Annotated in this window: 103 protein-coding genes, 1 tRNA gene and 4 pseudogenes (1 of these 108 running past the window's edge); 43 read left to right on the forward strand and 65 right to left on the reverse strand. The window is 60.1% G+C overall.

Annotated elements, in window-relative coordinates:
- Positions 1-492 precede the first annotated feature (492 nt).
- Complete coding sequence (locus A3AI_RS0103515; protein WP_024514246.1) at positions 493-867, reverse strand: hypothetical protein; 375 nt, start codon at positions 865-867, stop codon at positions 493-495.
- A gap of 384 nt (positions 868-1,251) precedes the next feature.
- On the opposite strand from A3AI_RS0103515, the gene A3AI_RS42085 reads away from it, so the two are divergent.
- Entirely contained in the window at positions 1,252-1,791 is a 540-nt protein-coding gene (locus A3AI_RS42085) for an IS110 family transposase (protein WP_502685727.1), read from the forward strand.
- Here the strand turns inward: A3AI_RS42085 and A3AI_RS50170 are convergent.
- Positions 1,770-2,165, reverse strand: a pseudogene (locus A3AI_RS50170) (FUSC family protein); the annotation flags it as partial. The gene A3AI_RS42085 and the pseudogene A3AI_RS50170 sit on opposite strands and share 22 nt — an antisense overlap.
- 565 nt (positions 2,166-2,730) lie before the next feature.
- On the opposite strand from A3AI_RS50170, the gene A3AI_RS0103525 reads away from it, so the two are divergent.
- From A3AI_RS0103525 to A3AI_RS0103595, 14 genes are all read left to right on the forward strand, one after another.
- Complete coding sequence (locus A3AI_RS0103525) at positions 2,731-3,660, forward strand: hypothetical protein (protein WP_024514247.1); 930 nt, start codon at positions 2,731-2,733, stop codon at positions 3,658-3,660.
- Positions 3,661-3,678: 18 nt separating this feature from the next.
- Positions 3,679-4,182 (forward strand): hypothetical protein, encoded by a 504-nt coding sequence (locus A3AI_RS0103530; RefSeq protein ID WP_024514248.1) that lies wholly within the window; start codon positions 3,679-3,681, stop codon positions 4,180-4,182.
- Between the two features lie 7 nt (positions 4,183-4,189).
- The gene (locus tag A3AI_RS0103535; protein WP_024514249.1) at positions 4,190-4,375 is read left to right on the forward strand and encodes a hypothetical protein; all 186 of its coding nucleotides are present in this window, start codon (positions 4,190-4,192) and stop codon (positions 4,373-4,375) included.
- A gap of 360 nt (positions 4,376-4,735) precedes the next feature.
- Entirely contained in the window at positions 4,736-5,449 is a 714-nt protein-coding gene (locus A3AI_RS0103540; protein ID WP_024514250.1) for a maleate cis-trans isomerase family protein, read from the forward strand.
- Between the two features lie 247 nt (positions 5,450-5,696).
- Positions 5,697-6,473 carry a maleate cis-trans isomerase family protein gene (locus A3AI_RS0103545; protein WP_024514251.1) on the forward strand — a complete coding sequence of 259 codons (777 nt, stop codon included), beginning with the start codon at positions 5,697-5,699 and terminating at the stop codon, positions 6,471-6,473.
- A 1,187-nt stretch (positions 6,474-7,660) separates the two neighbouring features.
- Positions 7,661-9,220 (forward strand): 2-isopropylmalate synthase, encoded by a 1,560-nt coding sequence (locus tag A3AI_RS0103555; protein WP_024514252.1) that lies wholly within the window; start codon positions 7,661-7,663, stop codon positions 9,218-9,220.
- 190 nt (positions 9,221-9,410) lie between these two features.
- A complete protein-coding gene (locus A3AI_RS0103560; protein ID WP_024514253.1) occupies positions 9,411-10,370 on the forward strand; it encodes a LysR family transcriptional regulator in 960 nt (319 codons plus the stop codon).
- A gap of 270 nt (positions 10,371-10,640) precedes the next feature.
- A complete protein-coding gene (locus A3AI_RS0103565; RefSeq protein ID WP_024514254.1) occupies positions 10,641-11,648 on the forward strand; it encodes a TRAP transporter substrate-binding protein in 1,008 nt (335 codons plus the stop codon).
- Positions 11,649-11,958: 310 nt separating this feature from the next.
- Entirely contained in the window at positions 11,959-12,531 is a 573-nt protein-coding gene (locus tag A3AI_RS0103570) for a TRAP transporter small permease (protein WP_024514255.1), read from the forward strand.
- Positions 12,531-13,814, forward strand: coding sequence for a TRAP transporter large permease (locus A3AI_RS0103575; RefSeq protein WP_024514256.1), 1,284 nt, complete (start codon positions 12,531-12,533; stop codon positions 13,812-13,814). Before A3AI_RS0103570 ends, A3AI_RS0103575 begins: the two co-directional genes overlap by 1 nt.
- A 128-nt stretch (positions 13,815-13,942) precedes the next feature.
- Positions 13,943-14,494 (forward strand): Spy/CpxP family protein refolding chaperone, encoded by a 552-nt coding sequence (locus A3AI_RS0103580; protein ID WP_024514257.1) that lies wholly within the window; start codon positions 13,943-13,945, stop codon positions 14,492-14,494.
- Between the two features lie 175 nt (positions 14,495-14,669).
- Positions 14,670-14,745: transfer RNA gene (locus A3AI_RS0103585), tRNA-Lys, on the forward strand.
- Between the two features lie 686 nt (positions 14,746-15,431).
- Positions 15,432-16,577: a fructose-1,6-bisphosphatase gene (locus tag A3AI_RS0103590; protein ID WP_024514258.1), complete on the forward strand. Its 1,146-nt coding sequence runs from the start codon at positions 15,432-15,434 to the stop codon at positions 16,575-16,577.
- Between the two features lie 24 nt (positions 16,578-16,601).
- Complete coding sequence (locus A3AI_RS0103595; RefSeq protein ID WP_024514259.1) at positions 16,602-17,789, forward strand: 6-phosphofructokinase; 1,188 nt, start codon at positions 16,602-16,604, stop codon at positions 17,787-17,789.
- Between the two features lie 42 nt (positions 17,790-17,831).
- Here the strand turns inward: A3AI_RS0103595 and A3AI_RS0103600 are convergent, their stop codons facing one another.
- From A3AI_RS0103600 to A3AI_RS49880, 6 genes are all read right to left on the reverse strand, one after another.
- A complete protein-coding gene (locus A3AI_RS0103600) occupies positions 17,832-18,188 on the reverse strand; it encodes an Mth938-like domain-containing protein (RefSeq protein ID WP_024514260.1) in 357 nt (118 codons plus the stop codon).
- A gap of 212 nt (positions 18,189-18,400) precedes the next feature.
- A complete protein-coding gene (locus A3AI_RS0103605) occupies positions 18,401-18,685 on the reverse strand; it encodes a GYD domain-containing protein (protein WP_024514261.1) in 285 nt (94 codons plus the stop codon).
- A gap of 88 nt (positions 18,686-18,773) precedes the next feature.
- Positions 18,774-19,019 (reverse strand): hypothetical protein, encoded by a 246-nt coding sequence (locus tag A3AI_RS49190; RefSeq protein ID WP_024514262.1) that lies wholly within the window; start codon positions 19,017-19,019, stop codon positions 18,774-18,776.
- 292 nt (positions 19,020-19,311) lie between these two features.
- The gene (gene glnA / locus A3AI_RS0103615) at positions 19,312-20,742 is read right to left on the reverse strand and encodes a type I glutamate--ammonia ligase (RefSeq protein WP_024514263.1); all 1,431 of its coding nucleotides are present in this window, start codon (positions 20,740-20,742) and stop codon (positions 19,312-19,314) included.
- 173 nt (positions 20,743-20,915) lie between these two features.
- Positions 20,916-21,098, reverse strand: a complete 183-nt coding sequence (locus A3AI_RS0103620) for a hypothetical protein (protein WP_024514264.1) — start codon at positions 21,096-21,098, stop codon at positions 20,916-20,918.
- A 235-nt stretch (positions 21,099-21,333) separates the two neighbouring features.
- The gene (locus A3AI_RS49880) at positions 21,334-21,462 is read right to left on the reverse strand and encodes a hypothetical protein (RefSeq protein ID WP_283807195.1); all 129 of its coding nucleotides are present in this window, start codon (positions 21,460-21,462) and stop codon (positions 21,334-21,336) included.
- A gap of 26 nt (positions 21,463-21,488) precedes the next feature.
- Here A3AI_RS49880 and A3AI_RS0103630 point away from each other — a divergent pair, with 26 nt between their 5' ends.
- Complete coding sequence (locus A3AI_RS0103630; RefSeq protein ID WP_024514266.1) at positions 21,489-21,974, forward strand: adenosine-specific kinase; 486 nt, start codon at positions 21,489-21,491, stop codon at positions 21,972-21,974.
- Positions 21,975-21,980: 6 nt separating this feature from the next.
- Here the strand turns inward: A3AI_RS0103630 and A3AI_RS0103635 are convergent, their stop codons facing one another.
- The 4 genes from A3AI_RS0103635 to A3AI_RS0103650 form a co-directional block, all read right to left on the reverse strand.
- Entirely contained in the window at positions 21,981-23,075 is a 1,095-nt protein-coding gene (locus A3AI_RS0103635) for an ABC transporter ATP-binding protein (protein ID WP_024514267.1), read from the reverse strand.
- Between the two features lie 3 nt (positions 23,076-23,078).
- On the reverse strand, positions 23,079-23,930 hold the full coding sequence (locus A3AI_RS0103640; RefSeq protein WP_024514268.1) for a carbohydrate ABC transporter permease: 852 nt from the start codon (positions 23,928-23,930) through the stop codon (positions 23,079-23,081).
- 3 nt (positions 23,931-23,933) lie between these two features.
- Positions 23,934-24,878, reverse strand: a complete 945-nt coding sequence (locus A3AI_RS0103645; protein WP_024514269.1) for a carbohydrate ABC transporter permease — start codon at positions 24,876-24,878, stop codon at positions 23,934-23,936.
- Between the two features lie 231 nt (positions 24,879-25,109).
- The gene (locus A3AI_RS0103650; RefSeq protein ID WP_024514270.1) at positions 25,110-26,441 is read right to left on the reverse strand and encodes an ABC transporter substrate-binding protein; all 1,332 of its coding nucleotides are present in this window, start codon (positions 26,439-26,441) and stop codon (positions 25,110-25,112) included.
- 389 nt (positions 26,442-26,830) lie between these two features.
- Here A3AI_RS0103650 and A3AI_RS0103655 point away from each other — a divergent pair, with 389 nt between their 5' ends.
- A complete protein-coding gene (locus tag A3AI_RS0103655) occupies positions 26,831-27,028 on the forward strand; it encodes a hypothetical protein (RefSeq protein WP_024514271.1) in 198 nt (65 codons plus the stop codon).
- On the opposite strand, the pseudogene A3AI_RS50175 reads toward A3AI_RS0103655, so the two are convergent.
- From A3AI_RS50175 to A3AI_RS0103680, 6 genes and pseudogenes are all read right to left on the reverse strand, one after another.
- A pseudogene (locus A3AI_RS50175) lies at positions 26,949-27,164 on the reverse strand (YbhB/YbcL family Raf kinase inhibitor-like protein); the annotation flags it as partial. The gene A3AI_RS0103655 and the pseudogene A3AI_RS50175 sit on opposite strands and share 80 nt — an antisense overlap.
- Before the next feature lie 168 nt (positions 27,165-27,332).
- On the reverse strand, positions 27,333-27,731 hold the full coding sequence (locus A3AI_RS0103660) for a cytochrome C oxidase subunit IV family protein (protein ID WP_024514272.1): 399 nt from the start codon (positions 27,729-27,731) through the stop codon (positions 27,333-27,335).
- 9 nt (positions 27,732-27,740) lie between these two features.
- The gene (locus tag A3AI_RS0103665) at positions 27,741-28,463 is read right to left on the reverse strand and encodes a heme-copper oxidase subunit III family protein (protein ID WP_024514273.1); all 723 of its coding nucleotides are present in this window, start codon (positions 28,461-28,463) and stop codon (positions 27,741-27,743) included.
- Positions 28,464-28,479: 16 nt separating this feature from the next.
- Entirely contained in the window at positions 28,480-29,184 is a 705-nt protein-coding gene (locus tag A3AI_RS0103670; RefSeq protein ID WP_024514274.1) for a cytochrome c oxidase subunit 3, read from the reverse strand.
- Positions 29,181-30,956, reverse strand: coding sequence for a cbb3-type cytochrome c oxidase subunit I (locus A3AI_RS0103675; RefSeq protein WP_024514275.1), 1,776 nt, complete (start codon positions 30,954-30,956; stop codon positions 29,181-29,183). The genes A3AI_RS0103670 and A3AI_RS0103675 overlap by 4 nt, the downstream gene beginning before the upstream one ends.
- A 79-nt stretch (positions 30,957-31,035) precedes the next feature.
- Positions 31,036-31,869, reverse strand: coding sequence for a cytochrome c oxidase subunit II (locus A3AI_RS0103680; protein WP_024514276.1), 834 nt, complete (start codon positions 31,867-31,869; stop codon positions 31,036-31,038).
- Positions 31,870-32,435: 566 nt separating this feature from the next.
- Between A3AI_RS0103680 and A3AI_RS0103685 the strand changes: the two genes are divergently transcribed.
- The 5 genes from A3AI_RS0103685 (at position 32,436) to A3AI_RS0103705 (ending at position 36,538) form a co-directional block, all read left to right on the forward strand.
- On the forward strand, positions 32,436-33,347 hold the full coding sequence (locus A3AI_RS0103685) for a DUF2189 domain-containing protein (protein ID WP_024514277.1): 912 nt from the start codon (positions 32,436-32,438) through the stop codon (positions 33,345-33,347).
- Positions 33,348-33,494: 147 nt separating this feature from the next.
- Positions 33,495-33,923 (forward strand): CBS domain-containing protein, encoded by a 429-nt coding sequence (locus A3AI_RS0103690; RefSeq protein ID WP_024514278.1) that lies wholly within the window; start codon positions 33,495-33,497, stop codon positions 33,921-33,923.
- Between the two features lie 262 nt (positions 33,924-34,185).
- Positions 34,186-34,431 carry a hypothetical protein gene (locus A3AI_RS47200; RefSeq protein ID WP_024514279.1) on the forward strand — a complete coding sequence of 82 codons (246 nt, stop codon included), beginning with the start codon at positions 34,186-34,188 and terminating at the stop codon, positions 34,429-34,431.
- Between the two features lie 322 nt (positions 34,432-34,753).
- Positions 34,754-35,755 (forward strand): ornithine cyclodeaminase family protein, encoded by a 1,002-nt coding sequence (locus A3AI_RS0103700; RefSeq protein ID WP_024514280.1) that lies wholly within the window; start codon positions 34,754-34,756, stop codon positions 35,753-35,755.
- Between the two features lie 24 nt (positions 35,756-35,779).
- Positions 35,780-36,538: a phosphate/phosphite/phosphonate ABC transporter substrate-binding protein gene (locus A3AI_RS0103705; RefSeq protein WP_084800814.1), complete on the forward strand. Its 759-nt coding sequence runs from the start codon at positions 35,780-35,782 to the stop codon at positions 36,536-36,538.
- A 40-nt stretch (positions 36,539-36,578) separates the two neighbouring features.
- Here A3AI_RS0103705 and A3AI_RS45070 read toward each other — a convergent pair whose 3' ends face one another.
- The 3 genes from A3AI_RS45070 to hutI are packed head-to-tail and all read right to left on the reverse strand — an operon-like array spanning position 36,579 to position 40,094.
- Complete coding sequence (locus A3AI_RS45070; protein ID WP_024514282.1) at positions 36,579-37,169, reverse strand: HutD/Ves family protein; 591 nt, start codon at positions 37,167-37,169, stop codon at positions 36,579-36,581.
- The gene (gene hutU / locus A3AI_RS0103715) at positions 37,166-38,845 is read right to left on the reverse strand and encodes a urocanate hydratase (protein ID WP_024514283.1); all 1,680 of its coding nucleotides are present in this window, start codon (positions 38,843-38,845) and stop codon (positions 37,166-37,168) included. Before hutU ends, A3AI_RS45070 begins: the two co-directional genes overlap by 4 nt.
- Positions 38,846-38,879: 34 nt before the next feature.
- Positions 38,880-40,094: an imidazolonepropionase gene (hutI, locus tag A3AI_RS0103720; protein ID WP_024514284.1), complete on the reverse strand. Its 1,215-nt coding sequence runs from the start codon at positions 40,092-40,094 to the stop codon at positions 38,880-38,882.
- Positions 40,095-40,206: 112 nt separating this feature from the next.
- On the opposite strand from hutI, the gene A3AI_RS0103725 reads away from it, so the two are divergent.
- Together A3AI_RS0103725 and hutC are read left to right on the forward strand one after the other, a co-directional pair.
- Entirely contained in the window at positions 40,207-41,565 is a 1,359-nt protein-coding gene (locus A3AI_RS0103725; RefSeq protein ID WP_024514285.1) for a formimidoylglutamate deiminase, read from the forward strand.
- Positions 41,562-42,299, forward strand: coding sequence for a histidine utilization transcriptional repressor HutC (gene hutC / locus A3AI_RS0103730; protein ID WP_024514286.1), 738 nt, complete (start codon positions 41,562-41,564; stop codon positions 42,297-42,299). Before A3AI_RS0103725 ends, hutC begins: the two co-directional genes overlap by 4 nt.
- 5 nt (positions 42,300-42,304) lie before the next feature.
- Here hutC and A3AI_RS0103735 read toward each other — a convergent pair whose 3' ends face one another.
- The 4 genes from A3AI_RS0103735 to hutH all read right to left on the reverse strand — a co-directional run bounded on the left by A3AI_RS0103735 (position 42,305) and on the right by hutH (position 46,771).
- Positions 42,305-43,324 (reverse strand): ABC transporter substrate-binding protein, encoded by a 1,020-nt coding sequence (locus A3AI_RS0103735; RefSeq protein WP_198030053.1) that lies wholly within the window; start codon positions 43,322-43,324, stop codon positions 42,305-42,307.
- Positions 43,325-43,360: 36 nt separating this feature from the next.
- Positions 43,361-44,203 (reverse strand): ABC transporter permease, encoded by an 843-nt coding sequence (locus tag A3AI_RS0103740; RefSeq protein WP_156927618.1) that lies wholly within the window; start codon positions 44,201-44,203, stop codon positions 43,361-43,363.
- Positions 44,204-44,217: 14 nt separating this feature from the next.
- Positions 44,218-45,009 (reverse strand): ABC transporter ATP-binding protein, encoded by a 792-nt coding sequence (locus A3AI_RS0103745; RefSeq protein WP_051382279.1) that lies wholly within the window; start codon positions 45,007-45,009, stop codon positions 44,218-44,220.
- A gap of 229 nt (positions 45,010-45,238) precedes the next feature.
- Positions 45,239-46,771 carry a histidine ammonia-lyase gene (hutH, locus tag A3AI_RS0103750; protein ID WP_024514290.1) on the reverse strand — a complete coding sequence of 511 codons (1,533 nt, stop codon included), beginning with the start codon at positions 46,769-46,771 and terminating at the stop codon, positions 45,239-45,241.
- A gap of 435 nt (positions 46,772-47,206) precedes the next feature.
- On the opposite strand from hutH, the gene A3AI_RS0103755 reads away from it, so the two are divergent.
- Both A3AI_RS0103755 and A3AI_RS0103765 read left to right on the forward strand, forming a co-directional pair.
- Entirely contained in the window at positions 47,207-47,731 is a 525-nt protein-coding gene (locus tag A3AI_RS0103755) for a pyridoxamine 5'-phosphate oxidase family protein (RefSeq protein WP_036047418.1), read from the forward strand.
- 391 nt (positions 47,732-48,122) lie between these two features.
- Entirely contained in the window at positions 48,123-48,545 is a 423-nt protein-coding gene (locus A3AI_RS0103765; RefSeq protein WP_024514292.1) for a hypothetical protein, read from the forward strand.
- Positions 48,546-48,652: 107 nt separating this feature from the next.
- On the opposite strand, the gene A3AI_RS0103770 is transcribed toward A3AI_RS0103765, so the two are convergent.
- Both A3AI_RS0103770 and A3AI_RS47205 read right to left on the reverse strand, forming a co-directional pair.
- Positions 48,653-49,408 (reverse strand): ThuA domain-containing protein, encoded by a 756-nt coding sequence (locus A3AI_RS0103770; RefSeq protein ID WP_024514293.1) that lies wholly within the window; start codon positions 49,406-49,408, stop codon positions 48,653-48,655.
- A 370-nt stretch (positions 49,409-49,778) separates the two neighbouring features.
- Positions 49,779-49,967, reverse strand: a complete 189-nt coding sequence (locus A3AI_RS47205) for a hypothetical protein (RefSeq protein ID WP_036047419.1) — start codon at positions 49,965-49,967, stop codon at positions 49,779-49,781.
- Between the two features lie 822 nt (positions 49,968-50,789).
- On the opposite strand from A3AI_RS47205, the gene A3AI_RS0103780 reads away from it, so the two are divergent.
- Positions 50,790-50,978: a hypothetical protein gene (locus A3AI_RS0103780; protein WP_024514295.1), complete on the forward strand. Its 189-nt coding sequence runs from the start codon at positions 50,790-50,792 to the stop codon at positions 50,976-50,978.
- Between the two features lie 35 nt (positions 50,979-51,013).
- On the opposite strand, the gene A3AI_RS42105 is transcribed toward A3AI_RS0103780, so the two are convergent.
- Positions 51,014-51,211: a hypothetical protein gene (locus A3AI_RS42105; protein WP_036047421.1), complete on the reverse strand. Its 198-nt coding sequence runs from the start codon at positions 51,209-51,211 to the stop codon at positions 51,014-51,016.
- Between the two features lie 574 nt (positions 51,212-51,785).
- Between A3AI_RS42105 and A3AI_RS0103790 the strand changes: the two genes are divergently transcribed.
- Positions 51,786-52,463 (forward strand): kinetochore Spc7 family protein, encoded by a 678-nt coding sequence (locus A3AI_RS0103790; RefSeq protein WP_084800816.1) that lies wholly within the window; start codon positions 51,786-51,788, stop codon positions 52,461-52,463.
- A gap of 1,134 nt (positions 52,464-53,597) precedes the next feature.
- Here A3AI_RS0103790 and A3AI_RS50180 read toward each other — a convergent pair.
- The 8 genes from A3AI_RS50180 to A3AI_RS0103835 all read right to left on the reverse strand — a co-directional run bounded on the left by A3AI_RS50180 (position 53,598) and on the right by A3AI_RS0103835 (position 58,144).
- A complete protein-coding gene (locus tag A3AI_RS50180) occupies positions 53,598-53,711 on the reverse strand; it encodes a VapE domain-containing protein (protein WP_502685728.1) in 114 nt (37 codons plus the stop codon).
- Entirely contained in the window at positions 53,665-54,180 is a 516-nt protein-coding gene (locus tag A3AI_RS0103805; RefSeq protein ID WP_024514297.1) for a VapE domain-containing protein, read from the reverse strand. Before A3AI_RS0103805 ends, A3AI_RS50180 begins: the two co-directional genes overlap by 47 nt.
- Positions 54,177-54,332: a hypothetical protein gene (locus A3AI_RS48665; RefSeq protein WP_198030054.1), complete on the reverse strand. Its 156-nt coding sequence runs from the start codon at positions 54,330-54,332 to the stop codon at positions 54,177-54,179. The genes A3AI_RS0103805 and A3AI_RS48665 overlap by 4 nt, the downstream gene beginning before the upstream one ends.
- A 657-nt stretch (positions 54,333-54,989) precedes the next feature.
- A complete protein-coding gene (locus tag A3AI_RS0103815; protein WP_024514298.1) occupies positions 54,990-55,394 on the reverse strand; it encodes a muconolactone Delta-isomerase family protein in 405 nt (134 codons plus the stop codon).
- A gap of 10 nt (positions 55,395-55,404) precedes the next feature.
- Positions 55,405-56,037 carry a flavin reductase family protein gene (locus A3AI_RS0103820; RefSeq protein ID WP_024514299.1) on the reverse strand — a complete coding sequence of 211 codons (633 nt, stop codon included), beginning with the start codon at positions 56,035-56,037 and terminating at the stop codon, positions 55,405-55,407.
- Positions 56,038-56,053: 16 nt separating this feature from the next.
- Positions 56,054-56,932, reverse strand: coding sequence for a haloalkane dehalogenase (locus tag A3AI_RS0103825; RefSeq protein ID WP_024514300.1), 879 nt, complete (start codon positions 56,930-56,932; stop codon positions 56,054-56,056).
- Between the two features lie 65 nt (positions 56,933-56,997).
- Positions 56,998-57,738, reverse strand: a complete 741-nt coding sequence (locus tag A3AI_RS0103830) for a hypothetical protein (RefSeq protein ID WP_024514301.1) — start codon at positions 57,736-57,738, stop codon at positions 56,998-57,000.
- A 112-nt stretch (positions 57,739-57,850) separates the two neighbouring features.
- Positions 57,851-58,144, reverse strand: a complete 294-nt coding sequence (locus A3AI_RS0103835) for a hypothetical protein (protein ID WP_024514302.1) — start codon at positions 58,142-58,144, stop codon at positions 57,851-57,853.
- Here A3AI_RS0103835 and A3AI_RS0103840 point away from each other — a divergent pair.
- From A3AI_RS0103840 to A3AI_RS50185, 5 genes are all read left to right on the forward strand, one after another.
- Entirely contained in the window at positions 58,143-59,213 is a 1,071-nt protein-coding gene (locus tag A3AI_RS0103840; protein ID WP_349509681.1) for a GlxA family transcriptional regulator, read from the forward strand. The two genes, A3AI_RS0103835 and A3AI_RS0103840, sit on opposite strands and share 2 nt — an antisense overlap.
- A 381-nt stretch (positions 59,214-59,594) precedes the next feature.
- The gene (locus tag A3AI_RS0103850) at positions 59,595-59,942 is read left to right on the forward strand and encodes a carboxymuconolactone decarboxylase family protein (protein ID WP_024514304.1); all 348 of its coding nucleotides are present in this window, start codon (positions 59,595-59,597) and stop codon (positions 59,940-59,942) included.
- An 89-nt stretch (positions 59,943-60,031) separates the two neighbouring features.
- The gene (locus A3AI_RS0103855; RefSeq protein ID WP_024514305.1) at positions 60,032-60,835 is read left to right on the forward strand and encodes an SDR family NAD(P)-dependent oxidoreductase; all 804 of its coding nucleotides are present in this window, start codon (positions 60,032-60,034) and stop codon (positions 60,833-60,835) included.
- Positions 60,836-60,901: 66 nt separating this feature from the next.
- Entirely contained in the window at positions 60,902-61,870 is a 969-nt protein-coding gene (locus tag A3AI_RS0103860) for an MBL fold metallo-hydrolase (RefSeq protein ID WP_036047422.1), read from the forward strand.
- A gap of 510 nt (positions 61,871-62,380) precedes the next feature.
- Positions 62,381-62,740 carry a GNAT family N-acetyltransferase gene (locus A3AI_RS50185; protein WP_502685731.1) on the forward strand — a complete coding sequence of 120 codons (360 nt, stop codon included), beginning with the start codon at positions 62,381-62,383 and terminating at the stop codon, positions 62,738-62,740.
- A gap of 42 nt (positions 62,741-62,782) precedes the next feature.
- Here the strand turns inward: A3AI_RS50185 and A3AI_RS49195 are convergent.
- From A3AI_RS49195 to A3AI_RS0103880, 5 genes and pseudogenes are all read right to left on the reverse strand, one after another.
- Positions 62,783-62,972: pseudogene (locus tag A3AI_RS49195) on the reverse strand (transposase); the annotation flags it as partial.
- A 40-nt stretch (positions 62,973-63,012) separates the two neighbouring features.
- Positions 63,013-66,222, reverse strand: a complete 3,210-nt coding sequence (locus A3AI_RS0103865; RefSeq protein WP_024514307.1) for an efflux RND transporter permease subunit — start codon at positions 66,220-66,222, stop codon at positions 63,013-63,015.
- A 15-nt stretch (positions 66,223-66,237) separates the two neighbouring features.
- On the reverse strand, positions 66,238-67,476 hold the full coding sequence (locus tag A3AI_RS0103870) for an efflux RND transporter periplasmic adaptor subunit (protein ID WP_024514308.1): 1,239 nt from the start codon (positions 67,474-67,476) through the stop codon (positions 66,238-66,240).
- 151 nt (positions 67,477-67,627) lie between these two features.
- Complete coding sequence (locus tag A3AI_RS0103875; protein WP_024514309.1) at positions 67,628-68,821, reverse strand: MFS transporter; 1,194 nt, start codon at positions 68,819-68,821, stop codon at positions 67,628-67,630.
- A 135-nt stretch (positions 68,822-68,956) separates the two neighbouring features.
- Positions 68,957-69,247, reverse strand: coding sequence for a hypothetical protein (locus A3AI_RS0103880; RefSeq protein ID WP_024514310.1), 291 nt, complete (start codon positions 69,245-69,247; stop codon positions 68,957-68,959).
- Positions 69,248-69,606: 359 nt separating this feature from the next.
- On the opposite strand from A3AI_RS0103880, the gene A3AI_RS0103890 reads away from it, so the two are divergent.
- The gene (locus A3AI_RS0103890) at positions 69,607-70,572 is read left to right on the forward strand and encodes a GlxA family transcriptional regulator (RefSeq protein WP_024514311.1); all 966 of its coding nucleotides are present in this window, start codon (positions 69,607-69,609) and stop codon (positions 70,570-70,572) included.
- Positions 70,573-71,011: 439 nt separating this feature from the next.
- Here the strand turns inward: A3AI_RS0103890 and A3AI_RS0103900 are convergent, their stop codons facing one another.
- The 5 genes and pseudogenes from A3AI_RS0103900 to A3AI_RS42115 form a co-directional block, all read right to left on the reverse strand.
- Complete coding sequence (locus A3AI_RS0103900; RefSeq protein WP_051382280.1) at positions 71,012-71,539, reverse strand: MEKHLA domain-containing protein; 528 nt, start codon at positions 71,537-71,539, stop codon at positions 71,012-71,014.
- Positions 71,540-71,674: 135 nt separating this feature from the next.
- The gene (locus tag A3AI_RS0103905; RefSeq protein WP_024514314.1) at positions 71,675-71,968 is read right to left on the reverse strand and encodes a hypothetical protein; all 294 of its coding nucleotides are present in this window, start codon (positions 71,966-71,968) and stop codon (positions 71,675-71,677) included.
- Between the two features lie 197 nt (positions 71,969-72,165).
- Positions 72,166-72,299, reverse strand: a pseudogene (locus tag A3AI_RS49200) (TrbI/VirB10 family protein); the annotation flags it as partial.
- A 103-nt stretch (positions 72,300-72,402) separates the two neighbouring features.
- Positions 72,403-72,780 carry a hypothetical protein gene (locus A3AI_RS45075; RefSeq protein WP_024514315.1) on the reverse strand — a complete coding sequence of 126 codons (378 nt, stop codon included), beginning with the start codon at positions 72,778-72,780 and terminating at the stop codon, positions 72,403-72,405.
- 363 nt (positions 72,781-73,143) lie between these two features.
- The gene (locus A3AI_RS42115; RefSeq protein WP_036047424.1) at positions 73,144-73,806 is read right to left on the reverse strand and encodes a winged helix-turn-helix transcriptional regulator; all 663 of its coding nucleotides are present in this window, start codon (positions 73,804-73,806) and stop codon (positions 73,144-73,146) included.
- A gap of 170 nt (positions 73,807-73,976) precedes the next feature.
- Between A3AI_RS42115 and A3AI_RS45080 the strand changes: the two genes are divergently transcribed.
- Both A3AI_RS45080 and A3AI_RS0103925 read left to right on the forward strand, forming a co-directional pair.
- On the forward strand, positions 73,977-74,171 hold the full coding sequence (locus A3AI_RS45080) for a hypothetical protein (RefSeq protein WP_024514316.1): 195 nt from the start codon (positions 73,977-73,979) through the stop codon (positions 74,169-74,171).
- Positions 74,172-74,318: 147 nt separating this feature from the next.
- A complete protein-coding gene (locus A3AI_RS0103925; protein ID WP_036047425.1) occupies positions 74,319-76,895 on the forward strand; it encodes an ATP-binding protein in 2,577 nt (858 codons plus the stop codon).
- A gap of 177 nt (positions 76,896-77,072) precedes the next feature.
- Here the strand turns inward: A3AI_RS0103925 and A3AI_RS0103930 are convergent, their stop codons facing one another.
- The 6 genes from A3AI_RS0103930 to A3AI_RS0103955 all read right to left on the reverse strand — a co-directional run bounded on the left by A3AI_RS0103930 (position 77,073) and on the right by A3AI_RS0103955 (position 85,880).
- The gene (locus A3AI_RS0103930) at positions 77,073-77,507 is read right to left on the reverse strand and encodes a cupin domain-containing protein (RefSeq protein WP_024514318.1); all 435 of its coding nucleotides are present in this window, start codon (positions 77,505-77,507) and stop codon (positions 77,073-77,075) included.
- 84 nt (positions 77,508-77,591) lie between these two features.
- Complete coding sequence (locus A3AI_RS0103935) at positions 77,592-78,608, reverse strand: LLM class flavin-dependent oxidoreductase (protein WP_024514319.1); 1,017 nt, start codon at positions 78,606-78,608, stop codon at positions 77,592-77,594.
- A gap of 850 nt (positions 78,609-79,458) precedes the next feature.
- Complete coding sequence (locus tag A3AI_RS0103940; protein WP_024514320.1) at positions 79,459-81,243, reverse strand: pyrroloquinoline quinone-dependent dehydrogenase; 1,785 nt, start codon at positions 81,241-81,243, stop codon at positions 79,459-79,461.
- A gap of 129 nt (positions 81,244-81,372) precedes the next feature.
- Positions 81,373-82,587, reverse strand: a complete 1,215-nt coding sequence (locus A3AI_RS0103945; protein WP_024514321.1) for a DUF3734 domain-containing protein — start codon at positions 82,585-82,587, stop codon at positions 81,373-81,375.
- A 406-nt stretch (positions 82,588-82,993) separates the two neighbouring features.
- On the reverse strand, positions 82,994-83,962 hold the full coding sequence (locus A3AI_RS0103950; protein WP_036047427.1) for an ABC transporter substrate-binding protein: 969 nt from the start codon (positions 83,960-83,962) through the stop codon (positions 82,994-82,996).
- Positions 83,963-84,230: 268 nt separating this feature from the next.
- A complete protein-coding gene (locus tag A3AI_RS0103955) occupies positions 84,231-85,880 on the reverse strand; it encodes a metallophosphoesterase family protein (RefSeq protein WP_024514323.1) in 1,650 nt (549 codons plus the stop codon).
- An 806-nt stretch (positions 85,881-86,686) separates the two neighbouring features.
- On the opposite strand from A3AI_RS0103955, the gene A3AI_RS0103965 reads away from it, so the two are divergent.
- Both A3AI_RS0103965 and A3AI_RS0103970 read left to right on the forward strand, forming a co-directional pair.
- A complete protein-coding gene (locus A3AI_RS0103965; RefSeq protein WP_084800841.1) occupies positions 86,687-87,472 on the forward strand; it encodes a DUF427 domain-containing protein in 786 nt (261 codons plus the stop codon).
- 75 nt (positions 87,473-87,547) lie between these two features.
- Positions 87,548-89,080, forward strand: coding sequence for an MFS transporter (locus tag A3AI_RS0103970; RefSeq protein ID WP_024514326.1), 1,533 nt, complete (start codon positions 87,548-87,550; stop codon positions 89,078-89,080).
- A 123-nt stretch (positions 89,081-89,203) separates the two neighbouring features.
- Here A3AI_RS0103970 and A3AI_RS0103975 read toward each other — a convergent pair whose 3' ends face one another.
- From A3AI_RS0103975 to A3AI_RS0104000, 6 genes are all read right to left on the reverse strand, one after another.
- On the reverse strand, positions 89,204-90,043 hold the full coding sequence (locus A3AI_RS0103975; protein ID WP_051382282.1) for an ABC transporter ATP-binding protein: 840 nt from the start codon (positions 90,041-90,043) through the stop codon (positions 89,204-89,206).
- Between the two features lie 71 nt (positions 90,044-90,114).
- Complete coding sequence (locus A3AI_RS0103980) at positions 90,115-91,443, reverse strand: ABC transporter substrate-binding protein (protein WP_024514328.1); 1,329 nt, start codon at positions 91,441-91,443, stop codon at positions 90,115-90,117.
- A 108-nt stretch (positions 91,444-91,551) separates the two neighbouring features.
- Positions 91,552-92,679 (reverse strand): branched-chain amino acid ABC transporter permease, encoded by a 1,128-nt coding sequence (locus A3AI_RS0103985; protein WP_024514329.1) that lies wholly within the window; start codon positions 92,677-92,679, stop codon positions 91,552-91,554.
- A 15-nt stretch (positions 92,680-92,694) separates the two neighbouring features.
- On the reverse strand, positions 92,695-93,624 hold the full coding sequence (locus tag A3AI_RS0103990; RefSeq protein WP_283807198.1) for a branched-chain amino acid ABC transporter permease: 930 nt from the start codon (positions 93,622-93,624) through the stop codon (positions 92,695-92,697).
- Between the two features lie 9 nt (positions 93,625-93,633).
- Positions 93,634-94,419 (reverse strand): ABC transporter ATP-binding protein, encoded by a 786-nt coding sequence (locus A3AI_RS0103995; protein WP_024514331.1) that lies wholly within the window; start codon positions 94,417-94,419, stop codon positions 93,634-93,636.
- Positions 94,416-96,386 carry an AMP-binding protein gene (locus tag A3AI_RS0104000; RefSeq protein ID WP_024514332.1) on the reverse strand — a complete coding sequence of 657 codons (1,971 nt, stop codon included), beginning with the start codon at positions 96,384-96,386 and terminating at the stop codon, positions 94,416-94,418. Before A3AI_RS0104000 ends, A3AI_RS0103995 begins: the two co-directional genes overlap by 4 nt.
- Positions 96,387-97,508: 1,122 nt before the next feature.
- Between A3AI_RS0104000 and A3AI_RS0104010 the strand changes: the two genes are divergently transcribed.
- A complete protein-coding gene (locus A3AI_RS0104010) occupies positions 97,509-98,663 on the forward strand; it encodes an iron-containing alcohol dehydrogenase (protein WP_024514334.1) in 1,155 nt (384 codons plus the stop codon).
- Positions 98,664-98,751: 88 nt separating this feature from the next.
- Here A3AI_RS0104010 and A3AI_RS0104015 read toward each other — a convergent pair whose 3' ends face one another.
- A complete protein-coding gene (locus A3AI_RS0104015) occupies positions 98,752-100,449 on the reverse strand; it encodes an acyl-CoA dehydrogenase family protein (protein ID WP_024514335.1) in 1,698 nt (565 codons plus the stop codon).
- 195 nt (positions 100,450-100,644) lie between these two features.
- Between A3AI_RS0104015 and A3AI_RS42125 the strand changes: the two genes are divergently transcribed.
- Positions 100,645-101,307 (forward strand): TetR/AcrR family transcriptional regulator, encoded by a 663-nt coding sequence (locus A3AI_RS42125; RefSeq protein ID WP_024514336.1) that lies wholly within the window; start codon positions 100,645-100,647, stop codon positions 101,305-101,307.
- A 55-nt stretch (positions 101,308-101,362) separates the two neighbouring features.
- Here the strand turns inward: A3AI_RS42125 and A3AI_RS42130 are convergent, their stop codons facing one another.
- Together A3AI_RS42130 and A3AI_RS0104030 are read right to left on the reverse strand one after the other, a co-directional pair.
- Complete coding sequence (locus A3AI_RS42130; protein ID WP_036047500.1) at positions 101,363-101,587, reverse strand: isochorismatase family protein; 225 nt, start codon at positions 101,585-101,587, stop codon at positions 101,363-101,365.
- A gap of 7 nt (positions 101,588-101,594) precedes the next feature.
- Positions 101,595-102,218 (reverse strand): TetR/AcrR family transcriptional regulator, encoded by a 624-nt coding sequence (locus A3AI_RS0104030; protein WP_024514337.1) that lies wholly within the window; start codon positions 102,216-102,218, stop codon positions 101,595-101,597.
- A gap of 97 nt (positions 102,219-102,315) precedes the next feature.
- Here A3AI_RS0104030 and A3AI_RS0104035 point away from each other — a divergent pair, with 97 nt between their 5' ends.
- Positions 102,316-103,860 carry a 4-hydroxyphenylacetate 3-hydroxylase family protein gene (locus A3AI_RS0104035; protein ID WP_245286824.1) on the forward strand — a complete coding sequence of 515 codons (1,545 nt, stop codon included), beginning with the start codon at positions 102,316-102,318 and terminating at the stop codon, positions 103,858-103,860.
- Positions 103,861-104,545: 685 nt separating this feature from the next.
- On the opposite strand, the gene A3AI_RS0104040 is transcribed toward A3AI_RS0104035, so the two are convergent.
- Positions 104,546-105,418, reverse strand: a complete 873-nt coding sequence (locus A3AI_RS0104040) for an ABC transporter substrate-binding protein (RefSeq protein WP_024514339.1) — start codon at positions 105,416-105,418, stop codon at positions 104,546-104,548.
- Between the two features lie 507 nt (positions 105,419-105,925).
- Positions 105,926-106,912 (reverse strand): ABC transporter substrate-binding protein, encoded by a 987-nt coding sequence (locus A3AI_RS0104045; RefSeq protein WP_024514340.1) that lies wholly within the window; start codon positions 106,910-106,912, stop codon positions 105,926-105,928.
- Between the two features lie 484 nt (positions 106,913-107,396).
- Between A3AI_RS0104045 and A3AI_RS47210 the strand changes: the two genes are divergently transcribed.
- Both A3AI_RS47210 and A3AI_RS0104065 read left to right on the forward strand, forming a co-directional pair.
- On the forward strand, positions 107,397-107,837 hold the full coding sequence (locus A3AI_RS47210) for a hypothetical protein (RefSeq protein ID WP_156927621.1): 441 nt from the start codon (positions 107,397-107,399) through the stop codon (positions 107,835-107,837).
- Between the two features lie 1,542 nt (positions 107,838-109,379).
- Complete coding sequence (locus tag A3AI_RS0104065; protein WP_024514342.1) at positions 109,380-110,663, forward strand: cystathionine gamma-synthase family protein; 1,284 nt, start codon at positions 109,380-109,382, stop codon at positions 110,661-110,663.
- A gap of 129 nt (positions 110,664-110,792) precedes the next feature.
- Here the strand turns inward: A3AI_RS0104065 and A3AI_RS0104075 are convergent, their stop codons facing one another.
- On the reverse strand, positions 110,793-111,182 hold the full coding sequence (locus A3AI_RS0104075) for a response regulator (RefSeq protein WP_024514343.1): 390 nt from the start codon (positions 111,180-111,182) through the stop codon (positions 110,793-110,795).
- A 22-nt stretch (positions 111,183-111,204) separates the two neighbouring features.
- Positions 111,205-115,343: the 3' portion of a GAF domain-containing protein gene (locus A3AI_RS45740; RefSeq protein WP_024514344.1), read on the reverse strand. It continues 397 nt past the right edge of the window; only the last 4,139 of its 4,536 coding nucleotides appear in the window; the start codon falls outside the window, past its right edge — the gene reads right to left on this strand; its stop codon occupies positions 111,205-111,207.

Genomic DNA, 115,343 nt, shown 5'->3' on the forward strand with positions numbered 1-115,343 from the left:
AACGAGCTCGCGCCGGACAGCCCGGCGTGACGCAATGGTTGGGAGGGCGAACAGCACTTAATGCAGTGCCGGTCGATCCGGCGATCAGGACAACCCACTAGGGCCACGGCATCATCGAATGCGTGTTGTTGACTGGGACCTGATCCGCGGAGGGCATTATGGCCAGCGGTCATGGGTACCGCGCTAACAGGCCGAACACATGGCTGCTCCGACCAACGCTGCAAAGTGAAGATTCTTCTTGCCAACCGGGAGCCGTCCACACATGGCCCTTCGCGAGGTTTAGCGCGATGCAGCCGCATGTCCGGAGTTGGGGGTAGACCGGAAGTGATCGGCGGGCTCTCGAACCGCCGCTTTAGACCCTGAACAGACATCGACGATCCGTTCTTGCTGTGACGCACCAACACAAAGGTCAGCCCTGGGTTTCAGGAAGGCGTCCGTCGAAGGTCATGGTCTCAACGGTGGTGGCGGTGCGTTGAATTTAGTGGGCGCGGACTAGTTCTTGTTTTTGCTCGCGGCCTTCGGGTCCATTGTTGGTGTTGGCTTCGCTGGAACGGTCATCTGCATGCAGGTCAACAGGTCGACATAGCTGCCTTCTCCAAGAAGAGTCGCCTGCTGCTCGCAGCGCTCACGGACTGGAGCGGCATATGTCGACCAGATCGCATTAAGCTGTTGCTTCGCATCATTCTCGTCACGCAAGCAATTCTCAAAGGGTTGAGCGGCTACGGTGATGCCTACTTCCTTATTTGCGGCCGCACTATCTTTGCACGTCTTCTCGACATTGATGAGCGGTACACGATCTCCAATTGGTATTGCCAACGGACTTCCAAATTGACTGACTAGTGCGATTGATATGAACGCGGTAATCATGCGGTTCCTCCCTGACACTGCTGGCGCTTGGGAGCACGAGATTCGGCCAAAACGGGCCACTTTCAGGGTCACACGCTTCGGGTGGTCTCTAATTGATCTGAATCAATCCCTTCAGGTAGGGTTCTGGCCCTTCTCGGATCTCCCGCGATGTCCGCTAGATGTCCGCTCTTTGGGAGTGAAGATGGGGTAATCGGCCGGCCAGCTTGTGGATAGCTGAAGATTTTAGGTGCTGCGCTTCAGGCTCATGGCGAAACGAGGTCCGTGGTGACGGCCTCAAGCATCAGAAGGAGAAGCGCAGCATGGACCATTTTGTCGGACTGGACGTATCGGTCAAGGAGGCGAGTGTCTGTATTTTGGATGACGCGGGCAGTGGAGACGCGGCACATGCAGGCGGTGNTGAAGGCGCAGATCAACAAGACCGACCGCAATGACGCGCGCGGCATCGCTCAGATGATGCGGGTGGGAGTGTATCGTCCGGTGCATGTAAAGACGCTACGCAGCCAGAAACTGCGTATGCTGCTGACCCATCGTAAGCTATTGCAGTCGAAGGCCATCGCCATCGAGAACGATCTGCGCGGGACTTTGCGTAACTTCGGCCTCAAGGTGGGCATGGTGGGAACGGTGAGGTTCGAGGCCCGCGTCCAGGAGCTTGTCGAGACTATCCCCGACTTGGTGGTGCTGGTGGAACCGCTGCTCGTCGTGCGGCGGGCGCTACGCGAACAGATCATCATCCTGCACCGCCGCCTGCTGGCCATCGTGCGAGACGACGAGGTGGCTCAAACGTTTCCAGCGCTCGTCGAGGCCGGCTCGGGCAGCGGCCAAACCTTCGACAGCAACCATGCGACCAGCAAACCAACGAGGCAGCCCAGGAGCACTTCTGCGACGCGATGCAGGCCCTGCTCGATCCCGCTAAGTTTCGAGTGATGTTCTAACCCCCCTGAAATAACGATCGCAGCCGTAATCGGTGCTTGTCGCCACATCGTGGGAACGCGAACAACGTATGATGACAGGAGTACCGTCGCCGCCAGTGCAAATGACAGCCTAAGGTCGGTGTGGCCGAACGCTAAAAATGCCAAGCCGGTCGCGCAGCCAAGTAGTGTGTTGATAATCCGCCCGCGAAAGGTCAGTAACGCCTGCTTCATCATTGGATCGCTCGTCGCTACCATTGAGCTGACCGCCCAGATAGGGCTCGCATCGGAGACAGCTTTTACAAGAATCCAAAGAACAGTTGTGGCGCAAAATATGCTGACGGCGTAATGGATGCCGCGGACGTCATCCCCGACGATGCGATCGAACATTGTTGACTCTCCGTGGTCCAGTAGCGCTCGACGCTAAATATCGGCAGATAAGGTTGACGTTGGCCTCAATTGCATCTGCGGAAATTGTTGGCGGCTCCAGAAGTAGACGTTGGCAGCATGACCGCACGCTGCAAATAATACTTAGCTTCCCGCGGTTCACTCATGCGCCCTGGGAGGGTTTCCCTTGACGCGATAGACCATGGCGACTTTTGTCGCACCGAGATATATACATGCTTGGCTAGTTTGCTGCAGACGAATAAAGTAGTTCGCGACGCGTTCTCGCGCCTTTTCGTGCACATCACTGCGCCGAGCGAACTTCACCTGAAAGGCAAACTCACCTATGGATCGTCACCGGCGCGGAAACGCATCGATGTTCTCGCGCCTTCGTGCCGCGGACCATTCTATACCGGCTGGGCGCGTGCACCAGGGCAACGCCGTCGCATTCGTCAACCGTGCGGCGGCGGCCGCAGCAAGGTCGAGTTGAGCGAAACGGGATGGACAAGGACTGAACGTTTCCCTACCATAACCTCCCGAAGGGTGCCGCTAGAGCCAATGGAGGATAACCATGGCAAAGCAGGAAGCAGCCCAGACTCCCTTGCGGCCCGGCCGGGTGCCCGAAATCAAGCCGGGCAAATACAGCGACGGGCATCCACTCGACAAGGTCCAGTATGTCGAGTGCAAGCTGATCCTCAAGCCCGACCGTTTCACTTCGGCTAAAGTATTCCAGGAGTACAGCGAGTTGGTGGGCCGGGTGGCCGAGAAGTTCGATGTCGGATTCTCCACCAAGGGTGTAGTGCTGAAGCCCGAGATCAGGGAAGTGCTGTTCTTCGACACCGAGGGGTTCCGCCTCTACAATAACGCGTTTATCCTCCGCCGCCGTATTGCTTACGAGAACGGCTTTCCCATCAGCGACCCCGAGATGGTTTTCAAGTTTCGGCACCCCGATGTGCAGCAGGCCGCCGAGATCGACCTGCGGCCGAGCATTGCCGGCGAGTACAAGATCAAGTTCAAGGCGGAAGTGCTGCCCCTGAAGGACCAGCTGGGTAGCTACCGCGTACTGTTCTCCCACAACGTGCAGCTCAACCTGAGCCAGGTTCCCGACATGGACCTCACCTCGCTGCCCAAGCTTGGGGAGGTCTTCTCCTGCATATCCGCCTTGAAGAAATCTAAGGACGAGAAGGTCGAGTACGTGAATCACACCATCGTCGAAGAGGTGCTGCAGGATCTAGGCACGCTGGATTTCGGCAAGGGGATCACGGCGACCTGCAATCTTGCGCTATGGCGGGAGCGCGGCATGCACAAGCCGCTGTGTGGCGAGTTCGCCTTCCAGGCCAAATACAAGCGCAGGGATGACGTTCACGAGAAGGCCATCGAGCACGGTAAGCAATTTTTCATCGGCTTGCAGCAGGCGGGGCACGACTGGCTCTCGCTGGGCACAACCAAGACCGGTCTGGTCTACCGGTTGAAAGGTAACCCGCCGCAGGCTCGCGAGTAGGCCTCAAGCCGGCACCTGATGCACGAGTTCTCGCAGCAAGACCTGACCTACGTCACCCGAGCGGATGAGGTCCTGTGGGGCGCCTTGCTGCTCGCCCTCACGATCGCGATCCACGGGACTGGCATGCTCCTCACCCTGCGCGCGACCAATTCGGTCAGGGATCGCACTCGAGCAGTTCAATACCGATTGCCCGCGGTGGGTTTGGGCATCGTCATTCTTGGCGCCTGGATCATCGTGTTCGTGAATCTCATCGAAGTGGCGACGTGGGCTGCATTCTTCGTGTTGAAAGGCGCTCAACCCAACATCTCCACCGCCTTCTTCAATGCGATGTTGAACTATACGACGCTGCAGGCGAGCTATCTGCCGTTGCGCTGGCGCTTGCTCGAAGGCATGCTCGGTATGTCGGGGCTGCTGACGACTGCCTGGTCCACCAGCATCCTGTTTATTTTGGCGCGCGAATTCATGGAGCAGGTGCAGAGGTCGGCCCCCGCGCTGCACCACGGGTCGGGCGACTCGGGTTAGAAGCGCAATGAACCTGCTGGAGCGCTTCCTCGAAGACGACCTGCTCGGCGTGCGTTTCGCAGTCAACGTCGCTATCGGCACCACGTTTCTGTGGATTCTGCTGCGGCTGGTTGCCGACACCAATCCAGTCTGGGCCATCGCCTCGATGATCGCGGCTGGCGAGCCGCGCGTCCTTGCCTTCCTGAATGCGTAGGGTCTGGAAAAACGGAGCTGCGTCCGGTCGGTCGGACGCCGTTTCGCGGTCTCTTGTCCGTTCATTGCCCTTCGCGTCATTTCGCGGCCACGCAATAATTCAGTCGCTTCCGGCGTGAAGCAGACATCGGCGGTTGCGCGCGCCTGAGGGACAGTGACGCGAATGACCCTGGCTGTGTGAAAACGTGTTTTTACACGGCCAAGACCCGGAACGGACATGGTGCGCGCTGGCGTTGGTCCGCGCGTTGCCATAAGCGCATCAGACCGCTTTGTTCGTAAACGAGGTTGGAGTAGTCTTCCGACGCCATTTGCGAATGACGTCCTTTTTGAGCAAACCTGCTTTGATTGCGGAGGGCTACCAATGAGTGATCGTACCGAATGGCGGCGCATCGGCATTATCGTGCCGTCATCCAACACGACCGTCGAGGCTGATTTCATGCTGGGGCTGCCGGACGGCGTAATGGTTCATACCGCTCGCATGTATCTTGCCGAGACCACTGCGGAGGCCGAGCGGCGCATGATCTATGATCACGTTCCCGTCGCCGTGACTGACCTCGCAACACTGCGACCACACGTTGTTGCCTTCGCATGTACCAGCGGCGGGGCGGTCCTCGGAGTCGAAGGCGAGACGAGGCTCATCGATAGCATCGCACGTGAAACGGCAGCGCCCGTTGTGAGCACTAACGACGCGGTGGGCACGGCAATCGAACGACTTGGTCGAAAGCGCGTCGCTGTGCTCACGCCTTATGTTGACGAGCTAAATCAGGCGATCCGCGCCGGATTGGAGCGGCGGGGGCTGACAGTTGTGCATTTGGCTGGCCTGGGCATGACAGAGAACTTTGCTATCAGCAGCGTGACTCCTGATGAAATTGTAGCCTTTGCGGAACGAGAGCTGGCCAACCGGGTCTATGATCTCTTGTTCGTCTCTTGCACCAATTTCCGAGCTGTCGAAGCTCGACCACTGCTGATGCGACGTTTCGGTGTGCCCGTAGTGACCAGCAACCAGGCCACGATAGAGGCGGCCCTTGATGCCGTCGGCGCTACCGCCAAATGGTCCGTTCCTGTCGCGGCATGACCGACTCTCGGGACATTCTTTGGACGTCCCGACCAGCGTGCGGCAACGAAATGATCCGATTGGCGCCGAATTCCGCCTTTGGCCCGTTTGAGACATGCCGACTATCCACGAACATGTCTGTTGTTCGAGGAAGACCGGAAGTTCGCGGTTGACCGCTAAAACGACGCGAATGACCCGATTCGGACATCCCCCTTCACCGATGTGAGTAAAAGGTAGGCGACCGACTTTCAGATCAAAGGAGACGAGCATGTGGCAGCCGGACGGGTGGGGGCGAACACGGATTGGCGTTCTCACACCTCATGCCGACGTCGTTCCAGAAGCGGAATTCAACGCGCTCGCTCCTGATGGAGTTTCGATCCACGCCGCGCGCGTTCCTTTTGGTGGCTACAAGCCAGGCGGAACGATGGACCCGACCATCGCCGAAAACCCCGTGCGCGCCTTTGCTGATCCGCCTGCGGTGGATGATGCCGCCGAGATGCTTGCAATGGCCCCATTGCACGCAATTGTTTTTGGCTTCACCAGCAGCAGCTATGTGCGAGGCGCAGCCGATGATGCGGCGCTCAAGTCCCGTTTGGAAGCTCGCACACGAGGTATCCCAGTGATCATCCCGTGCGCGGCGGCGGTTAACGCACTGGCTGCATTGTCAGTTACGCGGGTTGCACTGGTCAGTCCGCCATGGTTCTCGGCTGAATTGGATCAGCAGGGCGTTCGCTACTTCCAGAGCCAGGGTCTCGAAGTCGTTTGCAGCGGACCGGCAGGTTTGCCATCGGATCAACAGGCTATTCAAACAGACCAGCTCTACGACTGGGTTCATTCTCACGTACCCATGAATGCCGAAGGCGTTTTCGTTGGTGGCAACGGCTTCCGCGCCATTGGCGTGATCAAGGCGTTGGAGGATAGTCTAGATCGCCCCGTTCTGACTGCAAACCAAGTCGCTTTTTGGTGCGCTCTGCGCCTATCCGGCACGCGAGCGCCAGTTACCAGCTACGGCCGAATCTTTGAGTTTGATCTACCGCGCTCATAGGGTCGAAGCGTCTCCAGTGATGTCCGTTGATGGCCCATTCGCGTCGTTCGCAGCTTTGCAGCAATACGTCGGCTATCGGGGGGCACAGCGGACTCTGACAAGCCGTCGGCTCGCACGCGTTTATCGGTTCACGGCCTAAGTCAGGCTGCAGGACGATCTTGTGTGTCACCGTGTGTCAGGGCGTCCTGTTTTCCAATGACCTTGTGCAGACTTCCCTGACCGCTGCGATCGCGCTACTGATTTGCCCGACGAGCGCCGGCGCAAAATCCTGTCAACCGCGCGCGTTAAAAATATTCTCCTTTTCCGAAACATAAATCGGTTGTATGGTCTCCTCATTCCGCTCCGACACAAGGGGCGTACGCGTCGTCACGAACGTGGAGCGGAGTGCGGTGGACGTGATCGTGCTGACTGACGAGCGGCGCTGATTGCGGACGGCGAAGTCGTGTGGTCCTGGCGCCCCGCCGCTGGCGCCAAGTCTCGTATTTGCTCCAAAGGCGCATGCGAGGCGACGGTGGCAAACGAGCATTGGTTCACCGGGGAGAGCCCGTATAAGCCGTAACCCACTGCGCAGGGAAGGCCGGTTGTCACCGCCTGTACCTGTGGTTCACGCGCTTTCGCGCAATTCCTTTGCGCGGGGGCCCCGGGTGCAGCGGCCACCCGGCCTTCCCTGCACCCTCTGTTAGCGAGAGGGTGAATGTGATGCAAAACTCGGGCTAAACGCGCCGCGAGGACACGATCTCATGTCTTCTCGGCGTCATGCCCCGCGAAGGCGGAGCATCCAGCATTATTCCAGAGGCCTATCGAGGGCCGCGCTTCGCAGGCAGGTCAGCCATTCTGACCCTCTTTTGGCGTTGCGGCTACCGGCAATTCTCGTTTAGAAGATTGTTGCGGAGCGGGTGTTGGCAACCAAGCGTCAACCGTTTTGGCCGACGATTCCCGTGCTCCAAAGGGTCTGGCAATGCTGATTCGCAGCGAAATTCATGGAATCGAGGGGGAGGCGGCACTGACCGTCGTTCCCGGCACGATTCCGGCTGCGTCGCGGCCCACCCTCCTTATTGGGCTCCTTCTTATCTGCCCCTGAGGGCCGGCTGGGCCATGCGCGCCTGGGCACTCAGGGGTTTTCGAGGACCAAAGACCCTTCAGCGCCCAAAGCAAGCAGCGCGAACCACCCAAAAGGAATTTTTGAGATGAGCTCCGTGAACAAGTCCGAGAAGGACCGCGTCATCATTTTCGACACCACCCTGCGCGACGGCGAGCAGTGCCCAGGCGCCACCATGACCTTCGAGGAGAAGCTCGAGGTCGCGGAGATGCTGGACGACATGGGCGTCGACGTCATCGAGGCGGGCTTTCCCATCACCTCCGAAGGCGATTTCCAGGCGGTCAGCGAGATCGCCCGCCGCTCCAAGAATTCGGTCATCGCCGGCCTGTCCCGCGCACACCCCGATGACATCGACCGCTGCGCGCAGGCGGTGAAATTTGCCAAGCGCGGCCGCGTGCACACGGTGATCGCGACGTCGCCGCTGCACATGAAGGTCAAGCTGAACAAGACCCCGGAGCAGGTGCTCGAGACGTCGGTTGCCATGGTTGCCCGCGCACGGAACCATATCGATGACGTCGAATGGTCGGCCGAGGACGGCACCCGCAGCGAGATGGACTTCCTGTGCCGTATCGTCGAAGCCGTGATCAAGGCTGGCGCCACCACGGTGAACATCCCCGACACGGTCGGCTACACCGTGCCGGAGGAATACACCTACTTCATGAAGACCCTGATCGAGCGTGTGCCGAACTCCGGCAAGGCGATCTTCTCGGTTCATTGCCACAACGACCTCGGCATGGCCGTTGCCAATTCGCTGGCCGGCGTGGTCGGCGGCGCGCGCCAGGTCGAATGCACCATCAACGGCATCGGCGAGCGGGCGGGCAATGCCGCGCTGGAAGAGATCGTGATGGCGATGCGGGTGCGGAACGACAAGTTTCCGTACTGGAACAAGATCGACACCACCCGCCTGACCTCGGCATCAAAACTGGTTTCGGCGGCGACGTCGTTCCCCGTGCAGTACAACAAGGCCATCGTCGGCCGGAATGCGTTCGCGCATGAGAGCGGCATCCACCAGGACGGCGTGCTGAAGGACGCCTCGACCTATGAGATCATGAAGCCCGAAATGGTCGGGTTGAAGCAGTCTTCACTGGTGCTGGGCAAGCACTCGGGACGCCACGCCTTCATCCACAAGCTGGAGGAGATGGGCTACAAGCTCGGCTCGAACCAGATCGAGGATGCCTTTGTGCGGATGAAGGCGCTCGCCGACCGCAAGAAGGACATCTACGACGAGGATATCGAGGCGCTGCTGGACGAGGAGATCGCCGCCGCGCATGACCGCATCAAGCTGACCTCGCTGACGGTCATCGCCGGCACCCATGGGCCGCAGCGCGCGACCATGAAGCTCGACGTCGACGGGCAGACCAGGATCGAGGAGGCCGAGGGCAACGGGCCGGTGGACGCGGTGTTCAACTGCATCAAGCGCCTGGTGCCGCATGAGGCCAAGCTGGAACTGTACCAGGTGCATGCGGTGACCGAGGGCACTGATGCGCAGGCTGAGGTCTCGGTGCGGCTGTCGCATGACGGCCGCTCGATGACCGCGCGCGCCGCCGATCCGGATACGCTGGTTGCGTCTGCCAAGGCCTATCTCGGTGCGCTGAACAAGATCGTCATGAAGCGCCAGCGCGACATGCCGGCGGCGGCAGCGAGCTAAAGGCCGCCGCTCGCGCGTGAACGGGCAATCCGGGCGTCGGTCCGGATTGTCCGTTGGCAAAAACCGTGTGTTTGAGGCGTTTTATTGGAAATATTTCCCAGGTCGTTCCAGCTTGTTACACGAATTTGAGATTTTTCGCGCGATTGCCGGGGCTAATCTTTGCCGATCGCTCCAACCCCCGGCATGACCCATGACATCGCAAGCCATCGACCCCGACTCACGCGCCGCTACATCAGCCGAACATGCGTTGCTGCGGCGGATCGACCTGACGACGCTGCGGCTGTTCATTGCGATCTGTGAAGAGCAGAACCTGACGCGCGCCGCCAACCGCGAAGGCATCGCGGCGTCCGCCGTCAGCAAGCGGATGAACGATTTCGAGCTCGCCTTCGGCGTCACCCTGTTCAAGCGGCTTGCCAAGGGAATGGCGCTGACGCCGGCCGGCGAAGCGTTGCTGCATCATGCTCGGCTGACCTTGTTGAACGTCGAAAAGATCGCGGCCGAACTAAGCGAATACGCGCAAGGCGTGCGTGGGCACGTGCGAATGCTCGCCAACCTGTCGGCGATCGTGCAATTCCTCCCGGAAGATCTCTCCGGCTTTTTCGCCGAGCACAAGCTTCTGAAGGTCGACCTCCAGGAGCGGGCTAGCGGGCAGGTGGTCCGCGGCATCGAGGAAGGCGCGGCGGAGATCGGCATCTGCTCAGGTGAAGCGGACGCGCGCTCGCTTGAGACGTTCCATTATCGCTACGACCATCTCGTGGTGGTGATGCGCGCCGATCACCCGCTTGCGATGCGCGAGAGCCTGCCTTTCGTGGATACGCTGGATTTCGACCAGATCGGCCTGCACACCGCGAGCTCGATCTATCTGCGCTCCCAATATGCGGCAACGCAGGCCGACAAGCCGCTGCGGCTGCGCATCAACGTGCCGGGCTTTGACGCGGTCTGCCGCATGGTTCAGGCGAACATGGGAATCGGCCTGATGCCGGATCGTGCCTTCGAGGTCGTGGGAAAGGGAATGGGGCTGCACGCAGTTCCGCTCGGCGACGACTGGGCCGAACGCGAGCTGCGGATCGTCGTGCGCGCGCGTGACCATTTGTCGAGGCCGAGCCATCTTGTCCTCGATCACCTGCTGGCGGCGGAGGGCCGGACGTGACATGCGCGTTCCAGCGCGGTGAGCGAGCATTCGAAGGCCGCGAATGGCGCGTTATCGAGGCTCTATTGGACTGACAGGCGATTAGGGGACATTGCAACTCGAAAGCACAGTGGCTATGCCGCATTTTGCGGTGCAGCAAATCAACGATAAGAGGCCCTGCTAAAGGGGCAATGGTATTTCGGCCGGCTTGTCTGTATTGGTGCGGTTGGCTTGAAAAACTAGAGGGCGCGGGCGCAACGGCGCGCGTCCTACGAAGTTGCGGGAGGAATGATGCGTAAACTGATCTTGGCCGCTGTTTCCATTGCGGCCCTCGTCTCGGTCGGACCGGCAAATGCCGCTGACAACCCGATCGTGATCAAATTCAGCCATGTGGTGGCGTCCGACACGCCCAAGGGCAAGGCGGCCGACAAGTTCAAGGAACTCGCCGAGAAGTACACCGACGGCAAGGTGAAGGTCGAAGTCTATCCGAACTCCACCCTCTACAAGGACAAGGAAGAGCTGGAAGCGCTGCAGCTCGGCGCGGTGCAGATGCTGGCGCCCTCGAACTCCAAATTCGGCCCGATCGGGATCAGGGAATTCGAGGTATTCGACCTGCCTTACATCCTTCCCGACCTGAAGTCGCTGCGCAAGGTGACCGACGGCCCGCTCGGGGCCAAGCTGCTCAAGCTGCTCGATTCAAAAGGCATGACCGGTCTCGCTTATTGGGACAACGGCTTCAAGCAGATGACTGCCAACAAGAAGCTGGTGGCGCCGTCCGACTACAAGGGCCTGAAATTCCGCATCCAGTCCTCGAAGGTGCTGGAAGCGCAGTTCCGCGCGCTCGGCGCGATTCCGCAAGTGATGGCCTTCTCCGACGTCTACCAGGCGCTGCAGACCGGCGTCGTGGACGGTCAGGAGAACACCTGGTCCAACATCTACACCCAGAAGATGCATGAGGTGCAGAAATACGCCACCGTCACCAACCACGGCTACATCGGCTACGTCGTGGTCGTGAACAAGAAGTTCTGGGACGGCCTGCCCGCCGATATCCGCGACCAGCTCTCCAAGGCGATGAAGGAAGCGACCGATTACGGCAACAGCCAGTCAGCGAAGGAGAACGACGACGCGCTGGAGGCGATCAAAAAGACCGGCAAGACCGAGATCGTGACGCTGACGCCCGAGCAGGACGAGGCGATGCGCAAGGCGACGATGCCGGTCTACAAGGACGTCGCCTCCCGCGTCGGTCAGCCCTTGATTGACGAATTCCTGAAGGAGACCGGCCGCGGCCCGATGAACTAAAGCATGATCCGGAAAAGTGTATAGCGGTTTTCCGAAAAGATCATGCTCAATCAAAGACCTAAAGCGCGATGACGATTCAACCAAATCTCATCGCGCTTTAGGCGGTTGCGTGGTTGGTTCGCGGCCGGTGGGCGGCCGTTGTCGAATTGCATGATCGGGCGGGCATCGGCCCGCCCAATTGCTACGAGCATGATCCGGATCTACAGGGGCCGCTCCAGCGCAAAGCTGGGACAGGCTTTCCGAAAAGGTCATGCTCAATTGGAAACGATAGAGCGGGATGATGAATCATCCTGCTCTAGAGGGGATCTGTATGTTGCTTCGTATTCTCGACCGGTTGGAGGAGATCATCATCGCGAGCCTGATGGGCGCCGCGACGCTTCTGACCTTCGTCACGGTCGCTCATCGCTTCCTGGTCGATGTGCCCGTGCTCTATCCATACCTGTTCGGGATCAATCTCGCCTGGTCGCAGGAACTCTGCATTTACATGTTCATCTGGATGGCGAAGTTCGGCGCCGCCTATGGCGTGCGCACCGGCATCCATGTCGGCGTCGACGTGCTGATCAATCGGCTCAACGACACCTGGCGGAAGTGGGTGATCCTGTTCGGCCTGCTCGGCGGCGCGCTGTTCACCGCCATCGTCGGCACCATGGGCGCGAAATTCGTCATCGAATTGATGCACACCGACCAGGTATCGCCCGACATGGAGATCCCGAGCTGGATCGTTTACGCCTGCATCCCGCTCGGCTCGTATTTGATGTGCTTCCGCTTCCTGCAGGTGATGTGGACGTATTACCGCACCGGCGAGCTGCCGCACCATGACGCGACCCATGTCGACGACATCGAGGTCAGCCCGAAGGCGCCGATCGCGCTTGGAGAAGCGTGATGAGTGCTGCCCTGATCTTCGGACTGCTATTTGCCCTGATGCTGACGGGCATGCCGATCTCGATCTCGCTCGGCCTCACCGTGCTGACCTTCCTGTTCACCATGACGGAAGTGCCGATCGAGAGCGTCGGCCTGAAATTGTTCTCCGGGTTGGACAATTTCGGCATCATGGCGATCCCGTTCTTCATCCTGGCCGGCACGTTCCTGACCCGCGGCGGCGTGGCGCGACGGATGATTACGTTTACGACATCGCTGGTCGGGCACCTGCCAGGCGGGCTCGGGCTTGCCGGCGTCGCGGCGTGCGCGATGTTTGCGGCGATTTCGGGCTCGAGCGTTGCGACCGTGGTTGCGATCGGCTCGATCATGATGCCGGCGATGGTGGATTACGGCTATCCGCGCCGCTTCGGCGTCGGAGTGATCTCGACTTCGGGCGCGCTCGGCATTCTGGTGCCGCCCTCGATCATCCTGGTGCTTTACGGCGTCTCCACCAATACCTCGATCGGCGCGCTGTTCATGGCTGGCATTGTGCCGGGCATTCTACTCGCGCTGATGCTGGCCGCCGTCACCTGGTTCGTCGCCCACCGCAACGGCTACCCCAAGATGAAGCGGGCCACCATCGGCGAGCAGGTCAAGGCCTTCGTCGACAGCTTCTGGGGCCTGCTTCTCATCGTCATCGTGCTCGGCGGCATCTATGGCGGCATCTTCACGCCGACGGAAGCTGCCGCGGTGGCGGCCGTCTATGCCTTCTTCATCACGGTCTTCGTCTACAAGGAGCTCAAGCTCACCGAGGTGCCGAAGGTGCTGTTGCAGGCAGCGAGCATGAGCTCGATGCTGCTCTACATCATTACCAACGCGGTGCTGTTCTCCTTCCTGATGACGCATGAGCAGATCCCGCAGGCGATGGCGGCCTGGATCATCGACAAGAACCTCTCGGTCTGGATGTTCCTGCTGGTGGTGAACGTGATTCTGCTCGCGGCCGGCAACGTCATGGACCCGTCGTCGATCCTCCTGATCATGGCGCCGATCCTCTATCCGCTGGCGACCAAGCTCGGCGTCAATCCCGTGCACCTGGGCGTTCTGATGATCGTCAACACCGAGGTCGGGTTGTGTCACCCGCCGGTCGGGCTCAATCTCTATATCGCCTCGAGTATCGCCAAGATGGGGATCAGCGAGATCACGGTCGCGGTGCTGCCATGGCTGTGCGCGATGCTGGTGTTTCTGGGACTGATCACCTATGTGCCGGAAATCTCGCTATGGCTGCCGCACGTGCTCGGGATGATATAAATCCTTCACGATCGGTTAATGTCGATTAAATCTAGGTAGGGTTCCGCCGTCTTTCCAAAGTGTAAGTTGAAAGCCTCCCGTGTTCCGACCATCCTGATGGGTGAGTATGCCTTTCGGAGGAGGTTCGTATGAGAAGGTTTGCAATCGCTGGCATGGCTGCGCTCGCCATCGCCGCCTCGACTGCGGTCTACGCGCAGCAAGGCTGGTTTCGCGAGCACATGCACCATATGCGGTTGAGCCCCGAGGATCGCGCCGCGATGCTGGATGCGCGGATTGCTGCGGTGCATGCGGGATTGAAGCTGACGCCGGACCAGGACAAGCTGTGGCCGCCGGTGGAATCGGCGGTGCGGGATTTTGCCAAGCTCCGGATGGACCGGGCCAATGCGCGGATGAGGGCGCGCGAGGACGCCCAGAACGATCAGGAGACGCCGCCTGACCCGGTGGCGCGGCTCCGCCAACGGGCCGACGATATGGCAACGACCTCGGCGGCGCTCAAGAAGATCGCCGATGCGGCCGATCCGCTCTACAAGACGCTTGACGACGGCCAGAAGCGGCGTTTGGCGCTGCTCACCCACCACGGCCGAATGGGCGGCGGCGGAGAGGGCTGGCGCCACCGCTGGATGGAGCGCGACGGCGGCGGTCCGCGCCCCGACCGCGACGGCGGGCCGGAGCGGCTTTGAGGCGGCCCCTTCAGCGGATCGCAGCTCGGTCAGGGGAGGCCGCCGGATTCCGGCGGCTTTTCCGTACGTTAAGCGGATAGAAGAAGGCGGGAAAACTTGCTCCGCCTTGCTGGACATCAGGGGGGCGCTTTGCTAAACGACGCCCGCTTGCAAAGGTTTTCCGGTCCCAAGCGCCGGGCGCATAGCTCAGTTGGTAGAGCAGCTGACTCTTAATCAGCGGGTCCCAGGTTCGAGCCCTGGTGCGCCCACCAAGCAAATCAATATCTTGGCAACGGGGCGAGTTGAACATTCTGACAACTCGTCACCTGCTCATTCTGACAAAATCCCCCTTTCCGTTCTCTTGTTGAGCCTCTTTGGCTAACGCCCATGATCTCGAAAAGTTGGCTGTCTGCGCGAGCAGATGATGATGGAGCCGAAGGCGCGCTGCCCGTCAACCCATTGGGAGAGCGCGACCGCGTTGCAGCAGAGGTGAATTTGCACCTGGCTTCAATTTCAAACTGGTCGCCGGGCTCCCCGACATCAGTCAAATAAATCGACAGAACGTCGGCACAATCGATGTCTTCGATATCCCGTCGGCGACGTGCTGGTTGATATTTTCGCGCGATGTAGTCTGCTAGCGCTTGCTCTGCTTCTCGAGGCGGCTTTCTTCCAATCATCTTCCGAAGTCCGAAGGACTTCAGTTGAGGACTGAACGACGATCAGTCGCAGGGAGCGGAATAGGCCGTCTGCTGGTGCAGCAAGTGGGCGCCTCTAACGCAAACACGAGCTGATGCCTATAAATCTACAGAAGAAGAATTCTGCATGATCCCGGCAACCGGAGGAACCGGATGCATGGAACCTATCGCAGCGATCGACGTTCTTGTCCGCGAATGAGCAGCGCCGTGCCCCGGCGCAGCGAGCGCCGAGGCGCTGAGCTGTACTGCACGGAGGGACACTCATGAGACTCACTCTTTCAGTCATCAAGGCTGACGTTGGTTCCGTTGGCGGGCATACGAAACCGTCCTCACGCATGATAGCAACTGTCGAGGGCGAGGTCGCGAAGGCGATCTGCAATGGTCTGTTGATCGACGGTTTCATCTGTCACACCGGCGACGACATCGCGATCATCATGACGCACACTCGGGGCGAGGGGAGCTCCGAGGTTCATCAACTCGCCTGGAGGACGTTTCTGGCGGCCACTTCCGTTGCGAAAGCCTCCGGGCTCTACGGCGCCGGCCAGGATCTTCTCGCGGACGCGCCTTCCGGAAACATTCGCGGTGCCGGTCCAGGCGTCGCCGAGCTCAGCTTCGAGCACAGCCTCTCGGGACCGAGACCCGCGGAGTCTTTCATGGTGTTCGCCGCCGACAAATGCGGCCCCGGCGCCTACAACCTGCCGCTCTACCTTGCCTTTGCCGATCCCATGTATTGCGCCGGGCTGATGCTGCCCCAGATGATCAAGGGATTCCGTTTCCATGTCATCGACATGGACAACACGGCCGGTGACAGCGTGATCGAACTCGACGCGCCCACGGACAGCTACCATATTGCCGCGCTGCTCCGCGACAACGAGCGCTTCGGCATTGATCGTATCATTTCTCAAACATATGGCGAGGTAGCCGTCGCTGTCTCGGCGCAGCGTCTTCACGCGATTGCAGGCAAATATACCGGCAAGGATGATCCGGTCGCGATCGTCAGGAACCAGGGGATGTTCCCGGCACCAGAAGAAATCATCTCCCCGTTCGCCAAGGCGCACTTCGTGGGCGGCGATGCGCGCGGCTCGCACGTGATGCCGCTCATGCCCGTGCCGCTTAACACGCCGGTCACAGGTATGTACTGCCTGCCGATCGTTTCCTGCGCCGGCTTTTCGATCGACAGGGAAGGCCGCTTTTCGGAGTCCTATACCGATTTCTTCGACAACCCAGCCTGGGACGAGGTGCGCAGGTCGGCGCAGCGCAAGGCCATCGAGATGCGCAGCCAAGGCTGGTCTGGCGCCGCCATGCTGCCTTATTCCGAGCTGGAGTACGGCGGTTTCCGCGACACCGTGTCCGCGCTGATGACGCGTTTTCGACTGCGCGAGGATCGCAAGCCGGAAGCGGCGGAGTAGAGACCGCCTGCCCAGGAGGTGGGTATGCCAAAAAAACGCATCGGCATTCTAACGGGTGGCGGCGATGTTGCGGGCCTCAACGCAGTCATCAAGAGCGTGACCTATCGCGGCAGCGAGGACGACATCGAGGTCGTCGGCCTGCGCCGTGGTTGGGAGGCCCTCACGCACCTGAACCTCGAGGACCCAAACAGCAGGTCCCGTTACGTCCTCCCGCTGAACCATGAAAACACTCGCACCATCGACCGGCGCGGCGGCACCGTGCTGCACACGAGCCGCATCAATCCGTCGAAAATACAAAAGCTGCCCGATCATCTCGTCGGCGAGGATGTTCCAGTCTCGTTGGGCACCAAGGGCGGAATCGCGCAAAAGACATGGGATCTCACGGGCCAGGTGCTGGTGAACCTTTCGGGACTTGGCATCGAACACCTGATCGCCATCGGCGGCGACGACACGCTCAGTTATGCGGCCAAGCTCAATGAACTCGGCGTCAAAATCACCGCCATCCCAAAGACGATGGACAACGACGTCCGCAACACCGAGTACTGCATCGGCTTCTCGACCGCGATCACCCGCGCCACCGATGCCATCCAGCGGCAGCGCACCACCGTCGGCTCGCATGAGCGAATCGGCATTTTCCGCGTCTTCGGCCGCGATGCCGGATTTACGGCACTCTACACCGCGTATGCGACCTCGATACGATGCGTCATACCGGAGTTCAAGGTCGATCTCGACAAGCTGATCCGTTTGCTCATCGAGGACAAGCGCGCCAACCCAAGCAACTACGCGCTGATCGTACTCAGCGAGGGAGCCGAGTGGGAAGGCCACAAGCTGCAGGAATACGGTGAGCCTGACGCCTACGGTCACCGCAAGAAGGTCAACGTGGCGGAATCGCTTGCGGAGGAGATCAAGCGGCGCGCCGGCGAGGAGACGATCACCTCCGATCTCACCTACGACTTGCGATCTGGCGATCCGGACTTCATCGACAAGCTTGTGGCCCTGACGTTCGGTAACATGGCCTACGATGCCATGATGCAAGGCAGGACCGGCCTCATGTCGGCGCTGGTAGACGGCCGCTACGACCTCGTGCCCATTCCCGACGCCAAGCTCGGCCCTCGCAAATTGGACGTCGCCAGCACCTACAACACGGAGCGCTACCGCCCAACCTATGCAAACAAGCGGGGGCTACCGATCTTTCTCAATCGCGCGTCATAGTCGGGTTCGCTGTTGCGGCCCGCAGCGAACGACTGCAAATGCTCAACAAGTCACGTGAAAGAGCCCGATCCGTCTTGCGCTCGACCGGTTGAATATCTGGATCGCCTCGGGTGTCGGCTTTAACAAAACCTCGCACCCTTTTCTTTCGAAATAGCTTTCAGCTTCCGGTGACAGGTGCACGTTGCCCATCTGACCCGAGCCAATGACGACCTGTTCGCACCCCTTCTCGAAGAGAAACCTTGCCTCGTCTTCCGAAAGCACGTGCGAGGTACCATAGAGCTTCTTTGATAACTTCTTTTTCCGCTTCATAACCTCGCCGGAAAGACGAACGATGATGTCATGCTCATAGATGCTTCCGTCGATCGTAATCGTGCCAAATGTGGTGCCGTCAATCTTCATCGTGACCTCCTCTTGGTCAAACTCCCGCTCCAAGACGCAGCAGTGGAGGTGCCGTGACGCCAGCATCATCCTTGCTCAAGCGCGGTCCCGGCTGCCGATCCGGATCTTGGTCCTATGCTTGGTCACGGATACGGCGCGGACACTGCTCCGCGTCAGGCAGGACCAACCAGACCGTCGCAGAGCGGCTCAAGGCGATTGGAGCGCCTGGGCGCTTAGTCCGATGCGTCCTTGATTGCGGCCTCGAAGGTCTTGGCCTCGAAGGCCGGCATACTCTGGATCCGCCCCAGACCGTGGGTGGAGTACCAGACGGAAAACGCGAGGACCGCCTCCGGCTTCGGGGCATCGACAATGTCGACGAAATCGTAATGGCCTTGGGTGTAGTGGATTGACTCGATCTTGATGCCCAGCTTGTCGAGCTTTGCCTTGGCCTTGCCGACCCGGTCCGACTGCTTTTTTGCCCACTCCGGGCTCAGATTTCCGAGCAGTACGTATTTCATGGCCACCTCCACGGTACGTTGATGATCTAAGCGCGAAGGACCACGCAATTATACGTCGTTTGGCGAGCCCCGCCTACGGCGTCCCGCGTCACGGAATTGTGTAACCGATCGCTTGAAGCGAGCCACGTCCCGTCAGAGGCCATACGCCGGGTCGGCGCCGCTCGCCAGCTCGCAGCAGCACCATGGACCGATAAAGCGCAACGAGTAACCTGGCATCGGAGGCGAAGGCGGGGAGTGGACGGTTGATCGAGCCGTCGGGCGCGAGGTAGTTACGGTAGCGCACTTCGAAGCGCGCGATCACGGGGAGCTCTTGATTTGCTCTCTTGCTGGCCACGCTCTCACTCCGGAGCGATGCTGCCTCCCACAGCTCGCCATGTGGCGCTTGCGTCCGCGCTTTGCAATACCACGTTCGCTCTGGCGTGCTTTTGGCCCTGCTGCACCGCGGGCTGGTCCGCGCGACGCAGTACGAAGCTCTCCCACGAATCGGCGGTGCTGAGTCATGATGGCAACGAACGATCACGCCGTAACCGTGCTCGGTGGAACTGGTTTTCTTGGGCGCCGCGTCGTCCGGCATCTGCGCGCCTTACTGGCCGGAAGGTAGAGGCGCTCAAGCAAGTCAGGCTCTGTTAAATATCATAGTAGAGGTGAAACTCGTAAGGATGAGGGCGTAGCCTGATGGCGTCGATCTCCTTTTTCCGCTTGTAGTCGAGCCAGGTTTCGATCACGTCAGCAGTGAGCACATCTCCGCGTAGCAGGAAGGAGTGATCGCGTTCCAGGGCGTCGAGCGCCTGATCCAGCGAACCCGGCGTCGACTTTACTTCCTTTGCCTCGGCGGGCGGGAGGTCGTAGAGATTCTTGTCGATCGGGCTACCTGGGTCGATCCGCTTGTCGATGCCGTCAAGGCCAGCCATCAGCATCGCGGAGAAGGCGAGGTAGGGGTTGCAGGACGGATCCGGCGAACGAAACTCGACGCGCTTTGCCCGTGGGTTCGGCGAATACATCGGAATCCGGCAGCAGGCCGAGCGATTGCGCTGGGAATAGACCAGGTTGATGGGAGCTTCGTAACCCGGCACCAGACGCCGATAGGAGTTCGTGGTCGGGGCGCAAAGCCCGCATAGCGCCCAGGCGTGGGTCAGGAGCCCGCCAATGTAATAGCGGCCGAGCTTGCTCAAGTCGGCGTAGTCAGCTTTGTCGTAGAACAGGTTGGTCTCACCCTTCCATAGACTTTGATGAACGTGCATTCCCGAGGCGTTGTCCTCGAACAGTGGTTTCGGCATGAATGTCGCGGTCATGCCGTGCTGGTGAGCGGTGTTCTTGACCACATATTTGTAGATCATCAGGTTGTCGGCCATGCGGGCAAGCGTGGTGAAGCGCATGTCTATTTCGTTCTGGCCGCCGGTTGCGACCTCGTGGTGATGGGCTTCTATCCTGATTCCCAGCGACTCCATTGTCAGCACCATTTCGGTGCGGAGCGCCTGCATGCTGTCAACAGGGGGAACGGGAAAGTAACCCTCTTTCGGCCGCGGCTTGTGGCCAAGATTCGGCTCTTCGTCCTTGCCGGTGTTCCAACTGCCTTCGCTGGAATCGATTTCGTGAAAGGCGTAATTGATGCCCTGTCCGTAGCGCACGTCGTTGAAGACGAAGAACTCCGCCTCCGGACCAAAATAGCTCGTATCGGCGTGGCCGGTGCCTTTCAGGTAGGTCTCGGCCTTCTGGGCGATGTAACGGACATCGCGGCTATAGGACTGACCCGTCACTGGGTCCCTGATGTTGCAGATCAGGACCAAGGTCGTCTCTGGGGCGAACGGGTCAAGGAAAGCCGTCGTCGGATCCGGGACGACCAGCATGTCGCTTTCCTGAATCTCCTGAAAGCCGCGGATCGATGAGCCATCGAAGCCGATGCCTTCGTCGAGAGCATCGACGCTCACCGCGCTCGGCGGGACGGAGAAGTGCTGCCACACCCCGGGCAGGTCGGTGAAGCGCAGATCGATCATCTGCACCTTCTCGTCCCTGATTGCCTTCACGAGATCTTCGGATGTCGCACAATTCGGAAACATGGCTTCACTCCTGTGGTGGAGAGCCGGGGAAGATCGTTTGCCGTACAACCGCAACTGTCCGGCCTCGGACGAATTTTTGTCCATGCTTCGTGTTAGTCGGCGACGGAACAACCTCGGTCAGGCATGCCGGCGGTTGTCGCGGGGCGCGCTCCGTCATGTGAGCGCCGATAGCTTCAACTTTGGTGCGGCCCGCGCATGAGCTTTATGGCGTCTTCGATATGCCGCCAAGTTCTCGCCAACTCCATCTCGCCTTTTGATTCGAGTTCGTTGGCATTCTGGGCGGCCTCCGCAATGGCTCGAGGGCCGTGCGCTTCCAGCAACTGCCGCGCATAGGTATGGATTTCGATTTCTCGCATGGCGTCATCCTCCTCTTGTTCGGCTCGACCGTGACCCCATCGCGCCAAGAACTGCAGATGCTGACACCCATGAAGCAATTTGCATCCGGACAGGGAGCATTTGCAAGAGCCTGTGCTGGGTCATGGGTCGCGAACACTCGCAAGCATTTCCCGATGGCTTGGAGATCTCGCTCAAGGCGCGGAAGTCCCCTCCGGATCAGACCTGCGTGACCACAACTGCTTCAACGAAGCCATTTCAATCGGCGGCGCGCGGCGAAGTGACCGAGGTGTGCGAGACCTGCAAGGAGGAGGAGACCTGGTTGGCCGCGCGGAAGGCCGCCGGTGGCAGCTTGCAATCGCCTTCCGGCGGCTTACGATGGTTCACGCAGCTCACCCTGTAGGAGCGCAGCCATGGAACTCACCGTGGTACCCATCGTCAAGCCGGACGCAGCCAACTTCATCTTCGGCCAGTCGCATTTCATCAAGACCGTGGAAGACCTTCACGAGGCGCTCGTGGGCGCGGTTCCGGGCATCCGCTTCGGGCTGGCCTTCTGCGAGGCCTCCGGTAAGCGGCTGGTGCGCTGGTCGGGAAATGACGAAGCCGCCCTGGCCCTCGCACGTGACAACGCCCTGGCCATCGGCGCCGGCCACACCTTCCTGATTTTCCTTGGCGACGGATTCTTTCCCGTCAACGTGCTGGCCGCGGTGCGCGCGGTGCCGGAGGTCTGCCGCATATATTGTGCGACAGCCAACCCGACACAGGTGATTGTGGCTCAAACCGAGCTGGGGCGCGGCGTGCTCGGTGTAGTGGACGGCGGATCGCCGCTGGGTGTGGAAGCCGACGCTGACATTGCGTGGCGGAAAGACCTGCTGCGTAAGATCGGCTACAAGCTGTAGTGGCCGTCAGATCGCCGCTTGTGTCGGACCGTCGAAGAAATACAGCCGGTCGGGATTCAGCGCGAGGCGAAGCTGGTCCCGGACCTTCGCCAGGACGGTCGGCTCTACCGCGGCCGCCATCATGCTGGGCCCGACCTTCACGTCCAGGAGAATCTCCGACCCGAGCTTCTCGACGACCTCGACCGTGGCATCGAAGGCGACATCTGCCGGATCGCTGCTGGAGGCAACGCGCAAGTCCTCCGGGCGGATTCCAAGTGTGACGTTTTCTCCTACATGCTTACGAAGCCGGCTCGCGACCTCGGCCGGAAGTTTGATATGGATGCCTTCGTTGTTCGCCCACAAGAGGCCGTCAGCATCAGCGGCGATCGTCACCGTCGCGAAATTCATCGCGGGCGAGCCGATGAAGCCGGCAACGAAGCGGTTAGCAGGCGCATTATAGAGTTCGAGCGGCTCGCCGACCTGCTGAACGACACCATCCCTCATGACGACGACGCGATCGCCGAGTGTCATCGCTTCGATCTGGTCGTGGGTGACGTAGATGGCGGTGGTGCCGAGGCGGGCATGGATCTTCTTGATCTCCACTCGCATCTGGACGCGTAGCTTGGCGTCGAGGTTCGATAGCGGCTCGTCGAACAGAAACACTTTCGGATGCCGAACGATGGCGCGGCCCAAGGCGACACGCTGGCGCTGGCCGCCGGAGAGTTGCCGCGGCTTGCGCTGCAGCTGCGCCTGGATGCCGAGGATCTCGGCCGCAGCCTTCACGCGGGTATCGATTTCTGCGCGACCGAACCGGCGCATCTTCAAGCCGAACGCCATGTTGTCGTAGACGTTCATATGCGGGTAGAGGGCATAGTTCTGGAATACCATGGCGATGTCGCGATCCATCGGCGGTAGCTCATTGACGATCTTGTCGGCGATCAGGATTTGGCCCGAGGTGATGGATTCGAGCCCGGCCACCATGCGCAGCGTCGTAGTCTTGCCGCAGCCCGAAGGGCCGACGAGAACCACGAATTCCTTGTCGTTGATCTCAAGGTTCACATCCTTGACGGCATGGACCCCGTCAAACGTCTTGTTCAAGTCGCGTATGACGACCCGCGCCATGGTTCATCCTTTGACCGCTCCGGTGAGACCGGCGACGTAGTACTCGACAAAGAACGAGTAGACGAAGGCGACCGGTATGGACCCCAGAAGGGCGCCTGCCATCAGCGAGCCCCAGTAGAACACGTCACCGCGGATCAGCTCCGACGTGACGCCGACCGAGACGGTCTTCTCCGTAGGCGAGGACAGGAAGACCAGGGCATAGATGAACTCGTTCCACGACAGAGTAAATGCGAAGATCCCCGCCGAAAGGATCCCCGGCACGGCGATCGGGAAGATGATGTGGATCATCGCCTGCCAGCGAGTTGCGCCATCGATGCGGGCGCATTCCTCGAGCTCCCGAGGAATCGCCTTGAAGTAACCCATTAGCAGCCAAGTGCAAAACGGAATTAGGAATGTGGGATAGGTCAGAATCAACGCCCACGGCGTATCGCCGAGGCGAAAGTTGCGGACGATGTCCGCCAGGGGAATGAAGAGCAGCGTTTGCGGAACGAGGTAGGTGATGAAAATTGCGGTCCCGAGCATGCCGGCGAACCGGAATTTCAGGCGCGAGAGTGCGTATCCGGCCAGCAGCCCGCAGAACAACGAGATCAGCGTCGCAGCAACCGAGATCAGCAGGGTATTGAGCATCCAGGTGCTGAACAACGTCTCTTGGAGCAGATAGGTGATGTGATCGAGGGTCGGATGTGCGGTCCAGAACGGTGCGTAGTTCGGCGCGTTCCAGGGGCGGTAGAGCTCGCTGTCGGGCCGCACCGCGGTGACCAGCATCCAGTAGAACGGAAACAGCAGCGTGAAGATAAAGGCGCCCAACGGGATGTAGAAGAAAGCCCAGCGCCGCCATTTTGCACCTTCGATCATGGCTCAAAGGGTCTCCACCCGGCGGATGTAAAGGAGCTGCACGATCACCACGACGAGCAGCACCGGGAACATGGCGAGCGAGATTGCCGCGCCCTGGCTCAAGAGGCCGGTGCCGACGCCAACTTGGTAGGCATAGGTCGCGAAGAGCTGGGTGGCATTGGCAGGGCCGCCCCCGGTCAGCACATAGACGAGTTGAAAATCGGCAAACGTTTGGATGACCGAAAACAAAACCACCACCAACGTGACCGGCAGGAGCAGCGGCCACGTCACGTACCAGAAGCGTTGCCAGGGCTTTGCGCCGTCGATTGCCGCGGCATCCTGCAACTCGGGATTGATCGTCTGCAGACCAGCGAGCAGGCTGATCGCGTAAAACGGCACGCCACGCCAGATATTGACGACGATCACGGAGATCAGCGCGAGATTCGGATCACCCAGCCAATTGATCCGGCTGCTGATTAGGCCAAGCCGAAACAGCGTCCAGTTGATCACGCTGAAGGTGGGATCGAACATCCACTTCCATGCGAAGGTCGAGAGTACCGTGGGGATGATGAACGGCAGAAGGATGAAGGCGCGCGTAAGGGCCTTTCCCTTGAAGTTGCGATTGAGAAGAAGTGCGAGCCAGAGGCCGAGAGCGAGCTTGAACACGGTCGTCACCGCCGTATAGACGACGGTGTTCCACACCGCGACACGGAAGATGCTGTCATTCAGCAGCACAACGAAGTTCTGCATCCCGACAAAATTTCCGGGTACGCCGACCTTGGCATCCGTCACGGATAACTCCACTCCCTTGACGAACGGGTAGGCGATGAAGAGGCCGAGCAGCACCATGGTCGGCAACAGCAGGACGAAGGCGAGCCAGCGCTCGTCCTCGAGAAGACGCGTGATCGGCCACCGACGCACGGAGCCCGCGTAGGTGTCCGAAGTCGTTGTGACGTCGCTGACGGCCATCTTAGGTCCTCTCGACCGCGGCCTGCTCGTTCTCGCTTTCCTCTACCGCCTGGCCCCCCGGCGAAATCGGGCGGCTCGCCCTCCGTACGGCGATCCTAGAGCCTTTTCCGTTCTGATTGAATCAGAACGGAGGATCTATCATCCCGCTCGGGCTCTCAGCTCGAACATGATCTTTTCGGAGAGCCGCGCCACACTATGCGCTAACGCGGCCGCGTGGATCCAGATCATGCTCTAGGCGTGGATCCTTGCGACCTCCTCGTGCGCCCATTTCACGGCGTCTTGCGCCGGCATGCCTTGTATCGCCTTGGCAGTCATGTCGACGATGATGTACTTGCTCAGCGCCTCGGCTGCGTGCCGGTCGGCTGGTCCGGCATAGCCGGGAAAACGTCCGGCCCGCGCGGCCGTCCGGAAGGGCAGCATCACGGGGTCCTTGTCCCAGAGCTTGTCCTTCTCCCAAACTGCGGTCGCCCCAACGGAATAGCCTTGCTGCGAATCGAACCATGCCTGATAGACAGGTTTCGAAGTGATCCAGCGCAGGAACTCCTTGCCAGGCTTTGGGTCCTTAACATACTTCATCAGCATGTTCGACATTGGCAGGTGATAGCCATACTGGCCCGCGACGCCCTTGGGCAGTGGCGCGTGCACGATGTCCTGCCATAGCGGCATGCCGTTTTCGGTAAAATAGGTGTCAGGCTTCCGCTTGGCCTCGAGATAAATCGAAGCGCCATTCAAAGTGCAGCTGATGGTGCCTGAGAGGAAGGCCCGGTTGTTGCTGCTGTCGTCCCAGGCGAGCCCGCCCTCGTCATAAGCGTCCTTCCAGAAGCCGACGGCGAAATTGACCGACTCGACCGTCGCCTTGGAGTTCAGCACCACCGTGTTGCCGTCCGCTTCGACCTCCTTACCGCCCCATGACCAAAGATACGGATAGGCGTAAGTTGGTGGGTCGCCGAAGCTGTGGCTGACGGCCTGCCCCATTGGCCGGCCTTTGCCCTTGAGCTTCTTGCCGGCCTCGCGGTACTCCTCCCAGGTTTGCGGGAATTTCGGCGGTTCGTAGCCGATCTCGGCGAACCAGGACTTGCGGTAAGCCAATTGCGCGCCGAGCACGCACCACGGTACCGCGATCCATCTCTTGCCATCATTGGCGACGACGCGTGATTCCTCGTAGAAGCCGCCTTGCGCCTTGCCGATCTCTTCGGCCACGTCGCTCACGTCGACGACGCTCTCCGGATAGAGCTGCGCCCAGTTGTTGAGCGCGCAGATCACGTCCGGTCCAGTGCCGGACTGAATCGCGGAGGTTGTGCGCGCCTGAATATCATTGCCGTTGATCATCTCGATGGTGAGCTTGATGCCGAGCGCCTTCTCGCATTCCGGGACAATCTCCTTCAGGAGAAGGGCGTCGGAGGCCGGGACGAAATCGTTCCACCGCAGCCAGTGGAGCGTGGTGGCCTGGGCGTAGGCGGGCGCCTGCTTCAGGGCAAGAATTGACGCTATCCCGCCAGCCCTTGCCGCGACTGCACCGCCACCGGAAAGCTTAAGCAGCTTGCGCCGACTTATGTGCGCCATGGTATGTCCTCCCTATTATTTTGTGCCGAATTCTCCTCTCTTGGAAGTCCGTAAAGGATTTGGGCGTGGAGAAGTTGAGATTCAATGTTCTGCAGCAATGTCTATGTCGTCGCGAGGGTGCGCGGCTCCGATCCCACCCAGATCGATAGTCGAAAATTCTGCGTTAACAGGATACCTGTGCGGCTGCATTGCCGCCTAGTAGCGGCATAAGCGCCGCGACTCGCGGCTGGCCAGCGGAAGAACGCGGCGCAACAAAACTTTCGCAGGTGCGCAACGACGTTTCGATGGGGTCGATACGGCTTTCCACTGGCATCCCACAAGTGCGATCGAGTCCGTTTCGAAGCAGCGCGGCTTGCGGTATCGTCGGAGCTTGGATTGAGGAAATCGCCATGACTACCTATACGGTCGGGCTGAAACTCGCGACGCGTACCAAGGCACTCACGATTGAGGCTGAGGACGCGCTACTTGCAGCTCTCAAGATGAAGCTTGAGAACCCCGAGGCGCTCATCACGTACGTTCGCAAGTCGAATCGCCGTGGTGATCGTCGTCACCCGCATGACGCGCTGCAGAACAAGAAAATGGCATAGCATTGCATTGGCTGGCACCGTGCTGCGATGGCTTGTTCCGCGCAGCATCCTCTGCAAGCTCCGTCATGACTGTCGGGATATCGTAAGCCACCCAATTTCCGGCTGGCGCATCCGGATCGTCGCCAATCAAGGCAAAACTTTTCGTTCCATCCTATGGACTGAAGTCGAATGGTCAGCTGGGCGAGGATTTGGAATCGCAAGAACTCCCGCCGGCGGATGAGGCGCCGGAAGTTTTAGCCAGCGGCAGCCAAGACGGCGTTGATGGCGTCGCCCTGCGCTGAGAAAGCGCAAGGCGCTCTGGTTCCTACGTCGACGACGCGAAAAACAACACCCGAAGGAGGCGGGTGTAGTCGGATTCAAGCACCATGATCGTCACAAACACCAGCACCAACACAGGCGGAAGCAGGATGGCGTAGGCTAAGGCCAAACGTTCCCACGCCATGTGCATGAAGACGGCGACGATCAGACCGGCCTTGAGCACCATGAACAGCACGATCAGGGACCACCTGAGATTGCCCTGCAGGCCAAAATAATCGACCAGATAAGAGCAGGTGCTGAGGACGAACAACCACCCCCACACCACGAGATAGAGCTTGATCGGATGCTGCTGACCCTTTCCGTGAGCTACTGGCGCGACTGTGTCAAGCACATGAGCTTGCAGCGAATGCTGTGTTCCCTGAACGTCTAGCGCGGCGTTTGTCATGTGCCGACCTCACCAAAGGTAAAAAAGGGCGAAGATGAACACCCACACAAGATCGACGAAGTGCCAGTACAGGCCGGTGATTTCGACGATCTCGTAATACCCCTTCCTGCTCGTGAAAAAGCCGCGCCTTTCGAGATCGAAGTCGCCCCTGAGCACCTTTCGCGCGATGGCGAGCAGGAAAATCACGCCGATCGTGACGTGGGTGCCGTGGAAGCCGGTGATCATGAAAAAGGATGAGCCAAACTGCGCAGCACCCCAGGGATTGCCCCAGGGCCGGACGCCTTCCATGATCAGCTTTGTCCATTCGAAGGCCTGCATTCCCACGAACGTGGCGCCGAAGGCTGCGGTGGCCAGCATTAAAGCTGCGGTTTTGACGCGATCGCGCCGGTAGCCGAAATTGACGGCCATCGCCATGGTCCCGCTGCTGCTGATCAGTATGAACGTCATGATGGCGATCAGAATGAGCGGGATGTGCCTGCCACCGAGGTTAAGGGCGAAGACTTCGCTTGGATTGGGCCACGGCACGGTCGTCGACATGCGTGCCGTCATGTAGGACAGCAGAAAGCAGCTGAAGATGAAGGTGTCGCTCAGGAGGAAGATCCACATCATGGCCTTCCCCCAGGAGACATTCTTGAAAGCGCGCTGATCGGAGGACCAATCGGCGACGATGCCTTGCAAGCCCCCAACCCGGGCGGAGGGTTCTCCAGTGCTTGTCAGCGCAGTCTCTGCCATCTGTTTTCATTCCTTCCTAACTGAGCAGTCGACGACAGATGTCGACAAAATTGTCGGTCCATCCCGTCAGGAGACCGAGCAAGACCAGCCAGACCAGCAGCAGGAAATGCCAGTAGATGGTGCAAAGCTCGACGCTCAGCTGCACTTCGGTCACCTCTGTGCTCCGCCACACCCTGGCAGTCGTTTTGCCCAGCGCCGCGAGACCGCCCATCAGATGCAGCCCGTGCACCGCGGTGAGCAGATAGAAGAAAGAATTGGCGGGATTGGACGCCACGAAATACCCGGCGACGATCAACTGTTGCCACACCAAGAGCTGCCCAACCAGGAAGGTGACGGCAGCGGCTCCCCCCGCGAGCAGGCCGAGCATTACGCCGTCGATGTCGTTGCGACGGGCGGCGAGGTATGCCCATTGCAGCGCGACGCTGCTCAAGACCAGAACGCCCGTGTTGAACCACAGCAATTTGGGGACGGGAAGAGCGCGCCAGTCGGCCATGTTCATGCGCATGGAGTAGGCGCTGATGAAGAGTGTGAACAAACAGCCGGCGACCGCGAGAAACACGCCCAGTCCGATCTTCGCTGCTGGCGAGGTCATCGCGCCCGTGCCGGGGAAGTCATCGATCGGACCTTCCTCCAGCCAGGGTTTTGCAGTCAGTCGTTGTTGCGAGAGCCACCAACCGACGATGGTAGCGATCACAGCCAGGAACAGGATGATGGCGCTCACGGGAGAGCTCCGCGAGCGCTTGGGGTCGCCGGCGGCTGGTTCTGCGGAATGAAGTCCTCCTTGGCACCGGGCACGCTGTAGTCATACGCCCAGCGATAAACCACCGGGAGATCCTTGCCCCAGTTGCCGTGCCCCGGCGGCGTCTCCGGCGTCTGCCACTCCAGTGTTGTCGCCCGCCATGGATTGCCCCCTGCAAGTTTGCCCTTGAACAGGCTCCAGGCAAGATTGAACAGGAACACCATCTGGGCGAAGCCCACCGTCAATGCCACCACGCTAATAAAGGCATTCAGCGAATGGGCAGACGGCGGGATGAACGCCGCTTCGCCGAGTTCGTAGTACCGGCGCGGAACTCCGAGCAGCCCGAGATAGTGCATGGGGAAGAAGATCATGTAGGCACCGAGGAATGTGACCCAGAAATGAAACTTGCCTAGCGGGTCATTCAGCATCCGCCCGGTGACCTTAGGGTACCAATGATAGATTGCCCCGAGCACAACCAGAATGGGCGCCACGCCCATCACCATATGGAAATGTGCGACGACGAACATGGTATCCGAAAGCGGAACATCGACGACAACGTTGCCGAGGAAGAGACCAGTGAGCCCGCCGTTCACGAAGGTGATGATGAAGGCGAGCGCAAACAGCATCGGCACGGTGAGGTGAATGTCGCCGCGCCACAGGGTCAGCACCCAGTTGTAAACCTTGATGGCGGTCGGGATCGCGATGATCAGCGTCGTGGTGGCGAAGAAGAATCCGAAATATGGATACATGCCGCTGACATACATATGGTGCGCCCAGACGACGAAACTGAGAGCGCCGATTGCCACGATAGCCCACACCATCATGCGATAGCCGAAGATGTTCTTTCGGGCGTGGGTGCTGATCAGGTCGGAAACGATGCCGAAGGCCGGCAAGGCGACGATGTAAACCTCGGGATGGCCGAAGAACCAGAACAGGTGCTGGAACAGGAGCGGGCTGCCGCCGCCATACTTCGAAAGCGTGCCCATCTCGACAAGCGAGGGCATGAAGAAGCTGGTTCCGAGCGCGCGGTCGAACAGCATCATCACCGAGGCGACAAACAGCGCAGGAAAGGCCAGAAGCGCCATGACGGTTGCAGTGAAAATGCCCCACACGGTCAAAGGTAAACGCATCAACGTCATGCCGCGCGCGCGCGCTTGCAGTGTCGTCACCACATAATTCAACCCTCCCATGGTGAAGCCGATGATGAACAGGATCAGGGAGGCCATCATGAGGATGATGCCCCAGTCCTGCCCCGGCGTGCCGGAGAGAATCGCTTGCGGCGGGTAGAGCGTCCAGCCTGCGCCGGTGGGGCCGCCAGGCACGAAAAAGGTCGAGGCCAGCACCAGGACCGCGAGCAGGTAGACCCAGTAGCTCAGCATGTTCACGTATGGGAAAACCATATCCCGGGCGCCGACCATCAGCGGGATGAGGTAGTTGCCGAAGCCTCCAAGGAACAAGGCCGTGAGCAGGTAGATCACCATGATCATGCCGTGCATGGTGATGAACTGGAGGTATTGGTTCGGATCAATAAAGGAGAATGTGCCGGGAAATCCGAGTTGCAGTCGCATCATCCACGACAGCACCAGCGCCACGAGCCCGATTGCCGATGCCGTCAGCGCGTACTGGACGGCGATGACTTTGGCGTCCTGCGAGAAGACATACCGCGTCCACCAGCTCCTGGGGTGATAGAGCTCAACATCAGGGACTTCGGCAGGCGGAACACCCGCGATCGCATCATAGGGGATATCGACCATGGCAATGCCTCCTCGGTCGTTTCCACCGGAGGCGATGAGCTCAACTTACGCGCTCAATCCTTCTTCGAGCGGCATGCTCTCATTCACCGCCGGATTTGTAGGTCGCCCTCGTAACGGCGCTTCGGCCTGACAATTCCGCAAACGTCTTCTGTTGCTCCAGCCAGGCGTGATATTCACTCTCTTCGTCGACGATAACCCTGGCCCGCATCTGGAAATGGGCAGCGCCACATAGCTCCGCGCAGAGCACATCGAACGTTCCGGTTCGGATCGGCTTGATCCAGAAATAGGTGACCATGCCCGGAACCATATCCATCTTGGCCCGGAACTCCGGCACATAGAAGTCGTGCAAGACATCAACGGAGCGGAGCAAGACCTTGACTGGCTTCCCGACCTGGAGATGCAAGTCGCCATTATCGATGACAACGTCGTCTTGGCCATGCGGATCGTCGCGATTCAACCCCATGGGATTGTCGGAGCTGATGTTGCGGACATCGGTTGTACCGAGCCGGCCGTCCTTCCCCGGCAGGCGGAAGCTCCATTGCCACTGCTGGCCCATGACTTCGACCTCGGTGGCGTCTGGCGGGACCGTCACGAACTGGTGCCAGACGACCAGGCCGGGCGCCAGCATGGCTGCGACGCCGATCCCGGTTCCCACGCTCAGCCACCATTCGAGCCTTTTGTTTTCGGGATTATAGGCTGCGCGCCTTCCCTCCTTGTGGTGAAAGCGGAAGACGCAATAGGCCATGAACGCGATCACCGCGACGAAAACGAATCCGGTGATCCAGAACGTGATGTTGATCGTATCGTCGATGTAGCGCCAGTTGGTGGCAATCGGCGTCCACCACCACGGGCTCCAGAGGTGAAACAGAACCGAGCCGATTGCGACCAAAAGCAGTAGAAGAGCTACATACATCCCTCGCCGTCCTCGCCGTTCAAGGCTGCGGATACGACTTTAAAGGGCGGAGCTCACGCCTACAGCGCGATGGCTGACGTCACATTCGCCATCGCCGCGCCTCTTGCCTCGCCCATTCGACCGGTTGCGACTGACAAAGAGTGCGTCTTCCGACCGCCACCTCATCAGAGGCCAGGGCGTTTCGAGAATTAAGATGATCTTCGCCAAGCTTGCCGTCAATAGCGGAGGCTGCCGGGGCGCGGTCTGGCCCGTGTCGTCTCCGCAATCTCGCATCGCGGCAAAGTTGGTCAGAGCACGATCTTAGTCAGCACCAATTGTTCGATGACGCAGCGCAGCAGGCGATTTGTGCAATCGCACAATTCGCCCAACCGTGAGTGCTGGCGCGTACCGGCCTATCGCGCTAAGCTGAACTAACCGGTCGCGACAGCTGTCGTCCGGCAAAGCTCCTTCGCCTTGAACCTGATTTGCCGCACTCGGCGCTACCGCGATCTCCAGACATGAGGAGCGCGGGACGAAAGCGCGCGTCGTTTTCGAAAGCTGCGGCACGAGCAAAGGAGACTGCGGCCATGGCCACCGAATATCTCGATAACCTTGCGAAGCCTGAACCACACCCGTTCGGGATCGCCACCCCAACTGTCGTTCGAAAGATCAGCCTGTCCGATGTGAGCGACGCGCTGCGTCTGGGCTGGGAGGATTTTAAGGCCGTACCAAGTCACGCCATCATCCTTTGCGTGATTTATCCGATTCTTGGCATCGTTCTGTTCAGACTGGTGCTTGGCTATTCGGTCTTGCCGTTACTCTTCCCGCTCGCCGCAGGTTTTGCATTGATTGGTCCTTTTGCCGGGCTTGGTCTCTACGAGCTCAGCCGCCGCCGCGAGCTGGGCGAGGAGGCCGCCGCATGGCATGCGATCTACGTGCTGCGCGCCCCGTCGTTTGGCGCCATGCTTGAGCTGGGCATACTGCTGTTCGTTCTGTTCGGGGTTTGGATCGCTGCCGCAGATGCCATTTACATTGCGATCTTCGGCAACACGCCGGCTGCGAGCATCCCGGATTTCGCAAGGCGCGTGTTGATGACTCCAGAAGGATGGTCGCTCATCATCATTGGCTGTGGCGTCGGCTTCCTGTTCGCTGTAGTGGCCCTGTGCGTCAGTGTTGTTGCGTTTCCTTTGATGCTCGACCGGCATACGACCGCCATCGATGCAGTCCGGACGTCGATGGGGGTTGCGATGACGAATCCGTTGCCCATAGCCGTATGGGGATTGATTGTTGCGGCGCTGCTGGTGATCGGTTCGCTGCCGTTCTTCGTCGGTCTAGCCGTCGTTCTGCCGGTGCTGGGTCACGCCACCTGGCATCTCTACCGGAGGGCGGTGGAAGCTGACCCGAATGCTGTACGGGAACCACCGCGCCCGCCGAAGGAAGGGCACCGCTATGCGGCAGATTTCCCGGCCAACCTCTTCCCGTGGAGCCGTGAGCGGTAGCTGTAACAGCGGAACGAGAACCCGGGATCAAGCGGGCGCGAAGTCAGTGCGCTTAACGTGCGCCCTCCAACGACGTCCGCGCCTGTCGATTGATGACTTGAACGACACAAGAACGCGCCAGCTCAAAGGCGCCGCAAGGAGACGACAATGACGGTACGTGCAATTCTCGATACCAAGGGCCACCACATCCTGAGCGTCGAGCCGGAGGCAAAGCTTTCGACGGCGGTCAAGATTCTTGGCGAACGCAAGATCGGTGCCGTGCTTGTGATGAGCAATTGCGGCGTCGAGGGCATCCTATCGGAGCGCGATATCGTGCGCGTGCTGGCTGAGCGGGGAGCCAGCGTGCTGGACGGGCCGGTCAGTGAGGTGATGACGCGCAAGGTCGTCAGCTGCCGGCAGAGCGATACCGTTTCCGCCATCATGGAAATGATGACCAATGGCAAGTTCCGCCATCTGCCCGTGCTCGAAGGCGACCGCGTGGTCGGGCTGATCTCGATCGGCGACATCGTCAAGTGGCGCGTTCAGGAATACGAGAACGAGCAGGAAGCGCTGCGACAGTACATCGAGACGGCTTAAGTCTCTGGAGCTCTCGGGGTCATCAGGCCGCCGCCTCCGCCGAGCAAGTTCGACGCGCTTCTTAGGGGCTGACCAGCGCCTATCGCGACTGGCTCCCGACGCAGCGACTGCGAAAGGCGCTGGTCGCTGAACGGGCCCATCAGCAGCAGACCGACGTGGCGATCGCGCCCGGTGATGCTGTCGATCAGGAGGCCGAGGAGGCCTGATCGACTGATCGTGCCGCCGCGCTCGTAAATCCATCAATCCAAAAAGGGGATCAATCATGACAATCAAATATCTGGAATTCACCCAGCGCTTTGCCGTGTTCGACGACGCGGCGTTCCTGAACTACGCCCGAATGCTTGGTGGTGTCGTAGACGAGGATGACCACGAACGGAAATTGGTAACCGCCGTGATGTTGGTGGCACCCAACGGCCCGCATCCGCACGGCCGAGCCGAGGGTGAACACGGCTATTTTCTGGACGGCGAGGAAGGTTCTCTGGTTAGCCGACGGCCACCTAACTTTTAAAGCTATGGAAACAATACAGCCCTCTCGGAACGCGCAACGCCGGGCCGTGCAGCCCCCCATTTGGCTTCAACGGATGGGGCGGGCGGCGCTGCTACCACGCGCTGGCGCTCCAGGCCAGCGTTCACATCCTCAGGAAATGTGCGTCGGTCGAGTTCAAATTGCCCTGCTCACATGATTCGTTGAAAGCACGGGCGCGTGTTGCGGGAAGTTCGTTGCGGCGGCCACGCCAGCTTCACAGACTGGCAACGGTCACCGAAGTGGCGCAGCGATTGACACCTTTTCCCGGGCAGGTAATGTATAGACATATTCTCGGGAGCTTGGTATGCCGCCTATCTACATCGCCTACCTCAACCGTCTCGACATCGAGGAACTCAAGATCACCGATGGCGAAATCCTGTCGGCGATCGAAGCAAGTCTGGCAGCCCAGGGCAGGGGCGACACCGTCATTGAGCCCCGCGTCCATTTGGAACCTGGGGCCGCCAACGGCCACTTCAATGTCCTGCGCGGCGCGATCAAGCCGCCGATCGACAGGGCCGGCGTCAAGATCGTCGGCGACTTCGTCGATAACTACAAGCTCGGTCTTCATTCGGAGCTTGGTATCCTCGCACTGTTCGATCCGCGAACTGGCGCGCCAAAGGCAATTATGGACGCGAGCGGCATTACCGACATGCGGACCGGAGCGGTCACGGCGATCGGTGCTAAGCATCTTGCGCGCAAGAACTCGAAGATCCTCGGTCATATCGGGGCGCGCGGGACGGCCTATTGGAACGTGCGGCTACTCGATCATCTCTTCAATTTCGACCAGATCCGCGTGCATTCGCGCCGCGAGGAGAGTCGCAACAGCTTTGCTGATCGGCTAAGCCGGGATCTCGGCAAGAAGGTCGTGGCGACGGCGGACTGGCAATCGTGCGTGGATGGCGCTGATATCGTGGTCGAGGCCTCCCGGCTCGACAAGCCGACGCCGATGCTGAAGACCGAATGGATCAAGAAAGGCGCGTTCGTCGTTCCCTACGGCACGATGAGCGCGATCGAGCTCTCGCTGACCGATATCATGACCAAGCTGGTGGTCGACGATTGGGGGCAGTGCAAGGGCGGCAAGTTCGGCAGCCTGCGGGCCCATGTCGAAGCGGGAAAGCTCTCCGAGAAGACGCTGCACGCAGAGCTCGGGCAGATTGTCGCCGGTCTGAAGCCGGGGCGTGAAAGCGATGCGGAGACGAACTTGCTCTGGCATCGCGGGCTTTCGCTGTCCGATATCGCACTGGGACACGCCATGCTGGAGAAGGCCGAGCGCATCGGCGTGGGGCAGCGCCTGCGCTTCGCCTGACCGGGAAGGTCGAGGCATACGGACATGCGCTACGTCGCTAATGCACGAATGTACTCGGTCAATCCAGAGGCGGCGGCCGCCTGGAAGGAATTGTTCGGCTGGCTCGCGCGTGAGAGTGGCGTCGACCTTGAAATTCTCGATCACGCCTTTCCGCTTCCTCTGGCCGACCTATGGTCGCGTACCGATCTGGGCTGCGCCTTCATGTGCGGATTTCCCTACATGCTGGCGACACATCGGCCGAGGCCGGTCGCTGCGCCCATACCGACCACCGCCCCGATTGCAGGACGACCGGTCTATGCCACCTGCCTCGTCGCTAGGGCGGAGTCGGATGTCCACACCATCGAGGACACGTTTGGCGGGCGCCTCGGTTACACGGTTGCTGATTCTCATTCCGGCTACAACGCGCTGCGTCATAGTCTCCTGCCGTATTACCGGCAGCGCGGTGCAAAGCTCTATCGCGAGAGCGTCGGACCCTTGACGACGCCGCGGCGCGTCATCGACGCGCTACTTGCTGGTGATATCGATATCGGCCCGCTCGACAGCTATGCGCTGGACTTGATGCAATATCATCAGCCGGAGCTTGGATCACAGATCCGGGTCGTCGCGACCACGGATCCGGCACCCGTTCCGTTCCTGGTTGCGTCATCCGGTTGCCCTGCCGAGATCCTGTCCTGCTTGCAAGCGGCGCTTGGCAACTTCTCTACCGCTCCAGCGTGTTCAGGCCTGAAAAGCGGCTTCGTCTCGATGCTTTCGCCCCTGTCGCTCTCGAAGATTACGGCCTGATGCTGCGTTGGGATGCCGAGGCGCGCGCGGCCGGATATTCTCAGCCCGGGTGATTGCACCTGCGCAGCAACACGAGATAGCAGTCTGCCGAACCGATCGGCGCGATCCGAAACGGAGCGTCGCCGGTGCGCGTCAGAATCGCGGTGTCCCCGTCCGCCAGGCCGATCTTCTCGTGGGGCAAACTCAGTTCGACATTGCCGGAGCAGGCGATGGCCAGCGCGATATCTTCGTCGTCAAAATCGCAATAGGCCGGTTTGCTTATGCGCCGCAGCTGATGTTCGAAACGCCCGCGCTTGGTCATGACATTCAAGTCGACGATTTCGCCTGCCAACAGCCGCGCTGATGTTGGCCTGTCGCCTGGGAAAGGCATCGGCTCCGAGTTGCGCTCGAGCATGACCGGCGCGGCGTCTCCGATGGTGAGCGACAGGCCGTATCCCTCGACGACGGCAAGCGTACGGTCGACGCCGGCAAATTCAGAGAATGGTCCATCGGAGGCGACCCGTGCGATGCTGACACGCCAGTCGAAATCATCCAGCGAGGCGCCCGATGGCTCGACGGCGATCTCCATCGTCGAGCCACCGCCGTTTTTCCAGGCCGTGGTCCGGCGCTCGCTGGCGCGAACGATCCTCACGGTGCGCTACCGCGGTCCAGGCTCGGCAGGTCGAGTTCGTTCTGTCGCGCACATTCGATCGCGAGCTCGTAGCCGGCATCGGCATGCCGCATCACGCCGCTTGCCGGATCGTTCCACAGCACCCGCGCAATGCGTCGGGCCGCCTCCTGTGTGCCGTCACAGACGATGACCATACCAGCGTGCTGCGAATAGCCGATGCCGACGCCGCCACCATGATGCAGCGACACCCAGGTCGCGCCGCCAGCGCAATTCAACAGGGCGTTCAGCATCGGCCAGTCGGATACGGCGTCCGAGCCGTCACGCATGGCTTCGGTTTCACGATTGGGCGAGGCGACGGATCCGGAATCGAGATGGTCGCGGCCGATCACGATCGGCGCTTTCAACTCGCCGCGAGCGACCATCTCGTTGAAGGCAAGACCGAGCCGGTGGCGGTCGCCAAGGCCGACCCAGCAGATCCGGGCCGGCAGACCTTGAAACGCGATCCGCTCACGCGCCATGTCGAGCCAATGATGCAGTGAGGCATCGTTGGGCATCAGCTCCTTCACCTTCGCATCGGTTCGGTAGATGTCCTCGGGATCGCCGGACAAGGCGGCCCAGCGGAAGGGCCCGATACCGCGGCAGAACAGCGGGCGGATATAGGCGGGGACGAAGCCCGGAAAGTCGAACGCGTCCTTGACGCCTTCCTCGAGCGCCATCTGGCGGATGTTGTTGCCGTAATCAACGACCGGAATCCCCATCCGGTGAAACTCGAGCATGGCGCGAACGTGGTCCGCCATCGAGGCGCGCGCGGCGCGCTCGACGGCTTTCGGATCGCTCTCGCGCCGCGACTGCCATTCGTGGATCGACCAGCCCGTTGGCAGGTAGCCATTGACCGGATCGTGTGCGGACGTCTGATCGGTAACCGCATCGGGCCTCACGCCGCGCCGGACCAGTTCGGGGAACACCTCCGCGGCGTTGCCGAGCAGCCCGACCGAGACCGGCTTGCGCGTCCTTGCGGCGTCCTCAATGATCGACAGTGCCTCGTCGAGGTCCTTGGCCTCGCGATCGAGATAGCGTGTGCGCATGCGCATCTCGATCCGGGACGGCTGGCATTCGACGGCAAGGCACGAGGCACCCGCCATCACGGCGGCGAGCGGCTGCGCGCCGCCCATGCCGCCGAGCCCCGCCGTGAGAATCCATTTGCCGGCGAGATTGGCGCCATAATGGCGGCGGCCGAGCTCGGCGAAGGTTTCATAGGTGCCTTGAACGATGCCCTGGCTGCCGATGTAGATCCAGGAGCCGGCCGTCATCTGGCCGTACATCATCAGGCCCTTGCGATCGAGCAGGTTGAAGTGTTCCCACGTCGCCCAATGCGGCACCAGGTTGGAGTTGGCGATCAGCACCCGCGGCGCATCGGCGTGGGTGCGGAAGACGCCGACCGGCTTTCCGGACTGGATCGCGAGCGTCTGATCGCCCTCCAGGCGGCGCAGCGTTGTCACGATCCGGTCGAAACACTCCCAGTCGCGCGCGGCGCGTCCGATGCCGCCATAGACGACAAGCTCGCCCGGCTTCTCCGCGACGTCCGGATCGAGGTTGTTCATCAACATCCGCAAGGGAGCTTCCGTCAGCCAGCTTTTCGCTGAAAGCTCCGGGCCACGGGGCGCGCGGACGATGCGTGCGTTGTCGATACGTGTCATGAAAACACATCCGGTGATGAAGAGAGCAGGTGGGTCATGTCGTCAGGCCTTGCCAGATGCGCGCATGCAGCGGATTGAAGCCGATCCGGTACACCAGCTCGGCGGGACGCTCGATGTCCCAGATGGCGAGGTCGCAACGTTTGCCTGCCTCGAGGCTTCCGATCTCGCCGAACAGGCCGAGTGCGCGGGCGGCCTCGCGGGTCACCGCCGCCAGGCATTCGTCGACGGTCAGCCGGAACAGCGTCGCTCCCATGTTCATGGTGAGTAGCAGCGAGGTCAGGGGCGACGAGCCGGGATTGCTGTCGGTCGCGAGTGCGACCGGAACGCGATGCTTGCGCATCAATTCGATTGGCGGCGTCTGCCTTTCGCGCAGGAAATAATACGCGCCCGGAAGCACCACCGCGACAGTGCCCGCGGCTGCCATCGCGGCAATGCCGGTCTCGTCGGCATATTCGAGATGATCAGCCGACAAGGCACCGGACCGCGCGGCCAATGCCGCGCCACCGAGATTGGAAAGCTGGTCGGCGTGAAGCTTGACTTGAAGATTGCACTCGCGGGCGCGAGCGAACACTTGCGCCGTCTCTTCGATCGAGAACGCGATGGTCTCGCAGAAGGCGTCGACGGCGTCGATCAGGCCCTCGGCCGCCAATGGACCGATCATCTCGCAGACCTCGGCGACGTAGGCGCTGGAGTCGCCGGCGCGTTCGGGCGGCAGGGCGTGAGCACCGAGGAAGGACGTCCGCACTGTTATCGGATTGTCGCGCGCAAGCTGCCGCGCGGCGCAAAGCTGGCGGCGCTCGGTCGCAAGCTCGAGCCCATAGCCCGACTTGATCTCGATGCTCGTCACGCCCTCGGCGATGAGCGCATCGAGCCGGGGCTGCGCACCGGAGACGAGCTCCTGCTCGGTTGCGGCTCGCGTCGCCTTCACCGTGGACACGATGCCGCCGCCGCGCCGCGCAATCTCCTCATAGCTGGCGCCGGCAAGCCGCAGCTCGAACTCCTCAGCCCGGTTGCCGCCGTAGACCAGATGGGTGTGGCAATCGACCAGGCCCGGCGTGATCCATCGCCCGTCGCAATCAGTGCGCTCGGCCGCATCGAGGCCGCTCGGCGTCTCCGACCTTGGGCCCGCATAGACGATGATGCCTTCCTTGGCCGCAATCACCCCGTCCTCGACGATGCCGAGGCCCTCGCGTTGCGGGGACAGCGTGGCGAGCCGACAACGATGCCAGAGGCGATCAGCGACAGTCATGACGATGGAAGCCCGCTATCCTCTCGGTGCTTGGCACGGCGATGCCATTTGTCTATACATATTACATGCCGGCCGCATGCTGTCCAGCTTCTCGTCGGCTCGGGAGATCCAAGTGTCCCAACTGCATTTCAAGCAAGTCCTGTTGCCGGGTGGATGGTCGCGCGAGGTCCGGCTATCGATTGCCGACGGTCGGATCGCGGCCGTGCACGTCGGCGTGGCGGCGGGTGAGGCCGACGAGCGTCACGCCATCGGCGTGCCGGGGCTGCCCAATCTCCACAGCCATGGGTTTCAGCGCGGCATGGCGGGCCTGACCGAAATCAGAGGCGCCAGTTCCGACAACTTCTGGACCTGGCGTGACCTGATGTATCGTTTCGTCGCGCGCATGACGCCGGAGGACGTCGAGGCGATCACGGCGCAGGCCTATGTGGAGATGCTGGAGGCGGGATTCACGCGGGCCGGCGAATTTCATTACATCCACCACGATCCCTCCGGTGCACCCTATGGCGATATCGCCGAGCTCGGAGGACGCGTCGCGGCGGCGGCGCAAGCGAGCGGCATCGGGCTGACGCTGCTGCCGGTGTTCTACGCTCACGCTGGTTTCGGAGGCCAAGCGCCGGACCAGGGACAGCGACGTTTCGTCAACAGCGTCGACCGCTTCGCGCGGCTGCTGGAGGCGTCGCGGGCTGCCGTCGCTGGCTGCACCGGCGCGGTAGTCGGCATCGCGCCGCATTCGCTGCGGGCCGTCACGCCGGATGAATTGACGGCCATCCTGGCGCTCGCCGACACGGGCCCGATCCACATCCACATCGCCGAGCAGACGAAGGAGGTGGAAGACTGTATCGCCTGGAGCGATAGCCGGCCGGTCCAATGGCTGCTCGATCATGCACCGGTCGATCGTCGCTGGTGCCTGGTGCATGCCACGCACATGACCGGCGAGGAGACCCGCGCAATGGCCGAAACCGGTGCCGTCGCGGGCCTCTGTCCAATGACCGAGGCCAATCTCGGCGACGGCATCTTCAATGCGCCGGAATTCGGTGATGCAGGCGGTGGGTTCGGCGTCGGCACGGATTCGAACGTGCTGATCGGCGCCGCGGATGAGTTGCGCCAGCTCGAATATTCGCAGCGGCTCAGGCTGCGCGCGCGCAACGTCATCTCGACCACCGGTATTGCCTCGACCGGACGCGCGCTGTTCGACGGAGCGCTTGCCGGCGGCGCCCAGGCCCTCGGCGTCGCCGGTGGTCTTGCCGCGGGCCTTGCGGCCGACATTGTCAGCCTCGATGCCGACAGTCCGGCGCTGGCCGGACGCTCGGCTGATGCCATTCTCGACGGCTGGATCTTCGCCAGCCGCCGCTCTCCTGTGGACTGCGTCTGGACATCCGGCCGCAGGGTTGTGACAAACGGTCGGCACCATCAGGCGGAATCGGTGGCGGCCGGTTTCCGCCGCCGGCTGGAAGGGCTGCTTGAGGCATGAAACCATCATCGAAACGGAACGCCGGCGGCGGTGTCGCGCTCTATCAGCGGATCCGCAGCGATATCGAGAGGCGCATCATGTCGGGCGCGTGGCCGCCGGGGCATCGCCTGCCGTTCGAGCACGAGCTGATGGACACCTATTCCTGTGCGCGCATGACCGTGAACAAGGTGCTCTCGGGGCTCGCGGCGGCGGGACTGGTCGAGCGTCGGCGCCGTGCCGGCAGCTTCGTGTCGCGTCCGAAGGTGCATTCGGCGGTGCTGCAAATTCCCGACCTGAGGGCGGAAGTCGAAAGTCGCGGCGAGCGCTACGGCTATACGCTGCTGCAGCGGCAGAAGCGCGCGGCCACGCGCGACGACAAGGCGCGCCTCGATCTCGCGCCGCGCACGCCGGTCCTGGTGCTGCGATGCCGCCACGATGCTGCAAAGCAACCGTTTGCGCTCGAAGACCGGATCCTCAACCTGGACGCCGTACCGGAAGCGGCTGACCAGGACTTTGCGGTGGTGCCGCCGAGTGTCTGGCTGGTCGATCACGTGCCTTGGACCGAGGCAGAGCACCGCATCTCGGCCGGCAATGTGGACGAGGCGGTGGCGGCGGAGTTGAACATCGACCAGGGCACCGCCTGCCTCATCATCGAGCGCCGCACTTGGCGCAACGGCGAGCCGATCACGGCCGTCCGCCTTGTCCATCCGGGGCCGCTCTACGATCTGACGGCACGATTCACGCCGAGCAGCTAATTGACTCACTTCGCCTTTGCTGCATCGACGAAGCGGTTCGTCCATAGATCGTCCTCGGACGCCTTTGCATCAAACTCCTTGCCGAAATTGGTGCCAGCCTCCTTAGCGAAGGTCAGCGCGTTCTGCATGCTCTGCACGTCGATCTTGCCGCCCTCGGCAACCCCGCCGCTCATCGTCTTGAGGGCGGCCGCGATCGCCTGCGGATCGGCTTTGGCAAAGAATTGCTTCTGGATCGCAGAGGCGGTTTCGTCAGGTTTACCAATCGCCGCGGCGCTCGCGTCCTGCAGGGCCTTGGCCGTCTTGGTGATGAGGTCGGCGGTCGCCGGGCTGATCGGCTTCTTGGCGACGAGCACGAGATAGGGCTGCTTTGCAAGCAGCGGGAAATCCTCGCCAAGCGACACCAGCACGGTGCCGGTGGCTGCCTTCTCGGCCAAATATCCTTCCGGCGGCGACAGCACGAAGGCGTCGATACGCTTTGCTTCCAGCGCCGCCTGAATGGCGGTGGGATTGCCGACCTGGGCAACCTTCAGATCGTTCTTCGGATCGAGACCGCCTTGGCCGGCGAGCCAGCGCGCCGCGATCTCCTGCGCGCCGGCAAGTGCCGTGGCGCCGACCAGCGCGCCCTTCATGGCGGCCAGTCGTTTTGGGAGCGGATCGCTCGGCTTCACGCCGGTGCGCTCAATGAGCGCCGGCGAGACGACGAGCTGGAGCGTGACCTTCGACATCAGCGAATAGACGATCTCGAACGGCTGACCCTTGGCCGCCGCGCGCAGCATCGAGTCGGGGCCTACCGCCGCCAGATCGATATCACCGGCGTCGAGCGCTGCCAGTGCCGAGGGGTCGCCGCCAGGCAATGAGATCACGTTGGCGGTCAGTCCCTGTGGCTTGAACGTGTCCAGCGCCCGCGCCGACCAGATCGGCAGGAAGCTCAGGGTCGGAGCGCCAAGCCCGATCCGAACCGCCTGCTGCGCCATCACGAGGCTCGGCATCAACGCCAGTGCGCCTCCGATGACCGCAGCTCTCATCAAGTTCACCGCGCGCATCATTGTCTCCCTGTTGCTTTAGATGTCGATCGGACCGGCGCCCGACAGCGAATGCCAGCGCAGCAGCCGGCGCTCGAGTCGGCCTGCGAGAAAATTCGCAATGGCGACGAAGCCCAGGAGAATGACGATGCCCGCGAACACGCCGGCGGGGTCGTATGTCGACGATGCCTCGTGAATGAACAGGCCGAGCCCCTGCGCCGATGATGTGAACTCGCCGACGATCACGCCGATGACGCTGTAGGGAATGGCAAGGCGCATGCCCAGCATCACGAACGGGGCGGCCGCCGGCAGGAAGACGTGGTAGGTGAGTTGACGCTGGTTTGCACCCATCACAAGCGTGAGGTTGATCAATTCGCGGTCGACACTGCGCACGCCGGCGAACACGTTGTAGAAGACCAGGAAGAACACCATGATCGAGGCGAGCGCGATCTTCGATCCGATGCCGATCCCGAACCAGATGATGAAAAGCGGGGCGAGTGCGATCTTCGGGATGCCGTAGAACGCCATCACATAGGGCTCAAAGATGCGCGCGAGACGCGGCGAGCGACCGAGCGCATAGCCGCCGATCACGCCGCCAGCGACGCCGATGACATAGCCGAGCACGAGCTCCTGCCCGGTGGTCCACAGATGCGGATAGATTTCGCCTGACGCAAACAGTTCGTAGAGCCGCTGAGCGACGGCGCTCGGCTTGCTCACGTAGATTTCCTTGATCAGCCGGCCTGAGGCCCATTGCCAGAACAGAAGCAGGGCGATCCCGGGGAGCAGCTTCAATGCCCATTGCAGTGGCTTGGCCGCAAGAGTGGAGAGGCGGCGGCGCAATCCCGCGCTGCCCGCGGAGGCGTCATAGGTCATCTCGGTCATCGGCTTGCCTTCGGTCAATGCACCCGTCCGATATCGATCTGCGAGCGGAACTCGGTCCAGACCGCATCATAGGCCGCCTCGAAGCCAGGATTACGGAACGGCTCGAACATGTTGCGCGGGCGCGGCAGATCGATCGGAATGTTGGCAAGGAGCCGCGACGGCCGCTGGCTCAGCACCACGACGTGGTCGGCAAGCAGCACGGCCTCGGTGATGTCGTGGGTAACGAACACGACGGTCGCCCCTGCCTCCATTGACAGGCTCTGCAGGTCGCTCTGCATTACCATGCGGGTTTGTGCATCGAGTGCGCCGAACGGCTCGTCCATCAAGATAATGTCGGGCCGATAGACCAGGGTGCGCGCGATCGAGCCGCGCTTCTGCATGCCGCCGGATAACTGGCTCGGAAAATGCTGTTCAAATCCCTTCAGGCCGACCGCTTCGAGTGCGCTCGCAACCCGCTCTTTTCGTTCGCCGGCCGTGACGCCGCGGAACAAAAGGGGAAGTTCGACATTCTCGGCGAGAGTCTTCCAAGGAAACAGTTGCGCCTGCTGCGGCACGAAGCCGACCTCGGTGTTGATTCCCGTCACCTTGCGGCAGCGATGATGTACCGCGCCGCGGGTCGGGATCAGAAGTCCCGCCGCCATCTGCAGCAGCGTGCTCTTGCCGCAGCCGCTCGGGCCGATGACCGCGACGAACTTGCCGCGGTCGACCTCGAAACTGATCCCGTCGAGCACGCGGATATTCATCCGTTGGCCCGGAGCTGGAAAATCCTGCCCAATCGCTTCAAAGGCGAGTACGCGGTCGCTCATACCGGCCATCCCTCAGTCCGAACATGTCTATACATAATCGAAGCCGCCAAAACGGGCAAGTCGGGATCGGTGCGGAGATTTTCGCCGCTTCTGCCCAAGGGCTGATCAGGCCGCTCGGCATAGTGCGCTGTTCCATTGACTTTTCAGATCGGCCGTTTCGTCCGATAAAGATTAGTCGGGACTCTCACGGTACCCGCAGCGTCGCCTGAAGTTGGCGAGCGCGTCGGGATTATGACCAGAGCGTCGGCAGCGCAACCGCTGCGCTGGCGGCAATCGTGCCGTCGCGCACGAGCGAGATCGCGCGCTGCAGGTCGGGATAGAAATGCCGATCATCTTCCAGATGAGCAACTTGCTTGCGCAGCACCGCACGCACCCGCTCGAGGGCAGGGCTCGATTTGAGCGGTGCATGGAAATCGCATCCTTGGGCTGCCGCGAGCAATTCGATTCCGATCACCGCTACTGCGTTCTCCACCATAGGCAGAAGACGCCGCGCGCCATGCGCGGCCATCGAGACATGATCCTCTTGATTTGCGGACGTGGGGATGGAATCGACGCTAGCTGGATAAGCGCGCTGCTTGTTCTCGGCGACGAGCGCCGCAGCCGTCACCTGTGCAACCATGAAGCCGGAATTGAGCCCTGGCCTCGGGGTCAGGAATGCAGGCAGGCCTGACAGAGTGGGATCGATCAACATGGCGATACGCCGCTCGGCGAGCGAGCCGATTTCGCAGGTCGCCATTGCGATCATGTCTGCGGCGAAGGCCACGGGCTCGGCATGGAAGTTGCCGCCCGAAAGGGCTTCGTTGTCGTCTGGAAAGATAAGCGGGTTGTCTGTGACGCCATTCGCCTCAAGTGCGAGCGTGCCGGCGGCCTGCCGCAACAGGTCCAGCACCGCGCCCATCACCTGAGGCTGGCAGCGTAGACAGTAGGGATCCTGTATCCGTTCGTCGCCTGTGAGATGCGAGGCACGGATTGCTGACCCTATCATGAGATTTCGCAGTGCACCCGCCGCCTCGATTTGCCCAAGGTGGCCGCGGAGCTCGTGGATACGTCGGTCAAAAGGCGCATCCGAGCCCTTTGCAGCGTCGGTCGACAGCGCGCCCGTCACGAGGGCCGCGCGAAACAAGTTTTCGGCCTCAAACAATCCGGCGAGCGCGTTTGCCGTTGAGAACTGCGTTCCGTTCAACAACGCGAGCCCCTCTTTCGGGCCGAACTTCAGCGGCTCCAGGCCCACTTCCGCGAGGGCCGCAGCGGCGGGAATGCGGTTGCCGGCGACGAAGGCCTCTCCAACGCCCATCATCGCCGCTGCTAAATGCGATAGGGGCGCGAGGTCCCCTGAAGCCCCGACCGAGCCTTGCGCTGGTATCATCGGCGTCAGATCGCGGGCGAGAAAGGCTTCGAGCATGGCAAGCGTCGCAGGCCTTACGCCTGATGCGCCTCGGGCAAGGCCGGCGACCTTCAGCGCTATCATCAGCCGGACCGTTTTGATCGGCGTCGGCTCGCCGACGCCCGCAGCGTGCGAGAGGACAAGGTTGCGTTGGAGCGTCTCCAGATCATCGGGATCTATGCGCATGCGAGCCAGCTTGCCGAACCCCGTGTTGATGCCGTAGACGGGGACGCCGCTTGCGACGATGGTTGCCACCATGGCCGCGCTTCGTTGGACGCCGCGCAAGCAGGCGGGATCGAGCACAAGCCTCGCTCCGCAATAGATGCTGAGCCACTCGCTGAGTGAAACTTTCCCGGGCCGCAGAATGACGTCATTCATCTCACTCTCCATGCGTGTGCCGGCCGATTATAGACCCGGTCTGGCCGGATCAATGCCGTACTGCAGCGCCGGTCGAAATGTACGTGAGGTCCCGCTGCAACCTATACGGCGCAATTCTGATGGCACTCTCGCTCATGCGATGATGGCGATTTACGACGAGGCGCTCGCCCCGAGCGGGCTGAAAATCACGATGTTCAGAGTCATTCGCCGTCTTTCAGAGGCGAACGAGCCGACAATAACCGAGCTTGCGACAATTGTGGATCTCGACCGTAGCTCTCTGGGCCACAATCTGAAAGTAGGTGCTCGAGCGCGAAGGGCGCTGCCTATGGAAACCAAGCAAGCACGACCGACAATATCTAGGTGTTGTTTCGTGGGCCGTTTTGATCTTCCATATTGATCACGCGTGGCATAAGCGCGAGTTCGATGGAGGAAACGATGTCGGAACGCTTTACGATAGCCAATTTTCGTAGTGTTGCTCACGGCCCGCAGGAGGGTCAGTTCGCGGTCGGCGAACGCAAGAAGGCGTCGGGCCTGCGTGATCTCGATCCAAAGTACAAACGGCTGCTCGATGAGCCGGTCACTATGACTCTGGGTTTGATCGGACCGGACGACCGGATTGGTCTCACGCCGATGTGGTTCGACTATGAGGGCGACAAGATCCTTGTAAACACCGCGTCGCATCGGCACAAGTGTGAATGGATCCGCAAGAATCCGCGCCTGACGATACTACTGGTCAATCCCAACAACCCCTACCACTGGGTGCAGATAAAGTGCACTGTGGAGAGGGAGATGCGGGAGTGGGAACCGGACGGCGAATACGTAACCAAACAGCTCGACCGCATCTGGACCAAGTACACCGGCAAGCCGGGCCCCTATGCACTGCGCGATCCGAAGATTGATGAAAAGCGCGTCTTGTTTGTCTGCGGCATTGATCGGATTGCCACGTTCGGCGAACCATGACCTGCGGCGCTAGAAAAGGACAAGACCAGGAGGATGCCGACGGCGAGATCGAGTGCAAGCACGACGGTGCGGGCTTGGCCTGAAAAGGGCTACGTGGCCCTTTTTCAGTTTGCCGAGGGCTTCAACGTAGTCGGTTCGCATTTGGGACGACGAAGGTCGCAAGCGGGATGACTAGGAACAGCACAAGCGTCGCAGCTTCTGCCACCGTCACTGCCTGTCATGGTAGCTCCATCAGATCGGAGCTCTTCGATCTCCTCTCAGGCAATAGTCGCGCGGTGTTGCTGACAAATTCGCGATTATACGATCATGCAGCGATATACACGGGAGCGAATCTCATATTGGCTTTGCAGGCCCGCGGCCTTAGAGTTGCGGCGATCGCAGGACGGGCGAAATGCAGTATGTTTGCGATGCGCCGGAGGGTAAGACCTGGTTCCGTATCGAGACGGAAGGTGAAGCGGTGCATGAGTCGCGCCTGATGGGCCACACAGTCGAGAAATATTTCCGCCGCGAGCGGGAGAAGGCTGTCCAGTCCTGGCGTCCGGAGCGGCCCAACGCGATTGAGCGAGACATCGGCCTCGAGACCCATGTACAGCGAGAGATGCCGCTTTTTCTCACGTTGCGCGACAGGGAGGGCAATGCACTGGCTACAGCGATGCTGCCACCGGGTGGCAAGGATCGCGGCGGGTTCCGGATCATCATCGTTGCCGCATCCAATGCCGATCCTTATCCTCAGCACGACGCAGCCATCGCGGCGCTGGGAGCGCATTTCGATCTCACACTCGATCGCAACCGGTGCTTCCCCTACGGCCGCTGAGGAGCCTGACAAGTATCGCTGCTTGAGGTCGGCTTTGAGGGGCAAGCCGGAAGTGATCTTCCGTTGCCAACACCGCCGGTTTTGACCCCAAGTGGTCACTTAGCCTGCTAGGGCGATCTTCGGATAGACCAGAGGATAGCGTTCGTGAGGATTCGCTGGTAGCGCGCGTCCTGCCAGACCGACGTATCGTGCCCAAGCGCCGTATAGAATACTCGCCCCTCGCCGTAAGATCGGGTCCAGGCGAGGGGCCAACCATAGAACCGTCGATGCACATCCGGCTTGCCAAGGTCCACCGAGCTTTGGTCGAGGCGGAGGAGCACGTGCGATCCGCGATAGTCGAAGTCGCTGATCTGGTAGATTTCGTCCTCGAATGGCAACGAACTGCCGAGAAACGCCACCAGTGGATCGCTGGGATCAACCACCTCGATGGTCACGGCCTGATGCCAGGGATGACCATTGAAGTAGCCGCCGATCAGATCAAGGTAATCCGGCCAAGTGTAGAATGTGTCGATGGCAGAATGTACCCCAAGGAACCCACGGCCCGAGCGCACAAAGTTGAGAAGAGCGGTCTTTTCAGAGCCGCTCATCGGAACTTCTCCGGTTGTGTAGAACATCACCGCAGCGCAGCGCTCGAGGTTTTCGGCCGAAAATTCAGATGTGTCTTCCGTGGCGGAGACTTCAAAGGCATCGGAATTCCTTCCTAGCTGTGTCAGGACTGCCCTGGAGAGCGGTATCACCTCATGCCGGTAACCGGCAGAGTATGTGAAATAGAGGATGCGCTCTGGTGGGCGGCCTGCACGCGCGCCGAGCGGTCGGATCGCCGCTGCGCTGCCGAGGAGCGCGATGAACTCACGTCGCCTCACAGTGGTCTCCCGAACTCTGATCAATCATGTGTTGAAAAAGCTTAGCACATACAAGTCGACAGTTGGGTCGCGATCCTTGAACGAGTTGTGTGCTGTGGCATCCTCCGACCAACCAGATACCGCTACCTCGATGAAGTGATCGAGTAGGACGTTTTGCTGCGCGCTCGAGTCCGCCTACGGCCCTAAGCGGCGGTTTCCCCTGTGACAGTGATACTTCCGCTATCAGGAGCTTAGCGGACGTTGGGGAAAAAGTCTCCGCTAACCTGCGGCCGTTCGCGTTGGAGTGCCGCCGCGCTCGAATTTTGCAGGGCCTGCCCTCTTCGGACCCGCCCCGCCTGAGGCTAACGACCATCATCTGGAGTCTTCTTACCTAGACGCGCGCGAAAACCTTCCCAAATCGGCTCACGATACGGCGCGCCATGAGGCGAAAGTCACCACCAATGGCGATGATGCCGCCAGCCATAGTGGTGGCCGCGGTACCAGCCGTAGTGGTGGCCGTGACCGCCGTGATGGCCCCACCCATGCCCGTGGCCGCCTTTAACCTGAATAATTGCTTCATCCGCTCTGCCCAGCGCATAGGGTGTTGCTGCGGGCATAGCCGGCACTGACATTGTTGGTGCAAGTGCAAAGGCACAGCCGGTAAGTCCGGTTACCAGAAGCCGTTTCATTTTGGTGCCTCCGACTTTGTGGCAAATGCTCCTGCGGACTATCAGTCCCGTTCTTGCAATGTTGACTGAACGGAGCATTCAGAGTCCGTTCAGAACCGCAGCGACCGCTAGTAGCACCACTTCGCCATTTCCCCGCCATAGGCGCGGCTATACCGCCAGTAACCTGTGGGCGCTTGCGCGCTCGCAAATATGGACTGATCAAGCACTGTGCCGTGCGGCCTGATGCCGACGCGTTGCACTGCGACAGCGTTAATTGCGCTTTAACTGCAAATCACTGATGCATAGCCAAGCGGCCATTGCCGTGACAGTTGCGGGCAAGGTGCACAGGGCGCGAGCACGCGCTAGAAGAGGACCACACCTAGGCCCCAAATGATCAAAAAGAATGAGATGAGCAGTCCCGTACAGCTGCGCCCGACGACGGCCTTGAGAGACTCTACGTCGACACTGCGTCCTGATAGGCGGGAAATTGTCTGAACAAGCGCAGTCATGGCAAGGCCTCCGATTTGCGCAAGCCAAATACATCTGTCGTCGGAATGTGTGTGTGAGCTAGGACACAGAAGTGGGCAGCTGGTGACCTGCATCGCCCCGACGACGTGAGAGCGCCGGCGGGTATTTGTTTGACAAAAATCGTGATGGATACCGCGAGCGGCCGCCTTGATGCCGCCGCGGGTGGCGATCAAATGAGGCGCTGGGATTAAACCAGGGCCTTGCCGATGTTCCAGGAACTGATTGACGACTATCGACGTCAGGCCGCGCAATACATTGCGGACGCGCTCGAGTTGGAGTCCGGCCGCTGGCGTGACCAGGACGGGGACGAGTCGGTAGCGACTGCTGCACGCAAGCGGGGCCTTGCTGCCATGTTGTTTGGATTGGCTGACGCCTATGAGGAACAGGACCGCTAGCGTCGCGTGCGGGGCTTCGGTGCCGCGCCCCATTTCTACGGCAAAGGAGGCACCTCAATAACCCCTTTTAGGACTGCGATGATTACGTCTTTCACGTCGTCCTTTTCGACGTAAAGGCTCCTGATATTTTTCGGCTGAGTTGGCTTGCTTTGTGGTCCGGTCTTCTCTTTGACGAGACCGGGCAGCGAGTTGGCGATCATCTGAGCGAGGGTATCAATTTGATCAGGAGTCATGTTTCAGGTCTCCCTGCCTAGCCGAGGAACACTAGTAAAGCCGAGGCCAAGCTGACGCCGGGCTGCGGGCCCGCGCTTCCGTCCTACAAAAAATGCGCCGCCAGGCTCGAAATACAATGTCCTGGCGGCGTTCTATTCCAGCTGGTGGCTGCAATCCCCAGCACCGATAACGTAGCAAGCGCAAATGCCGCGGACTGTGAAGCGCGTCACACCGACCAGGCGGCTGAGATAATAAAAGCAAGTAGGGCCGCCGGCTGACCTCGAAATCACCGGCGGCCTAGGCCGAACAATTGCAATGGCGGTAGCCCGGTGCGATCTCCCTGTCCGTCCCTGCCTCCATGGCACGGCCATCCTACGAGGACAGGCTGACGTGAACCTCACAGGGGTGCGAGGATTCGGTTTCGCGTCCAATCGCACAGGACGCGCAACCAGCGCGGCTGGCGGCACATGCTAACCGGCAGTTAATGTGATCAGCCTACAATCTAAACCAGATTTACGCGCTAACGCGTAAAGGAGCCGTCGCGATAACGATCCAGCGGCGGCTCTCTCTTTTTTATTCACTCAATTGAGGTCAATGCCAGTGACCAAGACATCGGAAGCACAGATCCAAACCGAACAACTCGAGTCCGCAATGCCGATCAGAAAAAACAGCCGGAAATCGATCTTGGCGCTGTCGGTGTTTGCTCTAGGCCTAAACGCTACTGCGGCCGTCTATACACTGTCGCCTTCCGATTTTGCCTTGCCGAATCTCACCAATTTGGCCGAACTGCTTCCGCACCAGGAGGCTTCCGATCCAATATCGGATCCGGTTGTCGCCGCATTAAAGGATGTTCAATCGGCCCAGCAGCAACATGTTGCCCTGCTGCAAGAGAATAGCTCCTCGTTGCAGCAAAACACAGCTCTGCTTCAGCAGGACTCAACTACGCTTGCTTCTCTAAGAGAGAGCATCACGGATGAACAAGTCGATGTGAAGAAAATATCTGCTCAGATAACGGATGAACATGTCGACGTGAAGAAGATGTCCGCTCAGATCTCCACGCTTATAGCGAAGGTTAACTCGCTACAGAACGCAATTGCGCCAGAGATAACCTCCTCCATTCCAAAAGGACGTGCTCGCGCCCGGCTGTCGGGAGTGACGCGCAACAGGTTGGCTCGGTCGGCTAAGCCTGCAGGAGCTGTTTCGATTGGCGGCGTGCCGCTAATTATAGCGCCTGCATCAGTACGGGGTCCGTCACAAAGCCCAGAAGGCTAAGCTACTACTGCGAAGAGCAGGCCGCGGGGTTTCGGTCGCGCGCTTTGACTAAGCGGGAAGGCAAGCCGTTGCTCCGTGCGATGGTAGCCCGCGATGGCGTCTCTCCGGCTGTCGCCACGTTAGCCGCCAGCTGCCTTAGCGCCAGACAGCGAGCTACGAACGAATTCCCGGTAAATCGAATTGATGATGGACGCCAACATAATCGCACCCGTTGCTTGATTGGGGGCATCAGAATGGATTCGTGTTACAGGCCGGTTTCGTGAGTTTGGGGAATGGTTTCATCTGACATGGCCCGGCAAAGGGCTACGCGCGAGGCGGGGTTTCGGTGCGGGCTCTAGCCGCCGGCATACCTTCATCCAGCGGATCTTCGCCGCGAAGATCACGCGCCGCCTCGTTCACGATCGCGATGATCTTGCGCACCATATCGTCGCGGTTGGTTCCGGCCTCACCTTTGACCAGGTAGCGGACGCGGCGCGGATCTCTGCCTTGGCGTCGTCTTCGTCGTTGAAATGAAACTCATACAGCGCCCATGCGTGGTGGGTCCGCAGTCCGTCCCGAGCGAGAAGGTGGCGTAGGCGAGCGGAGCTGGAAACGCGGTGCCGATACGCTGGGAGAGTGCGTAAGATCGCGCCCTTCGCCAACTTGACCGCCGTGATGTGAGGCCGCCTCGATCGGCGGCCTTAGCGTTACTTTTCCGGCACGTTCACGGGTGGAAGCGGCGCTGTCGGCAGGATCGTAAACTGATGCGGGCGCGGCAATACCATTGCCAACGCTACAAAAGCGACCGTGATGATGACCAGCCCCCGCATGCTGGAACCTTACACCGCGATGCGGTGTGTTCACAATGTTGCAGAAGTCGGGTCAGCCATCTCGTCTGCAATGACCATCCTGAGCGGCTGTGCGGCCAAGGATGATCATGCCGGATGCTTCGCTACCGGCAGCAAATCCGGGAGAGAGGTAAGCCGCCTCAACCGAACCCGGCCTCGCCGAATAAAAACACGCCGCGGAGGGGCGCGAAGCGAGGGTTGATCTCTCTCGCGCGGGACCGTCAGGCAGCGGGCACAACTCGTACCCGATATCAGCCCGATCGACGGGGCGCGATGAATAATTAGGAACATGTGCAGGTGTGTGCAGTTACCTGCATGTAATTTTTGAGACCGACACAAACATCGTGGTGGATTTGCGCGCTCCTTGCGGTCCTTCAAAGATTGGGACCGTGTCTACTTTGCACCCCGGGGTCCCAGGCACGGGCAACGGCAGCAATCAAAAGCTTCGATCCGATGTGTTCATTAAAGCCGGTTGGCTCGGCGCCAGCGAAATCGGTTAGCCACGTTTTCAGTCTGGCTTTGCCGTCATGTTCGATGCTGTCGAGATACTCGCGAACAGGATGGAAGGGGTTCTTCTTTGCCACCGCTTCTACGGCCTGGGCCGCGGTAGCCACATTGACAGCGATCCCTTTGTGCTGAAGCCAATCCGTAACAAGCAGATCGTCCTGCGGCGTCCAAGGGCGCTCTTGCCATTCCAACTGCGTGCCCCACGGCGGGGACTCAACGATCGTCGTTTGATGGGAGAATTCATCGTACGCCAGACAGCCTTGCCAGGCCGGCGCGTCTCGCAGTGCGGTCATTGCATTGGCCAGTAGTGCCTTCGGCGCACCGGTCGCGGTAACGATCAGATGCTCCATCCACGGTTCTTTGTCGGCGGCAGCCTTTGTCACGTCCTGCCACTCCAGTTCGACAGGACCGTCTGCAGGGATTCCAATTCGGCCGCCTTGACGGTTTCGCAGCGTGGCCAAGCTTCCGGCTCGAGCGAGGCGATAGCCATGCCCCGCCCGGGCTTCTTCATTCCTGTTTGAAATTGCTCGCTCATTGCGCCACCCCATAGGCAAGGGTCGCGATGGACCGGGCGGTCTCCTGGCAGTAGAAGAACAGCCGCCGCTTCCGTGCTTGAAAATAAACCGGAGCGGGGCTAGATTGTTGGACACTTACTCAGGGGTTTGCGACTTTGGGGCCGGCTGAGCAGAGCCGGCCCTTCGTATTTCTGGGGGCAGGGGAGCCGGCCCCGATAGTTCTGACATCTCTAATCTCCTTACCGCTCAATGTCGGAACGGAAGGGGAAACAGTCAGAATTGATGTTGAATTTGCTTCGGTCTCAAATGCCTCCTAATCAGCGGGTCCCAGGTAGCAATCATGCTGCGGGTTGTTCCGAGTGACCGTACCGTTGTGGCTACGAGGCTCTGCCGTGAGATTCGACGGACCTCGCGTAGCGGATGAGGCCAGCAATCCGGCACGGCCGTATTTATTCAAGCTGCGGTCGCCGGCCGGGTTCGGGCGCGATGCTGCGCGAGAGCCAAACGCTCGATGAGGCCCTTACGGCCGTAGTGACACCATTTGTCATTCATCAGCTGATCTGCCTATTGTACGGTGGCACCTCACGCGATTGCGTGCAGGTCAACACCGTCACGTTACCCAAGACACACAAGCTCCCAAAAGGACGCTCGCGAGTGATGGTGCTGCGGTGCCGCCGCTAGGGCGATCCAGCTTTCATGCCCTGTAGCTGGCGCAACGGATTGAGCGGAGCGAGAGGGATAAGCTCGAACGTCATAAGATGGGCTTGGCCAAGCGGCAGCTTTTGGAGCAATTCGCGCGCGGCTGCCGTGTCCGTTAGGTTCAAGATGAACGCCACACCCATACGTCCCTGCAGCGAATACCACTGGTCGATCTTGCCAGCCAAGTAGAGGTCAACCGTCTCCCCGACTTCATTCGGCAAAATTGCGCGAACTTTCGCCGGATCGACACCCGCAGGCACGGTGCCAATGGCGAGGATTCTCGTCGTGGGCGTTGGCGGATTGTCGGCTTGTGCGTGTCCGGCGCCTGCGCCCATCAGGCTGAGGATCAGCGCGACCACGCCAGAAACGAGAGCGTTTTTCATTTCGTCTTCCTTATTCCTTGTGTTTCGCCAGGAGTGCCTGCCCCAACCCGGCGCTCGGTTCGAATTTGTTTCGCGTGAATGTGTATTGGGCACCTTCCATGCGCCCGATGAGATCCATGTTCGTCGCGTCGATATGGAAACGGGCGGCGTCGAGTACGGCTTCGTCGCGAACATGCAGCACAACGATGCGCCCGAGGATCAGGCTGAAGCCTCCGAGCCGGATTTCCTGCATGAATTTGCATTCGAAAGAGGCCGGGCTTTCGGCGATCCGGGGCGGCGCGACCAGTTCGCTGGGCACTGTTTGAAGTCCCACCACCGCGACCTCGCTGACATACGACGGAAACGGCATGGAGCTGGCGCGCATCTTTTCCGCCGCGGAGAATGGCACCAGATTGACGACGAATTCTTCCGTCGCGCGGATGTTGAGACAGGTGTCCTTCGGCTGTGTCGGGGAATTCCGACCGACGCCAATCGCGAGCGTTGGGGGTTCGGTTCCGAACGCATTAAAGAAGGAGAACGGTGCGGCGTTCACGATGCCATTCCTGTCCTGGGAGGTCACCCAAGCGATCGGTCGCGGCAACACCGTCGCCAGCAGCAGCTTGTAGCGTACCTCTTCAGTGAGGGATTCGAATTCGAATTTCATGGCGTTCCTTTTCACGCTAAAGGCCGTTTTCTCTGAGCCAGACGGCGATGGCTCGGCCGATGTCGGCTCCGGAATCTTCCTGGATGAAATGACGTCCGGAGACCGTGACTTCGGTCTGGTTTTTCCAGCTTCGGCAGAATTCGCGTGGTAGACGGGTCAGGATTGTGCCGGGCTCGGCATTCACGAACAGCTTGGGCACGTCGTTCTCCGACATCCAATTGGCGTAGCTGTCCGCGATTGCGACGACGTCGGCTGGTGTTCCCGCGATCGGGATCTCGCGCGGCCATGTCAAGGTCGGCCAGCGGTCAGCGCTGTTGAGAAACGGTCGGCGATATTCCGCCATTTCAGGATCTGACAGCTTTCGCAGCACCAGATCCGGAAGAACTCGCTCGATAAACATGTTCTGATTGAAGATGAGCTCTTCGCCCTCGTTCGATCGTAGTGCCTCAAGCACTGGACGGAGCTTGCTCGCCCCATCGGCCGGTGTGAACGGGCGGACGATGGTCTCCATATAGACGATGCCGCGCGCGCGATCGCGATGGTGATTGGCCCAATCGAAGCCGAGCGAACCGCCCCAGTCATGAACGACGAGCAGAACCTTTTCGTGCAGACCGATCACCGCATCGATAAAGGCCCAGAGATGATAGCGGTGCGTCGTAAACCGGTAGGTATCCGGCCGCACATCCGGCAGTTTTTCAGAGTCGCCCATCCCGATCAGGTCCGGCGCAATCAGACGGCCTCGCCCCTCGAGCGGCGGCATGACGTTTCGCCAGATATAGGACGATGTCGGGTTGCCATGCAGGAACAGGATCGGAGCGCCTGTACCCTGCTCGTGATAGGCCATGTCATGACCGAGCGCTCTGACAGTCTTCTTCTCAAGCGGTTGTTGGGACATGTCTGGCTACTGACGGCCCTCGCGGCTCACCGAATTCTTGGGTGTTGGACTACAGATCAACGGGATCAGGCGGCGGCGCGGAAAAATTTGAAATCGTTGAGGTCGACCGAAATAAGCGACCGGTCCTTCAGCGGCGCCCTGTCAGGGCCACGGGCATAAATGCGGCGTCTTGTCGGGAATACGAAGCCATCGAACGTCTGACGGTCATAGATATAGTGCGCGATAACTATGTTCTGCCGGACATCGACAGTGTAGTCTTGCCGGCGCATCAGGCCTTTGCTGTCGAAATAGTGGGTCTGCTGCTTCGAATGCGATGGGTATGAATCGGGATAGGTGACCTTCAGCGCACGCCACGTTTCGCCCTCTTCGCCCCAGGGCTCAACTTCCTCGCACTTCACACCATCCTCCAGAAACGAATAGGGCAGGGTGAAGTACATCCATAGCGCATAACCGACAAAGTAAAGCACCTGGGGTGCAGTCCACGGGTCTCCCAGGGCCACCGTCCTCAACGTGTCACGAGGATTATCAAGTGCTTCGATAGGGCGGCCATCGGACGACTCGACGATGGTCCGATGTGGACGGTAAATGCCCTTCTGCCCGAGCGCCACAAACGGTTCCACAACTACTTTCTGCTCGGTTGTATCCACCAGTATCTGCATCGGCAGCGCCGCGAAGGCGTCTCCGACCGGTCCCCTTTGCGCGAAACTGGGCCCCGAGGCGCGAAAAGCCGCGGAGATCTGCCGTACCTGCTTCCATCGTTCGAGCCCGCCATGGGCATCGATGGTCATCTTGACGAGGTCATGCATGTGTCGTGTCCTTTCCCGCGCAAAGACGGCGCGGACGATCCGTTGAAAAGCTGCCCCTGCGGCGCCGTCGATGAAAATGACGGGCTTCGGAATTTTGACGAAGCTCCGGTGCTTACTTGCCCTGGATCAACAGGCCCAGCGGCGCGAGCGGGCCGACCGGCATGAGATCGTATTTCGCGAAGCCGCCCGTCACGAGCGGCAGCGTATCCAGCTCCGCCTTTGCCTGATCGACCGATTCGACGTTCATGAGAAAGATCACGCCCGGCGCGTCTTGGCGGTACCAGAACTGCTCGATCTTGCCGTCAAGATAGTGCTTGAGGGTAGCTGGCACTTCCCTCGGCATGACCTCCTTCCGCTCGTCATCCGATACAGGCTTAACGATCGATCCAATCGCGATGATCTTCATGGTTGTTCTCCTCGTCAAAACGTCGTGTTCGAGGATGAGAAATCTAAGCGGCGTCCCCAAATTCGCTATCGTCGCAAACGCCAACTTCGAGGTTATTCACGCCATGCGCATTGCTGTGCTCGCTCTGGAAGGGCTGTTCGATTCGGGACTCGCGTTAACGCTGGACGTGTTTGCGACTGCTAACCTGCTTGCAGCCAGGTTGATGAACGGAACACCCCGTTTCGACCTGACGATTGTCGGCGTTCGACGGAAGGTCCGATCCGGCCACGGCCTCGCAATACCCGTGAAAGCCATCGCGCCAGATCTCAAGCCGGACTGGGTGGTCGTCCCGCCCCTGAAGGCTACGCGACCGGAAACTTTGATACCCGTTCTCGACCGGCCGGATGTGGGTCGGGCCAAAGCGCAGCTACGGAGATGGCATGCCGAAGGTGTGCCGATCGGCGCTTCGTGTATGGGCTCATTCCTACTCGCGGACGCCGGACTTCTCGATCATCAGCAAGCAACGACAACATGGTGGCTCGCACCGCTGTTTCGGCAACGCTATCCGAATGTCTCGCTCGACGAGAGCCGTATGCTCGTGCCGTCAGACGTGGGCGTCACCGCAGGTGCCGCGATGGGACATCTCGATCTCGCTTTGTGGCTTGTCCGCAAGGCCAGCCCGGAACTGGCGACCCTCGTCTCGCGCTATCTCCTAGCTGACATCCGCTCGTCGCAAGCGGTCTACATCATCCCTAACCACTTGGCACAATCAGATCCTCTCATCCTTCGCTTCGAGCAATGGGCACGGCAACATCTCCAGGACGGGTTTTCGCTGCAGGTGGCCGCCAAGGCACTGGCGACGAGCGCGCGGTCGTTGCAACGCCACTGCCAAGCCGTACTCGGCAAATCACCGCTCGCCTATTTCCAGGACCTGCGGGTCGAACGCGCGCAATCTCTTCTTCACGGCAGCGGCCTCGACGTCGACGCTATCGCGGCCGAGGTCGGTTACGTCGACGGAGCCACCTTGCGAACACTCTTGCGTGAGCGCTTGGGACGGGGAGTGCGCGATCTTCGTGCCGAGCTGCGCTGAGGGCCGCCGGGCGTACTGGTCCAACGGAACTCGTTTGAAGTCGATGCCGGTTCGCTGAGCGCCCTCGTCGAGCGCTCTCATGGCCTCGCGCCGGCCAACGGTCCACAGCGGCAGGTCCGATTGGCGCAAATGACATTAAAATTGGCAGTTGCGAAGATACGAAATGCCCCGTCCAGGCTCTACAAGAGCTTGGTCGCCAACTAGGGCTCGTTGTTGCCGTCATCGCGTGGCTCGCCGCACGCAGCATAGATGCCGCCGACGAAAGCAACAGCGAAGGACATGCCCGAGCGGCACCTTCGCATGGTGCGCCAATGTCGCGCGCACCTGCGGCGCCCGCTCGCGTCCGACATCGTCCGTCGCCGGTCAAAGAGAGAAGCCAAAATGCATATGATCGATTGGAATACCTATCGTGGGCAGGTTACCGCTGGTGTCGGTGGTCTTGCCAGGCTCAGTCCCGACACCGTGAAGGGCTATGGTCAGCTCGGACAGGCGAACGCCCGCACTGGCAGCCTCGGCGCCAAAATGCACGAGCTGATCGCGTTGGCTGTCGCAATCAGCCTGCGTTGCGACGGGTGCATCGCCACACACACCGCCGAGGCGAAAAAGGCTGGCGCGACCAAGCAGGAGATAGCAGAAGCTCTCGGCGTTGCCGTCAGCGTGAATGCGGGTGCGGCGATCGTCTATTCAGCCCGCGCCCTCGACGCACTGGATGCGTTGAACGAAAGCTGAAGAGCCTGTCGACCGTCGCCACGTTGTGCAACTTGGAATTCCCCGGCCCGGACCTCGCGCGCGCCGCCTAATCATACGGAGATCCTCACGTGACTGAGCTCACCAAAGGCGTCGCTCTCATCACCGGCGCTTCCGCCGGGATCGGTGCCACTTACGCCGATCGTTTGGCGCGACGGGGTTACGACCTAATTCTGGTCGCGCGCCGTGCCGACCGCCTGCAAGAAATTGCCGAGCGCATTACCGGCGCGACGCGCCGCAAGGTCGAAACTGTAGTCGCCGATCTCAGTGACCGCACCGATCTCAGCCGAATCGAGGACATCCTGCGTAACGATGTGCGGATCTCCCTGCTGGTCAATAACGCCGGCCTCGGCCCCGTCGCGCCGCTGCTAGATTCCAATGTCGAAGCGATGAGTAATGTCATCGCTGTAAACATCGATGCCCTGATGCGCCTCACCTACGCCGTGGCGCCGAAGTTCGTGGAACGCGGCGCCGGTTCGATCATCAACATGTCGTCTGGCGTGGCGATCGGCACCGAATTCCTGAACGGCGTCTACAGCGCCTCCAAAGCATTCGTGCTGGCCTTCAGCCAATCGCTGAAGCACGAGCTGGCAGACAAGGGTGTCCGCATTCAGGTGGTGGTGCCCGGTGTGGTCGCGACCGAGAGCTGGGCCAACAACGGCATGCCGGTGGAAAACCTGCCAAAGGAGATGGTGATGTCGGCCGACGCCATGGTCGATGCGGCTTTAGCTGGCTTCGATCAGGGCGAATTCGCCACCGCTCCCTCTCTGCCCGACAAGGCGCAATGGGACGCGTTTGACCAAGCCCGTCAGGCGATGTTCCAGAACCTGTCGCGCTCTGCTCCGGCCGCGCGCTACGGCACAACGTCCGCCTGACGACTGCGAGCTGCTGGCGAGCATGTGGAAATCAGGACCTGGAAACGACGACACTAGGAGGCGGATATGATCGAGCCAGTCGATAGCCTGGAGATTACGGTTATCGTCGATAACGTTACCGATAACCTTTCATCCAATCCAAAGTACGTGGAAACAGAGGCCGCTGGAGCCTGGCGGCGCGGAATGAAATGGCTCGGCGGAAAATGTCTTTGCTGCGCCGCTCACGGCTTGTCCTGTCTGATTACAGCCCGCATTGGCGACACGTCGCACTCACTTCTCTTTGATACAGGACCCGACGAGTGGGTGTTCGAACGGAACGTCGTCCGGCTTGGCCTCGATCTCGGGACGATTGGCGCGATGATGCTTTCACATGGACATTGGGATCATGCAGCAGCGATGCCAAGGGCATTGCAGATGATCACGTTGGCAAACGGGGGAAAGCCTGTCCCAACTTACATGCATCCTGAGATGTTCGCATCCCGAGCGATCATGAATTCGGTAGGCCGCATGCTGCCCGTGGAAGATATTCCAAGCCAGCAGATGCTTGCCGGCAACGGTGCACAGTTAATCGTCACAAGAGATGAACAGTCGGTTCTATCGAATTCATTCTACCTGAGCGGTGAGATCCCGCGTGTCACAAGTTTCGAGCGGGGTATGCCTGGCCAACATAGGCTTGGCGCTAACGGAAAATGGGAGTTGGACGAACTCTTAGCGGACGAGCGGTTCGTTGCTGTGCATATCGCCAATAAGGGCTTGTTTGTGTTTACGGCCTGTTCGCACGCAGGTCTCATCAACGTATTGACCCATGCAGGAAGTCGCTTCCCCGACGTTCCGATCTACGGCGTACTGGGCGGCTTCCATTTGTCGGGTACAACAGAAGGTATCATTCCAGACACTGTCGAAGCGCTTGAACATTTCAATCTTGGTTTGATCGCTGCAGCGCATTGCACTGGTTGGCGGGCAATCGGCGCACTGGCAACACGGTTCAAGGATCGAGTCGTACCATCAGCGGTCGGGAAGCGTTTCCTTCTTTAAATCCGTGCTTGTTCACTCACGAACGGTGTGAAATTTGGTCACGGCGCTCCTGAATGGTCGCATGGTCCCCTTCACCTTCACGGCAACGACGCAACGAGACGGTGCAGATCCTGCTCAGCTTGGCGCTTGGGCTGGCCTGTCGGGGGCAATGCGGAAACCGAGGTTGCCAAGTTGCGCAAGACACACGTCGTTCTCGACAATGCGATATGGTCCTCTCTTACGACTCGGCATTCTAACTTCGCCGAAGGTAACGGACGGGCTTGTCGTTATCCAGTTGAAGTGTCGCCACTCGGCGCGGTCGCGGATGCGTCCGATGCGAGCTTGGAGGCCCTTGCCTCGCTGCTTCGGCCGAATGAGGAAATTGCCCTGGGCAGCCCGACTGAACTCTTGTCGGTCGGTGGCCTTGAGGCGTTTGTGCGTATGACACTGAGACAGATGGTAAGATCATCTCTTAGCCGTCCAACTGCGACACAAAATGTGATCCGACTAGGCCTCGCCGATGTGGCCGACATGCTCGCCTTAATCGAAATCGCAAAGCCCGGCCCGTTTCGTAGCCGAACACCCGAGTTGGGCCAATATTTCGGGATCCGAGTGGACGGGCGCCTTGTGGCAATGGCGGGGGAGCGTCTGCGCCCCATCGGATATACAGAGATAAGTGCCGTGTGTACTCACCCTCACTATCGAGGGCGAGGATATGCACGTGCACTACTAGAGACACTCGTGCGAAGCGTCATCGACCGGGGCGATGTGCCTTTCTTGCATGTGGAAAAACATAATCAAGCGGCATCCCTTTACGAGAAACTTGGCTTCTCGGTACGGCAAACGATCCACCTTGTTGGTCTGAGGAAACCACAAGCTCCCGCCCCATAGTGACGACGTCCCGTGCTCCGGGTTGTAATTTGCGGTAGCTCCTGCTGCTATCTTCTGGTTCCAGACGCAAGCCTGCCGCCACCGAACGAAGCGATTGTAACAACTGGTGCGGGGACCATAAGCTCTCCGGCAGAGCACGCCATGGCGCGCTTGAACGGAGGACCCAAAAGCTGCCATTGAGCACGCGACGGTCGTTTACACGCCGAGCGCGACGCGTCTTGTTTGGAAGCAGTGATTGATGACTGCCGAAGCGGAAATGGAACGTGTGTCCTTTATGGCTCCCGCTTTGCAACGGAGCGCAACGGCTCACGATAGGCACCGCCGTCATCGCGAATATCTTCCGACATGTCGGAGACTCCGCCACGGTATCGGCGCACTACGGTATAGAAGGCGGGCGTAAAGAGAAGTCCAAATGCCGTCACGCCAAGCATTCCGGCGAAGACCGCCGTGCCGAGCGACTGCCGCATCTCGGCACCGGCGCCCGTGGCAACAACCAGCGGCGCCACGCCCATAATGAAAGCCAGAGACGTCATGAGGATCGGACGAAGGCGGGTACGCGCGGCACTGATCGCAGCTTCGTACAGATCGACACGCTGCTCTTCAGCCTGCCGGGCGAATTCCACGATCAGAATGGCGTTCTTCGCCGCCAATCCAACCAGGACGACAAAGCCAATCTGGGCAAGGACGTCGATCGGCATCCCCCGCAGCGACAAGCCGGTGACGGAGGCCAACAGGCACATCGGGACGATCATGACGACCGCGAGCGGAAGCTTCAAGTTTTCATACTGAGCCGCGAGAACGAGGAAGACAAACAGCGCGGCGGCGCCGAACACCAAGATGGTCGGCGTTCCCCGAAGCTGCTGCTGGAACGCAATATCAGTCCATTCGAAGCCAATGCCGGGAGGAAGGACCTTCTTCGCCAACTTTTCCATGCTCTGAAGCGCGGTGCCGGTCGCAACGCCAGGAGCAGCCGCGCCAATGACATCGGCGGCCGGGAAGAGGTTGTACCGTGGCACCCGGTAGGGCACATTCTTGTACGATAGTCCGGCGACCGTACCGATCGGCACCATGTCGCCGAAGGCATTGCGTGCCTTCAGGCGAGCGATATCTTCAGGATCGCGCCTAAATCTTCCATCGGCTTGCGCAATGACCTGGTAGGTTCGGCCGAGATAGTTGAAGTCGTTGACGTATTGGGAGCCGAGGTAGACCTGGAGTGTCGAGAACACCTCTGTAGGCGTCAGCCCGACTTTCTCCGCCTTCTCGCGGTCAATATCTGCATAGATCGACGGCGACCGCGAGCCAAAAAGCGTGAACACGCCGGCGACGTCCGGATCCTTGCTGGCAGCCACGACTAGGCTTTGGGTTGCCTTAGCCAGCGCGTCTGATCCAAGCCCCGCGCGATCCTGCAACATCATTTTGAATCCGCCGGAATTTCCCATACCCTGGACGGCAGGCGGCGGTATCGTGAGAATGTAGGCGCCCTGAATCACCGAGAGCCTGCGGCGCACATCGGCGAGCACAGTGTTTGCGGTGACGCCGGCGACGTGGTGGCCATAGAGCGACGGCAATCCAAAGAAGATCGCTCCGGCGTTGGACGCAAAGGTCAATGTTGTCGCATCCAGGCCCGCAAACGGCGACGCGTGCTCGACCCCCTTCGTGCTCAAGATGATGTCAGTCGCCTTCTTGATGACAGCTTCGGTCCTTTCCAAGGTGGCGCCAGGAGGAAGCTGAACGACGGTGATGAGATAGCCTTGGTCTTGCTCCGGAATGAAAGCGGTTGGAGTCCGCGCGAACTCGAGTCCTGCGATCGCAATCAGCACAACATAGGCGACCAGAACGAGACCCGCGGCATGGACGAGGCGGCGGGTCAGCCTTCCATAGGTCGACGACATCCATTCGAAGCCGCGATTGAACCTTCCGAACGTCGCATCAAGGACGCGCGCCATTCTCGACGTACCGCCGTGGTGCTCGTTCTGATGGGCCCTGAAAAGAACAGCGCAGAGCGCCGGGCTCAAAGTGAGCGAAACGAAGCACGAGATCAGCGTCGACGCGGCGATGGTGGCCGCGAATTGACGGAAAAACAGGCCGGAAATCCCTGAAATGAACGCCGATGGCACGAAGACGGCACACAAGGTCAGCGCGATTGCGACCAGCGCGCCTCCAACCTCATCCATGGTGACGCGCGCGGCCCCGACGGGCGTCATGCCGCGTTCAAGGTTGCGTTCGACGTTCTCGACCACGACGATGGCGTCATCGACCACGATGCCAACCGCCAGGACCAAGCCGAAAAGCGACAGATTGTTGATCGAAATGCCAAGCGCGAGGAGAATCGTGAATGTGCCGAACAGCGATACTGGGATCGCGATCACCGGGATAATGGCCGCGCGCCAGCTCTGCAGGAAAAGGAAGACCACGCCGACGACAAGAAGAATGGCGACAAAGATCGTCATGATCACCTCATCGACGGACTTGCCGACAAAGGTCGTCGGATCGTAGATGATTTTGTAGGCCAATCCCGGCGGAAAGTCCTTGGAGAGCGTCGCGATCGTGGAGAGCACTTCATGCTCGACCGCGAGCGAGTTCGCTCCCGGTTGCGCATAGATGAAGAGAGGCATGCCCGGATCACGATCCGTCCAGGCCGTTGCACCGTAGTCCGCGGCGCCGACCTCGACGCGACCGACATCGCCCAAGCGCGTCACCCGCCCATCCGGATCGGATTTCAGCACAATGGATTCAAATTCCTGCGGCGTCGTCAGCCGGCCCAGCGCCTCGACATTGACCTGATAAGCGCGTGAGGAAGGGGTGGGAGGTTGATTCAGAATCCCCGCAGGCACTTGGATATTCTGCGCCTGCAACGCCGCGAAGACTTCCGACGCATTCATGTTGCGCGCGGCAACACGATCCGGATCCAGCCAGATCCGCATGGCATACTGCCGCTCTCCGATGATCTGGACGTCGCCGACCCCGGGCAGGCGAGCCAACACATCCTTGATGTGCAGGGTCGCGTAATTGGACATGTAGAGCGTGTTGCGCGATCTGTCCGGGGAATAAAGATGGACGGCAAGCAAGATGCTCGGAACCTTCTTACTCACTTGAACGCCCAGGCGTTGCACATCCTCGGGCAACCGCGGCAAGGCATCCTGCACGCGGTTCTGCGTGAGCATTTGGGAGACGTTCAGGTCGGTACCGATACGGAACGTGACGGTGATCGTGAGCTTGCCATCCGCCGTGGACTGACTGCTCATATAGAGCATGTTCTCCACGCCGTTGATCTGTTGCTCCAAAGGGGTAGCCACGGTGCGCGCCACGGTTTCGGCTGAAGCCCCAGGGTATGCCGTCGTGATCTGCACGGTCGGCGGCACGATCTCGGGATACTGGGCAACCGGCAACACGAACATCGCGCCGATGCCGATGAGAGTTAGAAAGACGCTCAGAACCGCCGCAAAAATGGGCCGGTCGATGAAAGCATGGGTGAAACGCATCGGTCCGCTCCTTCTTCAACCTTGGCCGTCGGCTGTCGCTTGGAACCGGATCGAGCCCTGTTGGGGCGTGACGCTAGCCCCAGGCATCGCGCGGACAAGGCCATCGATGACGACGCGGTCATCCGGCGAAAGACCCGACTTGATCACACGCAGCCCGCCCCGCACATCGCCCGTTTCGACGATCTTTGGGACGACCTTGCCTTCGGCGGAAACCGTCATGACGAGATGCTGTGATTGATCGAGCAACACCGCCGAATCGGGCAGCAACAGAGCCGGTGACGGCGGCGCGATGGTGGCGCGGATACGGGCGAATTGCCCGGGCGCGATGTTAAGATCCGAATTGCTGACCGTCGCGCGCGCACGAATGGTGCCACTTGCGCGGTTCAGGGCGTTATCCAAGAAATCCAGCGTCCCCTCGCGCTTGAAATCCTTTTCGCCGGTGAGGTTGATGAAGACCTTCTGATTTGGGGCGTCTGGATGACGATTCGTCTCGCCAATATAGGTTAGATAGTCGCGCTCGCTCATATCGAAATTGAGGTAGAGGGGATCAAGCGAGACCAGGGTCGCAAGCAGCGTCGTCGGGCTCGTGGCGGCCCTGCTGCCAGCGATCAGCGCCCCGATCGACACCTGGCGTTCGCCGATCCGGCCCGTGAACGGAGCCGTCACCCGGCTATATTCCAGGTCGAGCTTAGCATCGCGCACGCGGGCTTCGGCATCGTCTACAGCCGCGTGCGAGGCATCCTGATCGTTCGTTCGCTGGTCAACTGTTTCCTGCGTTGCGAATTCGTCTCGTTTGAGCGATCGCGCGCGTGAGAGCTCATTGTTCGCCAGCGCGACGCGGGCTTTAGCCGTTTCCAGCGCCGCATTTGCCTGCGCGAGCTTGATTTCGTAGGGCCTCGGATCGATCGTGAACAGTAAATCGCCCTTGTGGACGATTTGACCATCCTTAAAATGAATCCCAACCAGCGTTCCACCGACCTGCGGGCGCACTTCAACGCGATTGACAGCCGCAAACTGGCCCAAGAATCCGAGCCGAGCGTCAACGTCCTGCTGCAAAGGCTTACTGACGGTTACCGGTGGTGCGGCCGGCGGTTGCGTTACCGGCGCCGCCATTTTCTCAAACCGCACGTAGCCGGCATATCCAACGATGACCAGAAGCCCCAGGCCGCCAAGCCACCAAACCGAGCGCCACCGCTTAGTGGAGGGCGCACGGACCGCTGTCTTCAATTGCGAGGGATTGACCGTTTCGTTCATGACGATTCCGTGCCTTCCGTTGATAGTCGTTGCATGCGACGGAAACAGCAGCATCGCGTTCGGCGATTTTCCGTTTGACCTCGCCGAAGGGTCGACTCGAACAGGCAAGAGCTAGGCCCGTGAGCAGCGGCCTGGACTAGGTCGGCGCAAACTAGGCCTTGCTTTGTCCAGCATGACTGTCAGGCGCTAGAGAAGGCGCAGCCGACACCGCGATCTTGCGGGCGGCAATCTCTGCCGCCATCAGGGCCGCGGCGGCGAGCGCTGCGGCGATGTAGCCCAAGGCGTAGCTGCCGAAGAGGTGAATTCCAGCCGCCCCGATCAAGCCGGCCAGCGTCACACCGAGGAACATTGCAGTGTTGTTCAGGCCCAGCGCGAGCGGAGCGATGTGCGACGCGATGCTGACGATGCGGTGCTGCTGCGGCACGACGGCGCCCCAACCGCAGAATCCCCAAACCAGCATGGCCGGAATAGCCGTTACAAGGCTACCGCTGGTCCACGGCAACAACACGAAGTCGATCATCAGGAACGCAAGCAAAGTGACCAGCACTCTACCATTTCCGATAACGTCGATCAGTCGGCCAACCACGAATGTCGAGACCGTCCCTGAGACACCCCAGAGCACGAGCAGCCCTGCCAAGTTGGTCGGATTACCATCGGTCGCGCGATCAAATACGACAGCAAGATAGGTGTAGATCGTGTAGGCCGCCCCCAAGAACAAGAACGTGGTCGCAAGCGTGAGGCCCATACGCGTATCAGCCAAAGGCGAAAGGCGCTGACGCAACGAAATGACCGGCAGCATCGGTATGTGAGAAAGCAGGACCGAGATGCCGATCGCTGACATACCCGCAAGCAGGGCTACGAACACCATGGTCCAATGCCAATCGGTCAGTCCTCCGATCAAGGTTCCGATCGGAGCGCCGAGCGCCGTGGAGATCGTCAAGCCCATGGTCACCACAGAGAGCGCAACACCCCTACGTTCTGCCGGGACGATCGAAGCAGCCGCGGCGGTCGCGGTCGGCGAGAAGAGTGCTGCGCCCAATCCCGCCACCACGCGTGAAACGATCGCCAGCGCGAAGTTCGGAGCCATTGCCGTGCCGAGGTTTGCAAGCACGAAAACGATGAGCCCCGTGATCAGCAGCACCTTTCGCGAGATATGCCCTGTCAAAGCGGCGATAGTCGGAGACAGTAGCGCATACGCCACGGCGTACACGGTCGTTAACTGCCCTGCCGCACCAATACTGACGTCGAAGCTTCGGGACATTTCGGGAAGCACGCCCGCAACAACGAAATTGTCGGTGCCGAGCGCAAACATGCCAAGGGCTAGAATAAGCAGTCTCGTGTCCATCGCTGGTCTCATTGTTTGTTTGGTTCCTCGCGAGGTGCCTCGATCGCACAAGGCGTATCGATGCTACCTCGGAGGAGAATTGGGTTCGGCGGCGCCGGCTCGACCGGCTGGGAGCGCCGCTAAGGATACGCTCGCCTACTTGCCTTGAATGAGCATGCCGAGCGGCATCAACGGGGCCACCGGCAGAAACTCGTAGGACATGAGCTTGTCGGCAACGAACGGCAGCTTGCTCAGCGTTTCTTTGGCTTCATCAACGGAAGCGACGTTCATTAAGAAGATCGGGCCGGAGCCTTCGCGAAACCAGAACTGCTCGACCTTACCATCCAGATAGAGCTTGAGTGTCGCCGGGACTTCGGTCGGAAGATGCACTTTGATGAGGTCAGGTGTTAGCGCCGGGCTGGCGGAGGCAATCGCGAAAACTTTCATGGGTCATCTCCTTAACGTGGCTTCGAAGCGTACTTCGATCGCAACCAAATTAAGTGGTCATCCGCCTTGATCGTAGTGTCGTAAACGACATATTTGATGCCATTGACGACATTCGTAATGCGATTTTTGATATCCGCCGAGAGGAGGCAGGCCGGTACGGCTTCAATAGCGTCGTATACGACATTTTTGATGTCATTAGCGACATTGACTCAAAAAGAGGGACGTGAGACTTTCGCCACAAAAGAAAGCGTTCTCCTCGGCTCGGCGTCATGTTTTAGGCCTCGAGTCCGATCACCAGAAATGCCGAGATATTCAGGGGACCTTGTGTCGCGAATGCTATCGTTGAGGCATGTTAGGTCATGAAAATTGTCGTCCTTGCACTTGAGAGTTTTTGGGACACAGGGCTTGCCATCGTTCTCGATGCATTGAAGCTTGCCGATAGATTTTCAGCGGCGCAGATGGGCGGCACACTTCGTTTTGATGTTTCGATCGTCGGCGTACGGAAGCGCATTCGCTCTGGCCAGGGATTCATAATACCCGTCAACACCATCACGCCCGATTTGAAGCCGGACTGGGTCATTATGCCAGCACTGAGCACTGGGCGACCGGATCAACTGATCACAAGGCTTGGGCAGCGCGATATCGCCCCGGTGAAGCGGCAATTACGCAAATGGCACGAAGGAGGCGCCCGCATTGCCGCTTCCTGCATCAGCGCATTTGTGCTGGCGGAAACGGGACTTCTCGATCATCGGGAGGTAACGACGACTTGGTGGCTTGCGCCGTTATTCCGCCAACGCTACCCGAATGTCTTGCTCGACGAAACCAGAATGCTCGTGGCATCGGACATCGGCGTGACGTCCGGCGCGGCCATGGGACATCTCGATCTTGCGCTGTGGTTGATACGCCAGGCCAGCCCGGAGCTATCGTCCGTAGTGTCGCGTTATCTTCTCGCCGACCTGCGTACCCTGCAGGCGGCCTATATCATTCCCAATCATTTGGCGGAGGCCGATCCTCTCATTGAGCGTTTCGAACGCTGGGCGCGCGATCATCTCAAGGATGGCTTCTCGTTGAAAGAACTTGCTGAAGCATTGGCAGTGACTCCGCGGACTCTTCAACGCCGCTGTGAAGCGGTGCTCGGCAAATCGCCCCTGGCCTACTTTCAGGATCTACGGGTGGAACGCGCGCAGTCTCTGCTCCACGGCGGTCACCTCGATGTCGATGCGATCGCGGCCGAGGTAGGCTACGCCGACGCGACCACGTTACGCACGCTGTTGCGCGAGCGCTTGGGACGCGGAGTGCGCGAGCTTCGCGCCAGCCTTCGTTAAGCACGAGGCAATTTGAGAATAAGCCATCTTTCACCAGGATCGGAAGACAACGATGGTCGAGCCGGTCGACAGTCTTCGAAATCACAGTCATCGTCCAACCCGAGTTCTCTAGAAGCCGGGGTTCGGTCGCAGGGAATGAAATCGCTCGTTGCGCCGCGCATTGCCTCTCGCTTTTGATCGCCACCTGGACCAAATCAAGCCTTGGAGTTATCTAAGTCACGAATGATCATGAGCGCGTGGTGCTTGCCATCTCGCGGCAGGCAACAACGCTTGGCCGACGCCAGTGTTCGCGCGTTGATTGCGACGCGCAAATTGGCCGCAGGGGCGGCGATCAACATGATCAACCTGAAGTCAATCAACGCGGCATCAGCCTCGCCCCTTCGGCCGACTTGGAAAGTCACCGGACAAAGTGCGGAACGGCTTCGGTTGCCTGCGCGATTCAAATCGCGCCATCTCCAAACTTTGGAGCAGAGGCCGCGCCTTCCGGATTACTGCCTTCCGCGTTGCTCCAGGTCGAAAACGTCGCAGCTTGGCCGAACGGCCGGCCATGATCGTCGACCAGTTGCCAAACAATTGCCTTCTCTATCCAAAAGCGGCGGCCAGATTTCGCTATTCTCAAACCACGGTAGTCGTCAATGAATCCATTGGTGGTGACAGCGTCCAACAATCGCTGCCGTTCCGCCCTAAACGGTTCTTCGGCCGACAGGCGAGACGGAAGCGTGATGAACTCTTCCCAGCTGTAACCAAAGCAGGACTGCGCGGTATGGTTAGCATAGATGAATCTCGGATCTGGCTGTCTGTTCTGGGCGAGCACCACAAATGGAGCATCTTTATAAAGCCAATGCGGACCTTTGCCGTTCGGAACGAGCGGCGTTCCGACAATACGATCAAAGCTTTTCGTAATCAGGGCGAAGAATTCTTGATCCGTCCTAAGATCGCGAGCATCTGAGTTGTCGTAAATATCCATGCTAGACCTACCGTTAGCTGTCGAGATCTCTTACCCAGATCCCCTTGGGGCCGGGCTGCGCTGCGGCCCGGCGACGCCACCGGTTGCCCCGGTAGCGCCGGCAATGAGGACGGTGAGCTTCCCGGACACCACCGCTTACTTGCCTTGGATCAGCAAACCGAGCGGCGCGAGAGGCCCGACAGGGAAGATGTCGAATGCAAGGAAACCGTTGGGCACGAGCGGCAGCCCATCGGTGATCTTCTTGGCGTGCTCGGACGAGTCTGCATTGATGAGAAAGATCACGCCGGGCTTATCTTCGCGAATCCAAAATTGCTCGATCTTGCCGTCGAGGTAGAGCTGAAGCGTGTCCCGGACTTCACCCGGCATAATCCGCTTCCTGTCTTCATCGGACATCGGTTTGATAACGTTGCCGATCGCGAAAAACTTCATGATTATTCTCCTTGCCGTCGATTGTTTATGACGATGCCAAACCAACTTATGGCGCGTCCCACATCTGCGTTATGGGCGGAAATGACATTTTTGCTGTAATTTGCGCCAAGAGACATGTTTCGCAGCTGCTGGCAAAAACGCTGTATTCGTCAGCATTCGATTCATTGGACCAGACGACGTCGCAAGGGATTGGTGCGAAGATCCGAACGGGTGCCCGTGATGAGCGCGGCCGAAATAACCCTACCCGCTTGCAGGACAAACGAGATGGCCAGCCAGACGCTGTGGTGCGTCGGTCAACGGATGCATTGACGAAGAGAAGTTTGCGATCTTGCCATTTTGACCAAGGGCTTAAGGGGCCGCCATGCGGGTTATCGCCTTCGATGACGTGTCGAACTCTTGTTGACGAGCGCCAGCTTCTTGATGGAAACCGGTCGTCAGTGCGTAGTTGCTCTATTGCCCTCTGTCGGATTCGATGTCGGCAGCACCGCTTCAGTGCCCGCGATCGTACTGCGGACGGACAGGCTGTCGCCGTTCCGCCTGATCTCGATCACACCAGCAACGTTTTGTGCCGAGAGGACTACACTCTGGCCCGGTGCGAGCACTGACACGACACGGAACGGAACACCCGTTTCGCCTTGCGCAAGAGTTGTGACGACATGAAGCCCATCTCGCTCGATGGTATAGTAGGCGATACCGGATATCCCGCCAAGATCGACGCTCTTGGCCTCCATCGGACGCACGCCGTCGGCATGCGCGGCCCCCAACGAGGCAAGGACGAATGCGGTGACGAAGAGCATGTTTCGGATTGACATAGTGATCTCCTTGTCGCTGTACAGAACCCATCTAGCGACGATCCTGATCAAGACTTAAAGTCGTCACCGCTGTGGTTATTGGCGTCGCTGACGGCGCGGCTTATCGGACGTCCGACAACTTGACCAAGCCGCTCGTTAACTTGCTCCAAACTAACCTTGGAAGGGACGCTTTTGCATGATGATCGTCCTTTAATCCCGCACGTGGGAGCCTCGAGCCAAAACTTAAAGTCCCGACGGCGGTAACGAAGGAATAAAAAGGTCGTGACCTTCAAACTCCACAACGCCTGCGATCTTTCGGAATTAGTCGATTTCGTCAAATCGATTGTGGCTGGATGTCGGAGAGGGTTTCAGCCGCGCGCCGCTTCATAATTGCAGCCAGCGAGGAAGGGCCTTCGCGATCTGACGATCGCCCTCGAAGTGCAAGGCGGTGCCGGCCGCATCTTTCCATCGAACTTGGCCGAGATAGACGTCGACATAGTCCCGAATATTGCCTCGAAGTGTGAGGTCGACGGGAAATCCCGGGTCCTTCATGCAGACGTCAACACTGGATCGTCCCAGGATCAGCCACATGATCCGGAACTTCGTGCGGCTCGCCGGTACCCCTGAAAAGTCGAAACGCACGACTATGCGACGATCCGGCAGCGCCTTCATGTCGACACGCCGCCGCAATCCCCAGACCAGAAGGGCCGGATCGAGATCGGAGTGATTGATCCGATCCTGCGTGTAGGTCAGTCCCCACTGCGCGAGCGCGGCGACGACCGCGCGCAAGGCCTCCCCGGCGGGCGTCAGACCATATTGGTGACCGGCGCCTCCGGCGCGCTGCCTCCGCTCAACAATCCCATGCGCCTGGAGCTCGCGCAGCCGCGCGACCAGGACCGCCCGGGAGATCAGCGGCACGCCGCGACGGATGTCATTGAAGCTGCACGCACCTTCCATCAGTTCACGCACGATCAACGGAGTCCAGCGAGCGGCTAGAATTTCAGATGCCTTCGCGACCGGGCAGAACTGACCATAGCTGACCGACATGGAGTTCACCTAGTTATCGGCAGGCGAAACCGCCAGTCTGTAAAACAGACTTGGCCCAACGGTCGACGCCGCCTAAATCTCGGCGTAACGCCGCGATCCGCGGCGTCGTTGCCGTCGCATTCAGCGACGCCTCGCGGTCCCGACGTTCGCGCTGCAAGGAATACTTTGAAATGACCGCTTTCCTCCCCGTCCGCGGCTCGCGGCACCGTAGCTGGTCCTGGTCGCGCGTGCGTCGTCTGCTGGCTCATGAGAGACACCGCCTGTTCACGCCGACGCTGACAGGTGTCGGAGTGCGCTCCCATCTTCGGAGCCGCGACGTCAACCTCGACACCCATGTCGCTGATGTCACCAATCTCATGTTTTAGGGGGAATTGCGGGACATCGTCCGGTTGGACATTGCCATGGCGGCTTCGTCGCGCGGCACGCCGCTGACCAGATGCCTGATCGGGTTCGCGCGCTCGTCAAAATGTCGGCCTTGTGTGGATAAATGCGTGTAAAGGTAGGGTTGGGGATTGAATTTCTTATCACGCCTGTTTGCCCTAGTAGCTATCGCACTGCTACCGGTGATCGCAATCCAAGCATATAACGAATTCGACTTGCGTCGCGCGCGGCAGATCGACGTTCAAGGTCAAGCGCTGAACATGGCAAAGCTCGCGGCGGCAGAGCAACGGCAGATCGTCCAGGGCATTCGTCAAGTCTTGATAGCGTTGTCGTTACTCCCGGCGATAAAGGCCAAGGACAGTGAGGCGTGTGACGCGTACCTCGCCGCCGTAAAACAGCGTTTTCCGGCTTTCATTACCTTTCTTGTCGCCGATTCGAATGGTCAGTCCTTCTGTGACACAAACGATATTCACCGACCGACGGATATCTCGGTACGAGGCTATTTCTCGAATGCCCTGAGTACGGGTGCCTTCACGGTCGGAGAGTTTTCGATCGGTCTTACGAGCGGCCGGAACGTCATTCAATTTGCATTACCGTTTCGCGGGGACGACGGTAAGTTGGACGGCGTTATCGAGGCGAGTCTCAGCCTGGATTGGCTTGCAACCTACATTGCTCTGAAAGGTGCGCCGCCGGGAGCTGCCATTGCGATCACGGACCGCAACGGCACCTATCTGGCTCGTTACCCAGATAACGGGCGGTTCGTTGGGACCAGGATGACCCGAGATAGATACCTGACCCAGCGCGGTCCGGCCGCAGTTGATATGGTCGACGTCGACGGTGTGGAGCGGGTCATTGGTCACTCGGCTTTAGAGGGTGATTCCGGAGGGCTCGTGGTCAGCTTCGGTTTCGACAAGGAGCGGGCATTCACCGAGATAAAAAACCGTACGCTGCGCGGCACCGTCTTGATCGTCGTCAGTACCTCGTTGGTCTTGATCCTCACATGGTCGGCTGCACGGCGATTTATCCGTCGTCCGCTTGGCCGATTGGTCGACGCCGCGAACGAGTGGCGGCTTGGTGAATATGCACGACGTGTCGATATCCGGGACAGGTCCGAGATCGGTCAGGTCGCCGACGCGTTCAATACAATGGCCGATGCGCTGGAGCATCATGAGCGGGAATTGCGCAAGGAGAAGGAGAAAGCCGAAGAAGCCGCGGCGCGGATCACGATGATCCTCGAGAGTACGGCCGACAGCGTTATCACCGTCGATCGAGATTTCCGTATTGCATTCTACAATGAGCGCGCGAGAGCTCAGATCGCCGAAGGGCGCCAGCTCATCGGTATTAAACTGCAGGAAGCGGTCTTCGAACCTGACGATGCGGAGCCTTACAAGCTGCTTGCCCAAGCGATCGAGCAGCATAAGCCGGTCTCGTTTGAAACGTATCGTACTCACGACGCTGTTTGGCATGAGGTCAATGCGTCGCCCACGAGCGATGGCCTCGCCATCTTCTTTCGCGACATCACCGAGCACAAGCAGGCCCTTGAGGCGCGACGTCAGACCGAAGAGAAGCTGCACCAGAGCCAGAAGATGGAGTCTGTCGGCCAGCTCACCGGCGGCGTCGCGCACGACTTCAACAATCTGCTCACCGTCGTCTCCGGTAACCTCGAACTCATCGAGCACGCAAGGGATATTGGCCGGGTCCGGAAGCTCGCCGCCGCCGCACGGCGCGCAACCGATCGCGGGGCAAAGCTGACCGCGCAACTTCTGGCCTTCTCGCGGCAGCAGAAGCTGAGTCCAAAGCTGGTCAACGCCAATAAGCTCGTTCGCGGCTTTCAGGAGCTGATCCGGCAAGCCCTTGGCGAACAATGCGAGATCCGGTTGCGGACCGATGAACGATTGTGGCTATGCAATGTCGATCCGTCGCTGCTGGAGACCGCACTCTTGAACCTGGCGCTAAACGGGCGCGACGCCATGTCAGATGGTGGCGTGCTCGAGATCGAGACGCAGAACGTCGTTCTCGACGAATGTGCCGCTGGATGCGCGTCCGGATCGTATGTCCGGTTGTCCGTCAGGGACACTGGTCACGGGATGCCTCCCGAAGTGCGAGACAGGGTTTTTGAGCCGTTCTTCACGACCAAGGAGATCGGTAAAGGGACAGGGCTTGGCCTCAGTATGGTCTACGGCTTCGTTCGGCAGTCCGGCGGACACGCCACGGTTGAGAGCGCGCCGGGCGTGGGAACGACGGTCGCGTTGTATCTTCCTAAAGCCGCACAAAACGGCAATGCCGAGGTTGAAGCTGTCAAAGCGCAAGCCGTACCCGGAGGCTCGGAGCGAATCCTGGTAGTTGAGGATAATGAGGACTTGCTGGGAGTCACTTCGGAGATGCTGACCACGTTCGGCTATGAGGTCCTTTGTGCTCGTAACGGCGCGGAAGCGATCCAGATCGTGGAAAGTGGGCAGGCGTTCGATCTCCTGTTCAGCGATATTGTGATGCCAAATGGTATGAGCGGTGTCGAGCTTGCCCGCGAGCTGGTGCGCCGCAATGAGAGCGTCAAGATCCTCCTCACCTCCGGCTACGCGGGCGATGTGCTGGAACGCCACCAAGCTGCAGGCGAGTTTCCGATTATCGACAAGCCATTCCGCCGGTCGGACCTGGTCCGGCGCCTGCAGTCAATTTTGCGCGAATGTAACGACCCGCGGGCTAAATAGAGTCGGACGTCGTTATGGTCGAAAACAGCGGCTGCTGAGAAATGGTCAACTCGCCTATTCGCAACAACGGTTGGGTTCGTTGCCATGATGGTTTCGCCTTAGGAGCGTCACGGCAGCAGCGCATCGCCAACAGAACTGCCGCGCGATCTGTTTACGGACAGAAGAAGGGGAACAAGGTTACGGCAGCGGCCCGACGATAGATTGATCGTGACGTCGGGCGATGGCCGGCAGTTGGTCCATGTGACGCTCACGTGGCTCCGGTATGTTGTGCAGGTCGCGGAAGAATTCCTCGTGGCGGCGTGGCGTGGACACGAGGATATGCCGCGCATCACCGACGCCGACATTTGTGAAGCCGTGAACGACACCCCTTGGAATTATCACGCGGGCGCCAGACCGGACGGTCTCGGTCTTATCGTCGATGAGATACTTGAGTTGCCCCTCGATCACGATAAAGAGCTTGTCTTCGGTCGATGAGATATGCGCCGGCGCGCCGAAACCAGGCTTGATAGTCATGTCGAGGACAGTGAACGGGCCGGGATAGGGGTTGATGATCTTAGCGGTTATTCCTGCGAATTCCGTCGTTTCAAATTCCGTGGTGACACCAGGTTTCATTTTCGCTCCAATGGTTGGCAAAAGGCGGCGATTGGCCGCTGCGATTGTGTAGGAAATGTCGACGACATCGGAACTCCTGCATGCTCAGCCAGTGGCTGATGTCGCTGGCTCACGGGTGATGTTCCCGCAGACGTTGGCAACGATCTCGTAGGAGCGGGAGGCAGCAACGGGGTCGCGGATCAGCGTGATGACTATCAGTTCGTCGGCCTGCGTCTTTCGCACCACGGCCTCGATACCGGATCGCACCGTCTCCGGCGAGCCGACGATAGCATAGGGCAGGTCTTGCTCAGCCGTTGCCGCTGCAGCGGGTGTCGTCACATTGTCCGGCGGCCGTGGCACGCTTGTCTTACGAAACCATTGCAGCAGGATCGGCCGGATAGATGCCAACAAATCCTGGGCTTGAGCATCGGTCTCCGCAGCAATGATGAAGGCAGAGACCATCGCATAGTCGCGCTCCAGAGTTCTGGAAGCTCGGAAATTTGTCCGATAGGCGCGCAAGGCGACCTGCAGGTCCTCGGGCGCAATATGGCTCGCGTAGGAGAACGGCAGGCCAAGCTTCCCGGCCAGCGCCGCCGACGATGTCGACGATCCCAAAAGCCACACCGGAACATCGAGGCCCCGCGCAGGGACGTACGGCGCATCGTCCGCCCGCCGTTCACCGAGCAGCGCGAGAAGTTCGTCGAGGTCTCGTTTGAAACGACCGCGCGCATCGGGCGGCTTGCGTAGCATCTGGAATATCTCGGAATCCGCACCAGGTCCGCCCGTGGCGCGCCCGATCCCGAGATCAATCCGACCGGGATGCAGCCCCGCCAGTGTTCCGAATTGCTCGGCAATAACCAGCGGCGAATGGTTGGGCAGCATCACCCCCCCGGAGCCAACGCGGATCAATCTCGTTACGCTGGCGATGTGCGCGAGCACGACGGCCGGTGCTGCATTGGTCAGGCGTGGTACATTATGATGCTCGGTGAACCAGAAGCGCCGATAACCCAGCGAATCGGCCTGTCGCGCCAGTTCGACGGTTCGGCGCAGGGAATCGCTTGCCGTCTCGCCGTCACGCATTGGCGAAAAATCGAGGACCGATATCGGGAGCGGCGTGCCCATAGCAGACTCTCTCTTACGTGTGTAAAGCAGCCTCGTAACCACGCTGCGCATCGCGTGCGCATCTCTCAAGACATGTTACAGTCAGAACACTACCGGTCATCACACAGCGTATCCCGATAAATTACTGAGCCGATCATCGTGCGCGATCGTCAGAACAGTGACCCGGAGGGTCTCCGACCATTTGGCACCAAACCGCGAGTACTGAGGTCGCAAAGCATTCGCCCTTTGGCACGCTTGTCTCTACGGAAGTCCGCATCATCACCTACTCAACGATGCGATCCTACATGGGCATATGCCCATATTGTGCAAGGGATTGTCCGGAGTGGTCTGACCGCCGCAAACGGAATTAGAGAGAACCTCCTGCAATTGTGATCGCGTTTGTTCGCAATACCGATCGCCTCTTCCTCTCTGTGATGCCCAGCGCGCACGCACGCTGAGACCTGTTCCACGCATGACTTCGATAATCGCAGATGCACGGCGCAACGCCCGCGCCGGACCATCGAACGTAACGAGCAAATCGTCACCCGGCGTCTTGATCTCACGACCGCAGAATCGAGCGATCTCAGGCCTGACGAGTTGATTGTGACGGACCAAAGAGGTCCTGCCATGCGCGATCACCGAGCTTACGCGCGCGCTTCGTGGACTCGACGATGTCGGTAAATAGAACGGTTGCCAGCAGGCGATTGCGCCGGAACAGTTGGCCGTGTGCCGGTCAAGAACTCCTCGACTTCATCGTGCAAACGATCAGTGTCGCCGACCAGCGCGTGATCATCTTCCGGCAGCTCGACGTAATTCGCATTGGGAAGATGACGGGCGAGGCTACAACTTGCCCGAAGCGCGAAGCGATGCCTTACTCCAATCCAAGTACTGATACCTTGGCAGTGGTGATTTCGGTAGGCCACAGGATTTCTGTGAGACCTTTTGCGACGGCGATCTTTTGTGTCCCGTTGATCGAATAGGTAATGACGCCGCCGCCAATCGCGCCGTTGAGATTTTGGCCCCACAATTTGCGCCCGTTCGCTGTGTCAAGCACGTAGAAATTTCCGCCCATGTCCCCAAAGAAAACGATGCCGCCTGCCGTCGGCGTCATGCCGCTTTGAATGGGATAGTTCGTCTTTGCTCTCCACCTCCAAACGCCGCTGTCAGCGTCAACGGCGTGGATCCAGCCGGCCCAGTCGAAAGCCGGGTCGGACTTGCCCCACGTGTAGAACGGGTTGATCGATGCTTCACCGGACCACGGTCTGCCAGGCGGCACGGCGGCGATTTTCTCGCTGGGCTTAAGCGTAACAGTGGTGCACCATTCGACCTCGCCGATGAAAATGAGGTTCAATTGGGAATCGTAAGCGGGACCGTTCCATTCGGCGCCGCCCGTCGACCCGGGACAGAAGTGGACGGGCTCGCCAATCACAAACGGCGCATTCTCGTTCTCCATCCGGGTGACCGGCAACCTGTAGAGCAACGCATTGGTGTCGAGATCGAAGCCGTACAGGTTCCCATCCTTCGGGGCGACCGATAGAACCTTCTTGCCACCCGCGGTCTTGATAATGGCTGGAGCGCCGGAAACGTCCCAATCGTGCCAGTCTTTCGGCACGATCTTCAAGTGGCTCTTGTAAGCTCCGGTCATCGCGTCGAGGACGACGACCGAGCCGGAATACAGGTTCGATCCCTCACGCATGCCGGCTGCAAAATCGGGCGCTGGGTTTCCGCCCGGCACATACAACAAGCCGGTCTCCGGATCCAACGTGTATGAAGTCCAGGTCGCGCCGCCGGTTATCGGCACGCCTTGCAGCGAGTTGCTCCAGGTCGACGCATTGAGGGGTGAAGCACCGAGCGGTCCGCGCGTCGGATCGCCTTCAGCCTTGGGCACGAGGTAGAACTCCCACACGATCTTGCCGGTCTTGGCGTCAAGCGCATACATGCGCCCCTTCACTCCCTTGATGTCGCCTCCGGCGTTGCCGATGAATACCAAACCGTTCCAGGCGATCGGAGCCGCAGGCGCGCTCTCACCTTTCTTCGAATCCCCGATCGCGGTTGCCCAGATGCGTTTGCCCGTCTTGAAATCATAGGCGAGGACGCGCGCGTCTTGGGTGCCTCGGAAAACCATGCCGTCGAGATAAGCCGCACCGCGATTGACCTCTTGCGGCGTCGCAGGAACGTAATCTTCATGGGCGCGCCAGTTTTCGTGGCACGTCGAAGCATCGATGGAGAAGATGTCAAACGCGGTCACGAAGATCAGCGCGCCGTCCACCTGCAGCAGCCCGGAATTGAAGCCGGTATATACCCCGGTATCATAAGTGCAGAGAACCTTGAGCTTCTCGGCATTTGTCCTATTGATCTGACTTAACTCCGAAAAGCGGTTCGACGTCAGAGTCTTGTTGTAGCTTGGCCAGTCTACGGCAGCACCGCTGGGAGCAACCTGTGGCAGTGCCGAAGCCGTCGAGGCTGGCTGCGCCGCCGTTCCGGTCTGGGCGACTTCCGTTTCAAGGGTCCCGGCAGGAGCCGACCAATAACGCACGTAGTTGATCGCCGTCGACCCGATCAAGACCGTTTGGTCCCAGTAAGCATAGGACAGGCCTGCTATGGCAATGCCGACGACGACGATTGCGCCTACGAGACTGCGAAGCCAAAATCTCATCGGTTAATCCTCTGTAGCCTCATCACTCCATCATTGCTGTATTCGCCGAATATTGCAGCTCGCTTCGGTCTTGAGCCCGAAGGAGCGCGCGATAATCGCCAGCGCATTGTTGGTGTTCGACAAGTTCGCTCACCGTCTCTCCACCTGCGGTTGATGCCGCCCTGACGGGCCGTCAAGGTTTTCGCTCGTCGGAACATCTTTGCAAACATCAAAAATTCGGACCCCTTCGATCGGATCCGGACGCCGCATCACCTCAGGTTCCGAAAGTGCGCGGCGAGCGTCATCGTAGCCGCTCTCCCAATGCTCTTCCATCATTCGTCGGGAAAAGAGGAAGTCCTTGGCGATGCCCTCGTAGCTTCTGGCACGATAGACAAGGTGGACAATATTGCAGACCTTCTCGTCCGCTTCCTGCTGCAGCAATTTTGCATGCTTACCCTTCCGAAATTCATCGGGAATCTCCTTCAAGAGATGGGCAATTGCAATACGAAGCTTCTGTGTCTGCTTGTATTGATCCGTTGCTGCGCGGGTTCGGCTTGAATATACGATGTCCTTGTTGCGGACTTCCACCTCAGTCAGATCATGTGGCAACAGCCCGCGGGCGCTCCAAAGGTCTATTTGGAACGCGAGCGTGTCTTTTCGCGGTTGGCCGTCGAGCACCCATTGCAGAGGAGTGTTGGAAACAAGTCCGCCGTCCCAATAGTACTCGCCGTCGACTTCGGTGGCTGGAAAGCCAGGAGGCAGCGAACCGCTGGCCATAACATGCTCAGGCCTTATGCGATCAGTGGTGGTATCGAAATAGGCAAAGTTTCCAGTACCAACATTCACTGCGCCGACACTGAAGCGCATGCCACCGGCATTGATCCGGTCGAAATCGACCAGACGTTCGAGGGTAGCTCTCAGTGGCGAAGTGTCGTAGTAGCTGGCCTTGTCCGGTGCGTCCGCGGGCCACAGCGCCGCCGGTGGCATACGGGGTGTAAAGAAATTCGAAGCGCCAAACAGGAGGATATTCACGGCTCTTCCCTGATTGACAAGGTGATGAGCAAACGCATTTTCAAGTTCTATGGATTTGAAATACGGGATGCCCAGAGGGGACGTGCTGACGGTCTCCCAGAATTCGCGCAATCGATTCACACGCTGGTTCGGGGCATTGCCGGCGATGATCGCTGCATTGATCGCGCCGATTGAGATTCCCGCGATCCAATTCGGATGAAGATCCGCCTCGGCAAGAGCCTGATATACCCCAGCTTGGTAGGAGCCGAGCGCTCCACCTCCCTGGAGCAACAGAACAACTTGCTCGAATTGCGTCCGTGTGTCTTTCAGAGAGGTGGTTTGGTATGAGGTCATACTGAATACCCCTGATTTGCAGGCGGCAGTTTGCGACAATGGCCGACCTCAAAAGTGCCTACAGAATTGGCGTTACTGGTCGAACACTCGCTTCCAACCGTTGTTAGATACTGTTCGCTATCCAGTCATCGGGCTATGCGATTTCGGCAGCATTCGCAGCAGCAATAGGCTGATTTGGTTGCAGTCACCGGAGCGCGCGGACAGCCGGTTCCTGAGAAACCCCGAAGCAGACGACATAACCCAGGAAAATAGAAACGATGTTGGGCGTCGCATCGTTCATCCCATTTCTCCTCGGGCGTTGCACCTGATCCGACGAGTCCAATAGAAAGGACCACTTCGCGCTATGCAGCTTCTGGCGAGTCTTTGATTGGCCATTACGGGCTCATGCGCTGCAGCAATTGCGTCCTTATTCGATGACTTCGTCGGCGCGGGCGAGTAACTCCGGAGGAATATCAAGATTCAGCGACCTTGCTGCTTTCATGTTGATGACTAGCTGGAATCTCGTGGGCTGCTCCACAGGGAGATCCGACGGGCGAGCCCCTTTCAAAATTCTGTCCACGTAACCGGCTGCGTCGTGAAACAGACTCGGGATGCTTGGTCCATACGAAATAAGACCTCCCGTCCGCACCATGGCGGCGTCTTCAAACATTGTGGGAATTCGATTCTTGATGGTGAAGTCAAGAATCCGCTCTCGGTGGAGCCTCGTAAATGGCTCTACCGTCACCAAGAGCGCGGCGGGCCGCCGTTTTGATAGTGCCGCGAAAGTTGCTTCGAGTCCTTCAAGGTCGTGCGCGCCAGAATCCAAAAAGGCAACGTTCAATTGCTCGGCGGCACGTTGAGTTTCATGTACGCGCAGCGCCATACCCGGGTTCGATGTGTCCCACAGCACGGCGATGTCTCGAATGCCCGGCACCACCATCTTCAAAAGTTCTAGCCGCTTTGCGCTCAGATCAGTCGCCATCACCGAGAACCCGGTAATGTTTCCGCCGGGGTGGCTAAGGCTAGTCACAACGCCGGTACTGAGCGGGTCGCTACTGGCGGCAAAAACAATTGGTATGGTCGATGTCGCTCGCTTGGCAGCAAGACAGCCGGGGGTGCTGAAGGTGACGATGACATCGACGTTCTCTTTGACCAGCATGCTCGCGAGCTTGTCCAAACGATCCGGCTCGCCGTCAGCATACAGGTACGTCGTTTCGATCGTGCGCCCCTCCTGATAACCAAGCGCATCCATCCCTCGACGATATTCGTCAAGGTTTTCCTGCTCCGTCTTAGTAGTTGGCACGAGCCAACCAACCCGTGGAATCTTTCGCTGCGCAGCAGCGGCCGCGGCCCGGGTCGCAATCGCAAGCATTTTGATGAAGTCGCGTCGTCGCATTGCCCAGCCCGCCTGTGACGGCACCATGCATTCAAGCAGTGTATTCTACCCAAAAGCTGGATGGTTTGACACCGAGAATCACATGTCTGCAGCGGGTCCAAATGCGACGCGGCGGGGAGGGCAGATCCTGGCGCAAAGCGGACATCCGGCCTCATTCGTATGGCAGAGAAGGGCCAGCAGCGGTCATTCGTCCCTGCGATTAGCGGGCAACATGGTCCGGTGGACCCGCTTCAAGCGATGCCGGCGAGGGAGCCGGTGATCCGTAAGCTCAGGTACGTCTAAGCTCCGTGGTATGGAAAGGCTCAAGCGTATCGATATCAGTGATGGGCTGCCTCTTCTGGTTCCACTTGAAATAGCGCAGCGTTATAATTTCGGGGGTGAAGTCCGCTACGAGGAAACCGTTCTCTTCTATGGGGGGGACGGTTTCCTCCATGTCGAGGTGCTGCGGTGGCTTTGGGCCTACGCCACGGAATTCCGAGGCCCAGCCGCCATCACTCGTGCCCAAGGGACCAGGGAGAACAGCTATAACCGGGTTGTTGGAGAAGTTCAGATGACCGCTTCGCAACATCCGACCTTCGCCGATGGCGTGCAGATCGCCGCTAACGACAAGCGGTATGCGGCCAGGCATCGCTGAAAGCGATTGCATCAGCCGATCATGCTGCGAGAGCCACCCCCGTTGCCAGTAAGGCTTTGGTCTCTCTTCCGACAACTTGCCGTCTGGCCCCAAGAGGTCAGGGTACCATTCACCCCACTTACCCGCGCTCCAACCCGGCGGGTTGGAAGGGACATTCACCAGATGGACAACGTCCTTCGCTGCGGCGCGAGCTTTTAGCCAAGCTTCCACATCAGGAGCCACAAATACTGCGGTCGGTCCCGCGAGTGTAACCGTTCGCCTGACGTCGTAGAGGAGGATCTCGGCGAGGCGTCCATAGCGCAAGGTACCAAAGCTTTCCGAGAGACCAGAGGGTCGATAGGATGGCTGGTCAGGACCATCCGACCCTGGAAGTCCGGGTGACCGGTTCGGGTCAGGTAGGAACTCGGGATACCAGAGACGTTGCGTCGCCCTTGCCGACTGCAGCATGAAATTGTCGGGCGGGAAGGTGACAGCCTCGTCCGTCGCCTCATCATTGTCGAAATGGTCGTGGTCGTCCTGTAAGAAAAAGACCGGTGTCGAGCGGCAGAGCGTGCCGTATAACGGAGTTATCTGCTCGCCCGCAGCGCGAAGCAATGCACTCTCGTTAGCTCCACCCAGGATAGGCGCATCCCTGTCAAAGCGAGCGTATTCCAGCGCCGCTTTGGATGCACCCAGTTTCGGCGCGGCTCTCGGCGCAAGAAGATCCCAATAGACGTGATCTCCGTTCGCAATCAATGCATCAGGCGCGAAAGAAAGCCCTCGTCGCAGCAACCTCTGACGAACGGCGGCAGGCAAGAACCCGAAACCGGTATGAGCAGCACTGAAAAGATCGTGCCCACCTGCACATGAATAAATCAGAAGACGTAGCTTGCTTGGCAGGTCGTCTGGTGCAGGCATCGTAGATAACTTCCAGGATTGACTGAGGCTGCGACCGTCAGAAGACGTCAATGAAAGTTCATACGAAGTTCCCGGCTTGAGGTCGCCAGCGTGAAACTGCCAGAAATAACCTCGTGTGTCTGATCGAACGCCCGAAAAGCGTTGGTCGCCAACTTGGAGACTTGGCGGCGCGTCGAGCGGTCGTTTGAACGACGCCTTTATCAGGATGCGATCATGGCTGCTGGTGGGAAGGAGGTGTGTTAGTTCGCCGTCGTCCCAGGTCTGCGCTGTTGGAGTTGCGACAGTCGGTGACGTTTGGGCGAGCACTGAGTTTCTCATGCTCGGGGGAATTAAGCCCAGTGCCGCCGAAGCTCCGGCACCTAGGAGTTCACGCCGTGTGGTCGCCATTGGCCGCCTCCCTTGGATACGCTCTGCCAACAATGCGGGCCTCCGATCGTCGGCATTGCCAAAACAATCGTTCTCCCTAGTCTCTATGAGAGCCGCGAAAAAGGAAGTAACATTGACGCAACCGCGTGCCGGTCACCGAGATGGAGCTACCTGCTCTTACCGCGAAGCCGAATTCAGTGAAGTCGATGGTGGCAAGAAGCGCTCCATGTCTCATATGGCCAGAAGCGATCATTGCTCGGCGGCAGGGACTGCCAGTCGGGACACTGTAAGCAGTGCAGCGGAGGATTGCTCTTTTGTTGGCGTCGAGGGCACATCATGAGTCGGCTGGGAGGATTGGCAGGAAATTCGCCATTGTGGTCGGACTTGCCCTCAGTCAAGCGGTGATAGCAGCGCCACCCGATAACCGTGATCCCGCGCTTGCGCCATGGTTTGACAGCCTAAAGCAACCAGGCACGGGCGCGCCGTGCTGCTCGGTTGCAGATTGCCGAACGGTAGAGTTCCGGCAGGACCGAGACGGCTACGAGGTGTTAATCGATGGTCGCTGGAAGATGTCGATTCCATTCTGGCTGCGGGTCCCGCCGAATAGGATCATCGACAGAACCGACAATCCGACGAACCGCGCCGTGGTCTGCTTCACGCCCGAGGCTGGCATCCTCTGTTTCGTGCGTCCGGCCGAAAGTTAATTCATGCCGCTTCGGCTTGATTTCGTGGAGCGATGGTATCTACGTTTGCAGGAGCGCCAAACGTTCCGGACGCGGACAGCTCAGAAACCATTCTTCATCAGGCCCAATGAACGGAGATTCCAGATGAGTGAGACAGTCGCACGACTGGTCGTTCCAACGGCCGGGGAGCGGGCCCGGCTGAAGGAGGGAATACATATTGAACGCAGCCCTCGCCGCGTACGGACGTACTTTGGTGGCAAGCTGATCGCCGACAGCGAGCGCGTTCTCCTCGTCTATGAAACGAAGCGGCCGCCGGCTTATTGGTTTCCGATTGCGGATGTCCGGATGGACTGTCTGGAGCAGTCACAGCAACCGGCTGATACCATTCGCTGGCGCTTGGTCGTAAAGGATCGCATCGCTCAGAACGCGGCCCGCGCTTACATCAAACCCACTGGCGATCGGGCTGCACTGGAAGGCCATCTCACTTTTTACTGGAATGAGATGGACGCGTGGTTCGAGGAGGATGAGCAAGTCTTTGTTCATCCTAGAGACCCGTACGCAAGAGTCGATACAGTCCACAGCTCGAAGCACGTGCGCGTGGAGATTGGAGGCGTGACACTGGGTGAAACTCGCCGACCCATTCTCCTCTTCGAGACTGGGCTGCCGACTCGCTATTACATTCCGAAGCTGGACGTACGCATGGATTTGCTCGAGCCTACCGAATCTGCCACGCGATGTCCGTATAAAGGTGTGGCGTGCTACTGGTCGGCTCGGGTAGGCGACAAGCTCGTCAAGGACATCGTTTGGAGTTATCCGGCGCCAATTGCCGAGTGCCCGAAGATCGAAAACCTGCTCAGCTTCTACAACGAGTACGTCGACCTGTACGTCGGTGGGGTGCTGCAAGATCGACCGATCACGCCGTTCTCTTGATGTCGAGATCATGGTGTCCCGGGTGTCTCCGGTTTCTAACGCCTCCTCCTAACCGGCCTCCTTCTCGAGCATCCAATGGTTGGATTCACACGGCCGCCCTGCGACGCCGGGGTCATCGAGGCGACACCGGCCTTTGACGCAGCTCTGTCACAGAGACGGAAGTGGCTGACGCTGGCGGCGGCCATAGTCGGGTCCAGCATGGCCCTCCTCGACGGCTCAGTAGTGAACATCGCGCTGCCCGCAATCCAACGGGCGCTGCATGCAGACGGTGCCGCTACACAGTGGATCGTCAACGCCTACCTGCTGGTGCTCGGTGCGCTCGTATTGATCGGTGGATCGTCTGGTGATCTTTATGGCCGACGCCGGATTTTTGTCCTCGGCGTCGTGGTTTTCACCACCGCCTCCGTCGCCTGCGCCTTGTCGCCGAACCTCGCGGTACTGATCATCAGCCGCGCGGTACAGGGTTTGGGGGCCGCACTGTTGACTCCGGCAAGTCTGGCAATGCTAGGCGCGACCTTCGAAGAGCCGCAGCGGAATCACGCAATCGGGATATGGGCGGGCGCAGGTGCACTGATGATGGCAGCAGGTCCGTTGCTGGGCGGATGGTTCGTTGATCAGCTATCGTGGCGGGCAATATTCCTCATCAACGTCCCGCTCGCCATTGCGGCGGCTGGACTTGCGCTTCGCTTCGGCTGCGAAAGCAGCGATCCCCGCGCGAAGCAACTCGACTGGAGCGGTGCCACCTCAGTCGCGATTGGCCTTACTGCGATTACATGGGGTCTGAGCACCATTCCGGCGGTGGGATTCCGGGACAAAGCAGTGCTGGCCGCCCTCGGCGTAGGAACCGCTTTCCTAATGTCGTTTGTCATGATCGAAGCTCATCTCCAGGAGCGGGCGATGATGCCGTTGTCGCTCTATCGATCACGCAACTTTTCAGCAGCGAACGCGTTGACGCTGTTGCTCTACTTCGCACTCGGCGGTGCGCTCTATTATCTGCCGTTCGGCTTGATCCGCCTCGGCGGCTACTCCGCGACACAAGCCGGCGCGGCATTATTGCCTTTTGCCCTGATAATGGGATTCGGGGCATCATTCGCCGGGACGATTGCTGACCGTTTTGGGCCGCGAGTGCTGCTCACCGCCGGCCCCATCGTCGCGGCTTGCGGGTTGGCGATGCTTGCGTTGGTCGATCTCAGGCAACCTTACTGGATCGGCGTATTTCCGTGCATGCTCCTGCTGGGCGCGGGGATGGCAATTACGGTTCCACCGCTGACGTCGACTGTGATGGGCGCCGCCGGCCAAGCCCATGCCGGCATTGCCTCGGGCGTCAACAACGCTATTGCTCGAGTCGCTGGCGTGCTTGCTGTCGCCGCGCTCGGGGCGGTGTTCTTTGCAGATTTTTTGCATAATCTCACCGGAACGACGCCTGCGCAAGCGAACGAGGTCCTAAGCGTCGTGATGTCTGGACAGCCTGGTGCGAATGCGGAGGCGATCGCTGCATTTGAGCGCGCACTGCACGCGATAATGCTAGTGCCCGCTAGTTGCGCCGCTCTTGCCGGTCTCGCTGGTTGCGTGTGGATCGAGCCAAGCAGTGTGCGTGCAAGCAGCTAAGATACTGCCGGCAGCCGGCCAACTGACTCACGCCACTTGATGCAGGATCGATATACAATACCGGAGGAGTCCGCTAATGGGTCACAGGACGATATCGCGGATACGGCCGCGATTGGCCATCGGTCAAGCAAGCCAACGCTTGCGCCGCTTGTAGTGCTTCACATCGCGGAATGATTTTCGCTTGTCGCCGGCGACGCCAAGGTAGAATTCCTTGACGTCCTCATTGGCGGCGAGTTCCCGCGCATCTCCGTCCATTACAACGCGGCCATTTTCGAGGATAAATCCGTGGCTGGCATATCTAAGCGCCATATTGGTGTTTTGCTCGGCGAGAAGAAACGAGACACCTTCCTTGGCATTAAGATCCTTCACGATCTCGAAAATCTCCTCGACGATCTGCGGCGCGAGGCCCATCGAAGGCTCATCAAGCAGTATCATCTTCGGGCGGGACATCAGCGCGCGCCCGATCACACACATCTGCTGTTCGCCGCCTGACGTATAGCCGGCGGTGGAACCGCGCCGCTCCCTGAGACGCGGAAAATAGGCATAGACCCGCTCAAGATCCTGCGCGATCGCCGACTTGCCATCCGGGCGCGTGAAGGCGCCGGTCAGGAGATTCTCTTCGACCGTAAGATGAGCGAAGGCACGTCGCCCCTCCATCACCTGAATGCAGCCGCGCCGTACCAGATCGTTTGGCGACAGGGACTGCACCTCGACGCCCTCGAACAGAATCGAACCCTTGGTGACCTCGCCACGCTCCGCATGCAGCAGATTGGAGATCGCCTTCAGCGTCGTCGTCTTGCCAGCACCATTGGCACCCAGAAGCGCGACAATACCGCCCCGCGGGACCTCCAGCGATACGCCTTTCAACACAAGAATAACGTGATCGTAGACGACCTCGATATTGTTGACCGACAGAACCAAAGCTCTCGCCTCCGTCACCGTCGCGACCTTTGGGATTGACACGCGCGGGCCTTTCCAAGAGATGGCGGCAATCCGGGAGCAGGCAAACCTGTCTCCCGGATCGCTCGCATGGCTCAGCTTTCTTTCGTGCAGTCGCGGGGCTGGAGCTTTTTGTCCGCGGCATACTTCGTGGAGACCTCATTCACAAGCGGGTCAATGAGGGCTTCGTCGGCTGTGTACCAGTCGGAGATGACCTTCCAGCCCTTGCCGTCCCATTGCTGTACGCGCCCGTCGCGCGCGCCCTCATGGTCGGCGCAGGAAATCCTGATCGGCTTCAACATCCCCGCGAATCCGAGTTCCTGGAGGCGCGCATCGGAGAGGTTGAGATTCTCGAGCCCCCAACGAACCTGCTCGCCCGTCAGCGGCTTCTGGCCGAACTTTTCTTGCGCCTTGCGGATTGCCTCCACGCCGAGCATGGCATTCACGATGCCACGGTTGTAGAGAACTTCGCCGACCTTGCCAGGCTCTGTTGAACCTTTGCCCTTTGCGTAGACGTACTTCTCTATGTCGGCATGCACGGGAAATCTGCCTGCGCCATGCTGAAGCATCAGCGACTTGTAGCCGGTGGCCTGATCGCCTGCGGGCGTCACATCGGGCTCTGCGCCCGACCACCAGACACCGATCATCTTGTCGCGCGGATAGGCAACGGAGGCCGCTTCTTTGATTGCCGTGCTGTTCATGACGCCCCAGCCCCAGACCAAGACATAGTCCGGCCGGTTCTGGCGGATCGCCAGCCATTGCGACTTCTGTTCGACACCGGGGTGCGTCACCGGAATCGGCGTAAACTCAAAGCCGTACTTCTTTGCCAGCACCTGCAGCATCGGGATCGGCTCCTTGCCGTACGGGCTGTCGTGATACAGCAGCGAAATCTTCTTGCCTTTCAGCTTGTCGAATCCACCGAGTTCCTTGGCGACGTGCTGGATTGCGATATCTGCCGCGGACCAGTAGGTGCCGAGGAATGGGAAGTTGTACGGGAACACCGCGCCGTTCTTGGAATCGGCACGGCCATACCCCATCGTGATGATCGGGATCTTGTCTGCAGTCGTCTTTTCGGTGAGAGCGAAGGTGATGCCGGTCGACAACGGATTGACGAAGGCCGCGCCCGTCGGCCCCTTGCTCTTGAGACGCTCGTAACACTCAACGCCCTTGTCGGTCGCGTAGCTGGTCTCGCATTCCTCGACCAGAAGCTTCACGCCGTTGATGCCGCCGTCGCGCTCATTGATCAGGTTGTAATAGTCGGCAACGCCGTTCGCGTATGGTGCGCCATTCACAGCGTACGGACCTGTCCGGTAGGACAGAATTGGGATGAACTGCTCGTTTTGCGCTGCGGCCGGTGCGGTAAACACCGCGCCCGACAGGATGGCCGCCGCCAGTATCAGTAGGTTGCGTGCGATATTTGCCATGTTGATGTCCTCCTCCTTGAGCCCCTCTTGTCTTGTCCGGGGATTTGCTTCCTTCCTCCTCTGCCAACGGCCGCCATCCGTGTTGCGATCCAGGCCCCGATCGCTGCTTCAATAGGGAAACGGCCAAAGTCTGAGCTTCTCCTTACCAATTGATATCAACCGGGCGAACCCACGGGGTTCTTTGATGAGAAGATAGCAGATCAACGATCCGAAGATGATTAATTGCAGGTGAGTGATCGTTTCCGTCGACAGCGGTACGCCGAGCTCAGTCGGAATCAGGTTCAGCATGATCGGCACGATGAGGATAAAGGCCGCCCCGACGAACGAACCCATGATCGATCCAAGCCCGCCGATGATGACCATGAACAGAAGGTCCAGCGAACGATCGAGCGAGAACGCGAGCGGTTCCCATGAGCCCAGGTAGACGAATGCCCAGAGTGCTCCTGCCACGCCGACGATAAAGGAAGAGACTGCGAAAGCCGTGAGCTTTGCATAGAGAGGGCGGATCCCGATCAGCTCCGCAGCGATATCCATGTCGCGGATTGCCATCCATTGTCTGCCAAGATTGCCGCGAACAAGGTTCTTCGCCAAGATCGCTGTCACCGTGACGAAGGTCAGGCATAGCAGATAGCGCTCGATCGGCGTTTGAACGACCACACCGAAGAAATTCAGCTCCGGTGCATTCACCGACCCTGACGGGGCATAATTGGTGAACCACGGCACTCGCAGGAACACCCAGTCGAAGAAGAACTGCGCCGCAAGCGTTGCAACCGCCAGATAGAGGCCCTTGATCCGCAGACTGGGAATGCCGAAGAGAATTCCGACACCCGCCGCAGCGAGCCCCCCGAGTAAAATGGAAGCCAATATGGGCAACGGCGGAATCGAAATCGCGAAGCCAAGCCAGGCAAGCGGAATATGAACGCCGGTCGCCAATTTGTATGCGGAATAGGCGCCGATGGCCATGAACGCGCCGCTGCCGAGCGAGATTTGGCCGCAATAGCCGACCAGAATGTTTGTGCCGATAGCGGCGAGTGCGAGGATCAGGAAGGGCAGCAAAATCGCCCACAGCAGGTAGTCGCCGCCGAACGGCCAGATGTGAAAAGTGGCGAGCAGCGGCAGGCCGATGAAAGCGATACCTAGCAAGACACCCAGCGCAATGCGGTCCTGACGGATTGGGAAAATCGCCATGTCCTCTGCGTAGGTCGTCTTGAATTGACTGGTCTCGCGATAGAGCACAACGAACTCCTCGTCTCAGATACGTTCGATGATACGCTCGCCGAACAGACCCTGCGGCCGTACGAGCAGCACCGCCAACGCCAGCACGTAGGCAAACCAATATTCGATACCGCCACCAATGGACGGCCCCAGGAACACCTCGGCAATCTTCTCGCCCGCGCCCACAATGAGCCCGCCGGCGATGGCTCCTGGAATGGAGGTGAGGCCGCCAATAATCAGGACCGGCAGGGCCTTAAGCGCTAGAAACGTGATGGAGAACTGTACGCCCAGTTTGGTGCCCCACACGGTCGCCGCGACCAATGCAACGAGACCGGCAACAAGCCAGACAACGAACCAGATCCAACTGATCGGAATCCCGACAGAATGCGCGGCCAAATGGTCGTCGGCCACAGCCCTGAGCGCGCGACCGGTCTTGGTATGCTGAAAGAAGAGCGCGAGGCCAGCGACCAGAATGCCTGCGATCAACGCGCCCCAGACATCCAGCTTGTTGATCAGAATCCCACCGGGGAAGAGACCCTCAAACACAAACCAGGCGTCCGTCGGGAATAGCCGCAATGGGTAAACATCCGACCCGAAGATCATCTCCGCCGCGCCCTCGAGGACGAAAGTCACGCCGATTGTGGACATGAACAGCGTGAGGGCGTCCTGGTTGACAAGAGGTCCGATCACGAGCCGCTCGATCAGCCAGGCCGTTGTCGCCATGATCGCGGCGGCAAAGCCGATGCCGAGGACGATCGCAGCCCAAAACGGAAAGCCCTGGGCGATCAGGAGATCGAGGGCGCGAACCAGCGCCAGCCCCGCGAGCAATACCATTGCGCCCTGGGCATAATTGAAGACGCCGGATGCCTTGAAGATCAGTACGAAGCCGAGCGCGACCAGCGAGTAGAGCACGCCGGACATCAATCCGCCGATCAGGACCTCGAGAAACTGACCCAATGCGATCACGAATGCTCCTCAGTGTGCAACACCAAGATAGGCGTCGATGACGGCCTGATTTCTCTTCACCTCGTCCGGCGTGCCGTCGGCGATCTTTACGCCATGATCGAGCACCGCCACGCGATGCGAGAGATCCATGACGACAGCCATGTCGTGCTCGATCAGCGCGATCGTCGTGCCGTAGTGATTGTTCACGTCGATGATGAACCGCGACATGTCCTCCTTCTCCTCGAGGTTCATGCCTGCCATCGGCTCGTCGAGGAGAAGAAGGTCTGGCTCCATCGCGAGCGCGCGACCAAGTTCGACGCGTTTCTGCAGGCCGTACGGTAAACGCGCAACCGGTACCTTGCGGATCGCCTCGATCTCCAGAAAATCGATAATCTCTTCGACCCGGTGCCGATGCTCGACCTCCTCTGCCAGCGCAGGGCCATAACGGAGCATCTGCCACAACAGGCCCCGGCGCACCTTCAAGGTGCGGCCAGCCATAATGTTATCGAGCGCACTCATTCCCTTGAACAGGGCGACGTTCTGAAAGGTCCGCGCGATGCCTCCGCGAGCCGCCTCGAAAGGCTGCATCCTGGCACGAGTGCGCCCCTTGAAGGTGATGGCGCCATGATCGGGATGATAAAAACCGTTGATGACGTTCAGCATCGAGGTCTTGCCGGCGCCATTAGGGCCGATGATCGCGCGTATTTCGCCTTTTCTGATGTTGAACGAAACATCCCTCAGCGCCCTGACGCCGCCGAAGGCCAGCGCTACGCCTTCGACCTGAAGCAGGACTTCGTTTGTGTCCGGCGCTCTCATGCGGCCTTCCCTAGGGGGTCCGCCGCACCAATTGCTTGCATGTCGCGGATCTTGACCCGTGCTGCGATCGCGCCCTTGCGGCCATCCTCAAAAGTGACCTCGGTAGAAATATCGGCTTCATGCGAGCCGTTGTAGAGGGCCGTGACCAGTGGCGCATAGCGCTCGGCAATGAACCGGCGACGCACCTTCAGCGTGCGGGTCAATTCGCCGTCATCCGCGTCGAGTTCCTTGTGCAAGATGAGGAAGCGGCGAATCTGAGTGCCCGCCATCACCTTTTCCTTGGCAAGAGAGCGGTTCACCTCGGCAACATCTTTGGCCACCATATCGTAGACCAGCGGATGACTGGCGAGCTCCTGATAGGAACCGTAGGCGATGTTATTGCGTTCCGCCCAGTTTGCCACAGCAGCCGTGTCGATATTGAGCATCGCGCAAACGAATTCCTTGGAGTCGCCGAAAGTGACCGCTTCCTTGATGTTGGGAAAGAACTTCAGCTTGTTCTCAAGAAACTTCGGCGCAAACATCGTGCCGTCAGCCAGCCTGCCGACATCTTTCGCACGATCGATGATCTTCAGATGTCCGGTCTTCTCGTCGAAGAAGCCCGCATCGCCGGTCTTGACGTAATCGTCGGGCGTCATTGTCTCCGCGGTCTTCGCCTGATCCTTGAAATATCCGACAAACATGCCGGGCGAGCGAAACTGCACTTCGCCCGCTTCTGTAATGCGGATGTCGACATTCGGCGCAGCCGGCCCGACCGTATCGGAGTAGATCTCGCCGTCGGGTTGGCACGTCACGTAGAGGAACGCTTCGGTCTGACCGTAGAGTTGCTTCAGGTTTAGTCCGATCGAGCGGTAGAACGCGAACAGATCCTGACCAATGGCCTCCCCGGCAGTGTACGCGATGCGCACGCGAGACAGGCCAAGAACGTTCTTGAGAGGCTCGTAGACCAGCAATCGCCCGAGCCCATAGAGCAGCCGGCCTGACAACGGCACCGGATTTCCGGTCAAGATCGACTCGCCATATCGACGCGCAACGCCGAGAAAGTAGCTGAACATTCGCCGCTTGATGGGCGCAGCGTCTTCCATACGGATCACCACCCGCGTCAGCATGGCCTCGAAGCCGCGCGGGGGCGCGAAGTAGAAGGTCGGTCCGATCTCACGCCGATCCTGCTCGATGGTTTCGCCGCTCTCGGGACACGCCATGCAGAATCCGGCCACAAGGCCCTGCACATAGTTGAGGTAATGATCGCCTACCCAGGCCAGCGGCAAATAGGCGAACACCACGTCGTTGCCGGTCAGACTGTCGAACCTGACGGTATCCGTCGCGGCATCGATGCAGCCCTGCGTCGACAGCACGACTCCCTTGGACGCGCCGGTCGTTCCCGAGGTGTAAAGGATGATCGCGATGTCGGAGCCTTCGCCCTTTCGCACGAATTCATCGATTTGCTCGCGAAGCTCCGCCTCAGCCGCGAGCGCGTCGCGGCCGTCTTGGATGACATCGCCGATTGCGATCAATCGACTGTCATTGTAGCCATCGAGGCCGCGCGGCTCGTCATAGACAATCCAGTCGAGTTGCGGCAGTCGGTCGGACACCGACAGGACCTTGTCGACCTGCTCCTGGTCTTGGGCTGCGACAAGCTTTGCTTCGGCGTGAGCGAGAACAAAAGCAAGCTCGTCGGCCACGGCATCCGAGTAGACTGGAACGGGAATCGCGCGTAGAGCCTGCGCTGCCATGATGGTCCAGTAGAGCTTCGGCCGGTTAGAGCCGACGACCGCGATCGTCTCCCCACGCCGCAAGCCAAGTCGATGCAGGCCCGCGGCATAGGCTCGCACGATCTCTGCAACTTGAGCCCAGGTCCAGGTCTGCCAGATGCCGAGATCCTTATGCCGAAGCGCCGGACGCGCGCCGAACTGCGCGCTGTTTCGCAGCAGCAATTTGGGGAACGTATCAAACGGTCCGCCGCCGGCCATATCGCTCTCGATCCCAAAAACCGGCGCGTTGGTTCGCCCCTGCTTATGGTGACGCCGGCCCGTTTCGGGCAGCAGCCATGCGAGTGCCGCATATCCCAACATTACAACGGATTGAAACTCCGACAAGTACCAGATTGACACATCCTCATTGCTCCGTGGGGCAAGCACGATGCGCAAGTGTGCTGGCCGTCAATCTTCGGAGGCGAATCCGTTCAACAAACCAGTCGAGAAACGCGTTGCAGCGCAAAGAAGATGATCGGCGCTTGAAGGAGTAATCCCAATGCGTAGCGGGCCTCACCAGACTGTTTTGCCAGAACCGAATGGTATTCCGCGCCGCTCAATCTACGGGTCTCAGGTTGGAGCGCGCTACCATCTCTGGGTGGGCGCCTTTCCATGCTGACGACATTCGTCACTTGATCGAGCACTTAGACTAGGCCCCGGGTAGCCGGATACGGAGGCTCCTCCCGCAGCTACCAGGCTTTCTGCGACATGTTCGAATACGAGAGCGGCAAGGAATTTCAGGAACGGAGCTTGAAATATCCCATTGTGCCCATCGGTAACAGCTGGCTTAGCGCTAACCACCCAATAGGGTTGCTGAGGTCCCGGATCTCGAGACGTCAGCTCGAAGCCCGGACTTGCATCAATCATTTTCAGATCATGCATGGTCATCCTGTCCAAGTGGCCAATCGTATTGATCATCACTTGTCGTTCTTCGATACCGCGCCAGCCTTCGGTTAGGAGACAATAAGCATTGCCGATCGGGAACGCGATACCCCCGTGGCCCGATCGTTGATTGCGGTCGCGCAAACGAATACGGGCGGCTGCTCGATAACTCGATTTGCGTCCGCACCGTCTCTCAACAAGTCGTAGATGGGCAGGTAACGTGTCGCTTCAAAAGCTGGATTTGCCAAAAGCACAAGGTCGGCAAACCGAGTAGAGACGTGCGGAGCGGTCGTACTTGCAGCTTCGATAAGCGATGGGGACAGTCCAATGTAAGGGCTATACCCGCCACCAGTAGGGATGCTCGAGCCCAGCACTGACACCATCTTCGAGCATGACGTCCTGAATTTCCCGCGCTAACCTGTCACTCAGCAACAGGGCCAGTCCGGGAGGGACAAGCGCGTGCATCGGGGACGTGTCGTATTCGGCGCCATGGACGAGGTCGTGTTCGGGCGCCCGACATGCGAGGCGATCGTTGAGCAGATGGATCGGCTCGGCTCGGACCGCGCCTTCCTGATGGTCAGTGGCACGCTCAACCGCAACACTGACGAGATCGAAAAGGTCCGCCACGCGCTGGGGGCGCGCTGCGTTGGCACGTTCGATGCCATGCCGGCGCATACCCCGCGCGCGGCTGTGATCGCCGCGGCCGAACAGGCGCGCGCGGCGAAGGCCGACCTCATCGTCACCATCGGCGGCGGCTCGATCACCGACGGCGCCAAAGCGGTGCAACTCTGTCTTGCCAACGATGTCACGACCATCGACGGCATCGAGGCGATTCGAGTCCATGGCGGGGTCGAACCACCACTGAAGGCGCCGAGGGTGCGGCAGATCAGCGCGCCGACCACGATCGCCGGTGGCGAGTTCTCGGCCATCGCGGGCGTCACCAACGAGGCCAAGCGGCAGAAGGAGATGCTGCGGCACCCGCTAGTGATGCCGCGCGCCACGATCCTCGATCCCTGGCTCACCGTGCACACGCCAGAATGGTTGTTCCTCTCGACCGGCGTCCGAGCCGTTGACCATTGCGTCGAGGGAATCTGTTCGAATGAAGCGCACCCCTACGGCGACGCACAGGCGCTGAAAGGGCTTGCAATGCTGGCCGACGCCCTGCCGCGGGTAAAGGCTGACCGCAACGACATCGAGGCGCGGATGAACGCCCAGATCGGCACCTGGCTCTCCACCGGGCCTCTCGCCTCGGGCGTGCCGATGGGCGCGAGCCACGGCATCGGCTATGTACTCGGTGCCGAGTTCGGTGTCCCGCACGGCTACACCTCCTGCGTGATGCTGCCGGCAGTGATGCGCTGGAACAAGTCTGCCAACGCGGAACGACAGGCGCAGGTCGGGGCCGCGATGGGCCACGCGAGCGAGGACGCCTGTGACGTGCTCGATCGTTTCATCCGTGGCCTCGGCCTGCCGCGAAGCCTGCGGGAGGTGGGGGTCGGCCCGGAGCATTTCGACCGTATCGCCCGGCAGGCGATGCGGACCCCATGGGTTCCGCGCAATCCACGCAAGATCGACGATCCCGCGCAGGTGCGCGAAATTCTGATCACGGCCGCATAAGGGTACCTTTCGCCAGATACGGCATGCATGCTTATCTTCGTCCGCTGCAGCGCGCCTTCATCATGGCGGCCACGGGCGCCTGTCCGCCTCAGCCGGCGACCACGGCTCGGCGCATCACCTTCTGCGCCTTGGCTTGGTCGACCCTGAAGGCCAGCGTGCCGTAGTGCGAACCCCATGAACCCGATACGTTCGGAACGCGGGTGCCGAGGAAGATGTCGACAACGTCCTGCGTGCTGTGGCGCAAAAGCTCCGCGCCCTGCAGCAGACGCGCGATCGCCTCGGTCATCGGGCGGGCGACGAACTCGTCCTCGACGGCTTCGCGAACCAGTTTCTCGGTATGAAGGACCAGCGCGTCGAAGCGACCGTCCTGGCCGAGCAGCGGACGGGTCTCGTCGAAGAGCGCCTGGATCGTGCGCGGATCCTTCGCCATCGCGCGGCGTACGTCCATGCACATCATGTTGGCGGTGCCTTCCCACACGCTGTTCAGCGGCGCTTCGCGATATAGGCGTGCCATCGGGCCTTCCTCGATGAAGCCGTTGCCGCCGTGGCACTGTAGCGCTTCGTAGGCGATGGAGGGGGCGCGCGAGCAGTTGAAGAACTTGGCCGTGGGCGTGGCCACGCGAGCCAGCAGGCGCTCGTGTTCGACTTCCGAGAGCTGGTCGGTCGACTTGGCGACGCGCAGCGCCATCAGCGTCGCGGCTTCGACCTCGACGGCCATGTCGGCCAGTACGTTGGTCATCATGGGCCGGTCCGCGATGGAGGTGCCGAAGGCCTTGCGGGTCGTGGTGTGTTGCAGGGCCAGCGTAAGCGACTGACGCATCAGCCCGGCGGAACCGATCGCAAAATCCAGGCGGGTCAAATGCGCGTGCGACAGGATCTCGCGGAGGCCGTGGCCTTCCTCGCCGACGCGGATCGCCATCGTGCCCGCATATTCGACTTCGCTGGAGGCGTTCGACCTGTTGCCGGCCTTGTCCTTCAGGCGCTGCACGAAGAAATTGTTGAAGCTGCCGTCGGGAAGGGTGCGCGGCAGGAAGAAGCATGTCACGCCTCCGTTTACCTTGGCGAGCGTGAAGAAGCCGTCCGACTGCGGCACCGAGCAGAACCACTTGTGGCCCGTCAGTTCGTACCAGTGCGCGGCTTTGCCGTGATAATCCTCGGAGTGCGAGAAGCGGGCGGTAGTCTGTGTCTCGCGGAGATCCGAGCCGCCCTGCTTTTCGGTCATCGCGTAGCCGATGACGACCGACGGCTTTCGCGCTACCTCGCGGCGACTGTTTTCGTATTCGGTCCCCTTGGCCTTCTCGGCCCAGATCGCCAGCGCCGGCTCGGCCTCGAAGCCGGCATATGACGCGTAGGCCATGCCGGTCGGGCAGGCGGTACCTTGCTCGACCTGATTCCAGACGTAGGACAGGACGGCGCGGGCGTAGTGGCCGTTCTTCTGGTTGGTCCGCCAGGCGAGGTTTGGGACTTCGTGCTTCCACGCCAGCGACATCAACTGATGCCAGCTCGGGTGGAAGTCGACCCAATCGACGCGGTTGCCGAAGCGGTCGTGCGTCTTGAGCTCGGGGACGTGCTTGTTGGCGAGCCGTGCGAGCTCCTGCACCTCGGCGTCGCCGGCGACGGCGCCGAGCGCCTCGCAGCGGTCCGCGGCCCAAGGGGCCTCGCGCTCGATCGCGGCCCGTAGCACGGCGTCGCCCGTGAAGGCGTTGAAGCCGACGGCCGCCTTAGCCTGGTTCAAGACCCTGTGCGTGCCGTAGCGGTTGGCGAGGGCTTCGAGGGCTTCGGTCATGGGACGCCTCCAACTGTTTCTGGGTTCGGGGCTCGGCGCATCCGGACGAGGGGCTGCGCAGTGCGTCGTTATGAAACCGAGTTCATTTTCAATATCATCGAAAATGCAACAAATAGCCGCATTCATGAAATGCTTGACACAGGCCGGCTTCCAAATCAAGATGAAAATGAATTCGATTTCACATTGGGTGACAAGATGGCGACCAGGGAAGTCCGTGCACTCGACAAGAAAACGCAAATCCTCCGGGCCGCCCGCGGCGTCGTGATGGACGGCGGATTTCAAGAGCTCCAGATGAACGCGGTCGCTTCGGCGGCGGGCATCGCGGTCGGCACGATCTATCGGTATTTCCCGTCGCGTGCCGAACTCTGCGCCGCGATCGTCAGCACGGTCTCGCAGCGCGAGGTCGACGTTTTAGCCGGGATCGCCGTGGCCGAGGGCGAGCCGTCACAGAAGGTGAGAGACGCGGTCCGCGCCTTCGTGCTGCGGGCCGTGCGCGGCAGGCGCCTCGCCTACGGTCTCATCTTCGAGCCGATCGATCCGGAAGTGGAAAGCACACGGCTGAAGTATCGCCGCGCCATCGCGCGGGTGTTCGAGACCATCATCAAGGAGGGCGTCGCCGCGGGCGACTTCCGCGATCTCGACGTCGAGGTTGCCGCGACCTGTCTCGTCGGGGCTTTCATGGAAGGTCTCATCAGCGTGCTCGCGCCCGGCGCCGCCGGTGTCCCGGCGCGGACCGAAGCGTTCGCGAATTCCATCGCCGATCTCTGCCTCGCCGCCGTCGCGAAGCCCGGCCGCTCGCCGGCCGAACAGCGGCCCGCCGTCGGCGCCGCCGAGACCATCGCGCTGAGGAAGCCCTGAGCGGCGCAGCTATGTGCCCGCGGCCGGCGAAATTCCGCGCCGGCCGAAAGCGGGACTACTTGTGGACCAGGCGGTCCTTCTCGACCGCGATCTCGCCGACGGTGGGCCCGAGACCCCTGGCATTCTGCTCGGTGAAGAGGCGGGCGATACCGAACAGCTTCGCCGCCTCGATCAGGCGGTTGGCGTTGCGGACGACGATCTCGCCTTCATGGATCGCCGGCATCAGCCGCGACTGGAAGTCGAGAACGAGAAGGATCGAGCGCTTCGGGTCGATCGTCAGCGTGGCGTCACTCCTCGGTCAGGTGGGCGATCTGACCCTTGACGTACCGTTCCATCAAGTCCGGTGCTGAGGCGCCGAACATCCGGATGCGGCCGGTGTGCAGCAGCAGGAGAAGCCCGGTGGTGTGGGCGAAGCAGTCGACCATGAGCAAATTCGCTTTCTGCCGCGAAGCGCCGAGTTCGATCGCTGCATCGGCGATCGGGCGCAGTGCGGATTCCAGCGCGGCGTTCAGCATCTCGTCGCGTTCGTGTCCGAGACCGGCTGGCTTCATGCCGCCGCGAAACAGGTAGAAGCCGAGGTCCAGGTCGCGGGGGTTGTCGGCGTAGAACTTGAAGAACGACATTGCGGCGGCCTTCAGCCGCTGCGCCGGCGACTTCGCCTGCGCGACCGCCTGGTCGACGGCGGCGCCCAGCGAGGCGAGGGAGGACTTCAGCACATCCGCGTAGATCGCCTCCTTGGATTCGAAGTGGAAGTAGAGGGCGGCCGGCGTGTACCCGGCGCGAACCGCGATCGCCCGAAGGCTTGCACCCTCCAGTCCTTCCTCCGCGAAGACCTGCTTCGCGGCGTCCAGAATGAGTTCCCGCTTGTGTCCGCTGACCGCGTCACGCCGGCTCTGTCGCTTTTCGACCATCTATCCCTCGAATCCTGCTTGACACCAATTCTAACAGTGTTAGAAATAACTCTAACATCGTTCAATTAATTAAACAAGAGGTAGTAGAGCCATGCTGATGTCGGGGGCCGACTACCGGGAATCCCTTCGAGCCTACAAGCCGCGGGTCTTCGTGAACGGCAACGCCGTGGAAAGCGTCGCCGACGAGCCGCTGCTCGCGCCGGGCGTCGCCGGCGTCGGCGTCACCTACGATTTCGCCCTCAAACAGGAGCACGTGCCGATCATGACGGCACGGCAGGGCACCTCCGGCAAGACCGTAAACCGGATGCTCCACATCAACGAGACGTCGCAGGATCTGCTGTTCAAGCTCGAGGCTGTCCGGCTGGTCTGCAAGACCGTCGGCTGCGCACAGCGCTACCTGACGCACGACGCGCTCAACGGCATCTTCCAGTCGACGAAGCTGACGGACGACCGCCACGGCACCGAATACAGCCAGCGCTTCCTCTCCTATCTTCACGACATCCAGGACAGGGATCTCACGCTCGGCGTAGCGATGACGGACGCGAAGGGCGACCGCTCAAAGCGCCCCGGTGCGCAGGTCAATCCGGACGTCTACGTCCACATCAAGGAGCGCCGTCCCGACGGCATCGTCATCCGCGGCACCAAGGCGATCGTCACCGGCGCGCCATACATGCACGAATTCCTCGTCATGCCCTGCCGAACCCATCATCCGGAGGACAAGGATTTCGCGGTGTGCTGCGCCGTGCCGTGCGATGCGCCCGGCGTCACCATCATCGCCCGCCAGGCCGGGCGTCCCGGGGACGCGTCCGCCAAGTTCTCGGCCAGGTATGGCCAGTCGGTCGGCGTCGTGATGTTTGATGACGTCTTCGTTCCGCACGAACGGGTCTTCCTGGCGGGCGAGACCGAGGAGGGCGGCTTCCTCACCACGTCCTACGCCACGCACCACCGGCATTCCTGCATCGGCGCGCGCGCCGGATTCGGAGATCTTCTGATCGGCGCTGGCGCGTTGATGATCGAGGCCAACGGGCTCGACATCGAGCGGCACGCGCACATCCGCGAGGCCATGGTCGAGCTCATCACCATCACGGAGAGCTTCTATGCCTGTGGCGTGGCCTCATCCGTCTACTGCACGAAGGATGCGGCCGGATCGGTGATGCCCGACGCGGTGTTCTCCAACATCGGCAAGCTCCTGCTGGCCACGAAGATCTACGACATGCACCGCGTGGCGCACTACGTCTCGGGCGGTCTCATCGTCGCCCTGCCGGGGCCGGAGGAAGACCACAACCCCGAGACCAGGGCGTCGCTCGCCGCGGTCATGGGCGGCCGGCCGGATATTCCAGCCGACAAGCGCGCCGAGGTGGCTCGCTTCATCGAGGATCTGACGGTCTCGCACGAAGCCGGCTGGTACTCGGTGATCTCATTGCACGGCGGCGGCTCACCGGAAGCGATGAAGCGCGAGATCTGGCGCAACTATCCGGTCATGGAGAAGATCGAGCTGGTCGAGGGTCTTCTCGACCGCGACATCCTCGCGGAAGGGCGCCGCGTCTCTAAGCAGCCCGGCCGCTGCTGCGCGACCGGTTGCCAGGTGCCGGAGCCCCCGCAGCAAGCCGCTCTGCCGGCACTCGAGCGCGCCGCCGAGTAGCGCGTCGGCCTTCGCAGCCAGCTTTACTTGCTCTGCACCTCGGGCACGACCGGCAAACCGAAGGGGATCGTCCGCGACATCCTGCCCGTGAAGCACGGCTCGCCGACCGTCCCGATGCCAGGCTACGACGTCCAGATCCTGGATGCAGAGGGAAGCGAGGTCGCCGCGCCAGTCGATGGTCAGTGGCGGCTGCTCGGAAACGGCGTGAACATGGGACAGTCCGCGCCCGCCGCGCCGACGCCATTTAGCTCGTGCGGTGCGGAGGCTTCTTCTTTCGATGCTGTGTCGGCTGCGTTGCCTTTGGAGGCTGCGGAGGTTGCGGCCAGTAGGCACAGCCGAAGCTACAGCCACAGCCGGCACCGCCTCCGGCGGCCAGCCTTAGTTTTTGGAAGAGCGGTCGTGGTCCAGCATTTTCCTTGTCGAAGACATGGAACGTCGCCAAACTGACGTCGGAGATTTCCTCCTCACAAAGAAAGATTTCGTGCTTCTGTGAGGGCGGTGATGTATTCGCCGACGCTTCGCTAGTTGAGGCACACGCACCGCTTGCCATCGAGAGAGACATGCTGGCAAACCCTAAGGCGGGAAAGGCTTTGCTCCGACGCTTGCCTATGGAAGAGCACTTCGGCATGGCACAATTCTCCTACTTGCCTGGGCATACTGAACTAGACTGGCGGGATGATAGTGGCTATTCAATCACTTCGTCGGAGCGGGCAACGATCGTCGGAGGCAACTCGATACCTAGGGCCTTGGCGATGCGCAGGTTGATCCTCAGATCGAACTTGGTGGGCCGTTCGAAAGGCAGGTCGCCCGGCTTTGCGCCTTTGAGAACCCGATCGACTTGTGCAATCAAGTGACGCGCTGCATCTGCAAAATCGGGCCCAAACGACATAAAGCCACCGTGAGCAACCCAGTCCGGTGAAGGAAAAATCGCAGGCTTGTTACTTAGGCTCACCATCTTGATGATTTCGGTCATGTGAGCACCGAGCAGAACGTCCGGCACAAAAACGAGCCCATCAAATCGGGCAAGGATTTCCGGACTCAGGATGGTCGCGATATTGGCGGGGTCGTCGACGTCAATTGCCTCAACCTCGAAACCGAGCTTGCGGCCGGTCTCCAAAACGGGCGCAAGGCTCTGTGCGCCGCTGGTAAGTTTTGTCGTGACTGTTCCAAGGCGGATCGCACGCGGGAGAAGCTCCCGCATCAACTCGACACGTTTAATGGTGGTTTCTTCGGAAAAAACCGCGATGCCGGTTACGTTGCGGCCCGGATGAGCCAGGCTATCCGCGAGTCCGGCCGCAACCGGGTCAACTGCAGCAAAGGCCACGATTGGAATTGTCTGCGTTGCCTTGCAGGCCGCGAGAGCAGCGGGCGTGCTTATGGCGATGATCACGTCTACACGGCCGTCTCGCGCTATTTCCCGTGCCAGTGCCGGCAGCTCATCGACATTTCCGGCGGTGTTACGAAATTCAAGTTGAATGTTCCGCCCTTCGACGTAACCGGATTCAGCCAGAAGCCTTCTGGTTGCGTCAGTCTGCTGCGGAATGTCGACCGGTCCCATTTGTACGACGTGCGCCGTTGCAGCCAGCCGTTGGGCATACGTGACGAGCGGCCAGCTTATTGCTGCTGTTACGAGTCCGATGAATCCGCGTCGACGCACTGCGACCTCGCTGGAAGCTGCCATGCAGCAGTGGCAAGGCTATCGCAACCCCAGAGTGCTCGCGAGAAGAAACTTGTCCGTTTCGGGCAGGTGGGGTGTTCGATTAAGGTCACTCGCGTCGATTTCGGCCGGTTCGTCGGATGTCTGCTTCTCTCCTGACGGCGGCAGAGTAGCAGACATCCCTCAAGCGCTGCTTGGGGTCCATGAGCGGACGCGCGATCCATGCCCAGTAGATCCAAGCTGAGCCTCTCCGTCCTTGTCCAGGAAGGTGGAGTCGTGCCAAGTGCAACGCGGCTTCAACGCCGGTTTCCAGGATCTGCTCCGCGTGGGCGGCGTTTGTTAGGCCGAGCACATGACTTCCGCTCATGCGGTCATAAGCAGACTCATGCAGTGCAACAAAGTGCCCGACTACTCGATCACCTCGTCGGCACGGGCCAGCAGCGCCGGGGGTAGGATGAGGCCGAGCACCTTTGCGGTCTTGAGGTTGATCACCAACTGGAACTTGGTCGGCTGCTGGACAGGGAGATCGGAAGGCTTCGCCCCCTTTAAGATTTTGTCAACGTAGTCCGCAGCGCTCCTGTGAAGGTCGCGGTCATCAAGGTCGTCGTAGGCCATCAGTCCGCCGTTCTCCGCAAACGCGGCGTAAGGGTAAACTGCCGGCAAACTGTAGCGCGCGGCGAGTTCGGTCACTTGCGCCCGTGCGTTACGGAAGATGCTTTCGGCCGTGGTGAGAACTCCCTGGGCACCGATCTTGCTCCCGGCCTCGAACGCTGCCGGAAGGTCGTCGGGTGTTTTGATGTCGATGACGTGCAGCGTCACACCCAGCGATGAAGCCGCTTCTTTCATAGCTTGGACTTGAAGTGGCGAAATAGGATCAACGAGGTACGCGAGCACAAGCACGCGCGAAAGTTCTGGCACCGCCTCTTTAAGAAGCTCCAGACGCTTCGCGGCGAGCCCTGACGTCATTTGCGACATACCGGTGATGTTACCTCCTGGGCGACCCAGGCTGTCGACGAGCTTTGTGCCGACCGGATCGCCAACCACCATCACGATCGGGATGGTGGTAGTTGCATCCTTCAATGCATGGGCGCCGGGCGTTGTGGTCACGGCAATGATGTCGGGCTTCAGGTGGAGACACTCATCGGCAAGTTCGCGATACCTATCGCTCCGACCCTCGGGGTGCAGGTAGTCGATGGTGATGGTTTCTCCATTTACATAGCCAAGTTCGCGCAACCTCTCGAAGAACCCTTCGAAGCGCTTCGCCGGCGACTGTGGCGTGCCAGGGTCAAAGGTGAGAAAGGAGAGCCGCGGGACTCTTTTCAGCGATTGCGCCGCCGAAGATAAGGGCCAACCGAGCGCCCCACCTGCGACCGCAATAAAGGTCCGCCGCCGCACCTGAACTCTCCCATGATATCCGAGCCAGAAACCCCAATGCGCCACGTGCGTTCGCGAGGGTCACACCCTACCACATCCATAGAGCAATGCCGCATTTCGCATCACGGGCAGACGAGCTGGTCATGTCGGATATGGGTTGAAAGCACCGGTTTGAGCGTCAGCCGGTGACTTCCGGTCTAACATCGACTTCAGAAATGTCCCGGCGTCGCGCAGACAGTGGCGAAGGGCCAGGAGCCGAAGTGGGACAGGCGCTATTCGATCAGCTTGTCCGCTCGCAGCAATAATGCCGGGATACCGTCGCACGCTCAAAACTTGGGGCGCCAACCGCGCCTTGAGCCTCGGCTGGTCAGCCGCCAAAGTTCAGGACGCCAGCTAACCGGCATCGTCTCCAGCTCATCCTCCCTATTTTGGTCACCTTTGATCGCGATGTGAGTAGTCAGGATTGCGCGAGCTAAGGGGTCAGTAATTTCAACAGCGAAGCGGATTGCAGAATGCGATTGAAAAGCGCTGCATTGTTTGCCGTTGTTTTGTTGTTTGTCAGTTTTTGGCCGCATGGCGGCGCTCGCTGTCAAAGCTCGCTTGCCCCGCCGCCATCGGTGACCGACCAAGGTTCGCCACCGCCGGGGTGTTACTGGGGCGGTCTCCATCTGTGGTGCAGCAAACCGGAGAGCCCTGGCGTTTTATCGCCACGGCCGACAGCCAAAGGTTCGACGCCTCCGCCGACAATGGCGCCAGAAGTCCCGATGTATCCACCGCCCGTTATCATTGCCCCGCCGGCATCGGCGACCGCCAAAGCTTCGCCGCCACCGGCCGCCAAAAACGCTTCTCCGCCAGTGGCGACCGACGACGTTCCAGCGCGAACAGCGACCGCCAAAGGTTCGGCACGATCGGCAGCCACCACGAACTCGCCACCGCCTGCCAATGACAAAGAGGCGCCGGCTTCGGCCATCGACAAAGTTTTGCCCAAGCCGCGCATCGGCAAGCTGTCTCCGTCACAGAAGCCCGCTGCTGACCATGATGGCTTCACCGCAGGTATCGACGAAGGCGAGGAGACAGGCCAACCGCCGCCCATTAGGCCTCGGCCGGCAAAACAGTCCAAGGTCCGGCAAAAGCCCGATACTACCGAGAGACCACCGGCGATACAGTCGCTGGACGACGCAGAAATGGAAAAACTGAAGCCCAAGCTCACGATCTGCCAAGGCTGCTAAAGGGTAAGGTTCCGTTGACATCGGCAAGGACAGCCACAGAGCCACCGGAAAACGCTTGCAGCATCTTGCCCGCTTTCTTCGCGCGGGTCGATCTAGAGGTCGAAGAAGGCAGCGCCGGACAGAGTGGGCTTTTCGCCCACTCATACGCGCTCTTAGCGCTACCTGGCGCTTTAGCGCCAGGTTGCCGGTTCACAGGGAGGGTTATTGAACGGACCTCCGGCAAACTGGCCAGCGTCTGGAGCCCGGATGCAGTGAACGACGCTGGAGGCCGGGATGACTGCGCCGGCTTTGTCGTGCCACGCCGCGCCAACCCGGGTTGCCGGTTCGCAGGGCGGCTTATTCCACGCACCTCCGGCAAACTGGCCGGTGTCGGGAGCCCGGACGCAGTGCATGACGCGGGAGGATTGAATGACTGCGCCGTTTTTGTCGTGCCACGCCGCCATGGCCGGACTGGCGAGCATGGCCGCAGTGATCAATCCCATCGAAACAAGCTTACTCATTTGCGCGTCTCCGCATGATATCAGTGATTGAACAACTGACTAACCTTGCTGCAGCTTATTTCTAGCGAAGAAACTGCGAGCATCATTTACGGTACTGACGATGCGCTTAACCTAGTGTTGATCTATATCAACCTCGATTCCGAGTACGGCGGCTGATGACCGCTCTGGGCCGACAGCGCCGATCTTAACCCAGCCGATGACTTCCGGTCTGCCCCAGATTCCAGACATGTTCGTCCGCAGCGCAAACCGCCGCTTTGGACCAACTCCCAGCACTCGATCACTTGGTCCGCGCGGCTTAGCAGTGTCGGCGGAATTGCAACGCCGAGTGTCTTGGCTGTCCTCGGGTTAACAGCGAGAACGAATTCGGTCGGCTGTTCCACGAGGATATCTGCCACTTTGGCATCTCGCAAGAGCTTCGCAACCTGTCGAGCGGTCGAGGATTGGCGAACGAACGCTCCATAACCTCGTGGACGCGAAGACATTGACGGCATCAATCGATTTTGCCTTCATGTCGTCGATCGCATCGATGAATTCTTCGTTGGACCTTGCCGTTTGATGTACTCGCGCGGTTTCATGTTCGCCTCGGAGGTGTCCTCTCACTTTCCTCAATCGTAGCCGCACCGCGTAGATCGCGGTCGCATGCGTCCGCTCCCAACGGCTCCATCTGCCAAGGCTGACGTTGCATTGCGCGGGCAGGCTTCATACGTTGCTGGCTGCGTACCATGTTCGATGTTCCCCACGAAGATAGCGAGACAGGCCATGGTGAAACCGTTTCCATCGAAGACCCATATCGGCAATCATGCGCTGCATCCGGAAACGCTGATGTTGAACTACGGCTACGATCCTCAATTGTCAGAAGGGGCCGTCAAACCGCCGGTGTTCCAGACCTCGACCTTCGTATTTAGGACCGCCGAGGACGGCAAGGACTTCTTCGATTTCGTCGCAGGCCGGCGCGACCCGCCGGATGGGATGGGCGCTGGTCTCGTTTACTCGCGCTTCAATCATCCGAACAGCGAAATCGTCGAAGATAGGCTTGCCGTTTATGAGCGTACCGATCATTGCACGCTGTTTTCATCGGGTATGGCGGCAATCGCAACCACGATCCTGGCGTTCACGCGTCCTGGCGACGTGATCCTGCATTCCCAGCCGCTCTATGGCGGGACGGAAACGTTGCTTGCAAAGACGCTTGCGGGCCTTTCCATCGGCGCGATAGGTTTCGCCGATGGCATCGATGAGAGCGCGGTGAAGCGCGCGGCGGAGGATGCCATGCGCAAGGGGCGGGTTGCGATGATCTTCATCGAAACGCCGGCCAATCCCACCAACGGCCTCGTCGACATTGCACTTGTGCGCCGCGTTGCCGAGTCGATCGGCAAGGTCCAGGGCTATACGCCGATCGTTACCTGCGACAACACGCTGCTCGGGCCGGTGTTCCAGAGGCCGATCGAGCATGGTGCGGACCTTTCATTGTATTCGCTGACCAAATATGTCGGCGGGCACTCCGACTTGATTGCGGGCGCTGCGCTTGGGTCGAAGGCGCTTATGAAGAACGTCAAGGCGCTGCGAAGTGCCATTGGCACCCAGCTTGATCCGCATTCCTGCTGGATGCTCGGCCGTTCGCTGGAAACGCTGAGTCTGCGTATGGAAAAGGCCTATGCAAACGCGCGGCTCGTAGCGGACTACCTGCGTGACCATCCCAAGGTGGCAAAGGTCCATTACCTTGGTCATCACGCAAAGGACTCGCCGGCCGGACGCCTGTGTGCGAAGCAGTGCAGTGGTGCGGGCTCGACATTTTCATTCGACATTGTGGGCGGTCAGGCAGCTGCAGCCGAATTCCTGAACGGGCTGCAAATCTTCAAGCTGGCAGTGAGTTTGGGCGGCACCGAGTCGTTAGCCAGCCTGCCGGCTACCATGACTCATTCGGGCGTTCCTGCTGACATTCGTAAAAAGATAGGCGTTCTCGATTCAACGATCCGGCTATCGATCGGCATCGAGCACCCGTCTGACCTCATTGCTGACATTGCGCAGGCTTTGAGCGGGGCTTAGCGCGCTCGTTATGAGCCAGGACGAACCGGAACCGCAGCCGAAATGGTCCGGCGGCATCGATGCCGTTCGGCAGCGGAATTACCGCCGTCCGGGCGCCGATCAGCGGCTTGATCTGCGCGCCCGCGTTTTCTATGCGGCGCGATGCAGCCGCTGATCGATTTCCTCGCGCAACAGCCTGAAGTCGATCGGTTTGGTCAGCAGCCCGGCGGCCCCGAGTTCGGCCGCTTTCTTCTTGGTCGCTTCATCGCCGTAGGCCGTGATCATGATCACGGGCACGTTCGGCCGCGCCGCCTTCACCTTAGGCAGCATCTCAAGCCCGCTCATGCCGGGCATGTTGATATCCGAAAGGATCAGGATAAGCATGGGGTCGGCGATCATCTTCGCGCGCTCCATCGCATCCGGCGCTGACGCCGCAAATTCCATGACAAAACGCCCGGAGCGAATGTCGTGGCGAAATTGCTGGCGAAACAGGTGTTCGATGTCGGGTTCGTCATCAACCACAAGGATAAAGGTACTCAATTGCTCTGCCCCCTGCTTCTGCTTATGCGGGCAAGTCACGCGGCAACGTAATGATGAATTCTGTAAATGAACCGGTTTCCGTCAACACTTCAATTGTACCTCCGTGCTGTTTCACCACGATGTCGTGGCTCAAGGACAGCCCGAGCCCGGTACCTTCGCCGGCCGGTTTTGTCGTGAAAAACGGGTTGAAAATCTTCTCCCGGATGTCGGGCGGGATGCCCGTGCCATTGTCGCGGATGCGGACTTCGACTCTGTCGCCGAGATTTCGTGTTATCGCCTTCAGCTTCGGTTCAAAGCCATGCCCGGCCGCCGCCGCGCGCTGGGTTGCTGCGTAAAACCCGTTCGAGATCAGGTTCAAAAGCACCCGGATGACCTCCTGCGGGTAAATATCGGCAACGCCTCCCGCCGGATCGAAGTCGCGCTCCAGCGTGATGTTGAAGCCCTGTTTCTCTGCACGGGCTCCATGGTAGGCGAGGTTGAGGCTCTCGTCGATGATCGCGTTGATCTCCATTGGCCGATGCTCTCCCGAGCCCTCGCGCGAATGCAGCAGCATGTTCTTGACGATGGAGTCCGCGCGCTTGCCGTGCTCCACGACCCTTCCAAGGTTGTCTTTCAGGGTGCCGGTCAGCTCTTCGACTTCCTCGCGGATCCTCCCAGGCAGTGCGACTCGCTCGAGTGCGTCGTTCAACTCGTCCGTCAATTCGGATGAGAGTGCGGCAAAATTGTTCACGAAGTTGAGCGGGTTCTTGATCTCGTGCGCGATGCCGGCGGTCAATTGCCCGAGCGCTGCCATCTTCTGCGCGTGGACCAGGCTCGTCTGCGCCTTCTGCAATTCGCGAAGTGCCGCCTCGGCAGCGTCTCTCGCAGCCCGAACGGCCTCCTCGGCACGCTTGCGCTCTGTGATGTTGCTGTAGATCAGCACAAAGCCGCCACCGGGCACCGGATTACGGCGCACCTCGATGACGCGGCCATCGGGGCGCGTTCGCTCCAGACGTAATTCCTGGGCGGTGTCTTGAAGACCCCGGCTTAATTCAGCTTCGAGGTCGGCCGAGTACTCGCCGCGCTCGGCAAGATAGCGGAAATAGTCGGCGTAGCTTGGCCGCTGGGCGAGGAAGACGTCGGGCAGGTCGAGGATCGTCTGGAAATTGCGGTTCCAGGCGACAAGGCGCGTGTCAGCACCGAACATCACAACGCCGTCGCCCATATTATCGAAGGTGACGCGCAACTCGGCCTGTCGATCGCGTAATTCCTCGAACAGCCTGGCATTCTCGATCGCGATCACCGCCTGGTCCGCGAAGGTGGTGGCGAGTTCGATCTCTTTGTCTGTGAAGGGGGCGACACGCGTCCGGTGAACGCCGAATATGCCGATCAGCTCGTCGCCGCGCAGCAGCGGAATGCCGAGCGTCGTGCGATGGCCCTGAACCTTCTGTCCCTCCCGGTAAGTGTATTCCGGATCCTGGAGCACGTCCGGGATATGCACCACTCGTAGGTCCATTTCCACCCGGCCGGACATCGTGCCGCGGTCGGGCGTCAAAGGATGAGCCAAGAGGAATCTCTTTGCCTGCTCGGGAAGGCCGCGAGACGCGACCAGGTGGTACAGCTTCGCGCGTCGGCGGAACATCACTGCCTGGTCGGCGCGGCAGAGGCGTGCCACTGTTTCAACCAGCGTGTCGAGGACCGTCTCGAGATCTACCGACGAGCGGCTGATGACCTTCAACACGTCGGCAGTCGCCGTCCGTTGCTGGAGAGATTCGCGCAGCTCGTTGAGTAGGCGCGAGTTTTCTATCGCGATAACAGCCTGGTCGGCGAAGTTCTTGACAAGGTCGATCTGCTTATGGGCGAACGGCCGGACCTCCGTACGGTAGATGTTGATCACGCCGACCAGCTTGTCTTCCTTGACGATCGGCACTGCCATAATGGTGCGGGCACCTGCAAGATCAAGGATGGCAAACCGCTTCGGGTCATCGGTATAGGCGGGATCAGCCCGGATATCCGCGATCTGGACCGGCCGTTTCGTGCTTACCGCAATTTGCAGGGTAGTTCCCACGCCCGGACGAATGCTTGGTTCGCGTCGCCGGGCTTCAGCATATTCAGCCGTCACCCCATGTAGGGCAACGGCGCGAAGCGTTTCGCCTTCCGATAAGAATAGTATGCCGAATTCCGCTTCGCAGATACGCGTTGCGTTCGCAAGGATGGACTCGAACACCGGCTTGAGGTCACCGGGCGAGGAGCTGATCACCTTGAGCACGTCGGCCGTCGCTGTCTGCTGCTCAAGTGACTCCACCAACTCTCGTGTCCGCGCTTGGACTTCGTCAAACAGGCGGGCATTCTCGATGGCGATAACGGCCTGATCTGCAAAGGTCTCGGCCAGCGCGACCTGCTTTTCGGTGAATGGAAGAATCTCAGTGCGACGCAGCACAAGCGACCCAACGATTTCCTGCTCGCGCACCAAAGGCACCGCCAGAATTGTACGGTGGCCCATCCGTCGCGCCATCTCGTATCCGACGGGGAACTCGGCCGCTTCGGCGCACAGATCGTGGACATGAACAGACTTGCGATCCATCACCGAGCGTCCAGTAACCCAGTCCCGCGATATCTGTGCCTCGTCGAAATCGAGCGGGATAGGACCATGGTGTGAATGCTTACGCAGGAATTCACCCGTTCGTAGGAAAAGACCCGCGTCGTACGCGCTACACACGCGACACGCAGATTCCGTCAGAGCGTCGAATACCTTTTGCAAATCAAAGGTCGAGCGGCTGATGACTTTAAGGACGTCAGCGGTGGCAGTTTGCTGCTGGAGCGATTCGCTCAAATCGTCTGTGCGCTGGCGCAACTCACCAAGCAGCCTTGCGTTCTCGATCGCGATGACGGCCTGTTTGGCGAAGTTGGCGACGAGCTCAGTCTGCCTTTCAGTAAAGGGCTTTACCTCCTGGCGGTAAATGGTGATTGCGCCGAGTAAGTTGTTTTCCTTTAGCATCGGCACGACGAAATATGTCCGGGCCCCAGCAAGATTAGCTAAGGCAACAACGGAGGGATTACCCTCCAGATATGGCGGCAGGGTTCGAATATCTTCGATGTGGACTATTTGGTGCGTTCGCGCGACGGTGCCGAGAGCGCTTTCCGGGTGCGGCTGGAACGCCGTGTGCGCGAGCGAGGCAGCATAGGCGGCCGGCACATTGTAGAGCGCTACGGGACGGAAACTCCCCTCGTCGTATAGATTCATCTGACCGAAATTTGCGCTGCACACGCGTGTTGCGTTCGCCAGCATACTCTCGAACACTGGGGCCAGATCACCGGGGGAGGAACTGATAATCTGCAGCACGTCGGACGTTGCGATCTGCTGCTGCAGGGATTCGCTCAGATCATTCGTACGTTGCTGCACTTCATTGAACAGTCGCGCGTTCTCGATGGCGATGACCGCTTGGTCCGCAAACGTGGTAACCAGATCGATCTGCCTCTCGGTAAACGGCTGCGGCCTGATCCGCGTCAGGAAGATCACGCCGACCACATCTCCTTCCCGCAACAGCGGGACACCAAGTGCTGTCCTGTAGCCAGCTATTCGTTGTGCGTCGTGTCGGGTGTAGTCCGGATCAGCCAGTACATCAGTGATATGGACAAGCTGCCTGTCGATAACAGTCCGTCCTACGACAGTCCCCCGGTCGATTGCTATTGGATTTGATTTGATGAACTCATGGTATTCGGGCGTGAAGCCGTGTCGCGCCGCCGCGCGGTAGACGTTCCCGCTCGGCAGGAAAATAATTGCATCCTGGGCCTGGCAGAGTCGGGTTGCCGATTCGGCAAGCGTATTGAGTACAGATGCGAGATCGAACGTTGAGCGGCCGATCGTCTTCAAGACTTCGGCAGTCGCTGTCTGTTGCTCGAGCGATTCGCGCAGCTCGTTCAACAGCCGGGTATTCTCGATGGCGATGACGGCCTGGGCGGCGAAGTTCTTCACCAGCTCAATTTGTTTTTCAGCGAACGGCCGTACTTCTTGACGGTAAATTACGATCGCCCCAACTATCTCGCGCTCCTTGAGCATCGGAACGGCGAGAAAGGATCGCGCTCCCGCCTGCTCGACCGTAACGACACGCAACGGCTCACGATCAGCATAGGTGGAATCGGCTTTGAGATCGGGGATATGTACAACCTGCTTAGTGCGCG

The sequence above is a fragment of the Bradyrhizobium sp. Tv2a-2 genome, assembly GCF_000472425.1.
Classification (GTDB): domain Bacteria; phylum Pseudomonadota; class Alphaproteobacteria; order Rhizobiales; family Xanthobacteraceae; genus Bradyrhizobium.

What these genes read in the sequence shown, in the direction of transcription:
- A3AI_RS42105 (WP_036047421.1), bottom strand. Translation starts at nt 51,211, where the DNA reads ATGACTCCTGATCAAATTGATACCCTCGCTCAGATGATCGCCAACTCG.
- A3AI_RS0103840 (WP_349509681.1), top strand. Translation starts at nt 58,143, where the DNA reads ATGGTTGTTCTCCTCGTCAAAACGTCGTGTTCGAGGATGAGAAATCTA.
- A3AI_RS42125 (WP_024514336.1), top strand. Translation starts at nt 100,645, where the DNA reads ATGGCGACCAGGGAAGTCCGTGCACTCGACAAGAAAACGCAAATCCTC.
- A3AI_RS0103945 (WP_024514321.1), bottom strand. Translation starts at nt 82,587, where the DNA reads ATGACCTCATACCAAACCACCTCTCTGAAAGACACACGGACGCAATTC.
- A3AI_RS0103950 (WP_036047427.1), bottom strand. Translation starts at nt 83,962, where the DNA reads ATGCGACGACGCGACTTCATCAAAATGCTTGCGATTGCGACCCGGGCC.
- A3AI_RS0104030 (WP_024514337.1), bottom strand. Translation starts at nt 102,218, where the DNA reads ATGGTCGAAAAGCGACAGAGCCGGCGTGACGCGGTCAGCGGACACAAG.
- A3AI_RS0103935 (WP_024514319.1), bottom strand. Translation starts at nt 78,608, where the DNA reads ATGGGCACGCCGCTCCCGATATCGGTCCTCGATTTTTCGCCAATGCGT.
- A3AI_RS0103930 (WP_024514318.1), bottom strand. Translation starts at nt 77,507, where the DNA reads ATGAAACCTGGTGTCACCACGGAATTTGAAACGACGGAATTCGCAGGA.
- A3AI_RS0103545 (WP_024514251.1), top strand. Translation starts at nt 5,697, where the DNA reads ATGTGGCAGCCGGACGGGTGGGGGCGAACACGGATTGGCGTTCTCACA.
- A3AI_RS0103600 (WP_024514260.1), bottom strand. Translation starts at nt 18,188, where the DNA reads ATGAAGATTGACGGCACCACATTTGGCACGATTACGATCGACGGAAGC.
- A3AI_RS0103590 (WP_024514258.1), top strand. Translation starts at nt 15,432, where the DNA reads ATGAGACTCACTCTTTCAGTCATCAAGGCTGACGTTGGTTCCGTTGGC.
- A3AI_RS0103630 (WP_024514266.1), top strand. Translation starts at nt 21,489, where the DNA reads ATGGAACTCACCGTGGTACCCATCGTCAAGCCGGACGCAGCCAACTTC.
- A3AI_RS0103605 (WP_024514261.1), bottom strand. Translation starts at nt 18,685, where the DNA reads ATGAAATACGTACTGCTCGGAAATCTGAGCCCGGAGTGGGCAAAAAAG.
- A3AI_RS0103540 (WP_024514250.1), top strand. Translation starts at nt 4,736, where the DNA reads ATGAGTGATCGTACCGAATGGCGGCGCATCGGCATTATCGTGCCGTCA.
- A3AI_RS0103515 (WP_024514246.1), bottom strand. Translation starts at nt 867, where the DNA reads ATGATTACCGCGTTCATATCAATCGCACTAGTCAGTCAATTTGGAAGT.
- A3AI_RS47205 (WP_036047419.1), bottom strand. Translation starts at nt 49,967, where the DNA reads ATGAAGCAATTATTCAGGTTAAAGGCGGCCACGGGCATGGGTGGGGCC.
- A3AI_RS0103595 (WP_024514259.1), top strand. Translation starts at nt 16,602, where the DNA reads ATGCCAAAAAAACGCATCGGCATTCTAACGGGTGGCGGCGATGTTGCG.
- A3AI_RS0103530 (WP_024514248.1), top strand. Translation starts at nt 3,679, where the DNA reads ATGCACGAGTTCTCGCAGCAAGACCTGACCTACGTCACCCGAGCGGAT.
- A3AI_RS0103890 (WP_024514311.1), top strand. Translation starts at nt 69,607, where the DNA reads ATGAAAATTGTCGTCCTTGCACTTGAGAGTTTTTGGGACACAGGGCTT.
- A3AI_RS45075 (WP_024514315.1), bottom strand. Translation starts at nt 72,780, where the DNA reads ATGTCAATCCGAAACATGCTCTTCGTCACCGCATTCGTCCTTGCCTCG.
- A3AI_RS0103655 (WP_024514271.1), top strand. Translation starts at nt 26,831, where the DNA reads ATGACTACCTATACGGTCGGGCTGAAACTCGCGACGCGTACCAAGGCA.
- A3AI_RS0103815 (WP_024514298.1), bottom strand. Translation starts at nt 55,394, where the DNA reads ATGAAAAACGCTCTCGTTTCTGGCGTGGTCGCGCTGATCCTCAGCCTG.
- A3AI_RS0103690 (WP_024514278.1), top strand. Translation starts at nt 33,495, where the DNA reads ATGACGGTACGTGCAATTCTCGATACCAAGGGCCACCACATCCTGAGC.
- A3AI_RS0103525 (WP_024514247.1), top strand. Translation starts at nt 2,731, where the DNA reads ATGGCAAAGCAGGAAGCAGCCCAGACTCCCTTGCGGCCCGGCCGGGTG.
- A3AI_RS0103970 (WP_024514326.1), top strand. Translation starts at nt 87,548, where the DNA reads ATGGTTGGATTCACACGGCCGCCCTGCGACGCCGGGGTCATCGAGGCG.
- A3AI_RS0103900 (WP_051382280.1), bottom strand. Translation starts at nt 71,539, where the DNA reads ATGGATATTTACGACAACTCAGATGCTCGCGATCTTAGGACGGATCAA.
- A3AI_RS0103860 (WP_036047422.1), top strand. Translation starts at nt 60,902, where the DNA reads ATGATCGAGCCAGTCGATAGCCTGGAGATTACGGTTATCGTCGATAAC.
- A3AI_RS0103765 (WP_024514292.1), top strand. Translation starts at nt 48,123, where the DNA reads ATGCAGTATGTTTGCGATGCGCCGGAGGGTAAGACCTGGTTCCGTATC.
- A3AI_RS0103980 (WP_024514328.1), bottom strand. Translation starts at nt 91,443, where the DNA reads ATGGCAAATATCGCACGCAACCTACTGATACTGGCGGCGGCCATCCTG.
- A3AI_RS0103555 (WP_024514252.1), top strand. Translation starts at nt 7,661, where the DNA reads ATGAGCTCCGTGAACAAGTCCGAGAAGGACCGCGTCATCATTTTCGAC.
- A3AI_RS0103790 (WP_084800816.1), top strand. Translation starts at nt 51,786, where the DNA reads ATGCCAGTGACCAAGACATCGGAAGCACAGATCCAAACCGAACAACTC.
- A3AI_RS50185 (WP_502685731.1), top strand. Translation starts at nt 62,381, where the DNA reads ATGCTCGCCTTAATCGAAATCGCAAAGCCCGGCCCGTTTCGTAGCCGA.
- A3AI_RS0103570 (WP_024514255.1), top strand. Translation starts at nt 11,959, where the DNA reads ATGTTGCTTCGTATTCTCGACCGGTTGGAGGAGATCATCATCGCGAGC.
- A3AI_RS0103580 (WP_024514257.1), top strand. Translation starts at nt 13,943, where the DNA reads ATGAGAAGGTTTGCAATCGCTGGCATGGCTGCGCTCGCCATCGCCGCC.
- A3AI_RS0103755 (WP_036047418.1), top strand. Translation starts at nt 47,207, where the DNA reads ATGTCGGAACGCTTTACGATAGCCAATTTTCGTAGTGTTGCTCACGGC.
- A3AI_RS0103905 (WP_024514314.1), bottom strand. Translation starts at nt 71,968, where the DNA reads ATGAAGTTTTTCGCGATCGGCAACGTTATCAAACCGATGTCCGATGAA.
- A3AI_RS0103635 (WP_024514267.1), bottom strand. Translation starts at nt 23,075, where the DNA reads ATGGCGCGGGTCGTCATACGCGACTTGAACAAGACGTTTGACGGGGTC.
- A3AI_RS0103955 (WP_024514323.1), bottom strand. Translation starts at nt 85,880, where the DNA reads ATGGCGACCACACGGCGTGAACTCCTAGGTGCCGGAGCTTCGGCGGCA.
- hutH (WP_024514290.1), bottom strand. Translation starts at nt 46,771, where the DNA reads ATGAATGACGTCATTCTGCGGCCCGGGAAAGTTTCACTCAGCGAGTGG.
- glnA (WP_024514263.1), bottom strand. Translation starts at nt 20,742, where the DNA reads ATGTTTCCGAATTGTGCGACATCCGAAGATCTCGTGAAGGCAATCAGG.
- A3AI_RS0103665 (WP_024514273.1), bottom strand. Translation starts at nt 28,463, where the DNA reads ATGGCAGAGACTGCGCTGACAAGCACTGGAGAACCCTCCGCCCGGGTT.
- A3AI_RS0103940 (WP_024514320.1), bottom strand. Translation starts at nt 81,243, where the DNA reads ATGAGATTTTGGCTTCGCAGTCTCGTAGGCGCAATCGTCGTCGTCGGC.
- A3AI_RS0103965 (WP_084800841.1), top strand. Translation starts at nt 86,687, where the DNA reads ATGAGTGAGACAGTCGCACGACTGGTCGTTCCAACGGCCGGGGAGCGG.
- A3AI_RS0103740 (WP_156927618.1), bottom strand. Translation starts at nt 44,203, where the DNA reads ATGACCGAGATGACCTATGACGCCTCCGCGGGCAGCGCGGGATTGCGC.
- A3AI_RS0103560 (WP_024514253.1), top strand. Translation starts at nt 9,411, where the DNA reads ATGACATCGCAAGCCATCGACCCCGACTCACGCGCCGCTACATCAGCC.
- A3AI_RS0103680 (WP_024514276.1), bottom strand. Translation starts at nt 31,869, where the DNA reads ATGTATGTAGCTCTTCTACTGCTTTTGGTCGCAATCGGCTCGGTTCTG.
- A3AI_RS0103735 (WP_198030053.1), bottom strand. Translation starts at nt 43,324, where the DNA reads ATGAGAGCTGCGGTCATCGGAGGCGCACTGGCGTTGATGCCGAGCCTC.
- A3AI_RS0103745 (WP_051382279.1), bottom strand. Translation starts at nt 45,009, where the DNA reads ATGAGCGACCGCGTACTCGCCTTTGAAGCGATTGGGCAGGATTTTCCA.
- A3AI_RS0103660 (WP_024514272.1), bottom strand. Translation starts at nt 27,731, where the DNA reads ATGACAAACGCCGCGCTAGACGTTCAGGGAACACAGCATTCGCTGCAA.
- A3AI_RS0103535 (WP_024514249.1), top strand. Translation starts at nt 4,190, where the DNA reads ATGAACCTGCTGGAGCGCTTCCTCGAAGACGACCTGCTCGGCGTGCGT.
- A3AI_RS0103565 (WP_024514254.1), top strand. Translation starts at nt 10,641, where the DNA reads ATGCGTAAACTGATCTTGGCCGCTGTTTCCATTGCGGCCCTCGTCTCG.
- hutC (WP_024514286.1), top strand. Translation starts at nt 41,562, where the DNA reads ATGAAACCATCATCGAAACGGAACGCCGGCGGCGGTGTCGCGCTCTAT.
- A3AI_RS0103865 (WP_024514307.1), bottom strand. Translation starts at nt 66,222, where the DNA reads ATGCGTTTCACCCATGCTTTCATCGACCGGCCCATTTTTGCGGCGGTT.
- A3AI_RS0103995 (WP_024514331.1), bottom strand. Translation starts at nt 94,419, where the DNA reads ATGAGAGCGCCGGACACAAACGAAGTCCTGCTTCAGGTCGAAGGCGTA.
- A3AI_RS0104065 (WP_024514342.1), top strand. Translation starts at nt 109,380, where the DNA reads ATGGTGAAACCGTTTCCATCGAAGACCCATATCGGCAATCATGCGCTG.
- A3AI_RS0103875 (WP_024514309.1), bottom strand. Translation starts at nt 68,821, where the DNA reads ATGGACACGAGACTGCTTATTCTAGCCCTTGGCATGTTTGCGCTCGGC.
- A3AI_RS0103830 (WP_024514301.1), bottom strand. Translation starts at nt 57,738, where the DNA reads ATGCATGACCTCGTCAAGATGACCATCGATGCCCATGGCGGGCTCGAA.
- A3AI_RS0104015 (WP_024514335.1), bottom strand. Translation starts at nt 100,449, where the DNA reads ATGACCGAAGCCCTCGAAGCCCTCGCCAACCGCTACGGCACGCACAGG.
- A3AI_RS0103645 (WP_024514269.1), bottom strand. Translation starts at nt 24,878, where the DNA reads ATGGCCGTCAGCGACGTCACAACGACTTCGGACACCTACGCGGGCTCC.
- A3AI_RS0103620 (WP_024514264.1), bottom strand. Translation starts at nt 21,098, where the DNA reads ATGCGAGAAATCGAAATCCATACCTATGCGCGGCAGTTGCTGGAAGCG.
- A3AI_RS0103870 (WP_024514308.1), bottom strand. Translation starts at nt 67,476, where the DNA reads ATGAACGAAACGGTCAATCCCTCGCAATTGAAGACAGCGGTCCGTGCG.
- A3AI_RS0103640 (WP_024514268.1), bottom strand. Translation starts at nt 23,930, where the DNA reads ATGATCGAAGGTGCAAAATGGCGGCGCTGGGCTTTCTTCTACATCCCG.
- A3AI_RS42115 (WP_036047424.1), bottom strand. Translation starts at nt 73,806, where the DNA reads ATGTCGGTCAGCTATGGTCAGTTCTGCCCGGTCGCGAAGGCATCTGAA.
- A3AI_RS0103880 (WP_024514310.1), bottom strand. Translation starts at nt 69,247, where the DNA reads ATGAAAGTTTTCGCGATTGCCTCCGCCAGCCCGGCGCTAACACCTGAC.
- hutI (WP_024514284.1), bottom strand. Translation starts at nt 40,094, where the DNA reads ATGACTGTCGCTGATCGCCTCTGGCATCGTTGTCGGCTCGCCACGCTG.
- A3AI_RS0103675 (WP_024514275.1), bottom strand. Translation starts at nt 30,956, where the DNA reads ATGGTCGATATCCCCTATGATGCGATCGCGGGTGTTCCGCCTGCCGAA.
- A3AI_RS0103705 (WP_084800814.1), top strand. Translation starts at nt 35,780, where the DNA reads ATGCGCTACGTCGCTAATGCACGAATGTACTCGGTCAATCCAGAGGCG.
- A3AI_RS0103825 (WP_024514300.1), bottom strand. Translation starts at nt 56,932, where the DNA reads ATGTCCCAACAACCGCTTGAGAAGAAGACTGTCAGAGCGCTCGGTCAT.
- A3AI_RS0104000 (WP_024514332.1), bottom strand. Translation starts at nt 96,386, where the DNA reads ATGGCCGGCGGCGGACCGTTTGATACGTTCCCCAAATTGCTGCTGCGA.
- A3AI_RS48665 (WP_198030054.1), bottom strand. Translation starts at nt 54,332, where the DNA reads ATGAGCGAGCAATTTCAAACAGGAATGAAGAAGCCCGGGCGGGGCATG.
- A3AI_RS0104040 (WP_024514339.1), bottom strand. Translation starts at nt 105,418, where the DNA reads ATGGGACCGGTCGACATTCCGCAGCAGACTGACGCAACCAGAAGGCTT.
- A3AI_RS0104035 (WP_245286824.1), top strand. Translation starts at nt 102,316, where the DNA reads ATGTCGGGGGCCGACTACCGGGAATCCCTTCGAGCCTACAAGCCGCGG.
- A3AI_RS47200 (WP_024514279.1), top strand. Translation starts at nt 34,186, where the DNA reads ATGACAATCAAATATCTGGAATTCACCCAGCGCTTTGCCGTGTTCGAC.
- A3AI_RS0103575 (WP_024514256.1), top strand. Translation starts at nt 12,531, where the DNA reads ATGAGTGCTGCCCTGATCTTCGGACTGCTATTTGCCCTGATGCTGACG.
- hutU (WP_024514283.1), bottom strand. Translation starts at nt 38,845, where the DNA reads ATGACACGTATCGACAACGCACGCATCGTCCGCGCGCCCCGTGGCCCG.
- A3AI_RS0103850 (WP_024514304.1), top strand. Translation starts at nt 59,595, where the DNA reads ATGCATATGATCGATTGGAATACCTATCGTGGGCAGGTTACCGCTGGT.
- A3AI_RS0103780 (WP_024514295.1), top strand. Translation starts at nt 50,790, where the DNA reads ATGTTCCAGGAACTGATTGACGACTATCGACGTCAGGCCGCGCAATAC.
- A3AI_RS0103820 (WP_024514299.1), bottom strand. Translation starts at nt 56,037, where the DNA reads ATGAAATTCGAATTCGAATCCCTCACTGAAGAGGTACGCTACAAGCTG.
- A3AI_RS0103685 (WP_024514277.1), top strand. Translation starts at nt 32,436, where the DNA reads ATGGCCACCGAATATCTCGATAACCTTGCGAAGCCTGAACCACACCCG.
- A3AI_RS0103700 (WP_024514280.1), top strand. Translation starts at nt 34,754, where the DNA reads ATGCCGCCTATCTACATCGCCTACCTCAACCGTCTCGACATCGAGGAA.
- A3AI_RS0103650 (WP_024514270.1), bottom strand. Translation starts at nt 26,441, where the DNA reads ATGGCGCACATAAGTCGGCGCAAGCTGCTTAAGCTTTCCGGTGGCGGT.
- A3AI_RS45080 (WP_024514316.1), top strand. Translation starts at nt 73,977, where the DNA reads ATGACCGCTTTCCTCCCCGTCCGCGGCTCGCGGCACCGTAGCTGGTCC.
- A3AI_RS0103835 (WP_024514302.1), bottom strand. Translation starts at nt 58,144, where the DNA reads ATGAAGATCATCGCGATTGGATCGATCGTTAAGCCTGTATCGGATGAC.